The organism is Roseibium sp. SCP15 (genome assembly GCF_040329435.1).
GTDB lineage: Bacteria > Pseudomonadota > Alphaproteobacteria > Rhizobiales > Stappiaceae > Roseibium.
Window position 1 is genome coordinate 283741 of record NZ_JBDZYI010000001.1, and the last position, 115343, is coordinate 399083.

Below are 115343 nucleotides of genomic sequence, written 5' to 3' on the forward strand. Positions count from 1 at the left end.
ATACCAGCGTCCTGAGCGCAAGGCGGGCCTGTAACGATCGAGGATCGGACAGGATTTCGCTTGCATGAAATGCTGTTGCCGAAACCCACATCTTTGGCTCCTGCTCATCCGCATTTCCCTCATCGACGCGCACGGCTGTTTGTTGGAGTTCACCAAGACTGCCGTCCGATGAATGAGAGGCCGCAGATGCGGCAGGTGAACGATTGGGGGTAGAGAGCCGGCCAGCCAACTCTGAAGCCCTCGGCGGCGGCTTGGCTGAAGAGCGGCCAATTGGATCGGCGAAGAACTCGACGGATATCGCGGTAGGGGATCGAATTGCCCTGAACTCAGGCACTACAATGTTGAGGACGAGTGAGAATACCGCGATGTGCAGCCAAAGCGCGCATATCCAGGGAAACCTGGCTGCAACGAGACGGCTTAAGGCTGAAGTGCCCGAAAATTCCACCTGACGTTCCCCGAAAGTTGCATTGTGCCATCCACAACCTTGAGTTCGAGAGGGAGCGCGACACTGTGACCGTTTTGTGGCCGAGCGCTGTGGAGTGCATTTGTCAGACGAAGAGTTATTCACAGGCAAACTGCCAATTTGAAAGAATTCAAGAATGTTGAATCAGCGACGTTTCAGGCCTGATTTGACTGAATTTGAGACGAGTTTTGACCACTTGAGAGCTGTTTGCTTCTGGTCTGAAAAGATACGTGCGGCGCATCGATTGAGTGTGCTCAACTTACAAGAGCTTATCTGCAAAGTACTTTTTTGGTTGAGGCGCTTTGGAGTGGCAAAGGGGTGTACGAGCTCCAGTCGCGCAGGGAGTTTTCAAAAGACCAAGAAAAAAAGAAGACCGGAAACAATCCGACGAAGTCGACCTGATATTTCACTAAATCCAGTCGCCGAACCGATCACGAATTCAACATAAAGTCCGACTAATTTCCGCTCGAAAGTTAACCGAGTTGGCTTTGGGCAATCCGTGTAAGCGGGAAAAAGCTGCCGCTTTATTGATAAGGTGGCGGCATTGGTGACGCACCTCTGGCCGGGGATGTTGGGCCTGATGGTGTGTAGGGCAGCGATAGAAGCAAATGCTTGTCAGCAGTTTTGGCAGGCACCCTGTTTTTTGTGAAAGACCTGTTTGAAACAGGTGGCTCAGGCGAGATTGAGTTCGTCTGACCTCGTTACCGTTTTGTCTTTTTGGAGGCAGATGGTGCTGCTTGCCGTGGATCTGTTCAAATACCCGCTCAAAACAGACAGCACTCTTGCGCGGAGGCTGTTAAGCGAAAAAATGAACGGAGGCGGTACATGAATTCTGCCCACAATCGCGAACTCAATCGGCTTCGCGAACAGCTCGAAATGAAGGAGGCGCAAATTGCGGCTCTTCAAACTCTGGTTTCGGATCGGAAAATTCAGTTTCCGCACGACTGGGAATTAACGCGCATCCAGGTCCAGATTTTGCGATTGCTGTTGAAGCGGAATGTAGCAACACCTGAGCAAATTCATGCCTTTTTGTACGCGGACCGTGAAGACGGTGGGCCGGATGTCGGCAATGTACGGGTTCACATCTGCTTGCTCAGAAAGAAGCTGAAGCGCCACAATGTGGTCATCAGTTGGGTTGCAGGTGAGGGGTACAGTCTGAGCTACGAGATGAAGGATCTCATCAGAAAATCCTCCGTGTCTGTATGCGAAACCAGGGCAGCATGAAAAACAGGCAACTGGCACCTGAAAAAGTTTTCCCGCGAACCTAAACCCGGGTGGCTCGCGGGTTCTTGAAAATTTCTGCTTCGCAATATCCAATTTGAAGCACACGTTTACGGGTAGGTAAACGAATTCCTAATTTTAACGTTAAAGTTCATGGTTACGAAGATCAGGACTTGAGGCCAACTCTGATGCGATTTTGCATCCGGGTTTCGCTTCGACACCTGATCACTTATCTCGTCTGCCGATCTGCCGGTGGCAGACGTCACGCTTCCCAATACCAGAGACAATTCTAGTCTCCCGGTTCCTTGCTAAAATAGCCACTGAGTTTCTCTTTTTGACGTGCGCGTTCCAACTGGTATCAGACCAAGCCAGAGCGGAAAACAGCCTTTTGGTTCGACAGGATTTCCGGGAACGCCGTTGCAAGTTCCTGTTCTTTCTCTGCTGCTTCGCGCCGCAAGCTGTGAAATGCGGGGCAGTGGAAAAATGAACCGGGAATGAAAAAACGCCTTGAACTCCGAGGCGTTTATTCGTACACGGATCGAGCCGGAGAGGTGGCCGAGTGGTCGAAGGCGCTCCCCTGCTAAGGGAGTAGGCCCGGAAGGGTCTCGAGGGTTCGAATCCCTTCCTCTCCGCCATTACCCTAAAAACTCGCAAGCGCTTCCTAGGACACGTTGAATGGCCTGGAATGCGTATTGTTTTGGCCCCCATATCCGGTCCCACATGCTGTTTGGCGGCGAGCAAAGTTATTTGGTCCCGCGAATGCCAAACGGTTGGCATGCAGCTGGTTGATCGCAAATTTCCTTGATTTTCACATCAGGTTCCAAAAGACCGGCAGTGCTGTTGCGTACTGGTGGAACGATCGTTGTCAACCGTAACCAAGCCAACCTTCGGGCTGCGCATTTTCAAAGCCATAGGATGACGAAGTCTCAAATCAACTGACACCACAATTGAGTTGATGGATGGTCGATGAAGGAAAACGGAAGGTTGTCTTGGATCTTTGCGAGGGACAATTGAGATTGCGAATAAGAAGCGTTTCTATCTATTTGTTTTTAATGTGAAAAATTAAATCTGGTTGATTTTCCTCAAGTCGAAAAACGCAGTTGTGCTGTAAAATTAAAGCAACCCAAACATGAAAGGGATTGCCATGAAAATGAACGAAACTGTCGCAGTAGCACTTAATCGGCAGATCAATTCGGAGCTGAACGCGTCCTATACCTACCTCTCCATGGCAGCTTACTTCGATTCCATTGAACTGCCGGGTTTTGCTGCCTGGTTCCGGGGCCATTCGAAGGAAGAGATCGAGCATGGCATGCGGATCTACGATTTCATCGTGAAGCGGGATTCCAGGGTTGAACTGGAAGGTATCGACAAGCCGCAACTGAACTTCGATTCACCAACAGCCGCACTTGAAACCGCACTGGCGAAGGAAAAAGAGGTTACCGCTCAGATAAATGCGCTCTTTGAGCTGGCGCATGAGGAAAAGGAATACTCCACCCAGAACATGCTTCACTGGTTCCTTGAAGAACAGATCGAAGAAGAAGACCTGTTCCGCAGCATTCTTGAAAAGGTGAAAGCTGCCGAAGGCAACCGTTGGCATATGCTTGTGCTGGATGGTGAGCTCGGCAAGGGGATAGCGAACTAACCTTGGAAGCCCGCGTACCTGTCTGGCGGTGCGCGGGCTTTGCTGTCACAATCAGTCGCTCGGGCCGATCATCTTCTCAGGGCGGACGAGACGGTCGAATTCCTCTTCGGTGACATAGCCAAGATTGAGAGCTTCCTGGCGCAGGGAGGTGCCGTTCTTGTGCGCGGTTTTCGCGATTTCAGTCGCTTTGTCGTACCCGATCGCAGGAGCGAGCGCGGTAACGAGCATCAGCGAACGCTCCATCAGATCCGTAATGTTGTCCCTGTTCGCGATAATGCCGGATACGCACCTGTCCGCGAAACTTACGGAAGCGTCGGCCAGAAGCTTGATTGACTGCAGCATCGCGTAGGCCATCACCGGCTTGTAGACGTTCAGCTCGAAGTGCCCCTGGCTGCCGGCAACGGTGATTGTCGTGTGATTGCCGAAAACCTGGGTACAGACCATCGTCAGTGCTTCGCACTGGGTCGGGTTGACCTTGCCCGGCATGATCGAGGAACCGGGTTCGTTTTCAGGCAATGACAGCTCTCCCAGTCCGGAACGTGGCCCCGAACCAAGCAGGCGGATGTCATTGGCAATCTTGAACAGCGAAGCTGCCACCGTGTTCAGAGCCCCATGCGCATAGACATAGGCATCGTGCGCGGCGAGCGCTTCGAACTTGTTCGGAGCGGTCCGGAAGGGCATCCCGGTGATTTCGGCAACTTCGGCAGCAAATTTCTCCGCGAAGCCTTTTTTGGTGTTGAGACCGGTTCCGACGGCAGTGCCGCCCTGTGCCAGTTCCAGAAGACCATCGAGCGTTTCGGTGACGCGGTGAATGCCCATTTGAACTTGTGCGGCATAACCACCGAATTCCTGTCCAAGGGTCAGCGGTGTCGCGTCCTGCGTATGTGTCCGGCCGATCTTGACGATGTCCGCCCATTCCTCCGACTTCGATGTCAGCGCATCCTTCAGATGCGTCAGCGCCGGCACGAGGGCTTGTTCAATTTCACGGGCGGCCGAAATGTGCATGGCGGTTGGAAACGTGTCGTTCGACGACTGGCTCATGTTGCAGTGGTCGTTCGGGTGAACCGGCGTCTTGGACCCAAGTACACCACCGAGGATCTCGATCGCCCGGTTCGAAATGACCTCATTTGAGTTCATGTTCGACTGCGTGCCGGACCCGGTCTGCCAGACAACAAGCGGGAAGTTGTCGTCAAACTTGCCGGCAGCAACTTCCGAGGCGGCCTGCTGGATAGCTTCGGAAATATCCGGTGAAAGTTTTCCCTCTTCTTCATTGACCCGCGCCGCTGCCTGTTTGATCACTCCGAGTGCATGCACCAACGGCCGTGGCATTGTCTCTCCGCCAATCGGAAAGTTCATGAGCGAACGAGCCGTCTGGGCTCCGTAATATTTGTCGGCGGGGATGTCGAGTGATCCGAAACTGTCGGATTCCGAACGAACTGACTGAGACATGGTTTCCTCTCCAGAAGGATGGTCCAAATTGAAGGATGCAGGAGCGCGTCAGGCAACCTCTTCCACGAAGTAAAGACTGTTCCCGTCCGGGTCGGAAAGGGAAAATTGCAGTTTGCCACAAGCACCAAGCTTAAGTTGACCAAGATTTGGCAGCGCGCGGTCGACATATTCGCTGTGAAGTTTCCGGATCTTGTTGACCCGAAACACCACGCTGAGGTTGGTCAAAGGGGCGGTTTCGCGTGTATGCGTGACTTTCAGATCCAGTTCGGAACGGCGGATCCTGAGACCGTCGGCCTCCTTGTAGACTGCAAAGCCAAGTCCATCGCTGTAAAACACCGATGAACTCCGCAAGTCGGTTGAAAACAATACCGGAATAGCATGAGGGCGGTGGTCAGATACGTTTGCGTTCATGGCGGGTTTGCGTCTGATTTTCTGTAGAGTTTTGGTGTTCGGTCTCATTGCAGGCACTACGAAACAGGGGTCAGTGAAGGGTTGAAACTTTGGCATCCCGCATGGCCGCGGAGGTTTGAAGCGTTGCTTCAACATCTGCGACTGACACAGGGAAAAATCGTTGGCCAAGGCTCAGGTATTCCGCAGCGAGTTGCCACGCATTCTGTTTGAGCTCGGTTCTGCCGGATGGTCTGGCGATTTCTTCAATACATCTGGCGGAACAACCCTCGTCATGGTGTTGAAGTGACGAGATAAGCGCCATCGACAGATACTCGTCCTTTGCCATGCAGCTGCAGTCGAGACTGTGAAATCCGGTCGGGCTGACAGCATAGCGCCGGTATGTAGCGGCAAATTTCCAAAGCGCGTCCAGAACGGCGCGACTGTTGTTGACGCCAAAATATCTTCGGTACCCGTCCCAAACCTCGCGCCATTGGTCGAGATGTTCGTTGTGGCAACCATTGAGCACGCAACGAAGTCCGAAAACAAACATGCGTTCGGCGGCATAAGGGTTTTGCATTCGGGTTTGAAATGCTTTTTCGAATGCTTGAGATGTCATGTCGTCTCGGCTCCTCGAGAGAATTCCAGGCAAATTGATCAATCGAAAATGTTGTCTGTGCAGGTGTCACCAACCTGCGCTGTTTGACGGTCGCCAGCGCGTGGCAAAGAAGAAAGGATCTCCATCCAGGATTGATTGAATTGGCTGTCGGCAGCTCTGTCCTGGATGAAGCTGAGCGCACAGGTTCCCATTTTCGTGTAGCACTCGAGCGAAAGGCTATGCCTGGAGCCTACAACCCAGAACTCACCGATTGCTGCCGGGTCGAAAAATGTCCGGCAGGCGCCCATGGTCAATTCGATCAGGTCGCCGCGCCGTGTGAGGCCGTCGAGGCGGCCTCGCTTCAGTTGAAGACAGGAGGAGTTCGAGACCCCGAGCGCGAAGGGATGGCGGATGTCCGACAGGTATCGCAGCAAGTGCAGAATGACCTGCCTGTCAATCTTCCAGGCATTGTCTTCTGCCAGGCTCTTCAGTCGGTCATGTCTGGAAACGCCGCCGTTAAGCAGACAGGCGTCGAGATTTGCGCTGGTGTCGAGGTCACTGAACCGCTGGGTTGGAAGCGATCCGACCGGACACAGAGCCTCCGTCAGGAACGACAGGACCGGACTTGGCAGGCACTGGGTCAGCTCTCGTTCCCGGGTTCCGTACATCAAGACATCAAAGGCAAGCTGGTCGGAAATTGAGGCGATGTAGCAAGTATGTGTGGCGGCTCCACTTGCATCGAACAATTGAAGCGACGGCGGCACCCGGTTGAGTTTGTCTGCATCCAGGGCAACCATGGTATCAACGGCAGCCGGCTGAAGACGTATGGCAACGCCCTCATTGTCAAATGTCAGATCATCACCGACCAGCATTGGCCTTTGATAAACTCCGACTTCGCTCATCACGGCACAGCCGTTCGCTGTTGACGCGATCACCTTTTCAAAACCCGGCAACCAGTCAAACAGCAGATCGACAGGTTCATCCAGGGCGCGTGCCCCGTGGGAGGCCGAAATGACGAGGTCCGCCAGGTCGTTGCCTTTTTTGCTGTTCACCCGCGTGGTGCCAGCACTGGAATTGACAAAGGCAAGTCTTGGGCCTTTTTGGCTGTCTTGCACGGTCTTGGTCACGAAACAGGGCTCCCCGATCGTCGCTCTGAAGCAAACTGGATCTAGTAAACGTCTCTGAGGTAACGTTTTTCACGCTTGAGATTGTTGACGTAGGCATTGGCGTCATCCGCCGACAGGTTGCCGAACTCGGCAATCACGTCATGCAGGGCACGGTCCACATCCTTGGCCATCCGGGTGGCATCGCCGCACACATAGAAATAAGCGCCGTCTTCGAGCCAGGCGAACAGGTCCTTGCCGTTTTCCTTCATGCGATGCTGGACGTAGATCTTCTGGTCCTGATCTCTGGAAAAGGCGAGATCCAGGCGATTGAGCACGCCCTGGGCGCTCAGCTCGCTCAGTTCGTCTTCGTAAATGAAGTCACTGGCCTTGTGCTGGTCACCGAAAAACAACCAGTTGGCTCCGCTTGCTCCACCGGCCCGGCGTTCCTGCAGGAATGCCCTGAACGGAGCGATGCCGGTGCCGGGACCGACCATGATGACAGGCCGGGTCTCGTCATCTGGCAGGCGGAACGATTTGTTCGGGGACACAAAAATCCCCGCTGTGCCATTGGTCTCAATCCGGTCCGCAAGGAATGTGGAACAGACACCGCCGTGGTTCCGGCCATGGGTCCGGTATCTGACGCTGGCAACGGTCAGGTGAATGTGATCCGGTGCTTCCAAGGGACTGGAGGATATGGAATAGGCGCGATGCTGCAATGGCTTCAGCAGCGCGGCGAAATCCGTCGCTGAAAGAGCGCCTTGCGGGAGCAGTTGAAGAAGATCCAGCACGTCCTTGCCCCAGAGCCATGCTTCCAGGGCTTCCTTGTCTCCGTGTTGAAGAACGTGGCTGAGTTCCTGGTGTTCGGCCCGCTTTTCCACTGCCGCAATCAGATCCCTGGAGGGCGTGGAGATTTCAAACCGGTGCTGGAGCGCTTCACCGAACGCGCCGCTGACACCGTCAACAGCCGTTTCGAAGGACGAGTTCAGCCGCTCCAGCACCGCCTGCACCAGCGCAGGGTCGTTCACCGGCATGACGCCAAGGGCATCACCGGCAGCATAGGTCAGGCCAATGTCACCAAGCGCAAATTCGTAGTGCCGTATTTCCTTGGCCGAGGTGTCACCCGATAGAAGGCGATTGACAGCAAGCGAAGACGGGTAGGGGGATTTTCGTGACCATTTGGATTTGGCGGGGGGCTCGATTTGTGCTCCGGTTTCGATTGCCGGTGTAGACGGCTGACCGGCATTCAGTTCCCTTGCAATCTTCGGCAAGGTTTCTTCCATCCAGGAAGCAGCCGGATCCTCAAAGTCGATATCGCAATCGATCCGCGTCACAAGGCGCTGCGCGCCGAGTTGTTCAAGTCTCATGTCGATCAGCTTGCCGGCTTGGCAAAAGTCGTCATACCCGGTGTCTCCAAGGGCCAGAACGCCGAAAGTCATGTTTTCAAGCCTTGGTGCCGTATCCGCAGACAGCGCTTCCCAGAACAGCTGTGCGTTGTCCGGCATCTCTCCTTCGCCATAGGTCGAGATCACGATCACAACGCAGGTCATTGCCGCGAACGCTTCAAGCGTGATGTCGTCAAGCGCCTGGACTTCGGGGGCCATGCCGTTGGATTTCGCGGTGGCTGCCGCGTCGAGGGCAACACCTTCCGCATTTCCGGTTTGTGTTCCAAACAGGATGTTCACCACTGGGGCCGTTGCGGATGTTTCCGCAGAAACGGCTGCGCCGGCTGGTGCACCCTGGATTGACAACCTTGAATGCAGACCGGCGAAAAACCCGGAAAGCCAGGATTTCTGCTCTTCGCTGAAGGGAGCATCCTTGGGTATGAATGGGATTTGCATGGACTGAGAGCTCTTGGAAACTTTGCGAACGAATTTTGCGGGGTCAGGCTGTGTGAGCTGCCGTGAACGACATCAGGTCGGAGATGCTGTGCTTGGCAAACAACTCCTCGAAACTCGGCAACCGGCCGACTTTTTCGCGGTTCTTTGCGTTCTGATAGATGATCCAGCCAAAGGTTCCTGGACTGTCCATCGACAGCACGTTTCGGCTGGCGAGGGCCTGTTTGTAATCACCGAGCCTCTTGTCGGCGATCAGGACGGCCAGCTCGTCATCGCTGTATTCCGACACGGCGGTGCGGGCATATCCCTGGAGCTTCTTTAGAAGCGAGAAGTCCTCGGTCAGAAGCAGGTTCCGGGCTGCCTTTTCAACCTCTGTATCCGAGATCTTCGGGCTGCCATTGACCCGTCCGAGCGCGACCGTCTGGGCCGTTGACATGACGAGATAATTGTTGAGGAGAACGTACATGTCCTCAGTGTCCGTCTGTCCATACCCGGGGACGGTACCGTCAAGGATTGGCTTGCCGGCCTTCAGTGCGGTCTTGAACTTGCGCAACTGGTGGGCAACGAGAGCCGAACTGAGCTCTTCAATCAATTCCTTCCGTGAGCGTGCCGCCAGAATTGCATCGCTGTCCTGATAGGCCAGAAGCGACGTTGGCATTGCATAAACGAAGTGCTGCTTTTCGTTGTCCCAGTTTTGTAGAAGCCAGGCAGCCTTGCGAGACCCCGTCGCCTCCAGATGCAGCGTCAGAAGGTGGCGAATGACATCTCCATGCATTTCACCAAGCGTTGACCCGTCCACAATCGAGTTCAGAAGAACCGAGTCATGACTGGCTTTGTCGTTTAATTCTGCGCAAGGGTCATACTGATAGGCAAAGCCGCCACTCATGCCATTGGCGAAACCCTTGCCGAAGCTGCCTATGTTCAGCACCGCTCCGTTGGTCATGTATTCGCAGCAGAAATCGCCGACCCCTTCAACGACCGCAGTCGCGCCGGAATTGCGGACCGCAAAACGGTCGCCCGCCTGACCTTCGACGAAGGTTCTGCCACCCGTGGCGCCAAACAGAGCAAAGTTTCCGATGAGAACGTTTCCGCCGGTTTCCTCCGATCCGCCGCCCGGAGAGCGGACAGTGATGGTGCCGCCACAAGCTCCTTTGCCGACACCGTCGTTGCAAGTTCCGTCATGCACAAGACGCATGCCATCGTTGCAGAACGCTCCGAAGGACTGTCCGGCAGACCCAGCCGTTTCGACATTGACCGTTTCTGCATCGAAGTACCGACGGCCGCGGTGATCTTGAAGGACCGCGGGGGTCTTTCGAGCAACCTTGTCATCAAGCTGATGGTTCAGCAGGCGTTCGATATCGATCGCAAGCTGACCTGCGACAGTCTTGTTGCAATTGTTCAGCCGGGAATTGGGGCGAAGGGTGACCTTGCTTTCGCCGTTCTCGAACAGCTCCCGGCAAGCGGTTTCGATAAAGCGGTCGTCGTGCTCGAAGTCCTTTTCCAGGTATACGGGATCATCGACCTTGATCTCTTCAGCGAAACTCAACATTGCCCGCAGGTCCAGTTGCCCCACCTGGGACGAGTGGTTGATGAGATGCAGCAGGTCGGACCGGCCGCGTGCCTCCTTCAGAGATTTCATCCCCAGTCCCGCCAGAACCTCCCGGGTCTCATGCGCGATGTTCAGAAGGTATTGCGCAAGCGCCCGCGGGTCCCCGTCAAAGACCTCCGGATTGGTGGTGAGACCAGCCGGACATTTGACGTTGCAGTTCTTCGCCATGACGCATTTCAGCATCATCAGGGCCGTGGTGCCGAACTCGAAGGAATCGGCTCCAAGCAGGGCGGATTTGACGACATCAGTTGCGGTCTGATGCGCGCCCGAGCAACGCAGAACCACTTTCTGGCGAATACCGTTTGCGCAAAGGGCCTGATGCACTTCCGCAATGCCGATCTCGGCCGAACGTCCCGTATACTTGAGGCTAGTAACCGCAGCTGCACCGGTTCCGCCGGTGTTGCCGGCAACGTTGATCACATCGGCCCCGGCCTTTGCCACGCCGACGGCGATTGTACCGATGCCTTCCGAAGACACGAGCTTCACGATGACCCGCACGCGGGCAGCCTTCGCGTCGTGGATCAGTTGAGCGAGATCTTCGATCGAGTAGGTGTCGTGGTGTGGCGGTGGCGAAACAAGCTCGACACCGGGAGTTCCCCCGCGGGCGGCGGCGATTTCCACGGTCACTTTGGGTGAGGGGAGCTGGCCACCTTCGCCGGGCTTAGCGCCCTGACCGATCTTGATTTCGATTTCCTCGAGCGACGGGTCAGCAAGATATCCTGCCCACACACCGAAGCGACCGGACGCGAACTGTTTGATCTTGGAAGACCGGATCGTGCCGTATCGGGAGATATGCTCACCGCCTTCACCGGAGTTCGACATGCCTCCTGCCATGTTCGTGCCGTGCGCGACCGCCTCATGAGCCGAAGCAACAAGGGCGCCGTGACTCATCGCACCGCTCGCGAGCAGTGGCGTGATTTCGCTTGCCGGCTGAACCTTGTTGAGGTCGATTGCTTGAGGAGCCGGCCGAACGCGGGCGAGAAACTCCGCTGCTAATCCCTTTGCACGGACCTTTACGAAACTGTCTTCCAGCCAATGCCCTTCGATCGAGGTCTTGAAACGCCGGACCAAAGCATCGGCAAGCTCGGAGCGCCGGGCCAGCTGATTGCCGCCTGGCCCTGACAAGGTCAGCCTGAACGTTGTTTCGTCTTCCTGCTCGCACTTGAGCCCGCGGAAATGGAAGGACGAGTTGCCATGGATTGAAAACCGCCTGAATTCGCGTTCGAAATCGGCTGCCGAGGCGGCATAGGAAACGTCTGCCGGAAACTCCAGAACATCCCTCAAAGCAGCGGGGCGCCGGCTACGCTCCTCCGACATCATGCGTGCGAAGGCACGGTAGCCCGGTGTGATCGAGAACATATCGATCATTGCCGGCGTCAGCTTGTCAAAGTTGGTGTAGGTGTAAGCCTTCTCATCCAGCCCAAAAGCATCTTCAAGTCGATCCACCGGCAGCAACCGGAGATGATCGTCGTGTTCTCCGGCATCCGGATTGGCGCTGAGTTGAATGCTTTCTTCTGTCATGTCGACAAAGCCGCGCACTGCAGTTGTGCCGAAGGAATGGCCTGCACCTTCGGCGCGTTCCTTGAACAGGCCCAGAAGAGGAATGTCCTTTTCGCTGGCAACGGTAAGCGCACGCTGGTGCCAGTCGAAGACGGCAGTCGCAATCGTCTCAAAGCCGACACCACCAACCGGCGTTTTAACGTTCGGAAAATAGCGCTTCAGGACAGGATCATCGGTATCGAGAAAATTGGGTTCGAAGAATTCGCCGCCGATGTAGCTCTCAGCCGTGCAAAGCCCAACCTTGCCCATGGTTTTAAGGAGCGACTTTTCCGCAGCTTTTGCGAAACGTTTGAACGCGGCTTCCGCGTTGTCTGGAAAAGTTTCTTCGGCCCTGAGCTGAACAGCCAGGGGATAGACCGCCGATGCGCCGAAACCGAGGGCAACGGCGACATGGTGGGCTGAGGAAATCTGTCCGCTTTCGACAATGACAGAGGCCCTGAGACGCAGACCTTCCTCTATCAGGCGCTGATTGACGGCAGAGACCACAAGCGCCATCGGCAAAGCTGCTCTCTTTGAAGAGACTTGCCGGTCACTCAAAATAATGATGCCGCCATGTTCTGCAGCTTGCTCGGCTGTGTGGCTGCAAATGCGGTCGATTTCCGCTTCCAAGGCATTGGCGTTTGCGACTTCATCGCCTGCGACAGGAGCGTAGAGCGTGTCGACGATCAGCACCGGTGTGCTCGTCTGTTCTCGCAGCCACTTCATGTCTGTCCGGGACAGGATCGGGCTGTCGACAACGATCTGCTGCTTACCTGACTTGGAAAATCTCGGTTTGCTTCCCAACGCAACACGCAAGGTCATGCCATCCGCTTCGCGAATGGAGTCAAGCGGAGGATTGGTCACCTGGGCAAAGCGCTGGGAGAAATACTTGGCAACACCACCTTCCTGATCGGAAAGGGCATTGATGGCCGCACCATAGCCCATCGCGGAGATCTTCTCCGCGCCTGTCGCCAGCATCGGATCCATCAGGAACTTGAAACTTTCCTGATTATGCGAATAGGCAACAAACCGCTGAGCAAGCTCCAGGTCACCTTCGTAAGGAACGAGCCTGCCCGGTGTTTTTATTGCCGGTCCACGATGGTCCGAAAGACGAAGCCGGGCCTCCTGGAGCAGTTTCCGGTAGTCTTTTTGTGCTGCAAGCTTGTCCAGTGCGGCTTTCGTACTCCAGCTTCGCTTTTGCGCATGGTCGTAATAGAGCATGCCGCCAGCCTCGATACGGCCGCGATGGATGATCTCCTCGGCCGGAAAGGAAATCTGCCCGGCTTCGGACATTACCGTCAGATACTCGTTCGTTTCCGTGGTTCTGAGCGGCCGCAGTCCAAGACGGTCCAAACGCGCGCCGACAATGGTGCCATCTCCAAAGATGAGTGCGGCCGGACCGTCGTTTTTCTCCTCGTAGAGCGAGAAGTACTCCAGCATGGCCCGAACATCTTGGGACATCGAAGTATCGTTTTCCCAGGCCGGCGGCATCATGGACACCACGGCCGTCACCAGGTCCAGATCGTCTTCCAGAACCCTGCTTTGCAAGGTCTGATCCAGGCGGCAGCTGTCCGACTGACCTTTGGGGCGAACGATATTGGCGTTCTTGGCTCTGGCGACTGCCGCTTCGGAAAGCCTGTTCTTCTTGTCGGTATTCAATTCGCCATTATGCGCCATGAAGCGGAACGGCTGCGCCATGCTAGGGTGCGGATCCGTATTGGTGGAAAAGCGCGTATGGAAATACAGCGTGTGAACCTTGTGTTGCGGCTCCTGCAGATCCTTGAAATAGGGGATCAGTTCGTAGGAATTCAGACGCCCCTTAAGCACCTGAGTGCGTGCACTCAGGGAGAGGGGATAGAGCCCCTCAAGTTCCAAGCACGTATAGGCCCTGGCTTCGATTGCAAGCAGAGCTTCGTGAACTTTTCTGTCGGAAATCGCCGGGTCTTTCTCCTTTGAAGACACAAACACCCATTGGCGGATTGCGAGCTGGTGTCTGACGGCTTTGGGGCGAAGAGCTGAACTATCGACCGGAACATCGCGTTTCAGGATCGTTTCAAATCCGTGTTCTTGCAGGAGACTTTCGATGAGAACGGCAGCAGCTTCATGCTCTGCGGCATTTGTCGGCATGAAAAAATTGCCGACGCCGAATTCACCAGGTCTCAGGTCCTCGCGCCCGGTCAGATGACGGAAAAAGGAAACGGACAGATCGATCGACACCCCGGCACCATCGCCAACACCTTCCGATGACATTCCGCCGCGATGCGGAACGGCGCAGAGGGCCTCGTGCCCCATGCACAGGACGTCATGAGCCTGGCACCCGTCTTTCCGGGTAATGAAGCCAACTCCACAGCTGCTTTTTCCTGCAGCCGGATCGTAAAGTCCGAATTGCCTATAATCCACCTATATGCGCCTCCTTGTTTCGCCTGACACGCCCTGCTGGTTCGTGGTTTTCTGCCCGTCTCCCGATCGCATGTATTTTTGCGCAAACAGCCTTGCCGGAGCGAACACGTGCGCCGACAGCAATTGGAATGTTGATTTATCGGGAATGAGAACGCTGGCTTTTATGCAGAATGCAAAGCTGGCTGATTGAAGTGTGTACTGACTATTAAACCTGAGTAAAATTTTCAAGTTTAAATTGGCATTGAACCTGGTGAAAATTGCCGCAGTGCATCAGAAGCCTCGCAGCTGCAAAGGTATCCTTCAAACGCATTGGTTTTCGTAGTCTTTCAGGCTTCCGGCTACTTTTCGCACTTACCTGACAGGCGGCCGATCCAGCGTAAATTCGCTGACTGCTATTCACCGCCGGCAGAGCGAAGCGAGTGGTTATTGGGTTCATGTGAAGCCTCGGAAGCCAGCTCGCGACCTTCTTTAGGCGGGGAGATGGCAGGTAGCGCAACCGGGTTTTCGAGGCGGCTCAGGGACGGCCAGAAGTCGAAAAACCATAAGAGGAATGCCAGTGACCAAAGTGAAACGGCAACTCCGTGAAAAGGGCCTGGCAATTCAAAACCAAAGTCCGGAGCAATTCGAGCGAGCGCGGATAGTACGAGTGCCAGAGCCCCAAGTCGGACGGTCAGGGATTGTCCAAGGGTGTTGCCCGTGTGCAGTTTTCCGGCAATGCAGAAAACTGCATAGACCCCGAGACCAAGGCCTCCCACAAATGCGGCATGTAGTCCGGTAGACTCTGCCCAGGGCGCACCAAGACGATAACAGCCGGTGAGTATGAGGCCGATACCTGCAAATGCGGAGGCTCCGGCCAGCATGAGAATTTCCGACTGAAAAACAGCGCGCCCGATAAAAGCCTCCGCGACGCGATCCATGAAGGCGGCTCCAGCAGCGACCAGCAGAAAACCGGACACCGCAGGACTAAGGCCGACTATGTCCCCGGCAATGGCGACAAGAACCAGCCCAGGCGCCAGATTGAGCCGGCCAGGATGCGGTCGAAATGGTGATGTTTCCTCACTTGGGTCCAGGATGAGATTTGTGACCGGTACCGTTATGCGTCCGAGCGCAAGTCCAAGCAGCCCCAGATACGCGAAACCTGCGAGATGGGTTGATTTGGTCGCGAGGTCTGTGTCGCCGGTGAAGAAACCCATTTGAGTTGCTGAGACGCAGCCAAGCAGGATTGCCAGCCAACCGGCGAACGCGATCAGCCGGTCCGTCCGTTGACGCCATGAAAGCTGCAGCAGGTAGCAAATCAGCAGGGCCTGCCAACTGAAATCCGCAAGAGCGCCTAGAAGTGCCAGGGTGTCCCAACCCAGCAGCCCAACGAAGCGGCCTGTCGCCCAAAGGGCCGCTATTCCCCAGAGTTTTCGCCCCCGTAGTGGCTCCGTATCTGTCCACTCGGGTGCTGCGGTTGTCAGAAACCCGATAAGCGCAGCTCCGAAAGCCCCGACAAGCATCTCATGCGCATGCCAGAGCTGAGGCGGCACGTCTTGCGCCAGGGGCAGGTCGAAGTCGAACGCCAGAACCCAGAGGAGGGGCCAAAGCACCACGTAGATTGCGGACAGAGGAAAGAACAGGCGAAAGCCTTCGCTTGCAAGCACATTCCACCAACTCGGGTTCGAGGTAGGGGCGTGTCCATGACTGGCGGGACCGCAGCTCATGCGATTTGCCTTTCGTCGACGTCATGGATGTGCCTGAACAGCATGTCCTGCTGAAGTGCTTTTTGAACCCACTCGAAAACAGAAATGTCATCACGATCTGCCGGGCGGCCCGAAACGTGGCGTATGCCCAGTATACCGTTTCCTCTGCTGTCCAGCACCGCGATCCGGTCAGCAATTCTGACGGCCTCTTGCAGATCATGGGTGATGAATAAGCCGGAGACCTGGCCCCCGGCGCAGACCTCGATGATCAGATCCTGCATACGGCGGCGCAGCGCCACATCGAGTGCGGTGAATGGTTCGTCAAAATAGAGGAAATCCGGTTCGATCGCCAAGGCTCTGGCGATTGCGACCCTTTGCTTCATGCCTCCGGACAGTTCGACCGGAAACTTCTTCAGGTCTTCAGGCAGAAGAGCAACGCGCGTTGCGGTTTCGACAACGCGTTTGGACCGCTGTGAGCGAGGGACACCCGCCAGCTTCAGGGAATAGGCAATGTTGTCCGAAGCCGTTGCCCATGGAAGCAGGGAAGGTTCCTGAAAAATCATTCCCTGCCTGTGATAACCGCGTTGAATCCTTCCAGCCCGCGCATCGATCAGCCCGGCTGCAATGTGCGCGAGCGTGGATTTTCCGCATCCGGAGGGGCCTACGAGAGCAACGATTTCTCCCTGTCCGATTTCCAGGTCGATCTTGTCCAGAACTGTCCGTCCCAGATAGGCGTGTCCGATGTTGTTCAGCTTCAATGAGGTCATCTTTTAACGCCCCATGGCTGAGCGGCTCTGCGCCAGCGATCAACTTCACCCTTTACCGGATGAATGAGCGCATATTCGACGACAATCAGAAGCCCGACCGAAACCACCACCCAGGCAAGAGCCTTGGTGATGTCCAGATTTGTGCGGGCATCGGCAAGCGCACCGCCGATGCCACCTGCACTGGCGAGCAGTTCCGCCATGACGGCAACCTTGAAGGATGTGCCAAGGGCGAGGGCAAACGCCGGAAAAAGCGTTGTCGTCGTCTGGCGCAGGCCAACCGTCAAAAATCGCCTGACCGGACCGGCGCCGAACGCCTGTGCCATCTTGTCCAGGCCTCTGTCGCGCGTGGAAATTCCACGCGCGGCGCCAAGAAATACCACCGGCAATGCGGCAATGACAATGACGGTTCGAACCGTTGCATCCGTTCCACCAAACCAGATCATCGCAAGGACGATCCATGCGATCGGAGGTACACCAAGAATGACTGTTATGAGAGGTGATGCAAGGCGCATCACGGCCGGTGAGTATCCTGCAAGAAGTCCCAGCGCGGCGCCGCTGATCGCGACAAGCGCAAAACCTGTGACAGCGCGTTGCAGAGTCAGCAAGGTGATCTTCCAGGCCTCGGGATCTTGCGCCAGCGACCCGATTTCCTGAAGTGTCTGAAGGGGGGAGGACAATATGAACTGTCCGTATGCTTCATGCCCTGCTTGCCAGACCGCGGCCAGAAGGCAAAGACCGGCGAGCCCCGCCCAACCTGACCAGACAAATTCCAGTACCCGGCCAGTCCTGCTGAACACGTGATCCTTGATACCGTCTGGCGATGGCTGAGGCATGTTTTCAAACACTCACTTTAGGAAGCCCGGAACCGGATCGGTTGTCCGCTTCCAGGTCTTTTCTCCAAGTCGTCACAGATAGAACTGATCATCCGGGAGCTTTCCGCCAATGCGTGCCATGTCCGGCCCTGCCATTGCCGTTAGCATGCGCTCGATATCTGCGCGCGCATCAGAGGCGGGCCGGGCGACGAGGTTGCAGTGCGGGACGGAGGCGGCCAGCAAGGGAGCAGGAAGACCCAAGGCCTTGGTCGCTGCTCTTGCGGCCTTGCCCGGATCTTCAATGACTTCGGATGTCACGGTTTCAAGCGTGGCTTGAATGGTCGAAAGAGTGTCCGCATTCGTGTCCAGGAAAGCTTGCGTCACCGCCAGACCGGCTTGAGGAATGACTGGTGCGGCACCTGTCATCTCGCCCCATGCCTTTTGTATGTCGATGACCCGGGATACTTTCTTGCCGGCCTTGCGACCGCGCAGAACGCCGGCAGTCGTAGACGGCTCGGCAGTCAATGCCGCGTCGACCTTGCCGGCAAGCAGCAGCTGCATCGCCTCAATCGGAGAACCAGCATAGGTAATCTGCAGATCCTGTTCCGCGTTGAGGCCATTAAAGGCAAGCAGCTGCCCAAAAATGATTTCCGGAGTATCACCGCGGAACGGCACGGCAATACTGTGGCCCTGGAGATCCTTGATTGTCTTTATCCCGGCATCTTCACTGATGATGTAGAGCAGGCCGTTTGTCATGACATTCGCGAGACGGATTGGAAAACCTCGGTTGTAGAGGTTTGCCGCAGCCTGAACCGGAACGACCGAAATTCCGATGTTGCCGGAGGTCAAGCCGGCGCGCAATTCATCTGGGTTTCGCCAGGCCTTGAATGTGGCATCGTCGGTGATTGGGTCAAATGCACCACTCGCAACCGCATAAGCAAGGGTCACGGATGGCCCGGCGGGTGGACCGAAGAAGGCAAGGTTCTCCAGTTTGCTGGCAAGTGCTGTCGAGGGCAGTAGAGAGGTCGCAGCTCCTGCAGCCAGCAGAGAAAGCGCGCTGCGCCGGTTCATGTCGGTCAATTTGGTCATTTCATCTGCTCCACTATTCCCGGGACGGGTTTTTCTTCCTCAAGCACAACTAGTTGAATGCGAACTGGGTCGGAACGTGCAGCCAGCCAGTGATCCTTGCCGGCCGGCACCGTCAGGAAGCTTCCGGGCGGATAGACGGTTTCCTTCTTTTCATCCACGTCGCTGCCATCGCCCCATGACATGTCACCCGAAAGGACTGTCAGTAGACGAAGTCCGCTTTTCGTCGCATGGGGTGGGACGACCTTGCCGCTCTCGACGTCCAGGACGACGATGGCAGGTTGCCCGGATGGTGATACTGCCAAAGGCGTCACAAAAGCTGTTCCGTAGACTTGCTTGGACGGCAGTTTGCCAATGTCGATCAAAGTTGTGTCGGCAAGTGCCTGGATTGGTAGCGCAAGTGCGAAAATTGCAGCCAGAACCGATTTCATGCCGGTCTCCTTTCGGGATGTTCCGCTTCGAATGCGGGTGATTTCTGGCTCGCGCTAGGCTGGCTGTTGATCTCGGCTATTGCTCCGGTCGAGGGTAGCTAAAGTCGCCAACGCACTTGAATGGATTGGCTGACTGTTCAAACACTTGATGGATTAAGGACTGAGCGCTTGAATTGTTGGCATCTCTGCGTTGACGACCTTAACTGGAGTCAATAACTCAAGTTTATATCGGCTCTGAGATTCCCCGAATTGACTTTCATCAAGCGGACAGGAATTTGCAGTCGAAAATGAGACACTTTCAGATCGGCAATTCTTTGGCGGCAACAAGGAGGCCGCACCTTCGATCGGAAGTGCGGTTCCGCCAACAAAGCTGACACGAACTGCCCGGGGAGCACCAAAGTCGCGATTCATGCTCGATGCTGTACGAATTGCCTTCTGGGGCCAAAAGGAATGCAGATCGGCACACGCCACGTCCTCTCGAACAGGTGAATTTTCTGATGATCGGAAACGTAGGTTGTTGCCGTTCAAGGCAGAGACGTGCGTCTTGAATGGCCGGTATTCGGCATAAAAGTCAGTTAAATCAAAATCTTGCGAAGTAAACAGTTCGGGGCGCGACATCGCGCCCCGAGACTTGATTTCGAGTATCAGACGAACTGGAAATCGTCACCGTCCTGGAAGTATACGAAGGTATTTTTCAAGGTCAGGCTGTCGTTTTCGTTGAACTCAAAGACAGTGTCCCAGCCTTGCTGCGTTGCGCTGGCAAGCAGGTCCTCAAAACTGTCGATGCCGTCAATGGAGATGGAGATCTTGTCGCCTGGCTGTGACCAGAACCACCAGTCGAAGCCAGGGTCGAAGTCCTTGACGACATCGTTGCCGCCGTCGAAGACAAAGGTGTCCTGGCCCCAGCCGCCGGTCAGCAGATCATCTCCGGCGCCACCGGCAATAATGTCGTTGCCACGGCCACCATCCAGACGGTCATTGCCTTCTCCGCCGGACAGAGAATCGTTTCCAGACCCTCCGTTCAGTCGGTCCTGACCATCGCCGCCCTCCAGAACGTCGTTGCCATTGCCACCGTCAAGACGGTCATGGTCGGCACCGCCATCAAGGAAGTCGTTGCCCCAGCCACCTGATAGCCGGTCGTTGCCCTGACCGCCTGACAGTTGGTCGTCACCCCAACCACCGTTCAAACGGTCATTTCCGGCACCGCCGCCAAGGAAATCGTCGCCCCAACCACCGCTCAGCTTGTCACGGCCGTTTCCGCCAAGAAGATCGTCGTCTCCCCAACCGCCGTTCAGTCGGTCATTGCCGCTACCGCCGGAAATGATGTCATCGCCGTCACGACCATTGATGCGATCGTTGTCGGAACCGCCTCTCAGAAGGTCATCATCATGAGTGCCGCGCTGCGCTTGCGAACGGGCTTCTTCATCGGAAGTGGTGAAGTTGAACGTTGAGGTGTCGCCCTCATCGATCCCTTCATAGGCGTTGCCATCCAGATCAAGGAATGCGCCATCGGAAATCTCGACAGCGTAGCGGGCGTCGGCCTGAAGGTGCTCCGGAGGTGTAACTATAACCGTGGGGCCATCGAATTGGACAAGGCGTTCATCGTTCACATCGATTTCGGTACGTTCACCGGTGCTGCGATTGACGAGCGTCAGGAAACCATTTCCTGCTTCGACTTCTTCGGTGAAGGTGAGGGTGATCGAGCTGTCATTTGAGACCTCTCGGTCGTTATCGCCAGGTGTTGCGGATACCAGGTACGGATCGGCGTCACCAGCGAGGGATATCTCTGTCGGATAGTAGACAGACCCTTCCGATGAGAAGCCCAATCGGCCATCAGAGTTGGAACCCCAGGTGTAAATTGCACCGCTGTCAGAAACGGCAATCAGGGAATTGGGTCCGGTGTGCAGCTCGACGATGTTCACATCGTCAAGTTCGGGAAGCAGTGTCGGATAGAACGTGACATCCGTTTCCGCCGCAGGATCTCCATCAAGGCCTCCGCTCGGTCCTTCGTCGTTCGGACCCCAGACATACACATCGCCGTCTTCGGTCAAGGCTGCCGCCCAACGAGCACCGCCTTTAACCTCAACGACGTTGCCCGGTAATCCGGTAAGTTCAACAGGAGCAAGAACATCCGATCTATCGGCCGTGAATGTCCCGTCGCCATTGTCCGACCCCTGAAGCAACTGACCATAGCGGCTTTCGCCCCATCCGAAGACGCGGCCGTCAGCGGTAACCGCATAGGACGTCTTGGTGTCGGCAGTCACCGAGACAATATTGTCCGGAAGCCCTTCAACAAGCACGGGTTCGGTTGAACGGCGCGCCGGTGAACCATCATCTTCCAAAGCATCCGGAGAACCGAGCTGCCCGTCCGTGTTGCTGCCGAACGCATAGACCTGGCCATCGGCCGTCAGGGCCAGGGTATGAGACGTTCCCGAAGACACCAGCACGACGGTTTCGTTTGCCAGAGCTTCCACGGCAGTTGGCTCGTGACGCTCGACCTGGTCTCCGAGGCCGAGTTGTCCGTTGGAATTTGTTCCCCAGGAGTAAAGGGCACCTGTGTCGGAAATCGCGTAGGAAACACCATTGCCGTTTTCGATCGTGACAATGTTCACATCATCGAGTGCTTCAACCAGTGTCGCACTTGTCCGCGCTTCTTCATCACCGGTGCCGAGTGGTCCGTTGTTGTTGTAGCCGAACGCGTAAACATCTCCGTCCTCGGTCAGGAAGGTGGTGTGCAAAAGACCTGCGGATACCGAAACGATCTTGGAATCGAAACCTTCTGGCATGGACACTTCGACCGGTGTTTTGACATCGAAGCCCGTCGTACCTATGCCGAGCTGGCCGACAACATTCTCGCCGCTCGTATAAAGAGTGTTGGTTTCTGTATCGAGGAAGACGGAGAAGTGATTTCCGGCACCTGCCGTCGCGGTCGTGACTTCGGCCTTGCCTTCGTAGAATTCAACTGCGCGCGGTCGTGTCAGTTGGTCATCGTAGCTGCTGGACCCAAAGACACTGGTCTCGCCCTCGTCGAGATAGTCCCCGTCACCATTTAGATCTGTTAGTCGAACAACGTTGTTGGCAGAGCGGAACGTGTTCGCGGTAAGCGTGAGGTTCCCATCTTCGTCAGCAGCGACAGAAAAACCGATATCGGCCCCAAAGCCTTCAGGCATCGCAGAAGCATTCCATACCTCGACGGCTTCGGATTGATCATCGATCTGTCCGGAGCCGTCCTTGTCCGTGAGGCGGTAGAGCTTCAGTTCTTCACCACTGACTGGGAACCATGTGAGCGTGTAAAGCGAACCGTCGACGGCGGTCGCATTGGCGATGTCCACCGGGGCACCGAAATTCATGTCATCGGAAATGAAGGTCTGAACTTCGTCTTCCTGAATGGTGCCATCGCCGTTCTTGTCCTCAATGCGATAGATGGCATCTGTGGCGGCGCCGGTGAGGTCATTCAGGTAGGCGACGTTTCCGTCAAAACTGATGTCGAAGGGAACGGCGGTATCAATGACCGTTTGCACGTCAAGCCAAAGCGTTGCCTCGCCTTCATCGTTGGCGTCTCCATCGCCATTCAGATCGACAGTCTTGTAGATTGCATCCTGTGGCGTCGACCTTGTGCCGGCATTCGTGACATAGATGGCTCCGTCGCCACCCTCATAAATACCGTTTGGCGTAATGGTGGAGAAGCCTGCAGCATTGTCGGCGGAAAACCAGACATTGGCTTCGCCTGCATCCTGTGCGTCTCCATCGTTGTTGTTGTCTTTCAGGCGGTACACCGCGTCCGTGGTACCGTCTCCGAAATAGACCGACTTGTCGGACGCCTGATGAACGTTGAAGATGTTCTCGGTCGGGTCGACAATCCCGGATGCGTTTGTTTCATCAAAGAAAACGGTGGTTTCACCCGCACCCGAAGCAGTGCCGTCACCATCAATATCCTGAAGTAGCAATAATTGGTCTTTGCGTTGGTCTCCAACGAGAATGCCGTTGGTAACGCGCGAAGTCAGACGTGCTATTGATAGGCTCCCAAACAAGTTGAAATGCTGCCTGGCGAACTTGCTGGGTAGGCGACCAATTATTTTGAAGTGTTAACGCTGTCAATCGGGTAAGCATAAAATATGAGTTAAAAGTTCATATTATTTTTTACGCTGCGTATGCAATGCGCTGATGTGCACCGCCCGCTTGAGCAGTTCAGTTTGTGATCGAGGTGAAACAATCGGGGCCTGGTCTCAGAGATTGCTTGCCCTGTTCAATTTCGGTCGAATATCAATTCTGCTGATTGATCAGAATGAATTCTCTCAATGCAGGGACAACTCCCGTTGCCAGGGGCAGGTGGGGGTTGGTGTAGGTCGCAAAGTTTGCTTCCATACCAGTGCCTTCAACCTGCTTCAGCATGTGTGACATGCCAACCTGAATTTGAAGCTTCGTTTGAGCTCCTGCACTGTGGAGTTTCTCTGCGTCCGAAGTCGTTACCTGCATATCCTCTGTCCCCTGAAGTATCAGGCTTGGCCCTCCAAAGGACGCCATCAATGGCAGCGGGTCATGTGAGAAGAGATTGATCATGTAGTCCTGCAGGCCTGAGCTGAACAACGGCTTCAACGCGTCAGGAATTTCTTGATCCGGCACTTTCCTGCCTGCTTCCAGATTGTCCAGGATCCGAAAAGCATCCTTCAACAACGGGGCATTGGCTGGATTGGCTTTCAGCTGCTCTCGCATCAGTTCGCCAAGTGGCCGGCCAGGAACTGCTGCCAGCAACAGGCCGCAGACAGGTGTGTTTCCGCTCTCAACCGTTTTGAGCGCTACCAGTCCGCCTTCACTGTGGCCAAGCAACCAGACGCAATCATGCCCGCTTTTTGACGACAAGATTGTCGACCAGCGCGATACATCGCCTGCATAATCTTCAATGGTTACCTTGTTGCCATCTTCTATAGCACTCGAACTGGAGTACATGCCTCGCTTGTCTATACGCAGGCTTGATATTCCCGATTCCGCAAGACCTTGCGCCAGAAGTTTGTAAACGTTTGAACGAATGCCGAAACCACCGTTTCCATCTCGATCGATCGGTCCCGATCCCGGGATGATCAGGACCGTTGCAAGGTTTTCCTCAGCGTGAATGTAAGCGCCGTGCAACAGACCTTTCGGTCCCCGCAAGGTCATTTCCTCATCTGCCAAGGCAAATCCGCCGGGCAATATGCCGATCAAAAGCAGCAACCGGATCAGCATAAAGCGCGAGATGATAAGAGGGGACGGGAGTGTCATGGAGAACCTTCCACCAGCTTGAAGCGGATATTGAATTTCTCTCCCGTGGACCGGCATGTAGTGCTTTCATGGTGAGTTCGCAACCACAGCAGTCCATCGGGAACCATCTGGAGGGCTTCAACTTAAAGACAATGGTGCTGGAGGCCCTAGGTTCTTGAAGGAAGTCGTTGCAGGTAGACGTCTTAGAGTGTACCGATGACGACAGGCACCGCCCTGAACAGCGAAAATTTGTCTTGTTGGCTAGGCACCGACCAACCCTCCAGCAGTTCGCATTCCAGACCAAGAGGGCACAGCCATGTCTGCACAAAACCAACCCACAACACATCTCGGGCGCGTCGCCGCCATATTGGGCGTTTCCGATATTCACAGATCATACGAGCTTTACAGCTCGATCTTCGGCTTTGAAAAGACCTTCGAGAATGGCGACCCGGTCGGCTTCATGATCCTCAAGAAGGATGATGCCGAACTGCACCTGAGCCTGCAAAGGGGCTACAAGGCTCCTGCGTTCAACGTTGCTCATATGATGGTGTCAGACGCCGAAGAAGTTTACCGGGCCTGCGAACGGCACGGATTGCGTATCATCAAACGCTTGAAGGTGCATGACTACGGTCTCAAGGCATTCGTTTTTGCAGACCTCGACGGAAATCGCATTGATGTCGGAGAGGCGGTCTGACTTCGGACAGCCGGGCAGGGATCGTTTCCTGCTCGGCATTTAATGTGGTTGAAGCCAAACTGACAGAACCGTCCTTCAAATAGAGCCAAGATTAGCAAGCTCTCCTCTTTCGGTAATGAAAGTGAATTGAGCGGCCTATTACTTTTATATCTTGCACACCGGGAAAACCTTCGACGCAGGGCTGGCGATTGCGCAACTCCACTTGCAACGAACGATTGGAAGTCCAGCCAGCGGGTCCATAGCGGTTTCAGAGGGAGGAGAGTCAGGATCAGGTTGTGGTGGCTGCCTTGGTCGCCCGGGTGTGCGATCGTTCTGAAGAAGCTGTAAAATATTACAATGACAAAATCTCGATTTTGAGTCACGATTACTGGAATGAACGTTAAGAGACTGAGCTGATATTGCCTGATAATTACCTTATAATACAAGCCGATACGTGTCTTTCGTGAATTAAGTCTTCGATCTTGAGGATCAAAAGTTGCGCTGTGGTGTTGTGCTTACAGCAGGGTAGTTGCTCGTCATGTAGAAATAATTTTGACGCCTTGGGTGGAAGCATCCGAGTGTTGTATTTTCGTGTTTAAGTTGAAAATTGTAATATTGGATTTTATACAAGTAAATTGTCGAATCTGTGATCTAATGTGATCATTTTGAGGCAATCCAACGGAGATTTTTATTTTGTGAATAAAGTTTAATGCAATTTAATACTGGAATTGACTGTAGGGAAAATCGCATCACATAGTCCCGGCGGTTTTGGGTGGCGTCCGCGAATAGGGGGATGCGCAGGCTTGTGAGGGGCCTTGCGCATCAATATGTGAGGGTCTCAATGCGTCCGACAGATTTCATTAGCACTGTATCTGGCCAGGCTATACTTCGTTCACCGGATGTAATTCCGGTGGGTGACGACGTTTTTGAAAAGGGTCGAATTTCAGAGATTTTGACCGATATTCAAACGCGGCTTGGTGAATTTGCACGCAGCTGGAATTCGGAAAGATCAGTATCCGCAAATTTCCTGGACAGTCTGGGTGACAGTCCGTGGCTCGATTTTCTGTTGCCGGCAGACGGAAGCGATGATGGTGCAGAAGAAGCGCTGGATGCTGAAGTTTCCGTTTCGCGGGACGAGTACGAAACCAGTCCTCTTCAAGTGAACGACAGCGATGGTCCGGCAAGTGGACCCAAGTCCATACTGGATATGTTGTTCGATGCTGCGGACGAAATCGATGCCATGTTTGAAGAGGCGTTGGAGCGAGTAACCCCTGATTGGGGCGGAGATGCCGACAGCGGTTTTGGTGGCTTCGATCCATCTGCATTCCCTATCTTCTGGCCGAACGGGGACACCGAAGGTTCTGACCGGTTTGTTGCCGATGACGGTGAAGGATGGATTCCGGGAAGATTTGACTGGCCCGACAAGGCCGGTGATGCAGACGACATTCTCCACCACTTTACCTGCTCATGCCCGGGATGTGGTGGCCAGCACGAAGGTGCCGAAGGAAACGAATTCGGAAGTGCCCCTGCAGGCAGTGTGACGGTTTCAGCTCCGGCCCAACTTGGGGACATGGCGGATTACCTGACCAGCGGTTACTGGGGCGACAGGGGCGTCAACACCTCCAGCGGGACACTTGCGCATAACCTGGGTTCTTCAGGAACGCGGGCGAACAACGGTGTGCTTTACTTCAACGTGTCCGGTTTCTCATCGGACGGGAACGGATTGTCTTCGGCTCGTGCCGATCTTGTCCGCGAAGCTTTCAAACTCTATTCGGCGACGCTTGGTATCCAGTTCATTGAAACCACGTCGACCAACGCCGATGTCGTTGACTTTTTCTTCAGCGACAATTCTTCCGGCGCCTACGCGAACTTCAACTACTATTCCAATGGTACTCTGGGCGCGACTTACATCAACGTCGCAAGCTCCTGGTCTGGCGGCACGTCGTCCTATGACGATTACACGCTGCAGACTATCCTTCATGAAATCGGCCATGCGCTCGGCCTCGGTCACCAGGGCAACTACAACGGTTCAGCCTCTTACCCGGGCAGCGCGACGTTCGAGAACGACAGCTGGCAGGCATCGATGATGTCCTATTTCAGCCAGTCGGAAAACTCGACAATCAATGCGGACTACGAATTCCTGCAGACGCCAATGTCTGTCGACTGGATGGCCTTGGATGACCTTTACGGCAGCCAGGGATATGGCGTCTCCAACGCCTTTTCCGGCGACACGGTCTATGGCTTCAATACCAACATTTCTTCCAGCGTGAGTGATATCTGGGCCAAGTTTGCGACTTATGCTGATCAGACCGCCTATACGATCGTTGATGGCAGCGGCAATGACACGCTGGATCTGTCCGGGTACAGCAACAACACTGTGATCAATCTGGCACCGTCAGACCGGTCTGCCACGGCTCCCTCGATTTCCAGCATTGGCGGCCGCGTCGGTAACCTGACGATTGCCGAAGGAACAATCATCGAGAACGCCATTGGTGGGTCGGGCTCAGAAATCTTCTATGGCAACATCGCCGACAACGTTTTGACCGGGAACGGTGGCAATGACACCTTCCACGACAGCGCGGGCGACGACACCTATAACGGCGGCTCCGGCACCGACACAGTGATCTTTGCAGGCGATTTCGCAGATTACAGCTTCGCGGTCAGCGGCAGTTTCCTGCAGGTCATCAACGCGGCGGTTGACCTTGTCTCGAGCACGGTTGAGTGGCTTGGCTTTGGCGACCAGACCGTCAGCTATCAGGATGTTGTCGACAGCCTGTCGGGCAACACAGCTCCGGTGGCAAGCAATGACAGCTACAGCGTATCGGAAGACGGTACGGTCTCCGGAAATCTGTTGAACAATGACAGTGATGCCAACAACGATCCGCTGACTGTTGTTCAGGTGAACGGTTCCAGCGTAGCGGTCGGTCAGCAAATCCAGCTGAACTCCGGTGCGTTGCTGACAGTCAATGCCAACGGAACGTTCGACTATGACCCGAACGGTGCCTTCGAAGGCCTTAACAACGGTCAGTCTGACGAAGACAGCTTCACTTACCGAATTTCCGACGGCGAAGGCGGTTTCGACGACGCGACCGTTACGATCGACATCGATGGCGTGACCGACAACGTAGCGCCCAACGCGGCAAATGACAGCTACAGCGTGTCGGAAGACGGCACGGTTTCCGGCAACTTGCTGACCAATGACAGCGATGCCAATAACGATCCTTTGACGGTCGTTCAAGTAAACGGTTCCGGTGTGGCGGTCGGCCAGCAGATTTCACTTGGCTCTGGTGCCCTACTGACAGTCAACGCCAATGGCACGTTCGACTATGACCCGAATGGCGCCTTCGACGGTTTGAACAACGGGCAGACCGATCAGGATACATTCACCTACCGGATTTCCGACGGAGAGGGTGGTTTCGATGAGGCGACCGTCACCATCGATATCAATGGAGCGACGGATAACTCGGCGCCGGTTGCGAACAATGACAGTTACAGCGTGTCGGAAGACGGCACCGTCGGTGGCAACCTGCTGACCAATGACAGCGATGCCAACAATGATCCCTTGACGGTCGTTCAGGTGAACGGTTCCAGCGTTGCCGTCGGCCAGCAGATCACACTTTCTTCCGGTGCTCTGCTGACGGTCAATGCAAATGGCACGTTCGATTACGACCCGAATGGCGCGTTTAACGGCCTGAATGACGGTCAGTCTGACGAAGACAGCTTTACCTATCGGATCTCTGATGGAGAAGGCGGTTTCGACGAGGCAACGGTCACGATCGACATTGACGGCGTCTCGGGCAATGCCGCTCCGGTTGCGACCAATGACAGCTACAATGTCGATGAAGACGGCACGGTGTCCGGCAACCTGCTCACCAATGACAATGACGCCGACAACGATCCATTGACGATCGTGGAAGTGAACGGATCCAATGTCGCGGTTGGTCAGCAGATCACTCTGCCGTCGGGCGCGCTGTTGACGGTCAACGCCGACGGAACATTCGACTACGACCCGAATGGTGCCTTTGACGGGTTGAACGACGGACAGTCGGATGAAGACAGCTTCACATACCGGATCTCCGATGGTGAGGGCGGGTTCGATGAGGCGACGGTCACCATCGACATCGACGGCGTAACGCCTCCGGCTCCGGACCCTGATCCCCAGCCAGATACCAATGTCACCATCGACTTCGAAGGACTGCCAAACGGAGCTTATGCAGGTGAGGCGGGGCTGGATTTCTCAGGCATTGAAGTTGTCAGCACAAGCCAGGTTGACGGTTCCAAGGCGGGGCTCTCCAACGGCTTCACAATCACCGCGACTGATGGTGACTTCAACCTTGACAGCCTGCTGCTCCGCTCGCCACGTGGCCGCGTGCAGATGGAAATTGCCGCTTATGATGACGGTGAGCTTGTCGATGTCGTGAATGCGACCATCCGACGTCGTAACGGGGTCTATGAGATCGAGCTCGGCGAAGGATTCGATGGTGTCGACGAGATTGTTGTCACTGCGAACCGCGACTTCTACATCGACAACATCGAACTCGTCACCAACACCGAAGTTCAGCCTGATGTGAACACGACGCCCAACGCGCTGGACGACGCTTTTGAGACCAACGAAGGTGACCAGGTCTCAGGTAACCTGCTGCAAAACGACACCGACACTGATGGCGATGCGCTGACATTGGTTTCCGTGGAAGGCAATAACGGCTCTGAAGTTCAGCTGAGCTCCGGAGCGCGGGTAAGCTTCGACGCAGACGGTAACTTCGTCTATGACCCGAATGGCGCTTTCGACGATCTGCTGGACGGGGAATCGGCAACGGATACATTTGAGTATCAGGTTTCCGATGGCAAAGGTGGAACCGATACGGCTGTGGCCACTGTCACGATCAACGGGGCAGGTACTGCACCGACTGACCCGACGGATCCGACCGACCCAGTGGAGCCGGCTCTGCACGTCATCGGCTTTGAAGGTGGCACCAACGGCCAGCCGTTCATCACGGAAAGTGGTGTGGTGTTTGAAAACACGATTGCCACCAACCAGTCGACCGGTGTTTCCGATGGTGGCCTTGCCGGCAGAAGCGTTGGCCAGAGCATATCGTTCAGCCTTGCTGATGGTGGTGACTTCGACTTTGAAGGAGCTGTCCTGACGCCAGGGGCCGGCTGGTGGTCGACGATCACGGTGGAAGGCTACAATGACGGCCAGCTTGTTGGCTCGGAAAGCTTCACCTCCTGGGGGCGTCGGGAAAACGACTATTCAGCGAACGACAACATCTTCGATCAGGTGGATGAAGTGGTCATCACGTCCAGCAACGGCATCATCCTGGATGAGGCGCAGCTGATTTTCTAACGGTGGGAGCCTCACACTCTGAGGCCATCTGAGGCGCGGAAGAAGGATCTAAATGAGATCTTTCTCCGCGCCTTTCTTTTGACCCGAACCGGTTGAACCGGTTTGGAAAACTCTAGCCTGGAGCATTTCGCTGCGATGGAGTTTTCGTAAAGGCCTCGGGAGCTTCAGCCGACCCTGTCTGTCGCTGCTCCTTGGCGGCTGATCCCCACCAGATGAGCTGCTTGATTGTACGGTCCAGATAAGTGTCCCAATGGGTCTGGTCGACCCCGCTCGCATACGCACCGTCCTCGGTAAACACCTCTTGCGCCTTGGGAACATGGATCATGGCGGAAACCGGCAGGCATCCGAGTTCAGACAGGTACGTCCGCATGTTGACCGCTGCCCTGGCGCCTCCCCATTGACCGGCCGAGTATGTGACGATGGCGCTGGGCTTGTAGGAAAACAGCGAGCTGCCGAAATGATTGAGTAGATGGGCGAGCGCCGGCGACATGGAGTGATTGTATTCCGGGCTGACCATCACATAGCCATCTGCATTGGAGATCTTGTCGGCGAGTTCTTCAAGCTGCTCCGGAGCTCGTCCGCGCGCATAGGAAAAGTGCGGTTTGAAGGGGCTAGGCAGCTCAATCTGCAGCGGATCTATCGTTGTGAATTCCACCTCACTTTTGGTCAGGCGTTTTTCACAGGCCTTCGCAACACGCAGTCCCAGGCGCGCCGGACGCGGAGGAGTGCTGTCTCTTTCCGAGCCGACAAAGATCAGAAACCGCATTTCTTGGCCTTCCATATTCTGGTGGGTAGGTCAGGCTGCTTATACATGATTGGCGTTGCAAGCATTCCGCAACTCTTCAAGGCGCTCAAGAGGCATAGGCAACAAAAAAGCCACCCCGGTTTCCCGGGATGGCATTGTCACTTCGGTATGAGGCCCGATCAGTTGATCTGGGTCAGCAGCTTGTCCAGGCTGGCCTTGGCGTCGCCGTAGAACATGCGCGTGTTTTCCTTGTAGAACAGCGGGTTCTCGATGCCGGAATAGCCGGTGCCTTGGCCACGCTTGGAAACGAAGACCTGCTTGGACTTCCAGACTTCCAGAACCGGCATGCCGGCGATCGGCGAGTTTGGATCTTCCTGCGCTGCGGGGTTCACGATGTCGTTTGACCCGATGACGATTGCAACGTCGGTCTCAGGGAAGTCCTCGTTGATCTCGTCCATCTCCAGAACGATGTCATAGGGGACTTTCGCTTCCGCCAGAAGAACGTTCATGTGACCGGGAAGACGGCCTGCAACCGGGTGGATCGCAAAGCGCACGTTTTTGCCCTGGGAGCGCAGGCGCTTGGTCAGTTCGCTGACCGACTGCTGTGCCTGTGCCACGGCCATGCCGTAACCCGGAACGATGATGACGCTGTCGGCATCTTCAAGAGCTGCCACAACACCGTCTGCATCGATGGCAACCTGTTCGCCGTCCACTTCCATCGCCGGGCCCGTCGTGTTGCCGAAGCCACCCAGGATAACGGAGATGAAGGAACGGTTCATGGCCTTACACATGATGTAGGACAGGATCGCACCGGAAGAACCGACAAGCGCACCGACGACGATCAACAGATCGTTGCCTAGCGAGAAGCCGATGGCGGCCGCGGCCCAGCCCGAGTAGGAGTTCAGCATCGACACCACGACAGGCATATCGGCGCCGCCGATGCCCATGATCAGGTGATAACCGATGAAGAACGCCAGCAGTGTCATCAGGATGAGCGTCCAGATGCCGGCACCGTTCAGGAACATGATCAGCAGGATGAAGCTGAGGATAGCAGCACCTGCGTTCAGCATGTGGCCACCAGGCAGTTTTTCGGCCTTGGAGGTCACCTTGCCGGCGAGTTTCAGGAAGGCAATGACCGAACCCGTGAAGGTTACTGCACCGATGAATACGCCAAGGAAGACTTCGACGCGCAGGATTGACTGCTCCAGCGGAGTCTTATGCGCCAGAATGGCCGCAAATCCTTCAAGGGCGTGGCGCGCTTCTTCACTCATGCCGTTGACGCGCACGAGTTCAATATAGGCGTTGAAGCCGACGAACACGGCGGCCAGACCGACCAGAGAGTGCATTGCCGCAACAAGTTGTGGCATTTCGGTCATCTGTACGCGCTGTGCGACATAGTAGCCGATGATGCCGCCGGCTGCGATCAGGACGACGGACAGAAGCCACAGGCCCGAGCCCGGACCGATCAATGTGGCCGCAACCGCAAGGCCCATGCCAACGATGCCATACCAGACCGCACGCTTGGCGCTCTCCTGACCTGAAAGACCGCCAAGGGAGAGGATGAACAAAACAGCCGCAACAACATAGACGGCAGTCGTGAAACCGAATTCCATCGCTCGGCCTCCTTTAGGATTTCTGGAACATGGCGAGCATGCGCCGGGTGACTAGGAAACCGCCGAAGATGTTGATTCCGGCCATGAAAATTGAAAGGCCTGCAAGCAGGATCACCAGGAAGGATCCGGAGCCGACCTGCATCAGTGCGCCGAGAATGATGATCGACGAGATGGCGTTGGTCACAGCCATCAAAGGTGTGTGCAGCGAGTGGCTGACGTTCCAGATCACCTGGAAGCCGACGAAAACCGCCAGCACGAACACGATGAAATGCTGCATGAAGCTGGCGGGTGCAACAGCGCCGACAATCATCATCAAGATGGTGCCGATGGCCAGAAGGGAGACCTGGTTCTTGGTCGCCTTCTTGAAATCTTCCGCTTCCTTGGCGCGTTTTTCCTCCGCCGTCAGTTCCTTGACTTCAGGCTTCTTCTGGGCGGCGATTGCCTGCACCTTCGGCGGTGGTGGCGGGAAGGTGATCTCACCCTCATAGGTGACCGTCGAGCCACGGATGACGTCGTCTTCCATGTTGTGGTTGATCTGACCGTCCTTTTCAGGCGTCAGGTCAGTCATCATGTGGCGGATGTTCGTCGCGTAGAGGCTGGAAGACTGGGCTGCCATCCGGGACGGGAAGTCGGTGTAGCCGATAATTGTCACGCCGTTGTCGGTGACGACCTTTTCGTCCGCGACCGTTCCTTCAACGTTGCCGCCGCGTTCTGCCGCCAGATCAACGATCACCGAACCGGGCTTCATGGACTTGACCATGTCCTCGAGCCACAGTTTCGGGGCAGGGCGGTTCGGGATCAGTGCCGTCGTGATGACAATATCGATGTCCGGCGCGAGCTCGCGGAACTTCGCCAGTTGCGCTTCGCGGAACTCCGGTGAAGAGACGCTGGCATAGCCACCGGTTGCGGCTCCGTCCTGTTGCTCTTCCTTGAAGTCCAGGTAGACGAACTCGGCACCCATGGATTCGACCTGTTCGGCCACTTCTGGACGAACGTCGAAGGCGTAGGTAACCGCGCCGAGAGAGGTCGAGGTGCCAATGGCGGCAAGACCGGCAACACCGGCACCAACCACTAGAACCTTCGCTGGCGGAACCTTGCCGGCCGCGGTGATCTGACCGGTAAAGAAGCGGCCGAAATTGTTGCCCGCCTCAATGACGGCGCGATAACCGGCAATGTTGGCCATGGAGCTGAGCGCATCCATTTTTTGCGCGCGCGAAATACGCGGCACCATTTCCATGGCGATAACGTTGGCGCCTTTTTCCTTCGCTTCTTCCAGGCCTTTTTCGTTGCCGCCGGGATTGAAGAAGGAAATCAGCGTTTTGCCCTTGGTCAGGTAGCCCATTTCCTTGTCGTTGGGCTGACGGACCTTGGTGATGATATCGGCATTCTTCCAAAGCGTCGGTGCGGTCTTGACGATCTCAACACCGGCTTCCTGATATGCTTCGTCCGAGAAACCCGCAGCTTTACCGGCGCCGCTCTGAATCATGCAGCTGTAGCCGAGCTTCTGCAGCTGTTTTGCCGACTCAGGGGTCATGGCCACGCGGGCTTCCCCTGGGAAGGTCTCCTTAGGTGTGCCGATCTTAAGGGCTTGTGGCATATGTCGCTCCAAGATGGTGACCAGGAATTGGCCTAAAGATAGGAGAGCCCGCACGATCGGATGGCTGCAATAACCCCCTCCGCCCGGACCTTGCAAACGTGCTGCGACTATAGAGACGAAAAAATTACTGATGGCAAGGTGTATTTGTGCCGCATTTGGGCGTATTTTCTGGCCAAGGACAAAAAGTCCCATGATTTAAAAATTTAAAAGAACGCGTGTGGTCACAGGTGGAGTCTTTCCAGATGCGAAATGTGACGCATGAATACTCAAAAACGCGATAGTTTTAGTATCTTGTTCCGCTCTCTGCTCAGAAGATTGGTATTTTTTCCTTGATTATAGTCAAGTGTCACTCTGAGATTTGGTACGGCGTTTCGAACAAAAATCTTTGAATTCTTACGTGAATTATGTCGGCGTCGCCTTACGCGGCACCTACCGTTGCTTGTGTCTGTCCGGGTGATGAAAAAAGAAAACACCGATGACGGAAGAAGCCGCAAGAAGCGACAGCAACCAGAAGGCCGGTTGAAACGAGCCGGTAAGGTCAAGCGCATACCCGGTAATCACGGGCGCCAGGAAACCTGCTGCGGCAAACCAGATGGTCATGATTCCCATGGCGGTGCCTGCATTGCGAGGAGTGAGATCCGTGATGACCGCATAATAGGCCGCGTTGGCTGCGAGCGACGAGCCAACGGCAAGTGTTATCGACGCCATTGCCACGTAAAGGTTGTCGATCATGGACGCGGGAAAAATGGCGATTGCAGCAAACAGCTGCGTGCCGGCAATCTGAAAGCTGCGCGCTTTTCGCAGGCTGTTCGTCCGGCGCAGGATCCTGTCAGACCAGGGACCGAAGAGAAGCAGCAGAACCGCGGCCAGCGCCCAAGGAAGAAATGCGAAGTAACCGACCTGCGACAGTTCGAGGTTATACGACTTGCGCAGAAATTCCGGCATCCAGCTCATGAAGAAGAAGATGAAATAGCCAAAAACAAAATAGGCCCAGTAGTTCGCCAGCAATGTCGGGTTTGTCAGCAGTTGCCGCCATTCGTCGCTCGACGGGACATGACGTTCGAAATGCTCTCCAGCCTGTTTTTGCTTCGCTTCGATAAAGGCCTGTTCCTGCTCGCTGATCCTGTTTGACCTGGATGGAGTGTTGGCAAAGAAAATCAGCCAGAACGGTAGCCAGAGCAGGCCAAGAACGCAGAGTGTGAAGAACATCGCGCGCCAGCCGAACGCGTCGATCAAGATTGACACGAGCGGGGACCCGATCGCCAGCGCAACGGGAACCGCCACAAGTGCGCCGCTCAATGCCGTTGCGCGTTCCTCAGGTGGGAGCCACTTTGTGATTGTGGCTTCCATGATTGGAAAACTCGGTCCCTCTGCCAGCCCCAAAACCGTGCGGGCGACATAAAGCATGACAAAACCCGTCGCCGCGCCGGTCCAGCCGATTGCAAATGACCAGAGTGCCAGTGTTGAGGCGAGGACGAATTTGGATCCGAAGCGGTCGACGCCAATGCCGCCGAACAGGGTGCTGATAATGTAGCCGATCCCGAATGCGCCCATGACCAGACCCAATCTGGTTGAGCTGAGATCGAATTCCGATTGGATCAGGTGAGCTGCGAAGGCGATCGACGAGCGGTCGATGTAGTTGATGATCGTGACCGCAAACAACAAGAACACGACAGTCCAGCGAAACCTGTCAGCCATTTTGCACAGCTCCCTGTTGCCAAAAAGCAACTTTACATAGGGATTGTGAATTTGTGCAAGGGAGGGTTTTGCCGTGTCCGATTGAACGGATCAGCCGTGCGAGACCATGTCTGATTGCAGCAGATGACCACAGGCCTCACTACCAGAATTCAGTTTTCGTGGACGCGGGATTGCAAGGGCACCCACATGGCTGGCGAACAATCTGTAAACCACAGGACATGACGGCGCCCGGTCAAGCAGGCGCCGTCAGATAGAAAGCATTACTCGGCGGCGGTTCCGACAGCCTGCCTGGGTTCCAGATCGGCAGCGTCGTGGCGCTCTGCCACCTGGTCTTCTTCCTCACCCCAGACCTTGTTGACCTTGCGGCCACGTTCGACGGCAGGGCGGGCATCGATCTTCTCAGCCCAGGCTTTGACATTCTTGTATTCGTCTACCGAAAGGAACTCGGCGGCATCATAAAGACGTCCAAGAACAAGACCGCCATACCACGGGAAGATGGCCATATCGGCAATTGTATAGTCGTCGCCGGCAATGAAGGAGCGATCGGCCAGCGTTTCTTCAAGGACGTGCAGCTGGCGCTTGGTTTCCATGGCGAAGCGGTCGATCGGGTACTGGAACTTCTCGGGCGCGTAGGCATAGAAGTGACCAAATCCACCGCCGAGATACGGTGCTGAACCCATCTGCCAGAAAAGCCAGTTCAGCGCTTCTGTCCGTGCTGCCGGATCTTTCGGCAGAAATTCACCGAACTTCTCGGCCAGATAAAGAAGGATCGAACCGGACTCGAACACGCGTGTAGGCGTTTCCGTGCTGCGGTCGACCAGAGCAGGGATCTTCGAGTTCGGGTTGGCTCCGACAAAGCCGCTGGAGAACTGATCACCTTCGTTGATGCGAATGAGCCAGGCGTTGTACTCAGCATCCTTGTATCCGAGCGCCAGGAGCTCTTCCAGCATCACTGTGACCTTGACCCCGTTCGGCGTGGCCAGCGAATAGAGTTGCAGCGGGTGCTCGCCGACCGGCAGGTCTTTCTCGTGCGTGGAGCCGGAAACCGGGCGGTTGATGTTGGCGAACTGGCCACCACTCGGTTGTTCCCAGGTCCAGACTTTCGGCGGGGTGTAGGATGAGGTGTCGCTCATGCGGAAGCTTCTCCAGAACAGGACAGATAGATAACAGGTCGCGGGATTTGCCGAACACGGCACGGGAAATCATCGCAATGTTACGATTAAATAGGGAGCTGGTTCGGGTTTGCCTAGAGCCCAAGCCATTTCGTTTTGCACTTTTGTCGGGTCGCGGAGGGAAACGCGGTGGCAAAATCGCCCGCAGGCCATGAAAAGTCTCGGTAAATCGTACAATGCGCGCCGGCTTCTCAGCCTATTTACCCTCGACCCTGCGCAATCAATCAGGCATCCTAAAGGTCTGAAGGCCTCTGACGACACGCTCGGCGACCATATCCAAATGGCCTGACCTTATCCACGCGACATTGAAGTTCGTTTCCGGAGGCTTTTCGAGGGAGCGACACAACAACCAGAAAATCAGCCTGCCCCCGTCCTGATAATTGTCGATAGTTATGGAGGACGTCATGAATCTGAGACCTGACCCGAGTTTTTACCCCACCGCGCGACTGGCGATGGCCGCACCGGTTGAGAAACTGGCCTTCACTCTCTTGCTAAGTCCGGACTTCAGCCAGCCCGACGGGTTGGCCGTGGTGAATGTTGACGCAGAAAGTGCAGACTACGGCAAAATTGTTCACACGGTCATGATGCCGAACAAAGGGGATGAGTTTCACCACTTTGGCTGGAATGCCTGTTCTTCGGCATTGTCGCCCCTGGCAGGTCATGCCTTTCTTGAGCGCCGCTATCTCATCATCCCGGGCATTCGATCTTCCCGCATTTACGTAGTGGATGTGAAAGATCCATTGAACGCGGTGATTCACAAGATCATCGAACCTGAAGAAGTGTTTGAAAAAACGGGTTATTCCCGACCTCACACAATCCATTGCGGTCCTGAGGGCATCTACGTCTCCACGCTGGGAGGCGGCGGAAAAGATGGAACCGACGGTCCTCCGGGTATCTTTGTGATGGACTGTCAAACCTTCGAAGTCCTGGGTCGCTACGAGATGGATCGGGGCATTCAGGACAAGCACTACGATTTCTGGTGGAACCTGCCTCGGGACTACATGATCTCGTCCGAATGGGCCGTGCCACCACAGTTCGAAAACGGGCTTGTTCCTGAAGATCTCCTGTCCAACAAATACGGACACAAACTGCATTTCTGGGATTTGCGGGCACGCAAGAATGTCCAGACCATAGATCTGGGCGAAAACCACCAGATGGCACTGGAGATACGGCCGGCGCACGACCCTGCCAAGCAACACGGGTTTTGCGGTGTTGTGGTCGATACGACCAACCTGCAGGGTTCGATTTTCACCTGGTGGCGCAAGGATGACGGCACGTTCGAAGCCAGGAAGACCATCACGATCGACCCGCAACCGGCAGATCCGGACGACTTGCCTGAAATGCTGAAAGGATTTTCCGCCGTGCCGCCCTTGGTGACGGATATCGATCTCAGCCTGGATGACAAGTTTCTTTATGTCTCCTGCTGGGGGACGGGTGAAATGCATCAATATGACGTGTCCGACCCGTTGAAGCCGACGCTGACCGGCAAGGTCGAGATCGGCGGCATCGTCAAGAAAACCAGGCATCCGAACGGCAAGGAGTTCGGCTACGGTCCGCAGATGGTCGAGATCAGCCGTGACGGAAAGCGGGTGTACTGGACCAATTCCCTGTATTCGACCTGGGACGACCAGTTCTATCCGGGTGACAGAGGCGCTGCGATGGTCATGGCGAGAGCCGACCCAAAAGGCGGCCTAACCCTCGACAAGGACTTCTGGGTGGAATTTCCCAAAGGGTATCGCTCACACCAGATCCGGCTGGAAGGCGGCGATTGTTCCACCGACAGTTTCTGCTATCCGTCGGTCTGACCATTGGAAAACTTCAGCCTGGCGGCCCTTTGGTGGGCCGTCATTGGATCCGGTCTGTATCACGGTCTCAATCCCGGCATGGGGTGGCCGCTCGCTGTATCAGCTGCTCTGATGGAGCAGCGTACAATGGCGCTGCCCCGTGCCTTGATATCTTTGGCGGCAGGCCACCTGATAGCCATGCTTGTCATTCTGCTTCCGTTTTCCGCGATGATCGCCCTTGTCAGTCTGGAGCGGGAAATCAGGATTATTGCGGCCATATTGGTGATCGGTATGGGCGTTTATCTGCTGGTGTCCAATCGGCATCCCAGATTCCTGGCAAGAATTTCGCCCGCCAAACTCGGCGCCTGGTCGTTCCTGGTGGCATTTGCACACGGCGCGGGATTGATGCTGGTTCCGATTTTCCTCGGAATTTGCGCAACGCTCAGCAGTCCGGGGCACAAGGCGGCAGGTTCGCTCATGGCCGCGGACGTTCGAATGGCCTTGCTGGTGGCGGCGGTCCACACTCTGGCCATGGCAGTGGCGGGAAGCGCCCTCGCATTTGGAGTCTACTACTGGCTGGGACTGCGCTTCCTTCAGAAGGCCTGGTTCAATCTGGATAAGGTCTGGGCTGTCAGTCTCATCCTCGTAGGGGTCTTTGCACTCTGGTTGTCTCACGCCGGTTGAGCATTCGAAGGCCATTTCTTTCTTTGTCGCGCATGTGACTGCTGAGATGTCGGGAGCGTGCACTTGTTAGCGCAGCAGCTCGGCTTCGAAAGGGAATTGCGACAGGATCTCGATCCCGGTTTCCGTAATCAGAACCTGTTGTTCCAGCTTGACACCTTCCTTGCCGCCTTCTTCACCGATGTAACTCTCCACACAAAGCGTCATGCCCGGCTCAATGACACCGTCGTAACCTGCATCCGGGAAATCCCCATGGTGGTAAAGATAGGGATATTCACCTGTCATCCCGCAGCCATGCGCAGACAGATAGTACCGATTGGCATAGTATTTCTCCGGAATGTCCCAGGCCCTGTCGGCGTAGTCGCGAAAGGTGAGGCCGGGGTGAAGGATGCTCATGTTGTGGTGAACCTGCTCATAAGCAATCTTGTAGAGGTCGCGTTGCTCCTCCGAGGGCGCACCGGGCCCCGAATGAAAGGTTCGCGAAAAATCCGCATAGTATCCATGGCAGCCGACGACATCCGTATCGAGCGCGATCAGTTCGTTTTCGCCGATGAGACTGCCAGAGGTTTCCTGAAACCAGGGATTGGTTCGCTCCCCGGCACTCAGTAACCGTGTTTCGACGTAATCTCCGTTCTGTTCAATGATGGATTTGTGCAGCACAGACCAAAGTTCTGCTTCGCTCATACCGGGCCGGATTGCCTTGCGCAGCTTTGCCACGCCGATCTCTGTGGCGCGTAAGGAAGCGAGCACGCATTTCATCTCTTCCTCCGACTTGATGGCACGGGCCATTTCAATCGGCTGTTGGGCATCAACGATGCGAAGACCTGCGTCCTTAAGGGCGATCGCCGTTCCGGCATTGAGCCGTTCCAGGCCGACAGTGGCGTTTTTATCGCCGGTCAACTCGAGGATGGTTGCCGTCATCTCTGCCGCCCATTTGCGCTCGCGCTCCGCGATGTGAGGCCCCGCAGCGACAAAGCTGGCTGTTGTTGCTGGCCGGACCTCATCGACCGTCTCAAACCCTTCGCCAAGATGGAGGCAACCTGTGAATTCGAAGAGAATGGAGCGGTTCTGCGTCATCAGCAGGTAGCGCGACGGGGCGTTGCGCATGGAAAAGACCTGCATGTTTCGTGTGCCGGTGGCGTAGCGGATGTTGACCGGGTCGGAAAGGATGATTGCATCGACGCCGAATTCGGCCATTTTCTCGCGGACCCGGGATTGGCGATAGGCACGAACCGCCATCAGGTCGATGGATTCGCTCTCCGGCACTCTGTCCAGTTGCGCAAGGCCCTCAAGGTCGCTGCGCTCTGCGTGCCAGTCCAGTTCGGCCATGATACATCTCTCCCTGATCTTCCAGTTAGTAATATCAATCGGGAAGGCAGGGCAGAAAAGTGTACAAATTTTCCCTGCAATTGATAACTTGTCGTTATGCAAGGCTATCGCAAGACATTGCCGCCGCTGGACACGCTTGTCTTCTTCGAAGCAGCAATGCGGCACCTGAACTTCACGGAAGCCGCGGATGAACTGATGGTCACGCAGGCCGCGGTCAGCAAACGGATCCGGCAGCTGGAAGACTGGCTGGGCATCGGCCTGTTCGAGCGATCCGGACGCAGGCTGGTGCCGACGGATGCCGGGCGTAGCCTCTATGAGAAGACAGGAATGACACTCGACTATCTTGATCAGGCGCTGGGTGCGCTCAAGGTGCCGGACCATCCTGTCGTTCGAATAGCCTCTGTTTCGGCTCTCGCAGCCTTCTGGTTACAGCCGAAACTGAGGGAGTTTGCGCTCTCGGAAGACGCGTGCCCATTCAACCTGATAACAAGCGATGAATTGGGTGACTTGCTTCGCCCCGAACACGATCTTGTCCTGGTGCATGGCGATGGCAAGTTTCCGGGTTTCAGAACCGAATTGCTGTTTCAGGAAATAACGGTCCCTGTGGGTCATCCTGACGTGATTGCCTCAGCACGAAACATGGCGCTGGAACAGGGGCCGCCTTTGCTCGACTATTCCCGACTTGCGCCGAACTGGATCGACTGGACAGGCTGGGTAGAGCGTACCGGCGAGACCGGTTTTCTGGAGTGCCCGAGAATTCGCTGTGCAAGTTACAATCAGACGATTGGAAGAGCCATGAAAGGGCAGGGGCTTGCGCTCGGGGCGCTGCCGCTCCTCAAGGAAGAGATTGCATCCGGTCAACTGGTTCCACTGGAAACGGGAACCCTGGCGACCGGCCTTGGATACTATCTTGCTTGGCCAAAAGAAAAACCGCTCAGCCGGGAGGCCGAGCGGTTGACACTTGCGTTGACCGGCAGCGAGCCTGCCTGAATGGATCCTGGCGGAAGTATTATTCGCGCACGATATAGACCGAGCATTTGGAATGGCGGGCGACCCGGGCCGCATTTGGACCCAAAAGATAGTCCCGCAGTTCCGGCCGGTGTGCCCCCATCACGATGAGGTCGATCGACAGGCGGTCCGCCATCTCCAGAATTTCCTCATAGACGGTGCCGTGACCGACAATGTGGCGTGCCTTCGTCTCTGGTCCCAGGGTGCTGGTGACAAATGCATGAAGAGCCTTGTCGGCCTCCTTCAGCATGTTTTCCTCAGCATCATCCTTGAACCAGGTGGACACCCAGCCGCCGCCGAGCGGTGGCATCACCGTCATGACATTGAGCGTGCCGCCATCCAGGTCAACGAAGCGCTTGGCTTCCTCCAGAATATGCTTCTGGTCTTCCAGATGTGTCAGATCGACAGCCGCAAGAACGTTCTTTTTCATCTTGTTGTCTCCCGTTACGCCGTTGCCGATGCCGGATCAGAGGTTTCCGATGGATTGGCGTAGAGACGCCGCCGCTGCAGCAAAACAATAATGCCGAGCAGCAGAAGGGCCGGGATATAGAACAGCTCCTTGCGCGGCCGTTCGGCTGGCACTTCGAGTTCCTTCAGTTCCCAATCGAAATCAATGCCAAGGTTTTCAGCTGAGCCACCGAAGGCAAGGTCGTCGACGAACAGATTGCCGTCCTCGTTGCGGAAAGCCAGTCCGGCGCTGTCCATCAGGCGGGCTTCGCCATCAGGCCCCTTCGGCCCGAGAGGCAGCAGATACTTGGCATCCACTGCATTGCCTTCCAGGTTTTCGCCAGTGAGACGAACCTGCAGGTTGGCATTGTCAGGAGCCTCCTGAGCCATCTGGTAGACTTGTTCGGCCGGACGGGTCTCGAATTCCGGATAAACCATGTTCAGGAAGAACCCTGGTCGGAACAGCGTAAAGGCGACCAGGAGCAGAACGGCGCTTTCCCACAGCCTCGACTTCACAAGGAAGTAGTTCATCGTGCCCGCCGCGAATAACAGCATGGCGATCAGGGCGACAATGAAGACGAAGATCGCCTGAACCGGACCGACATCAATCAGCAACAGATCCGTGTTGAAGATGAACAGGAAGGGCAGGAGTGCCGTGCGGATCGAATAGAAGAAGGCCTGGAAGCCTGTCTTCAACGGATCGCCTTTGGAGATTGCCGCGGCTGCGAAACTGGCAAGCCCGACAGGTGGGGTCACGTCCGCCATGATGCCGAAGTAGAAGACGAACATGTGGACTGCCACCAGCGGTACAATCAGACCGGCTTGGGCGCCGAGTTCCACGACAACGCCGGCCATCAACGACGATACGACGATGTAGTTCGCGGTGGTTGGCAGACCCATTCCGAGAATGATCGAAATCAGGGCGACGAAGAACAGCATCGCCAGCAGGTTGCCGCCGGACAGGAATTCGACGAATTCGGCCATCACCTGACCGATACCGGTCAGCGTCACCGAACCGACGATGATACCTGCGACACCCATTGCTGCCGCCAGGCCGATCATGTTGCGGGCACCTACGACCAGCCCTTCGGACAGATCGTCCCAGCCTTCCTTGATGTGCCGTGCGACTTCGCCTTCTCCGCGGAAGAAGGCCTTCAGCGAATTCTGCGTCATCAGGATGATCAGCATGAAGATCGCGGACCAGAAGGCCGACAGACCCGGAGACTTCCGTTCGATCATCAGGAGGTACATCAGGAGCAGGATCGGCAGCAGGTAGTGCACGCCGGTCTTGAAGATGACGCCGACGGGGGGCAGGTGCTGCATGGTCTCAAGATCGGTCTTCAGATCCGGTCCCTTCGACGCGTACCAGACCGCTGCAATGTAGGCGATGCCAAGCAGGACTATGAGTATGGGCGTCGATGCGGCTCCAAAGGCGCTCTCGAACGTGTCCACGATGACGCCGAGCAGGAACAATGTGCCGCCACCGATGATGATGCAGATGGCGATGATGAAGATCGCGCCCAGCAGGAAGGTGACGTTGTTCATGGTTGACGTGCCCTTCATGCCGCTTTTCAGGGCTTCCAGGTGCACGATGTAGACGAGGGCGATATAGGAAATCGCGGCCGGAATAATGGCTGTCTTGACCACTTCCACATATGAGATGCCGACATACTCGGTCATCAGGAAGGCCACGGCCCCCATCACCGGTGGGGTCAGCACGCCGTTGATGGAAGACGACACTTCAATCGCGCCCGCCTTGGTTGGCGAGAAACCGACCTTCTTCATCAGCGGAATGGTAAAGGTACCGGTCGTCACCACGTTGGCGATCGAGGAGCCCGAGATCAGGCCCGTCGCGGCAGAGGCGATAACAGCAGCCTTTGCCGGACCACCGCGCAGGTGACCCAAAGCTGCAAAGGCGAGCTGAAGGAAGTAGTTGCCTGCACCTGCCTGGTTGAGCAGAGCGCCAAACAGAACGAACAGGAACACAAAGCCCGAGGACACGCCGAGCGCCACACCGTAAACACCCTCGGTGGTCAGCATCAGGTGGCTCATGGCCTTTTCGAACGATGCGCCTTTCCAGCGGACGACGTCCGGCAATCCGTCCCAGGATCCGAAGAACACATAGGACATGAAGAAGATGGAAACCGCCATCAGCGGAACGCCGAGGGACCGTCTGGCAGCTTCAAGCAAAAGCACCAGGCCGACACCGGCCATGATGAGGTCCATCGTGTTGGGAACGCCCGTGCGGTCGGCAACGCCCCGATAGTCCCACCATAGATAGGAACAGCTCGCCGCGGCGGCGATTGCGACGAGCCATGTCAGCTTGGGAATGTAGTGACGCGGGCTGTTCTTGAATGCGGGGAAGGCCAGGAAGGCCAGAAGCACGGCAAATCCAAGGTGGATCGCGCGTGTCTGCGTGTCGTTGAGAACGCCGACACCCAGAATGTATGGAAGAGGCGAAGCTATCCAGAGCTGATAGACGGACCAGAAAAGCGGCACATACCAAAGGACGTTGCGTGAAAAGGCATCCTTGGGTGCGCGGGCTCCGGTATCTGCCTCGGCGACTATATCCTCGAGGTCATTATTCTCTGTATCCACCGACTTGTCGGTCATGCTGCCCCCGCCCAAACGTTTAAACAATCAATAGAACTGCAGCCCGGAGGGCCGGGCTGCAGCATTTAATGGTCCGGATTACATCCAGCCTTTTTCCTTGTAGTACTTCACAGCACCCGGATGCAGGTCGGCAGTCAGGCCGTCCTTGATCATTTCTTCCTGCTTCAGGCGGGAGAAGGCAGGGTGCAGTTTCTTGAAGTCATCGAAGTTTTCGAAAACAGCAGAAACAACGGCATAAGCGACTTCGTCGGAAACGTCAGCAGACGTCACGAAGGTTGCTTTCGGACCCCAGGACGGAACGTCGTCCGGGTTGCCCGGGTACATGCCGCCGGGAATGGTTGCTGCTGCGTAGGCGGTGTTTTCAGCCAGCAGGTTGTCGATGGCTTCACCGGAAAGCGGCACCATCTTGATTTCACAGGTAGACGTTGCTTCCTGAGAAGAACCGTTCGGAAGACCGGCTGCCCAGATAGCCGCGTCCAGCTTGCCGTCACACAGAGCAGCAGCCTGCTCGGAGGATTTCAGCTCGGCTGCGAGAGCGAAGTCGTCCGGCGAAAGACCGGTGTACTTCATCAGGGTTTCTGCAAGAACGCGGGTACCGGAACCCGGGTTGCCGATGTTGACCTTCTTGCCTTTCAGGTCTGCCGGGCTGTTGACGCCGGCATCAGCGCGAGCCATGACGTGCATCGGCTCCGGGTGCACGGAGAAAAGTGCACGCAGTTCCGGATATGCACCGTCATCGGTGAATGCGCCGGTGCCGTTCAGGCCAGCTGCCTGCACGTCGGACTGAACAACACCGAAATCGAGCTCACCCTGACGGATGGTGCGGGTGTTGTAGACAGAACCGCCGGTGGATTCGACCGAGCAGCGAATGCCGTGGTCCTTGCGGCCCTTGTTGACCAGACGACAGATTGCGCCGCCGGTCGGATAATAAACGCCAGTCACACCACCGGTGCCGATGGTAATGAATTGCTCTGCAGATGCTGCTCCAGTGAATGCGATGCTGGTCGCCAAAACGGCGCCGGCAAGGTTCAGTTTCATCATCATGAGACTAGGCTTCCCTCTTGTTAAATTTATAAATCTAGCGTGGTGCCTCCCACCCTAGACATTTTCAAACTCGTCGAGCAAGCGATTGTGCTTGTCGACTTCTTGGATCCTGGCTTCCGCTTCGGATCCGGCTCGCGCAACCAGCATGCCTGTTATGGTTTCAATGAGCACCAGCGTGGCTGCGTAAGACGAGAAAAAGTGTGGACTTTCAGTGCGTTGTATGAAGAGAAAGTCGGCGTATTGCAATCCCGGGAAAGCGTGGCTGTCCGTCAGGACGATGACTTTTGCACCACTTCCTGCAGCGACCTTGGCAGCGCGGACCGAGCGGTGCGCATAAGGGTGCTTGGAGATGATGAGAACGGTGTCTTCAGCGTTCAGGCCGGCAAGGGTGCTGCCGAGCGTCGCGCCATTGCGACCGGCAACGACCCAGCGGTCATCGAACCACTTTGCCAGATAGGCGAAATAGTCGGTAAATCCGGCAGAGGCGAGAGCTCCGATCAGAACAATCTTGCGAGAATTCGCCAACCGCTCGACCACGGCATCAAGGGTCGCCGGATCTATATCCGCGACCAGGGCGTTGATGTTGCTGATGCAGGCCGAGACCTGCCTTGGAAGAAGAGGCTGGTCGGCGTCCGATTGCAGGCGCCGGGCCTTGTCCTGAAAGCTGTCTTGTCCGCGTTGGCTGAGTTCCAGCCGCGCCTGTTCTCTCAGGGCTTCGTAATCAGCATACCCGATAGCGCGGGCGAGACGGGTATAACTTGCCGGAGAGACACCGCTCGCGGAGGCAACGGACCTCAGGCTCCTGGTGGCGATTTCTATCTTGTTTTCAGCAATGTAATCGGCGGCGACACGCAATGTCTCGCTCAGCTCGGCGTAGTTGGCCGAGATCGCTGTCCGGATTTGGGGCGGCGAATTGGTTTCCATTCGTTTACTGTTTCATTTGTTTTTTATCTTGTCAATTTCTGAAACAAATGTTTCTTTCCGAAAAATCTTGTCGCTGACGTGGAAACAACCTGATGTCATCAAATGCTCTTCCCGCCCATGCTCCTGTCGTCGTCATAGGCGGCGGAATCATGGGCTGTTCAACCCTGTATCATCTCGCCAAGATGGGGGTATCCGACGCCATTCTCCTGGAACGCAACCAGCTCACTTCCGGAACCACATGGCACTCTGCGGCGCAGGTGCGCGCACTGCGTCATTCCCGCAATCTAACCCGGATGATCCAATATTCTGTTGAACTTTACAGCCAGCTGGAGAAGGAAACCGGGCAGGCGGCCGGATGGATCCAGAAGGGGTCGCTGTCCATTGCCACGAATGATGACCGGCTAACCCACATAAAGCGTCAGGAAGCGCTCGCAAAAGCGTATGGCATTCCGGCCCACTCCATCAGTGCAGAAGAGGCAAAGGAACGCTGGCCGTTGATGAACGCGGATGATGTTCTGGGTGCCGTCTGGTCGCCGGACGACGGCCGTGTCAGTCCGTCGGATGTCTGCGCGGCGCTTGTGAAAGGGGCGAGGTCGCTCGGTGCAAAGCTTTTTGAAAAGACGGGCGTAACTGCGATCCTGACGGAAAACGGCAAGGTCAAGGGCGTGGAGACCACACAGGGCACCGTCATGTGTGACGCGATCGCCCTTTGTACCGGGCTATGGTCCCGGGAGGCAGGTGCGATGGCTGGTGCGGAAGTTCCGCTTCTGGCCTGCGAGCATTTCTATCTGCTCACCAAACCAGTCGACGGCATTGTTGGCAATACCCCGACGCTCAGCGATCACGACAACCATCTTTACATCCGTGACGACAGTGGCGGCCTGCTGGTTGGCTGTTTCGAGCCAATGGGCAAGCCGATCGCGCCGGGTGTCCTGACTGAAAGTTTCGAATTCGGCTTGTTGCCGGAAGACTGGGATCATTTTGAACCCATGATGATGAACGCTCTGCACCGACTTCCGGCACTTGAAACGGCAGAAGTGAAAATGCTGCTGAACGGACCGGAAAGTTTTACGCCGGATGGAACGTTCATGCTTGGCGAAACGGCCGAAACCAGGGGTCTATTCCTCGGATGTGGCATGAACTCCGTCGGCGTGGCTGCTGGTGGTGGCGCGGGCATGAACCTCGCGCACACCATCATTCACGGAGCTCCCGCCTACGACCTTTCCGAAGCCGATGCCAAACGTTTCGCGCCGATTTACAACTCGGTCGAACACCTGATGGCCCGCGCACCGGAAGTGCTTGGAACACACTACGATATCGCCTATCCAGGCAAACAGTTCAAAACCGCGCGTGATCTTCGCAAACTTCCGCTCGACGCCGAATATCGATCGGCAAAGGCTCATTTTGGTCAGGTCTTCGGCTGGGAGCGGCCGCTTTACTTCGGCAAGGAGCAGGAACCGGTTCTGAAATTCGGCCGTCCAGACTGGTTCGAGAATGTCAGGTCGGAAGTCCAGGCTGCTCACGAGAGTGCAGCGATTTTTGATGCGTCTCCCTTCGGCAAGATAGAAGTGGAGGGTCCGGATGCAGAGGCGTTCCTCCTCAAGACCTGCGCTGGCTATGTGGCTCGCAAGCCTGGCTCGGTCATTTACACAGCTGTGCTCAACGAGCGTGGAACCTTCGAAAGCGACATCACCGTTCAGCGAATTTCCGAAACTCACTATCGCCTGTTTGTCGGAACGAATGCGATCAAACGTGACCTGACCTGGTTCCGCCGCCATTCTGACGGGTTTGACGTTTCCCTGACAGACAGCACCGAGACATATGCGGTGCTTGGGCTCATGGGCCCAGATAGTGCAAGGATCGCTGCAGAAGTCGGGGCTCCGGAGCTAAACGACATCGGATACTTCAAGCATGGTGAAGCTCACATTGCCGGACATCACGTGCGTGCTGCACGGCTTTCCTACGTCGGCGAAGCAGGTTGGGAGATAACCTGCCGTTCCGAAAACGCACCGGCCATCTATGCCGCATTGACGGCTGCAGGGGCAAAACCGGCCGGCCTTTATGCCCAGACGTCCATGCGTGTCGAAAAAGCGTTCTGCGCCATGGGGCATGAACTGGACAGTGATCTGACGCCTGTGGAGACCGGTCTGGATGCGATGACGCGCAAGGCCGGTGGTTTCATCGGTGCGGAGGCGATCGCTGAACGCAAGGCAGCCGGAAAGGTTTCCAAGGTCCTTTCTCTCACTCTTGAGGATGAAACCGCAGTCCCGCTTGGCCACGAGCCGGTTCTGCTCGAGGGCGAAATCCTGGGCCAGACCTCGACATGCGCCTTTGGATACCGGGTCGGCAAACCGATTGCGCTCGCGCATGTGGAGCGCCCGGTTGAAACAGGCACGACAGTGCAGATCGATATCGCAGGGGAGATCTTCAATGCGGTCGTCACCAACGGACCGCTGTTCGACCCTGAAGGACGCCGGATGCGGCCGTCCTGATTTGTGACTTGAGAGCGGAGCGCTTGCCGTGAGTGAGCGCTCCGCAAGAATGACGGTCTTGACCTTTTGCGGCGCGTTGTTCAAACGACATTCCTGTAGTTTGGGAGCGTGCCGTGATTCCGTTTGAAGTCCTGTCTGTGTTTTTTCTCGCCGCGATTGCTCTGGGGCTTGCGCCTGGGCCGGACAATATCTTCGTCCTTACGCAATCAGCGCTTTATGGGCGTGTTGCGGGGTTGGTCGTGACGTTGGGGCTCTGCACCGGCCTGATCGTCCACACCGCAGCCGTCGCGCTTGGTGTCGCTGCGATATTCGAAACGTCGGAGCTCGCCTTCACACTTCTGAAGATCGTCGGAGCGGGCTATCTTCTTTATCTTGCATTTCAGGCCTTTCGGGCAGGCAAATCGGATCTTCCGACAGGAAACGGTCCCTCCCTGTCGACATTTGCGCTCTACCGGCGCGGCATTGTGATGAACGTGACCAATCCGAAGGTTGCCATTTTCTTTCTCGCCTTCCTGCCGCAATTTGCCGATCCGGCCAGAGGCTCCGTTCCACTTCAGATCCTGTTATTCGGTGTGGTCTTCATCATCGCGACCATTCTTGTCTTTGCCGCGATCGCTCTGGGAGGAGGCGTGTTGGGTGGGGTTTTGCGTCGTTCCGGTCGTGCCCAGATCTGGCTCAACCGGCTCGCAGGAACGGTGTTTGTCGGTCTGGCTGTCCGGTTGGCAATCGCCGAGCGTTGAACGAGACATTTTCCTGCGCCTCCCCAGTGGACGGTTTCGTGCCGAACGGGCAAGCGCAGAAAATGCGGTCTGCTTAAATCGCCTGAAGTGTGTAGACCGAGAACCAGCCGTTAACGTCGCTGTCCTGGTCCAGTACCCGCCAGCCACCGTGATTGGCGATCTCTGTAAAGGCTTCCTCGCTGTATTTGTGCGAATTCTCCGTATGGATCGTCTCGCCTTCGCGAAACGGAAATTCGACACCGTCGACAACCACAGTCTGGTCAATCGAGCTTTCCAGGTGCATTTCGATGCGGCTGTCCTCTGTGTTCCAGACTGCCTGATGGGTAAACCGTGCAAGGTCGATGTTTGCACCAAGCTGTCTGTTGATCCGCTGAAGCAGATTCTGGTTGAAGGCCGCCGTTACTCCCGCTGGATCGTCATAGGCCTCTACAAGAACTTCCTTCTGTTTCGGCCTGTCGACGCCAACGATCATGGTAGCTTGCGGCATGGCCGAACGGATGTTCTTCAATAGGTTTGCAGCTTCATGTCTTTCGAAGTTGCCGATCGTGGAGCCGGGAAAGAAAACCAGAACCGGCAACTCCGGCAGCAGCGGGAGCTTGCCGAGTGGTTGGGTGAAGTCGGCAGCCACCGGAATGACGGCGAGGGAGGGATAGGCGCGACGCACCCGCTCAGCGGCGTCCTTCAGGTGATTGGCCGAAATGTCTATGGGCATATAGACCGACAGGTCGGAAAATGCATCGAGCAACAGATTTGTCTTGCGGCTGGATCCGCTTCCCAGCTCGACCATGGCTCCACGTGCACCGGGCAATCTGGCGTACTGCTTTACCTGCTTTTCCAGAATGGAGAGCTCGGTACGGGTCGGATAATAGGCATCGAGCTCGGTGATCGCTTCAAAAAGATGCGAGCCGACGTCGTCATAAAGCCATTTGCTGCTGATGGTCTTCTGCGGCTTTTTCAGTCCGTTGAGAATATCGGAGCGGAAGGTGTCGTCTTGAGCGACAGGAGGCATGTGTTTGGTCATAGATCAGCTGCCAATCTTAGGCCCAGCATCTGCCAGCGCTGGTGCGGATAGAAGAACGTGCGATAGGAAGAACGCATTTGAAGCCCAGGCGTTGCACAGGAACCTCCACGAAGGACCATCTGGTTCACCATGAACTTGCCGTTGTATTCGCCAATCGCCCCTTCAGGCGGCGTGAAGCCCGGGTAGGGTGAAAAGGCGCTGCTGGTCCATTGCCAGACGTCACCCCACAGGCCGGATCTGCGGCCGAAGGGCATGTAGTGACCGCTTTCCAGGAAATTGCCTTCAATTGTGGTCGGTTCTGCCGCAGCTTCCCATTCCGCTTCAGTTGGCAGGCGGTGTCCGCTCCAGCGGGCAAAGGCATCCGCTTCATAATAGCTGACATGAACAACCGGTGCGGACAGGTCGACAGGGCGAGGTCCCTGCAAGGTATAGGTCCACCAGGATCCTTCCTGTTTCCACCAGTAGAGCGGCGAATCCCAGCCGTTCTGTTCCCGAACCGCCCATCCTTCCATCAGCCATAACGTCTGGTTCTCGTAGCCGCCGTCTTCCATGAATGCGATCCATTCGCCATTGGTGACGAGCTGATCACAAAGCCGGTAAGGATCCAGCCAAACCTTGTGCCGCGGGCCTTCACAGTCATAGGCAAAGCCGTCGCCATCATGCCCGATTTCCAGAAGTCCGCCGTCGTAGCTGGTCCAGCTTCTCTCGGGCTTCAAAGGAATGTCGACGGGTCTTGATTCAAAGAAGGCGGGTAGAAGTGGGTTATGCGAAAAGGCATGAAGAAGGTCGGTTACCAGCAATTCCTGATGCTGCATCTCATGATGGCATCCGAGTGTGATCAAGGCCTCCAGCTGGTCGCGCTCCAGGGCAAATGCGCCGCGCGACAGGCCGTCGCGCATAGCCTCTTCCACGTGGGAGCGATAGTCGCGGACCTCCGGAACGGTCGGGCGTGAAAGCAGTCCTCTCTTGGATCGTGTGTGTCGCGGCCCGGCCTGGACGTAATAAGAATTGAACAGGATGGCGAAGCGCTCGTCCTTCGGTCGATACCCAGGCAGGGAGGGTTTTAGAATGAATTCCTCAAAAAACCAGGTTGTATGTGCCAGGTGCCATTTGGGAGGACTCGCGTCTTCCATGGATTGAAGGCCCATGTCCTCGTCGTTCAGGGGCGCAACCAGGTGCTCTGTCTGTGCCCTTACCGAGTTGAACAGGCTGGCTGTCGAAGAAGCCGGAGCAGGCTCCGTTTGCCCATCTGGATAGATCATAGATTTCCCTCCACCAAGATACCGGATGCAGTGCCTCCAACCGGTCCTGTGATTGCCGCCAGGCGGCTAGAACGTAAGCGGGGATGAGGGGATTCCAATGAAGGGAATTGCACCGCGGTGGTGCAGAAATGCGCCACCCTGGTCTGTCGTTCTGGTTTGTTGATTAAGCAAAACAAAGTTTCGTAAATCAGCATTCTAAGTCCTCAGGTGATGGAAAGTCGTCAATCCCTTGTTTTGCAACGCGCAAAGGGCAGCCTTTCGGGGGCTGAGGCACCCGTTCAGCCAGCTGTGAACCTAGAAGATCCTTCCTGACAACTGCCTGTCAGGATTGTAGGTGGTGTTGGTTCACATTGACGTGAGGACATTGGCGGATCGTTTGTGCGCAAGTCTTCGGATTCTGCCGGATGCCGAATTGAGGCAAGGAAGTCGCGGAAGCGCGTCGCCAGAATTCAGCCGTTGACCAATTAGGTCGTTTGTCCTAAATAAGAAATTAGGGCAACTGTCCTAATGTGCATTTTGGTTCGAAAATGAGGAGCAATGAGGCATGCGGGCAGCAAGCAAACGCCAGCAGATCGTCGATGCGGCCGACGAGTTGTTTTACAATCGGGGATTTGCTCAGACGTCCTTTGCGGACATTGCCGCCGCAGTGAAGATTTCACGAGGCAATTTCTACTATCACTTCAAAACCAAGGACGAGATCCTCGACGCGGTCATCGAAAAGCGTCTGACGGATCGGGAAAACCTCCTTGGAAAGTGGGATGAGACCTCAGATGACCCGATGCAGCGCATCGTGTGCTTCATCAGGATTGTGATCGTCAATCAGGCGAAGATCATGGCTTATGGCTGTCCTGTCGGTACGCTCACAGCCGAACTCACCAAGCTTGACCACACATCAAAGGACAAGGCCAACGAGATCATGGCTTTGTTCCGGGATTGGCTGACCCGCCAGTTCGAAGAACTCGGCTTTCTGGCTGAAGCGCCCAGACATGCTCTGCACGTTTTGAGCTGGAGCCAGGGCGTTGCGACCCTGGCACAGGCCTTCAAGGACGAAGAATTCGTCAAACGGGAAGTGGACCAGATTGTTCAGTGGCTGGCCGATGTTTCGCACGCCGGAACCGCAAATCACTGAAATCAATAAAACGCAGTTTTCCAACTCGACTGGAGGAATAGATGTTTGTTGTCACATTGAAGTTTTCTGAAAACAAGGCCCGTGCAGGTGAGTTGATGGATGGGCATAAGAGCTGGATCCAAAAAGGCTTTGAAAGCGGTCTGTTTCTGATGGTGGGCAGCCTGCAGCCAAACATGGGTGGTGGCATCTTTGCTCACAACACCTCTCGCGAGGAGCTTGAAGACTTCGTCGCGAAAGATCCGTTTGTGGCTGAAAATGTGGTAACCGCCGAGATCCTGGAGATCACTCCTGCAAGGCTCGATGACAGGCTTGAGTTCCTGGCGGCTTGAGCTGGAGCAGGGGAGAAGCGTCCGGGGGCAATTTCTGTGATGCCTCTCCGATCAACACGTCTCTTTGTCAAGCAAGGCGTTTCGTTCGATGGGACGACAAGCGTTTAACACAAAAAAAAGCGCCCCGAACCGGGGCGCTTTTGATTGCAAAATATGTTCGAAACTTACTGAACACGCGGGAACAGTGTTTCGATCTCACCCAGCTCGCTATTGCCCTGGAGTTTGTCCAGTTCCGGTTTCCAGGGGCGTGTGATTTCCGGCGCGTTCAGCATCTTGAGTGCTTTTTCTGCAGACGTCGGAATGACCTGGGTCAGTGCTTCCATGACGACGCGAAGGCAGTCAAGCGTCACATAAATCACCGTCTGGCAGCGTTCCCTGGTTTCTTCGTTCTTGATGAGATCCCAGGGAGCCTGCTCGGCGAAATAGTTGTTCATCTCGTCGGCAACGGTGATGATCGACTGCATGCGAGCCGGAATGTCGGCAAGATTGATCCATTCACCCATGCCGGACGTTGCCTCAAGCACGGACTTGCGGATCGCCTCGTCTTCAGCCGAAAGCGCGCCTGGAGCAGGTACAGTGCCGTCGAACCGGGCCTTTGAGAACTTGGCCGCGCGTGACAGCAGGTTGCCGATCTTGTTGCCCAGCTCGCTGTTATAGCTCTGCGTGATCAGGTCAACGGAGATCTGGCTGTCACTGTCGGCGCGCATGTTGCGGGCTAGGTACCAGCGCAGGGCGTCGACACCGAGCTTCTCGATGACTTCAATCGGATCGACAACATTGCCGATGGATTTCGACATTTTCACACCACCGGCGCCGACCCAGTGGCTGTGCACTGAAAGCTTCTTTGGCAACGGCAGGCCAGCGGCCATAAGCATGATTGGCCAATAGACGCCATGCGGCTTCAGGATGTCCTTGCCGATCAAGTGCTCACACTCGGCCCACCAAGCCTCATAGCCTTCCTCAGGCCAATCGATGTTGGTCAGGTAGTTGGCCAGCGCATCAAACCAGACATAGGTGACGAATTCCGGGTCGAAAGGCAGATCGACACCAAGGGTCACACGGGTCTTGGGCCGCGAGATGCAAAGATCTTCCAGAGGCTCTGCCAGCATCTGCTTCAGTTCGTTGCGGAACGCTTCCGGCTGAACAAAGTCCGGATTGTCGGCAATATGCTGCAGCAGCTTTTCCCGGTAGGGTTCCATCTTCAGGAAGTAGTTCGTCTCGTCCGTCTGCTCCACCTTCATGGTGGGATGCAACGGGCACTGTCCTTCCTCGGTGAGGTCGGACTCTTTCTTGAACTCTTCGCAGCCCTTGCAGTACGTGCCGGTATACTGCTTCTTGACGATCAGACCCTTGTCGAAGATCGACTGCTCCATTCCGGCAACCGCCGTCTTGTGACCCTCGCGGCTGGTGCGCACGAAATAGTCGTAGGCGATCCCGAGACGGTCAAACACATCCCGGAACTCCTTGCCACGCATGTCGAGGAATTCCTCGACCGACATATCAAGATCTGCTGCGGCTTCCTGGTTCTTCTGGCCATGCTCGTCCACGCCGGTGGACAGCATCAGCTCATATCCGAGAGCCTCACGGTTACGCTTCAGGATGTCGGCCATGACGGACGTAAAAGCGTGACCGATATGCGGAGAACCGTTGACGTAGTAGATCGGGGTCGTGATGTAGCTTTTCATCCAAACGCTTTCGAAATTTTGGAGCGGAAATAAGTCTGTAATGACTTACCAATTCAGCTCTGCTGATCCGCCGACAATGAAGTTCAAGCTATATTTCACACTCGCTTCGCCAAGAAAAGCCCCAGCGTTGCGAAAAGGCCAGCCAGGAAGGTCCGCTTCAGATCAGTTTTCGAACTGTAGCGGCGAATTCCGCTGCCGCCTTGTCAAAATCTGCGTGGGCGTTTTCCAGATCCTGTTTGGCACGCACGGTCTCCTCGCGGTTGAGCCAGTTGATGAAAGCAACATCATCGATCTCATCGAGTTCGTAGTCCACTGGATCCCCGTCAGAACCCGGCGGAGAAACATCGATGGTTGCGTTCTTGAACCAGAAGTTTGCACAGGTTGTGAGAGCGCCTTGCGTTTTTTTGAATTTCTCCAACAGCGGCTCCAGCAGGTCCTGATGTCTGTCCGGGATGCCGATCACGTTTAAGACCTCGTCCGCAGTCAAGAATTTCTCGATCCGCTTGTCCAGAAAGCCAACATAGGCCGGAAAAAGCCGTTTGCTCCCGAACAGGCGCGACCTGATCATTCCTGCGTGATCAAAAGGATCAATGATCGCAACAACAGACCGGCGAATATAATGGCGCTGGGATTCCAGTTCATGCTCAATAAGACCCAGGGCCGCCCTGCGCCCTAGTTTCCCAGGCATGAGTCTGGCCAGGTTCAGTTTCATTTACCCAACCAACCAGATCCCACCCAACACAAACAGTGCCAGAAAGACGGTCTGCGTCACCACCATCCAGATTGCCGGACCTCCGACTTCCAGAATTTTGGGGATGGAAGTTTTCATGCCGACCGCCGCAATGGCCGCCAAAAGTGCCCATCGTGATACCTGACCGGCCATGTCCTTGATCATTTCCGGGATCAGGCCGAAGGAGTTGAAGGCCGCAAGGACCAGGAAGGCCACCACAAAGGCTGGCATGATTGGTGGACGGGCAGATCCGGGTTCCGTTCCCTTGCGCAGGATCAGGGCAGCGATCAGGACGATGGGTGCCAGCATGGTGACACGGATAAGCTTCACCAGCGTGGAAAGATCGCCGGTTTCCTCCGAAATCGAAAATCCGGCACCGACCACCTGAGCGACATCGTGGATCGTGCCGCCCAGAAAAACGCCCGTCTCGTCGATCGACAGACCCAGATTGCTGGTCAGGATCGGGTAGACGATCATCGCCAGCGTGGAGAGAACCGTCACCGTGATGACCGTGAATGCGAGATCACGCTCCGCGTGATCCCGCTTGGGCAGGATCGAACCGATCGCCATGGCGGCGGATGCTCCGCAAATCGCGACCGCGCCGCCAGAGAGAAATGAAAACAACCTGTCCCGGCCGAAAAGGCCACCGACCAGAAGCGAGAACCCGATTGTCGCCAGGACACCGACGATGACAAGAAGCAGAAACGGCAGGCCGAGTGCCTGAACCATTTCCACACTGATACGCACTCCGAGCAGAGCAACCCCGACGCGCAGCAATGTCCGGGCGGAAAAGGCGATGCCCTCGGCGGTGCGTTGTTCCTCCGACAGGAAGTTGAGCGGCATGCCAAGCAGGATCGCCATAAGCATGGCCGGTGCGCCGTAGTGCTCGTTCAGGAATTGTGCAGAGATGGCGACAAGTCCGGCAATCGCCATTCCGGGAAACAGCTGATTTGCCCGGTCTTTCAATGGTTCAACCATTTTGTTTCCTTAAGTTCTGGTCATCGGTCGACCGGCAGCCCGCTTGGAACCTTGTCCGGAATGCCGAAAGGTGGGTCGGCAACCGAAGAAGTGCCGGTGAGTGCCTTCAGAAAGGCCACCAGATCCGAGATTTCCTCGTCAGATAGATCGATAGGGGTAATGTCCCGGGAAAGGACTTGCCGTGCCATCTCACGTTTGTCTTTCCAGACTACAAAGTCAATGGCTTCCAGCCAGGGAGCTGGGGGCAGGGCGGCCAGTTGCGGGCGCCAGCTTTGAAGCATGGTTTCCGGGTCCAGGTGATGGCGCACGATACCTTCCAGCGTCGGGTAAGCGCCGTTGTGGCCGTATGGAGCCGTCAGTTCGACATTGCGCAGCATGGGCGTTCGAAACCGATAGGCATCTTCCAGGCGGTCGCTTTCGCCCATCCGCCCGACATCGCGTACCATCGGATCGAAGCGCCGGGTGCGCCCAGGGCCGAATGGCGGCAGGCCGAGAGCATGGAACTTCTGGTCGCTGAGCAGGTTTCCGGAATGGCAACCGGAGCACCCTGCCTTTCCATAAAAGAGATCAAGGCCGCGCCTCTGATCAGCTGAAAGTGCGGAGTTGTCACCCATAAGGAAACGGTCGAACGGACTGTCGAAGCTCGTCCATTCCATCGCCTGAAAGGCAGCAAGGGCATTAGCGACTTCCGCAATCGTCACCTGCTCGGGCGTGTCGATGTGATCGAATGCCTCGACGAACATCTCGCCGTATTCCGGGACAACGCGAACCCGCTTTGCCAGGATCGGCCAGGAGGCGTCGATCCGGTCATGGACAGCTCCGGCAATCTCGTTTTCCTTGGGATTGCCCGCCATCTCGAACTGGGCCACCAGAGGGAAGATGGCTTGTGCGGCCAGAAGTGAGTTGAGGCCATCCGGCAACCATTCCTCTGCTGGCGAGTTGAAGCCGTTTTCATAAGTGTCCGCGATGGAAAGGCGACCATCGTGAAACAGGGTGTGAAGTTCTTTTGCGCCTAAATTCCAAAGGCCTGGAGCGTTTCTCGGAATCCTTTTCTTAATCCGGTTGCTGTCAACAAGAGCGGTTCGTTTCAGGCCCAGGCCTTCTCCACCTTCACCGATCCCCAACGACAGGCGATCTCCGGTGCCAAGCGTTGGATGATGGCAGGTTGCACACGCAATATTTCTGTTACCGGACAGGATCTTGTCGTAAAAAAGAAGCTGACCGAGCGCCGCCTGTTTCCGGTCGAACGCGATAAAGTCGTCCTGCGTCAAGGGCGCAGGCAAATCTGCAGAATAAGCAGATGCGGAAAAGGCGAAAATGAGAGGGAACGACCAAAGCCTATGAAGAAGATGCTGACCGCTGCTGTCCTTGGCCTCACACTTTTGAGCACGCCCGCTTTTTCCGAGATCGAAGAGGCGCGCGACATGATGGAGGCCGGCAAGTTCGATGAAGCGATGAAGGAGCTTTGGCCAGCGGCGCGTTCCGGCAATGCCGACGCCGAAGAGCTGATCGGTGTCATGTACGCCATGGGCCTCGGCGTGGAACGCGACGACCTGCGCGCATTCGAATGGTATTTGCGCAGCGCCATGAAAGGGCACCCGGGCGCCCAGTCCGGTGTCGGCTGGTACTATGAAGTCGGCCGTGGCATGCCGGCACCCGATCTCGTGCGCGCTTACATGTGGTACACGCTGTCGGCGATTGGCGGCGACCCGGATGCTGCGATCTCTCTGGAGGAGGTCGTCAAGAAAATGACCAAGGAAGAGATTGAGAAGGCGCATATTCTGGTCGATGACTACAAGGTCTGGATGTATCCGTTCAGGTGATCTGGCGGACGACGGGTTCTGATCGGTTCAAGGCTCTCGATCTGGAGCGTTGAACGAATGAGAACAGAAAACAAGTGAGAATAATTGAGAGCCCGGCCTTGGCCGGGCTCTCCTGTTTTCAAACCATATCAGTTCAGGTCAGCACTGCGGCTGCCATTAACGGAGGTTTCTGCTTCGGCAACAGCTTCTTCAAGTGCACCGAAAATCTCGCCGCCGCGGTTTACGTTTTCCTTGAACCAGTCATAGACCGGTGCCGCTGCTTCCTTGAAGGCAGCTTTCTGTTCCGGGGTTGGAACATAAAGGTCACCACCACCGGCAACGAAGTCTTCGTAGGCCTGGATGGATTTGCGCTTCGGAGAAGCAAAGGTGGCTTGCTGCAGGGCATAGAAGCCATCAACGACAACCCGGCGCAGGTCTTCCGGCATGGACAGGAACTTCTCGTTGTTCATCCACCAAAGCGCTCCCATGTAGGCATGGCCGTCAAGGGTGACGTATTGCAGACCTGCATCCGGGAATTTCATGCCCATGATGTCGGTGATGCCGTTCTTGGAACCTTCGACAACGCCGGTCTGGAAGGAGGTGAACAGCTCCGGCCACGGGATCGGGGTCGGGGACGCGCCAAGGGACTTGACCAGTTCCTGCGGAAGGTCGGCAACCACGGTGCGGATCTTCAGGCCTTCCATATCGGACGGGGTCGCGATCCGGCGCTTGGTGTTGGCAAAGTTCCGCCAGCCGCCGGTATTGCCGATGGTCATCAAGCGGATGGAATTGTCGGAATCTTCGAGCGCCATTGTGCGCATCGTGCGGACGAAGTCGCCGGACAGGACATGTTCCGCGATCCGGTCGTCGGACATCATGTAAGGCAGGTCGAGAACCTGAACATACGGGAAGATGCCCGATGCCCCGCCGGATGTGGAGATGTAGATATCGATTGCACCGCCAGCAACGCCCTGGAGACATTCCGCACCGTTGGAGCAAAGCTGGGTTCCGATGAAGAGCTCGACTTCGATGGCGCCGTTGGATGCGGCTTCGACGAAGTTCTTGAACACGACAAGACCGTCATAGTCCTCGTCGTTTTCGTTGGAGTTGGCCGTTGCGCGCAACGTATAGTCTGCGGCAACAGCGCTCACCGCGGATCCGGCGAGCATCGCCGCGACGGTGAGCGATTTCAGTGCAGTCTTGAGCATTAGGTACCTCCCTTTAAAAGCTCAGAATCAGTTGGCAAATCCGGTCCAACGCGGGATCGTCATTGAAAGTGCCGGGATGTAGGTGATCAGGAAGATCACCGCGATCTCCACCGCCAGGAACGGCAGAATTGCCTTGGCAATGGTTTCCACCCGTTCCTTGGAAACCGAAGCGGCGACGAACAGAACCAGTCCCATTGGCGGCGTTGCCAATCCGATGGTCAGGTTCACGCTCATGATGATGGCAAAGTGAATCGGGTCGACACCCATGGACGTGAAGATCGGCCCAAGGATCGGGCCCAGAATGATGATTGCCGGACCCGCATCCAGAAACATGCCGACCACGAAAAGCAGCAGGTTGATCAGGAACAGAAGGATCAACGGGTTGTCAGACAGGGTCAGAACGAAATCGGCCATGATTTCGGGAGCGTGGCTCAGGCTGACGACCGTCTTGAACGCCATCGCCGCGCCGACCAGCAGCAGGACCACGGCTGATGTGATGCCTGCGCGGTTCAGAACACCCGGAATCTCGTTGGGCTTGAGTGAATGAAGCACAAAGAACCCGATGATCAGTGCATAGGCAACTGCAACAGCCGCAGCCTCTGTCGGTGTGAAGACGCCCAGCAGGATTCCGCCCAGAATGATGATCGGTGTCTGCAGGGGCGCGACGGCCTTCTTACACACGATGCGGAAATCACTGGAAACTGCGCCCCGCAGGCTCAGAAGCAGGAAGTGTGACAGCACCATCATGACGAGGAGCAGAAGCAGCGTGACCGTGGTCGAGAAAGCGGCAAACCCCAGGGCATTCGCGGCAAGCACAGCAAGAACTGTTCCCAGTCCGGCAAGGTTGATCCGCAGAACGACAAACGAGAACCAGAACTCGACCGGTGCCATTGACTGGCCCGGATTGACGATCCTTTGCGCTTTGGGCAGGTCGTATTTGTCCGCCATGAAACGAACCATGAGCATCAGGCCGACACCGACCATGACACCGGGAACGATGCCAGCCAGAAACAGCGCTGCAACGCTCTCACCCATGACATAGGCGTAGATGATCATGATGCCGGAGGGCGGGATGATTGGTCCGATGACAGAACTGGCGGCCGTGACAGCGGCCGCAAAGCGACGGGTATAGCCTTGCTTTTCCATCGCCGGAATCAGCATGGAACCGAGCGCGGAAGTGTCGGCGACAGCAGATCCCGACAGCCCGGCAAAGAGCATCGACGACAGGATGTTCACATGGGCGAGACCGCCGCGCAGATGTCCCATCAGCGCCTGGCTGAATTCGACAAGACGCATGGTAATGCCGCCCTTGTTCATCAGCTCGCCCGCAAGCATGAAGAACGGAATCGCCATCAGAGGAAAGCTGTCCATGCCGTTGTAAACGTTGCGGTAAAGCAAAGTGATGTCACGTTCCTGACCGTTCAGCCACAAAAGAAGACCGGGTGCGGCCAGTAGGCCGAAAAACACCGGCAGTCCGATCATCAGGAAAACGAGAAAGACGGGAAGAAACCAGATCAGCATCAGTCAGCTCCCGCCATGTCTACATCCGGAAGTGCCGGCAGGCGCTCGGTACCGCCAAACGTGGAAACGAGGTTTCGCAGGATCAGTTCGATATTCACCAGCGTGAGCAGGATCACGCCGACAAAGATCGACATCATCATCCAGCTTCGCGGAACACGGATCCATTCGGTCAGGGAGACGTTGCCGGGGACATAAAGAGATGCGGTTGCAAATTTGCCGCCGAAACCGGTCACTTCCGCGTATCCGATCTGAACCGCGATGACGAGCACGGCCAGAGAAACCACGAGGAGGAAGAGGGAGAGCAGGCTGCCCAGAACGCGAGGAAGCGCCTGGCCAAGCATGTCGATGGCGACGAAGCCACCACGGCGAAAGGCTGTCGGCGCCATCAGGCCGGTCATCCAGAGCATGCAGAAGCGCGCGGCTTCATCCGGCCACGGAAGGGCATTGTTCAGGACGTAGCGAAACACGACCTGAATCAGGATTGCGACAACCATCAAGGCGACGGCTACGATTCCAATCGCACGGCCAATGCGCAAAAGATGCGAATTGACGAAGGCGAGCGGTGACAAGACCGCCAGCAAAATGCCCATACGGGCCCCTCCCAAGTTTCCTTCGAAACGGAGCACCTCTTCGCCCCGTTTTCCGTCTCTACTTCGGGGCGATTTGCCCGAGCTTTCCTGCGAAAAATGTGAGCGCGTCTCCCGTACGCATCTCAGCTTGCGTGACCTGTCCGAGCACGATCAGGTGGTCGCCGCCTTCATAGGCGGCGAACCGTTTGCACTCGAAACGGGCCAGGCAATTCTCGATCAGCGGAACTCCATTGTGGTCAACCGTGTGTGGCAGCTGATCGAAGGCATGGGCGTTTCGCACAAATCCGTTGCACACCTCTGCCTGATGGTGGCTGAGGACGTGAATGGCGTAATGCTCGGCATCTTCGAAATACCGGAACCGGCGTGAGCCCTTGTCCGGCATCCACAAGACCAATGGCGGATCCAGCGACACGGACGAAAAGCTGTTCGCGGTTATTCCCACGGGACCATCCGCTGAATCGGTGGTGACCACGGTCACTCCGGTTGCGAAGCGGCCGAAGGCATCCCGCAGAAGCCGGGTGTTGTCCGAGTCCGGAGAAAAGGTCAGTGGATGATTGGCATTTTGCATGGTCATCAAGGCACCTCGTTCCCAAGGGCGGCTTCATAGAGCCGGTACCAGGTTTCGCGATCCAGAGAGACTTTCAGAGCGTCCGAGATCTTCGCGATCCGCTCCAGGTTGTTCGTGCCGAGCACCGGCAGCAGTTTTGCCGGGTGGGCAAGAAGGAAGGCAACGGCAACCGCAGACCGGTCAACACCGAACGATCCGGCGATCTCGTCCATGACGCCGCCCAGCTTGCCCCCTTCGGAAATCAGCGAGCCGCCCCCAAGCGGAGACCAGGCCATCAGTTTGGTTCCGATCCGCTGGTGGAAAGCCAGATCGCCGTTGGTGAAGAGTGAGATTTCCTTCAGGCTGATCTCGATCTGGTTCGTCACCAGTTGGTTGCTCATCGCCGACTGGAGCAGTTCCCAATCCCAGGGGCGGAAATTTGACACGCCGATATTCTTCACCTTGCCGGCTTTGACAAGGTCATCAAGCACCGCTCCGGTTTCATGGTGGTCCATGAAAGGATCGGGGCGATGGATCAGCAAAAGGTCGATGTTTTCGATCCCCATATCGGCGAGGGACTGGTCGACCGCTCTTTCAATATGGGTTCTGGACGTGTCGTAGTGTTTCACCTTGGCATCGGCATACCGTCCCATGGGCGCAACGATGTCGCATTTGGTAACGATTTCCATCCGGTCGCGAAGTGACGGATTGGCTTTCAACGCGCCGCCAAGAACGGCTTCGGCTGCATATCCGCCATAGATATCGGCCTGGTCGAACGTCGTGATGCCCTGCTCAAGGCAGGTCTGGATTTTCTGCTCCACGTAAGCAGGGGAGGTGTCGGTGTCGTCGCCGAGCCGCCACATGCCATAGATCAGGCGGGAAAACTCCAGAGTTTCGGATAGTCTGACGCGCTCCATTAGCGGCGAACTCCATTGCCAAGCGGGGTTGCGGGTGTTTCGGCCGGAACGCGGCCATATGCATGCGGAAGCGAGCAGGTCTTCAGGTTTGGCAACACGCGTGCACCAAAATGCTTTGCTTCTTCCTCATGCGGATAACCGGAGAAGATGAAGGCCCGGATGCCCATCTTCTGGTAGGCCTCGATCTTGGACATGACCTGATCGGTCGATCCGACAAGAGCAGCACCGCAGCCGGATCGCGCCCGGCCGACGCCGGTCCAGAGGTTTGGTTCGATGTAGCCGTATTCGTCGGCAATCTCGCGGTTCTTGGACTGGTGGCTGACACCGAGGGACTTGGCGTCAAGCGCCCGTTCACGAATTGCGGTTCCCTGGTCGTCATCCAGTTTGGAGACGATGTAGTCCGCATATTCCTGCGCTTCCTTTTCAGTGTCGCGCACGATCATGTGGACACGCAGGCCATAGTCCAGCGTTCGGTCGTACTTCTCGGCAACGGCATGGACGGCCTTCATGCGGCCTTCCAGTTCCTCGATCTTTTCCGGCCACATCAGATAGACGTCGCAATGCTGTCCGCAAAGCTCAAGCGCTGCCGGGGAGTAACCGCCGAAATAGAGCAAGGGTCCGCCGGTCTGATAGGGACGCGCGGGATCGGTGGTGAGGTTCTTGAAGTTGTAGATCTCGCCTTCGTAGTTGATCTCGTCCTGTGTCCAGGCCTGCTTCAGGATTTCAACCACTTCACGCGAGCGCTGGTAGCGGTAGCCGCTGTCAGCCTGTTCGCCCGGAAAGTCGGAGGAAATGATGTTTACCGTCAAGCGGCCCTGCAGCATGTGATCAAGCGTCGCGATGGTGCGCGCCAACATGATCGGTTGCATCTCACCGCAGCGAACGGCCGCCAGCAGGTTGATCTTTTCGGTGATCGGGGCACAGCCGGCGACAAATGAAAGAGTGTCCTGGCCGACCTGGTAGGATGACGGGCAAAGAATATTGCGAAAGCCCTGAGCCTCCGCAGTCTTCACGATCGAAGAACAGTGTTCCCATGACGAACGCAGGCGGCCTTCGGGAACCCCCAGAAACTGATAGTCGTCGGAGCAAAGCGCGGCGAACCAGGAAACTTCCGCTGCATCTAAATCCGGCGATGTCACTGGGACAATGGTCATGAAATACCTCCCTGGGTTTCATTTATTTTCGAATGGCTTCACTTTGCCTTCGATTTCTTCTTGCTTATCACCCGATTTGATGTAAATCAATAGTGTATCAATTTTTGACGAAAGACAACCGGTACGCCATGCAATCCGCTTCTCAGACCTCCAGCGCATTGCCGCTTTATGTGCAGATAAGCGAGCTTTTGATTAGGGATATTGCCGCCGGGCGGCTGATCGACGGGGAGCGTTTGCCGCCTGAAAGAGAGATGGCGGAAGAGCTGGGTATCTCGATCGGAACGCTCCGCAAGGCGCTGGCGGATCTTACGGAAAAAGGCTTACTTGAGCGCATCCAGGGGTCGGGAAACTACATACGCCAAGGCGGGACCAATGAAAGCGTCTACGCGATGTTCCGTCTGGAGCTGCTTTCGGGCGGCGGCTTGCCACGCGCCGACATTCTGAATGTCAAAAGAATGTCGAAACCGGACGACCTGCCGGCCTTCGGGACAAGCGACGAGGGCACCCGTATCCGGCGTCTCAGATATCTCAATGACGTCATGATCGCGGTCGAGGAAATCTGGCTCGATGGCGATTCCGGGATCGTGAAGCAGGAGTTGCTGTCTGATTCCCTCTACCGGTTCTATCAAAAACAGCTGGGTTTCTGGATTGTCAGAGCGGAAGACCGGGTAACGATCAAGGATGTGCCCGACTGGGCACCGGACAGTTTCTCCAAAGCGCCGGGAACGATCACCGGTTACATAGAGCGGTTCAGTTGGGCCGACCGGCCCAAGCCGGTCGAGTACTCGCGAACCTGGTTTGATACCGACAAGGCGCATTACGTACAGCGATTGAAATAGACGGGGCATAAGACCCCACCCCATATGGAGGACTAAATGCCTGCAAAGGTAAGGTACGGTGTTATCGGCTGCGGAATGATGGGGCAGGAACACCTGCGCAACATCGCCCTATTGCCGGATACGAAAGTGACGGCAATTTTCGAACCGGACGCGGACATGGCGAAGGCCTCGGCTGATCTTGTTCCGGAAGCGATGTTTGTCGGATCCGTCGCCGAACTGCTGGACGTCGAAGCACTGGACTGCATTCTGATTGCCAGCCCCAATCACTGCCATGTGCCGCAGATGGAAGAAATTCGCCAGAAGCGGCCACTGCCTTTGCTGATTGAAAAACCGCTTTTCACCGACCCGAAAGATCTGGCTGAACTGGAGGCTTTCAAAGCAGCATACCCTGCGCCTGTCTGGGTGGCGATGGAATATCGATACATGCCGCCTATTGCCGCCCTGATCGAGCAGGCGGAAGAGGCGACAGGCGGCATCAGGATGCTGACGATCCGCGAGCATCGATTTCCGTTTTTGGACAAGGTTGGTGCCTGGAACAGGTTCAATCGCTATTCGGGTGGGACATTTGTCGAGAAATGCTGTCATTTCTTCGATCTGATGCGATTGATCATGAAGTGCGAACCCGTTCGTGTGATGGCGTCTGGCGGCCAGGATGCGAATCACAAGGACGAGACATATGACGGCGAACAGCCCGATGTGCTCGACAACGGCTACGTCATCGTCGACTTCGAAAACGGGTCTCGCGCCATGCTGGAACTGTGCATGTTCGCGGAAGGGTCCCGATACCAGGAAGAGGTCGTGGCCATCGGGCCGGAAGGCAAAATCGAAGCATTTGTGCCGGGTCCCGGACGGTTCTGGCCACAAGATCTTGGTGAGCCACCTGTGCCGCAGCTCGTCGTTTCCCCGCGCAATCCGAAGGGGCCACGACAGATCGATATTCCGGTCGATCCGACCATACTTGACGCCGGGGACCACAACGGTTCCACTTTTTATCAGCATGAGGGCTTTGTTGCCGTCGTTCGTGGTGTAAAAGAGGTGCCGGACGTGACATTGGATGATGGTCGACTTGCGGTGGAAATGGGCCTTGCAGCCCAACAATCCGCGCGCACCGGTCAGGCCGTTTCCATGATCACCTCAAAGCTTTCCTCGGTAGCTTGCTAAATCTAGCGGTGTTTCCTCCGAGGCTCCTGCCGGCGTGACGACAGTCACGCCGGTTTTTTATTGTCTGGTTTTTTCGAAATAATTCTCATCCGGTTTCTTCCAGGAGTGCTGTGAACCGCAAACAAACTGGCGTTGCGTTACTTTTGGGGTGGTGAGCCGATACAAAATGTCAAATCAATCTGTTACGGCGCACTGGACATTTCGCCCGAGTGAGGTGCAGGATCATTTGATACTGACCGGGTTGCGTCACCAGTTACCGGCAACTGCCTTCATTCGCGTGTGACCCGGAAACGGCATGTTCCACTTTTGGGAGGGCCTGATGCGCAAGCCTATTTCAGTTCTTTTATCTTCAGCACTTATTTTCCAGACCGTTCTCGTAAATGGGGTTTTGGCGGCTCCTGCGGTGACAACCGCAAACGTGAATTTCCGGCAAGGGCCGGGTACGGGATACGGCTCCCTGGGAACCATTCCAAGCGGAACATCGGTGGAACTGGAAAACTGCGACGACAACGGATCGTGGTGCACTGTCAGCTATAATGGCCAGAACGGCTTTGTCAGCGGAAATTATCTCCAGTTGGCCGAAGCAGAAGAGAGCACCGGCTGGCCCCGGTCCTACGAGACTGACGGCGGCGCAACCCTGATCCTGTATCAGCCCCAGTTTACCGAGTGGGATAATTTCAAGACCCTGAAGGCGCTTGTCGCAGCGGAATACGTCAAGGACAAGGATGCCAATCCTGTCTTCGGCGTTATAGGCGTCACGGGGGAGACCGTCGCGGATCCGGAAAAGGGTCTGGTCGATGTCAACAAGATCCAGGTCACCCAGCTTGATTTCTCCGCGTTGGACCGCGCTTCGCTGACGGATCTCACGCTTCAGGTGGGCAAAATCATGCCGACCGGAACGGTCACCGTGAAGGAAGACCGGATTACGGCCGGCCTGGCAGAATATCAGCGCATGGATGACGTGAAGGGGCTCAATGCCGAAGCCCCGCCGGTTTTCATTTCCATGGAACCGGCCATCCTGGTGCAGACCGAAGGGGCCCCCGTACTGGCTCCGGTCAAGGGAGACCAGGGTCTGAGTTTCATCGTCAACACGAACTGGGACATTCTGAAGATCGATGAAACGGAGGAATTCTACCTCCGCGACGAGAAATCCTGGCTGAAGACCAAAGATGTCTCATCAGGTTGGGAGCCGGTAACGGATCTGCCTGATCTCATCAAGGCTCTGCCGGATGACGACAACTGGAAGGAAACGCGGGAAGCCATTCCGCCGGAGCCATTCCCGGACAACAAGGCTCCGAAGGTCATCTATTCGGACAAGCCTGCGGAAATGATCGTCTTTGACGGCGAGCCCAAGCTGGAGCAGGTGGAAGGCACAAACCTGGAATGGGCATCCAACACCGAAAGCGATGTGTTCTTCCTGACGACCACCAAGACCTGGTACATTCTGGTTTCCGGTCGCTGGTTCAAGTCGGCTTCTCTGGATGGGCCCTGGGTGTTCACGACACCGGACATGCCGTCGGACTTCCTCAATATTCCCGAGAATGCTCCATATTATTCGGTGCGATCCTCAATTCCGGGGACCTCTGAAGCTTCACAGGCAAGGTTGAAAGCGAGCATCCCGACAACGGCCCGCGTCGAAGTCGGCTCGGTGAGTGCGGATGTCGCCTATGCGGGCGACCCTGAATTCGAGCCGATCGAAGGCACTTCGATGTCTTACGCGGTCAACACCAACGAGCAAGTCATTCAGGTTGGTGCGAAGTATTACGTTCTTCAAAATGGCGTTTGGTTCGTGAGCGACAGTCCCGACGGGCCCTTCGTCGTGGCAACTGCCGTCCCTGATGAAATCTACACCATTCCGCCGTCTTCACCGGTCTACAACGTGACCTACGTGCGTGTGTACGAGACCGAGCCGAACGCAGTCTGGTATGGCTACACCATGGGATACCTGACAGGCTTCCTGGCCTGGGGGGTCTTTGTCTACGGCACCGGCTGGTATTATCGGCCGTGGTATCGCCCGGGCTTGCGACCGATCTATTTCCCACGGCCGGTCACCTACGGTATCGGTGCTTTCTACAATCCCGTCCGGGGTGTTTACGGACGCTATGGTTATGCCTATGGACCTCGTCGCGGTATTGCCGCCGGCGGTATCTATAACCCGCGCACCGGCGGCTACATTCGCGGGGCAGCCATCAGCGGCCCGCGTGGCAGTGCCGGTTTCATTACCGCCTACAATCCGCGTACCGGAAACCGGATCGTCGCAGGTGGTGCACGCGGCATTTACGGATCATGGGGCGGAGCCGTGGTCTCCGGGCCTCAATGGTCACGTACGCGCGATCTCCAGCAGGGCGCGGTCAATCGATGGAAACAAAGCGGAGACCTTGGGCGCATCGGCAGCCTTGACCGGCGCGGCGACGTGTTCGCAGGGCGGGACGGGTCTGTCTACCGCCGGGACGGCGACAACTGGAAGAAGTTCGAAGGCGGTCGCTGGGGCGATGTTGCCGCACCGTCCCGAGAGAACATTCAGGATCGCCTGGGAGATATCGGAGCAGGGGCAGCTGCGGGCGCAATCGGTGCCGGTGTAGGTTCAGCGATTGCCAACCGCCCGGCGGGCGATCGCATCCAGAACCGCCCCAATGCCGGAGATCGGCCGAATGTTCAGCGTCCGGCAAATCTCCCTGCAGGGCAAAGACCCAACGTGAACCGGCCGAGCGGCGATCGTCCGACGAACCTGCCGGCGGGACAACGGCCGAATGTTCAGCGTCCTGCACAGCAGCCGAATGTTCAACGTCCGGCTCAACGGCCGGCCAAGCAGCCGTCGACACGTCCTGCCCAGAGGAAACAGGCCCCGGCCCACCTCAACAAGGATCGCAGGGCGAGGACTACGGGCAATCGACAGGTGAACCGCCAACGGAATGTCCAACGCAATCGTCCGCAACAGGCCCGCCCGCAACGCGGTGGAGGTGGCGGTCAGCGCCGGGGTGGTGGTGGAGGTCGCCGCCGCTAATCGAGCTGGCTAGATTGGCAGATCGCGGGCATCCGCGATCGCCTCCATGGTCATGTAGGACGTGACGGTATCGAGATCGACTTTCTCGATCAGGCGTTGATAGACCCGGTCGAAGGCATTCATGTCTTCGGCCACGACCTTCAGCATGTAGTCGTAGTCTCCGGCAATCCGGTAGAAATCGATGACGTTCGGGATTGCCGATACCTCACCACGGAATGTCTCCAGCCAATCCTTGGAATGATGCCGTGTTCGGATCATGACGAAGACCGTGAGATTGAGCCCGAGTCGTGCCGGGTCCAGCCGCACCGTGTGGCCTTCGATGAGACCGCTCTCGTAGAGGTTCTTGAGCCGGCGCCAGCATGCGTTCTGCGACAGGCCGACTTTTTCTGCCAGGTCCCGCTGCGACAATCTGGCATCCCTCTGCAATGCGCGGAGGAGGGCGCGGTCAATATGATCGAATTTTTCTTCCATATACGATCAGGTGACACAATTTTGGGAATTTGACAATCAAACTATGTGAGGAAATCCCATCGAAAAGGGTCGTATGATCTGAATAATTGGATTCGGAGCAAGAAATGACCCAACAAACCGGCACCGCACTAGATCAGTTTCACAAAATGCTGAAGGGCCCCGATTTGATTGTCCGGCTGCGGGCAGGCCTGATCGGTGAGGGCAAAATCATCTCCGGACCATTTGGAGAGCGCGAGCTGATCTACGCCGATTATGTCGCTTCAGGCAGGGCACTGCGCCAGATCGAGGAGTTCGTGCTGGAAGAAGTGTTGCCTGTCTACGCCAACAGCCATACAGAGGCATCCTATTGTGGAAGCGCAATGACGCGGATGCGCGAGGCGGCAAGATCAGAGATCGCCAGAATCTGCGGTGCCGACAAGGCAACCTATGCGACCGTCTTTTGCGGATCGGGCGCGACAGCCGGTTTGAACAGGCTCGTGCATCTCCTGGGTGTCTCGACAGCGGTTGAGAAGGGGGAGAATCCTCTCGTCGTGATCGGCCCATATGAGCACCACTCCGATATTCTGCCCTGGCGGGAAAGCGGCGCAGAAGTGATCGAGATTGGAGAGGCAGGCGAGGGTGGACCGGATCTGCAGGAACTGGAAACTGTACTTGAAAGCGCCGGGCAGGAACGCCTGATCGTTGGTGCTTTCTCCATGATGTCCAACGTGACCGGCATTGTCACGGACGACCGGGCGGTCACGCGTCTCCTGAAGCGTTTCGGTGCCTTGAGCGTGTGGGACTGCGCAGGCTCAGGTCCTTATCTGCCCATTGAAATGAACGAAGGAACGGACGTTGAGAAAGACGCAGTGGTCGTCTCTCCGCACAAGTTTGTCGGTGGTCCGGCCGCTTCAGGTGTGATGATCGTTCGCAAGGCGGCAGTTCAAATGGAAACGCCCGTGTTCCCCGGCGGTGGCACTGTGCGCTTTGTATCGCCCTGGGGACATGATTACACTTCGGATATTGCCTGCCGGGAAGAGGCTGGAACTCCCAATGTGGTTGGCGACATTCGCGCTGCGTTGGCTTTCATGGTCAATGAAGCGATCGGGCAGAAAACCATGGATGAACGCAACGCTGCCTGGCGGGTAAAAGCACAGGCGGTCTGGCGGGAAAATCCGGCAATTGAAATCATGGGCAATCCCGACGCACACCATGTGTTGCCGGTTTTCTCGTTTCGCGTGCGCGATTTGGAACGCGGCGGATACATTCACCAGCAGCTTGTCACGCGCATGCTTTCAGATGAATACGGAATACAGACCCGCGGCGGCTGCGCCTGTGCCGGTCCATATGCGCATCGGTTGCTGGATATCGGACAAGAGCAGTCCGAGACGATGCGTCAGCGGATTTTGTCAGGCGAGGAGCTCAAGAAACCGGGGTGGACCCGGCTCAATTTTTCCGTGCTGATGACAGAAGAAAAAGCGGATAAGATCATCAGGGCCGTGGATGAGCTCGCACGCACACCTTATCCCCTTGCGGATCACTACGCCTGTGATGAAAGCACAGCGCGTTTCAAAGCCATCCAGGACGCTGCTTGAAGGATCGAGAAAGACAATGTGCCGTTGGGCTGCCTGGAGCGGAGCTCCGAAATACCTTGAAGAAGTTATCTGCGATCCCGCGCACTCGCTGATCGATCAGAGCCGCAATGCGCTTTCCTGCAAGACGGCCGTCAATGCCGACGGCTTCGGTGTGGCCTGGTACGGCGATCGTGACACGCCGTGTCTCTACAAGGATGTTCGGCCTGCATGGTCGGATCCAAACCTTCTGCAGATTGCACGGCATGTCCGCTCCGGGCACTTTCTGGCGCATGTGCGCGCGTCGACCGGATCAGCGACGACACGTGACAACTGCCATCCTTTCACCTTCGACCAATGGACGTTCATGCACAACGGACAGGTGGGCGGCTATGACAAGGTGCGTCGCCGCCTGGACAACATGATCCCGGACGACCTCTACCGGGAGCGGTCGGGCGGCACAGACAGCGAGTGCCTGTTTCTCATCGCGCTTGCCTACGGGCTCAAGCAAAATCCGCGCGCTGCCATGGCTCGGGCCGTTCATGAAGCCGAGGGGCTTTCCAGATACTCCGGGACGACGCCTCATATGCGCTTTGCGTCTGCCTGGTCGGACGGCAAGACGCTTTATGCCGCTCGCTATGCCTCAGACAAGTTTCCGCCAACGCTCTACTATCGGCAATTCGATGACGGGGTGATGGTGGTCTCCGAGCCTCTCGATGAAGCGCGTAACTGCTGGATGGAAGTTCCAAGCGGCGACATGATCGAGATTCGCGATGGAAAGGTAAATCAGGTCACCTTCCTGAACGATGAAAAGCTGGTTGATGCCTGAGCAGAGGATCGGTTCTCAGCTCTCGATCCAATGCCAGGCGGTTTCGATCTCGTCTCTGTCGAAGTGCTTTTCCTGAATTCCGGCCACTTTTGCAAAGGTCGCATCCACGGCAATCAGAGCTGCAAGCATCTTGCTGTCGGTGACGATGGCGATCTTGTTCAGATGCACCATGTGCGTCAGGATCCATTTTATGTCTGCGGCCGCAGCTTCAAGGGAAACGCCGACATGATCGCCGAGCACGACAAGAACACTGATCTTGTCGTGCTCCTTGATCAGCTGTTCGGCCTGGTCAATCAGGTTTCTTTCCTGATCGATATCAATCTTTCCGGATATTTCAACACCCAGTACCGGACCTTGGCTGCGGGGCAGAATAACGAACATGCTGGTTCCTCCAATCTCGACGGCACACTGCCGTTGCCTGACCGGATGAAGGTTAGTTCGTCAATTCAGGGTTGATCAAGTCGAGTTTCTCAAGTCGCCCTGTGTCGTTTCGAAAGGGTCTTGGTCACTCAGCATGCCTGGTTGGATTGTTCGTTTTCCAACCCGGCAATGATCTCTCTGGTACGCGCGTCCACGAAGGCGCGAATTTGACGAGTGAGCGGAAAGCCATCGGTGTGCGACCGGCCGTAGGACAGGTTGAAGTCGTGAAAGATGACGCTGCGTGGAGGCATAAGTTGATGCTGAAGCATGGTCTCAAGCTTGTCGAACGCTTTTGCGAGGCGTGCTTCGAGCGTTTGGGCCCCGGCATATTCATCCCAGAGTGAGAGAAGATCCTGAGCTGTGTCCGCAGGAAGAGGGGCACAAAGCTCCTGGAAATCGCGTCGTTCGCGGTCCTGCCGGTCATCTCCCGGGGTTTGCTCTGGGGCAGGAATGTCTCCCGAAATGGCTTCGCCGAGATCGTGGATCAGGCAAAGTTTCAGAAGCTTCGGAATATCGACTTCCCCAAGTTCCTTCTCAAATACAAGGATCATGAAGGCCAGCCGCCAACTGTGTTCGGCCGTGCTTTCTTTCCGGCCTTTCCGGGTTGAACCCGAACGGAGCGTGTCTTTCAACTGTTCGGCTGCCTGGAGGAAGTCCAGAAGACCGGACAGTCTCATGTTGTCTGCTTCCATGGCGACGGAAGCTGTATCTGTTTGAGTCATGCCGCCAAGTTTAGCGCGCGATCATCGGTGCAGCGATGGCATGAATATTTTATGCAGGAAACGGAATTAGGCAGCAGGCTCGTCACGCACCAGCCTTGCAAACCGGCCGTCGGAGAGCGGTAGGCGCGAAATGCGGATGCGACTTTGAGGAATGGTCAACTCGGCGAATTCCGCCCGCTCTGTCTCATAAACAACGTCGGGCCCAAGCGGCTCGAACCATCCGTGTTCTGGCAGCTGATGCTCAACGGATCGAATGCTTTCAGAAGCAAATCGCCAAAGCGGGCGGTCCAGCAGTTCGGAGGTCGGGATGCGCCAATTGACAGTCCTTGCAGGAGAGGCTGCCAACAGTCTGTGGGTCAGATCGCAGACAAGATGAACCGGCATGGCGGCCTGGGTCACGAGATCAAGCAGCGCCCGGTCTGCCGCAGTTTCCGGCCGTGCGCGCAAGAGCTGCGTGATCTTGAGCCGGTCCGCTCCATTTGGCTGCGCATCTCCGCTTTCCCAGCGGGAAATCCTGCTCTGGGAAACATCGAGATCGCGGGCAAGGGTTTCCTGCTTGATGCGATTGAGCACACGCCATCTGCGTAGGGAAGGGCCCAGGCTGGTTTCAAGAACTGCAGTTTCTGTCGGCATGGCGCAATTGTAGCGGCAAATTTCTAAAAGGGGGAGTCAGGGAAGTGGTCGTCCTGGTGCCGTCAGATTTTGTTGAAAGGGCGGCTCGTAACCTGGATCGAGTTTCCGTCGGGGTCTTTGGCGTTGGCAAACTCGTATCCGTCGGCCTGATGAACAGGCCCGAAGCTCAACCCTTCAGCTTTGGCAGAGGTGCAAAAATCCTCGACCGTCTCAACGTTGAACACCAGTTTCACGGTGCTTTGCCCGGTTTTTTGCGCTTTTCCCGCCTTGTGCAACATCAATCTGGCACCGCCGTCTGGCGGTACCAGTTCGGTAATTCGGTCGCCTGGGATCTGATGCATGGAGAAACCGAAATGCGAAACGTAAAACGAAGCCGTCCGGTCTATGTCACGTACATACAGGAGAATTCGGTCCAGTCTCATCATCCCGGCCCCAGGCAGTTGCAGTGGTTCTCAAAGGATCAATCTGTATTGAGCCTGCCTTTCGTGAAGGCAATGGCCGGGTCCGAAGAATGTTCAACATCTTCTCCCAGCACCTGTGTCCATGCATGTTTGCGATGTTCATAAACGGAAAAGCGGGGAGGCGGAAACTCGGGATCAGCAAAAGCTCCGACTGGAATTGCGGTCACACCGGGCCAGCCTTCAATGACGTAGGCCAGTGTGGAACCGCAATTGGGGCAAAACCTGTAGGTCGCCTTGTGACCACTATCGGCAACGCGGGACCATTCCTTGTAGTCGCCGGACAGCTCAACGTTTTCATCTGGCCATCTGGCCTGTGTTGCAAAGGCACTGCCGCTGCGCTTCTGACACTCCAGGCAGTGACAGACGGATACTCGTACCGGTTCGCCCCGACAAACCGCACTCAGCTGTCCACATCGGCAGGATGCATGTCTCGTAATCATCGGTCTTTGTCCCTCTCCAGAGCGGAAAGGTAGCAGGGAGAGGGAAACGGTCAAACGAAGTTGTGCCAGGGAGCCGGTTGATTAGCTGTACTTTTCGATAAAGGCATCAATCGACAATTGCCGGAAATCCGGAAGGCGCGCCTTCAGCTGTTCATGCGACCAATCCCACCAGGAGATGCCCATCAGCGCCTCTTCCTGTGTCTCAGTAAAGCGCCGCTTGATCGGTTTGGCGGCGACACCGCCAACAACGGTGTATGGAGCAACGTCCTTTGAGACGACGGCACCCGCTGCAACAATCGCCCCCGTCCCGATGGTAACCCCGGCCAGAACCGTTACGTTGTGACCGATCCAGACATCATGGCCGATGGTCACCCAGTCATCCTTTCTCCACTGAAAGAAACCGGCATCGTCGTTGCCCAGGTCATAGGCAGCCGCGCGGTAGGTGAAATGATGCTGGGATGCCCGCCAGGTGGCGTGGTTGCCCGGATTGATCCGAACACGCCGGGCAATCGAACAGAACTTGCCGATTGTTGACCAGACGACATCACCTTCCTGAACAATATAGGAATAGTCGCCCATCTGGCTTTCGCGCATTTCCGTGCGCGCTCCGACTTCTGTCCAGATCCCCAGTTCACAATTCTGGACATTTGCATCCGGATGAATATTTGGCGCTTCGGTAAGGCATTGCTTCTGGGCAGGAGAGGACATGGAGGCTCCATTGGGAAGAATAGTGATAGAGGGGCCGTGTTTAACCGGCGTCGGGTGAAAGCCGGTGACGGATTGGTGACAGTATTATGACTGTATCCAGATTTAACAGCTGAGTGCTTATGGAAAGACTGGAAAATCCAGTCAAAAATACACAGTCTTCAAGGTCAATACTGCAGCAGTACTGACTCAAGGCTTCAGAGAGTGCCTGATCTTCGAAGTCATTGAATCAAAATGGCAAATCTTGAAATGCGGATCAAAGGGGCCGGAGTCGGGATCGGGGTCTTCATGGAACTGTCATAAATCTTTGATCTTTCATACAAAAACCTGTCATCTGCCTGTAATCGTCCAGTGGCTCTTGTCGCCCAGCAATACGAACAAACACGGACAGGGCTGGCGGGTGATTCAGTTTCAGGACGTCACAAAGACCTTCGGGACAAGGACTGCGGTCAACAAGGTCGGTTTCAACATAGACAAACCGCAGATGGTCGGGATTATCGGCCGATCCGGAGCGGGCAAATCGACCCTCTTGCGCATGATCAACCGGCTGACGCCGGCGACTTCAGGCCAGATCCTGTTCAAGGGGCAGGACATTCTCAGCCTAAAGGGTGGAATGATGCGCCGTTGGCAGCGTGATTGCGCCATGGTGTTCCAGCAATTCAATCTCGTGCCGCGCCTCGATGTGGTCACCAATGTCATGCTCGGCCGTCTCAACGGTCACGGCACAATGAAGAGCCTCTTCAACATCTTCAGCGCCGGCGATGTCAACGATGCGCTTGTTGCACTCGACCGCCTGGGAATCGTTCAGGAAGCGGCCAAGCGCGCCGAAGAGCTTTCCGGCGGTCAGCAGCAGCGGGTGGCGATTGCCCGTGCGTTGATGCAGGACCCTTACATGATCCTGGCAGACGAGCCGATTGCGTCCCTGGATCCGATGAATGCCAAGATCGTCATGGATGCGCTGCGTGAAATCCATGAGCGCGACAACAAGGTGGTTATCTGCAACTTGCATACGCTCGATACGGCGCGTGCCTATTGTGACCGTGTCATCGGTATGCGCGACGGGTTCCTTGTTTTTGACGGAAAGCCCGAAGAGCTGACCACAGCCGCTGCCCGTGAAATCTACGGTGCCGACGAAAGTTTCAACGAGGCAGCGACTTCCACTGCCATCGACGCCGGCCAGACCGGCTCTCAAGAATCCGCTGGTGTGATGACCCCGGCGGCAGCAGCGGTTTGAGCCGCTCGCGCACCCTTCAAACGTCATCAGATACAGACTCTCGGGGAGTGTCCCAAATGAAATTCGTTTCCAAAGTTGCTGCGCTTGCTGCCGTAAGCACGATCGCTCTGAACGCCTCGATCGCCGGTGCTTCAGAAATCACCGAGTTCCGCATTGGTATTCTGGGCGGCGAAAACGCGTCTGACCGCCTGCGCGCCTATGAGTGCCTGGAACAGAAAACCGCCGACCTGCTCGGTGTTCCTGTCAAGCTCTTCGCTCCGGCCGACTACAACGGCGTTATTGAAGGTCTGCTCGGTGGCAACCTCGACATGGCCTGGCTTGGTGCGTCCAGCTACGCAAAGGTTTATCTGACTGATCCGGAAGCTGTTGATCCGGTTCTGGTCAAGGTGAACGTCGATGGCGGTTATGGCTACTACTCCATCGGTTTTGCCCGTGTCGACAATGAGATCAACTCTCTGGAAGACATGAAGGGCAAGGTATTCGGTTTCGGTGATCCGAACTCCACTTCCGGTTACCTGATCCCATCCATCGCCATCCCGCAGGAAGGTTATTCCATGAAACCGGGTGAGTATTTCGGAGACGTTGTCTTCACCGGTGGTCATGAGCAGACCATCGTTGCTGTATCCAACGGCGACATCGACGGCGGCGTGACCTGGGCTGACGGTCTTGGTGAGTGGGAAGACGGTTATAACTCCGGTGCCCTGCGCAAGGCTTCCGACGCCGGCCTCGTCGACATGACTGAACTGCGTGAAATCTGGCGCTCCCCGGTGATCCCAGAAGGTCCGATCGTTCTGTCCAAGAAACTTCCGGAAGACGTGAAGATCAAAATGACTGCATTGATGGCGTCCCTGAACTCCATGGACCCTGAGTGTGCTTACGGTGTTGCTGCTGGTGAAACCAAAGGTTTCATGCCGATCACGCATGACGCCTACGTCAACATTGTTGAAGCCCGCAAGGCAAAGAACAAGAACTAATCGGTTCTTTTGAACCTTCGCGCGGGCCGGATTTCGGCCCGCGCTTTCATATGACCTCCGTCAAAGGACATTGGTAATGGCTGTTGCCGCACTGGAGCAGGAAATCCTCTCCTTACGAAAACGCCGCCAGCTTTATTCCCTGATGGGATTGCTGCTGGTCGTTGCGGTTCTCGTTTCCGGATATTCCAAATCGAACGAAATGAATTCCGGCGGCTTCTTGCAGGGCCTGTCCAAGTTCTTCGACTACCCGGGCGAAATCGTCGTCGAGGCCTGGGAGGCCGGACCCGCCTTTTTCGGTCTTGTCCTGCATTTTGTGCCGGCGATGCTGGAAACGCTGAACATTGCGGCAGTCGCGACACTGCTGGGCGGTGCGATGGCCGTGGTTCTGGCCATGGCTTCAACCCGAAACGTTGACAGCTGGGGCCCGCTCATTCCGGTGGTCCGGCGCATGATGGACGTCATGCGTGCATTTCCGGAGCTGATCATTGCCCTGTTTCTGATCTTTGTACTTGGCTCAAGCCCGGTGCCGGCCATGATCGCGGTTGCCTTCCATACCGCCGGTGCGCTGGGCAAACTCTTTTCCGAAGTGAATGAAAATATCGACCGCAAGCCGATTGAGGGACTGTCGGCCTGCGGTGCCAACTGGCTGCAACGCATCCGCTATGCGGTCATGCCGCAAGTCGCGCCGAACTATCTCAGCTACTTCCTGCTGCGTCTTGAGATCAACGTGCGCGCCTCGGCCATTCTCGGGTTTGTAGGCGCTGGCGGTATTGGTCAGGAGCTGCGCCGCACGATCGGCTGGGGCCAGGGGGCAGGGGATGAAACAGCGGCGATCTTCGTGCTGTTGTTCGTCACCATCATGCTGATTGACCAATTGTCTTCTTATCTGCGCGGCAAACTTGTCGGCGCCGGACGGGCTCATTGAGGAATTTCGAAATGGCTGTCGACACGCTCAATGACCCTGCCTTCGACCGTAACACGGTCTTTCAGAACATTCGCCGCCGCGCCTGGATGACGATTGGTGTTCCTGCAGCGGTCCTGCTTTATCTGACCTACACCTGGTTTGCCTTTGGAGTGCCTCAGCTTCTCTCCAAGGCCCAACCGGAAAGAGCAGCGATTCTGGCGACCGACTCTGTCGCCTATAAGGTTCACGTCACCAAACTTCTTCGCCGCGACATCATGGAAGTGGCAATCGAAGGAGAGCGGCGGGCGACCTACGCGCAAGAGGAATTGCCGGAGTGGGTCGAAGTTGATGGAACCGACGCTATTGTCGATCTAGGCCAGGGATATGAAGTCACGATCACCGGAAAGGTGATGGAATTCACGGTTCCCGACTACGGCACGATCAAGGTAACGGCCACCAACAGCGGTGTTGAAACAGAGCTGCCTCCAGGACCGGTTCCGGAGTGGTTGAAAGATGATCCCAAGAAGTTCAATGCAAGGCCGACGCTGGATCGCCGCGTTCAGGTGACACGCACCAAGATCGAAGTTCACAACTACTTCGCCGGTTGGGAAAACTTCTGGTTCCCGTTCCATTCCGAACTTCACGGATTGTCATTCAGTCAGCTCTGGGCCCTGGCGCTGTCCGACAAGCGCATCGATCCAAGCCAGTCGAACATGTCTCTGATCATGCACGATTTTCTGGGCAACCCGGACTGGCAGCACGGTGAAATTTTCACCGCACTTTTCGAGACCATCATGATGGCGGTGCTGGGTACGCTGACCGCAGCATTCTTCGGCTTGCCATTGGCGTTCCTGGCCGCCCGAAACTTTACACCCTCGAAAATACTTCGATTTGGCACCCGCCGCCTGTTTGATTTCCTGCGTGGCATCGACATGCTGATCTGGTCCCTGATCTTCATTCGCGCCTTTGGACTTGGACCGCTGACAGGAGCTCTGGCAATTGCATTCACTGACACAGGCTCTCTGGGCAAACTGTTTTCCGAAGCGCTTGAAAACATCGACAACAAGCAGGTTGAAGGTGTTCGGGCGACCGGAGCAAACCAGCTGCAGAGATACCGGTTCGGTGTAATTCCCCAAATTCTGCCGGTGTTCGTTTCGCAGGTGCTTTACTACCTGGAATCCAACACCCGTTCAGCAACCGTGATCGGCGCCTTGGGAGCAGGCGGTATCGGCTTGATGCTGGTTGAAACCATGAAGACGTCACGCGATTGGGAGAACACCAGTTACATCATCATCCTGACCATCGTTGTTGTGATCATCATGGACCAGACATCCAGTTGGCTGCGGCGCAAGCTGATTGAAGGAAAGTAACCTCCATCAACTGTTTTGACGTAAGGCCCGGTTCACTCTGTGAGCCGGGTTTTTCCTTGAGGAATCTCTGAAAAAGCAATTGACCGAATTTTTGCCGCATTTCCGTCGCGTGAACGTGTCAGCGTTTGAAAAGTGATTCAAGGCTGATGGAGGGGCTGATGCAGCGAAACGTTTGGACCGGGCTGGTGAAACTGGCCGTTTGGACCGGACTTGGATTGGCCGCGACAGGTGGATCCGCCCTGGCAATTGAAAGCTGCGTTGCGTCGTTGAAAAAACAGGCTATTTCCGCCGGTGTGAAGCCAGAAGTCGCCGAACGTATGCTTTCGGGAGCTGCTTTCGATGAGAAGGTGATCCGGTTTTCAACGACACAGCCTGAGTACAAGACGGAAATCTGGGATTACATGGCCTTTCTCGTAGATGCCGAACGCATCAAGGATGGCGAAAAGAATCTCAAGAAACACAAGCGCACCTTGACCGCGATCGAGAAGCGCTATGGCGTAAATCGCCACGTCGTTCTGGCTGTCTGGGGGATCGAGAGCGACTATGGTCAGTTCCGCGGCGACTTCTACACCCCCCATGCGCTCGCCAATCTCGTATGTGCCGGAAAGAAAAGGCAAAAATACTTCCGTGGCGAGTTGATAAAGACGTTGCAGATCGCCTCGCGGGGGGATGTGCCTGCCGATGACTTTCGAGGTTCCTGGGCCGGGGCATTCGGTCAGACCCAATTCATGCCAAGCACCTACAACAGCCTTGCGGTCGACTTTGATGGGGATGGCCGGAAGGACCTTGTCAATTCTGTGCCCGATGCGTTGGCGTCAACTGCGAACTTTCTCAAAAACGCCGGATGGCGAGACAGTCGCCCATGGGGCTTTGAAGTCAAGGTGCCCAAAAGCTATTCCGGGCCCTCCGGGCGAAAGAAATACGCCTCCTTGAGCACCTGGGGTAAACGCGGCTTGACCCAGGTCGGCGGTGGCAAACTGTCGGGAAAACTGGAGGCGGCATTGATCCGGCCAGCGGGAGCGAGCGGTCCAGCGTTTCTGGTCACCCGCAATTTCCGGGCCCTGCGCTCCTACAACGCCTCCACCTCCTACGGCCTGGCGATTGCTCTGCTTTCCGAGCTGGTATCGGGCGGAGATCCAATCCAGACCCCCTGGCCAACGGACAATCCCGGTCTGTCACGCGCGCAGCGTCTGGAGCTTCAAAAGCTTCTCAACAAGAACGGGTTCAATGTCGGTGCGCCGGACGGGAAGGTCGGACCTGCGACGCGAGCGGGAATCCGCAAGGCAGAAGCCAAACACGGCATGCCCGTGACAGGCAGACCCTCATGGAACGTCTACTACGCGTTGGGCGGTAGATAACGTCGTAAAGACAACTGGTTATGTCGAAAGTTGCAAGGGGTGGACGCACCCTTTGCTTTCGGTTTTCTTGACATTACACATCGTTAATTTGGCTGCGCAGGAAAGTTTTGTTGCATTGCAGCACGTGGCGACGCATTCTGTCGCGGACTTTCTGGAGGTTATGACATGTCCGGTCGGATCTTGACTGTTGCGCAGCAAAAAGGTGGTTCTGGCAAAACAACCCTGGCGGCGCATCTGGCGGTGGCACTCGCAAAACAGTCCGGCGAGCCGGTCGCCGTGTTGGATGTCGATCCTCAGGGGTCGCTTGGAACGTGGTATGAAGCCCGTGAAGACAAGCTTGGCGAAGACGGCACCGGACTGGAGTTTCGCACCGCCTCCGGTTGGGGCGCGCGCCGCGAGGCAAGGTCTTTGGCCAGGTCTCACGGTTATGTTGTCGTCGATACACCTCCCAAGACCGATACGGATGCCAGACCTGCCATCGATGCCGCCGATTATGTCATTGTACCAGTGCAACCGACGCCGGTGGATCTTTGGGCGACGTCTCAAACGATTGACCTGGCAGCGCGTGAAAGCACACCGGCCATTCTGGTGTTGAACCGTGTGCCGCCACGCGCCTCGTTGACAGGAGAGATGGCCGACGCAATCGCTGCCTCAGGTTATGACACGCTGGACGCACGCCTTGGCAACAGAACCGTCTATGCGGCCGCCATGGGCAAGGGAATTGCCGTGACAGAGGAAGCGCCAAGCAGCAAAGCTGCTCAGGAAATTGACGTTATGATCAGCGAACTCGTCAGTCGGGTCGGATGATGGAACGTCAGTAGAGTTCTCCCTGACTTCAATTTTGCCTTGTCCTTGTCACCTTCAGGTGCCTTGATAGAGAAAATTCTCGGCCCCGGAGGACAGGCCATGATTCCTTTTACGCGTTTTTTTAATCGAGTTGACAATAAGACAAATCAGAAGGTGGGCACCATCTTCAAATCCGTTCTGCTGGGCTTTGTGATCGCAGGTGGTGTGGCCACCCAGGCCACTGACGGACATGCCCAGGAAAAGCGTATCGTCACGATTGATGACGCCGATTTCTTCGGCAGCGACTACAGGACCGTCAAGGACGTTGACCTGGAAGGCTGCAAGTGGGCCTGCTTGCAGGACAACCAGTGCCGGGCCTTCACATTCAATACATCGGCGGGATGGTGCTTCCTGAAAACGGACTTCGGCGAACTCCAGAGTTTTGCCGGAGCGATTGCGGGCCGCGTTGTCGAAGTGAAGCAACCGCGAGCAGACCTCAGCACTGATCGACGAGCTGAACTGATCTTCCTGTCGAAGCCGCTTCTGGAAAGTGCCGAGACCTACTCCCAGGGCATTGCCAATTCCGTTCGCACAAACGGCCAGACTACCGAACAGTTGCGGCGCAACGGTTTGTCCGCGCTTAACGGCAGGAACGGTGCTCTGGCGGAAGCCGATTTTCTTCAGTTGGTCGCACTGGAACCGGGGGATTTCGAAGCCTGGATCCAGCTGACCACAGCCTTGCTTCTGCAAAACCCGGATGATTGGCAGGAAAAGATCAACAAGCAGAAGAGTGCTTTGTCTGCTGCGATCAACGCCTATTTGCGTGCCGTCAGTCCGCAGGAGCAGGCATTCTCCCTGGATCTTCTGGGGCGAGCGTTGGAGCGGCGCAGCGAATACAAGACGGCGATCAAGGCGTTGCGGGCGTCATTGGTGCTGGAAAGCGATGCAAATGTGCAGCGCCGGTATGAAGAGCTGGTGGCGCAACACGGGTTCCGGATTATCGATCATCAAGTCGACTCCGACAGTTTGTCACCGAGAATTTGTCTTGTCTTTTCCCAGAAACTGCCACTTGGCGAAGACCTGAGCCCTTATGTGTCCGTGAAGGGAGCAGGCAAGGTCGCCATCGAGACCGAAGGCAATCAGATTTGTGCAGACGGTCTTGAGCATGGCGCGCGATACGACGTAACCGCTAGAAGCGGACTGCCTGCCGCGGACGGTGAAAAACTTGAGAAGTCAGCCGACCTTTCAATCTACGTCAAAGACCGGTCTCCGTCCGTTCACTTCCTGAGCAGATCGTATGTTCTGCCCTCTGGTGGAAATCCGACAATTCCGATTGTTTCGGTCAACACCTCGGAAGTCGAAGCCTCAATCTATCGCGTCGGCAAACGGTCGGTCGCGGATGTTCTGAGGGACAACAGGTTTTTGCGTCAGCTCGATACCTATAACGCCGATCAGATCGAAGATGAACTCGGCGAGAAGGTCTGGACCGGAATTGTCGAGACTGAAAACCGGCTGAACCTGGACATTACGACCGCAATTCCGCTCTCCGACATTGGCATCGATCTGCAGCCGGGCATCTATTCCATGACGGCACGGTCGAAGCTCGACAGCGACACCAGATGGGGTGGCAGCCTGGCAACGCAGTGGTTTCTGGTTTCGGACCTTGGCCTGACCGCGTTGAGCGGGGATAACGGCATTGCCGCCAATATTCGTTCGCTTTCAACGGCTCAGGCGCTTGAAGGCGTTTCCGTGCGTTTGCTGGCGGTCAACAACGAGATCCTTGGGGAAGCAATCAGCAACGCGGAAGGTTTTGCCGAATTTCCGGTGGGCCTGACGCGAGGCCGCGGTGGTTTGGCTCCCGGGGTGTTGGTCGCCGAAACCGAAGAAGGGGACTATTCGTTCCTGGACTTGCGCAAGCCCGCGTTCGATCTCTCCGATCGGGGCGTGGAGGGCAGACCGTCTCCCGGGCCACTTGATGTTTTTGCCTGGACAGATCGGGGCATCTACAAGGCCGGTGAAACCGTACATGCGCAGGCTCTCCTTCGAAATTCAAAGGCAAATGCGCAAGAAGGGCTTCCGTTGACCTTCGTGTTCGTTCGCCCCGATGGGGTCGAACATGCCCGGTACACAGTGGATGATGCCGGGCTTGGTGGCCATTTGCGCGACATGACGCTCAGCGGTTCGGCCCAACAGGGTATCTGGTCATGGAGCGTGTATGCGGACCCGAAAGGCCGTGCCTTGGCGCAAAACACCTTCCTGGTTGAAGACTATCAGCCGGAACGGGTCGATTTTGAACTCCAGACCAATGCGACTGCTTTCAGCAAGTCCGCGCCAACACCGGTCTCCCTGGACGCTAAATTTCTTTATGGATCGCCGGCCAGCGGACAGACATTGGAGGGGGACCTCATCGTGCGGCCGGTTCGCACGCTTGCGACCTATCCGGGCTACCAGTTCGGTCTCGATGATCAGCAGGCCTATGCGCAACGGGAGGCTCTTCCATCCGGCCTGAAAACCGATAGCGAAGGCAGGCTTTCATTCCAGGCCTCTCTGCCTGAACTTCCGGAAACAACCGGATTATATGACGGGGAGCTGATCGCGCGTCTTGTTGAAGCAGGTGGCCGGTATGTTGAGCGCGACCTGGATCTGCCTGTTGCGCTGGACGGTCCTCGCATAGGGATCAAACCGGAATTTGACGGTGGAGTGGATGAGGGCGGTCCCGCGGGATTTTCCGTAATCGTGGTTGGGGCGGACGGAAACCCGCAAAATGCCGCCGGCTTGACCTGGACGCTCTCCAAAATCGATCGCCGGTATCAGTGGTATCGGCTCGATGGGCGCTGGTCGTTTGAACCCATTACCTCGTCACGGAGAATTGCCAGCGGAGAAATCGACGTCAAGTCGGCTGAGCCCGCCCGATTGTCCCTTCCGGTCGAGTGGGGCGAATATCGTCTGGAGGTTCAGGGCAGTGGAAACCTGCAGACAGCCACGAACCTAACCTTCAACGCCGGTTGGTACACAGCCGATGCGACATCGGAAACTCCTGATTATCTTGACGTCGGACTGGATAAGGCGAGCTATCGGGCGGGCGAGATCGCCAAGTTGCGCTTGAAGCCGCAGATGTCGGGAATTGCGGTTGTTAATGTGATTTCCGGCGGTCTTCTGGCAACCCGAACCGTGGAGGTTTCAGGCAAGGAGACGGAAGTGGACATCCCTGTCAGCGATGATTGGGGAGCAGGTGCCTACATCACGGCAAGTCTGTACCGCCCGATGGACCTTAACCAGAAGCGCATGCCTTCCCGCTCGATCGGGTTGTCCTGGCTGCAGGTTGAGCCAGGAGATCGGGTGCTCGATGTCGAAATGGACGCACCGGACCGCATCTTGCCGGAAACCACACTGGATGTTCCGGTTCGGATTGGAAATCTTGATGAAGGTGCAAAGGCTTACTTCACGCTGGCCGCGGTTGATGTCGGGATTCTCAACCTAACCGGATTTGAAACCCCGAACCCGGACAAATGGTATTTTGGCCAGCGCCGGCTCGGGACGGATGTCCGGGATCTTTACGGTCAATTGATTGACCGGATGGCGGGCACGTTGGGCCGGGTACGTTCTGGTGGTGATGCCATGGGAATGCGCCTGAATGCTCCTCCGCCTGACGAAGAACCTGTCGCGCTGTTTTCCGGAATTGTGGAAGTTGGCGCGAATGGAGAAACGACTGTTTCCTTTGATGTCCCAGCGTTTAACGGAGCGCTCAAACTCATGGCAGTGGCCTGGACAAGCGAAGGTGTCGGCCACGCGGATCGGGAGGTCGAGGTTCGGTCACCCGTGGTGATGACGTCCAGTGCACCGGCGTTCCTCGCTCCAGGGGACAGCTCACGTGTTGCCATTGAAATAGACAATGTCGATGGCGCTTCCGGTCGTTACGAACTCGATGTTTCCGTGTCTGAGGGCCTTTCTCTAGGTGAGGGAAATGCCCGTCAGACCCGGGAGTTGGACATTGAATCGGGCGGCAAGGCTCTCTCTTTGATCCCGGTGAAAGCAGGAAGCAGTCCGGTCTCAGGTGAAGTTATTGCTTCCCTCACTGGCCCGGAGGGCAAAGTTTATGTGAAGCGGTTTGGCCTGGATATCAAAGACACGCAGCCAGAAGTGGTTCGCCGGTCTGCTTTTCAGTTGGCCTCCGGAGACAGTCTCACCCTTTCGGCCGACGCGTTCGACGGACTGCGCGCAGACACGGTGGATGTAACACTTGCAGCGGGTGGAGCGGCGAATATTGACGTTGCCGGGCTGTTGTACGCGCTGGACCGGTACCCTTATGGCTGCACGGAGCAGACCACGAGCCGGGCCTTGCCGCTTCTTTACCTGAGTGAAGTTGCTGAAGCCGCGGGATTGGGAACCGATGACGCCATACGCGACAGGGTTGTCAAGGCAATCGGTGGTGTTCTTGCCAATCAGTCTTCATCCGGCGACTTCGGCCTCTGGAACAGCTACGGAGACGGCGATACCTGGTTGGACGCCTATGTGACGGACTTCCTGACCCGTGCCCGCGAGAAAGGATACAGAGTACCCGACGTGGCCTTCACCACCGCGCTGGACAATCTGGAAAACCGGCTTGCCTATGTTTCGGACTTCCAGGACGGTGGAGAAGGGGTGGCCTACGCACTCTATGTGCTCGCGCGCAATGGTCGGGCGTCGATGGGAGACCTGCGTTATTACTTCGACGCCAAGCTTCAGAGTTTTGCAACGCCATTGGCAAAGGCTCAGATCGCTGCCGGGTTGGCCCTCTACGGAGAGCAGGAGCGCGCGGCAAAAGGGTTTGAGGCAGCGCTGTCGGCGCTTCCTGGAGAAAAAAACATTCCTTATCGCCAAGACTTCGGCTCGGCGTTGCGTGACAGCGCCGGGGTAACCGACTACGTCGTTTCCACATCTATGGGCGATAACCTGAAGAATGAGGCAATTGGTCAGCTGAAATCAGCTCAAAGTGGAACCCCCAATCGGTCAACCCAGGATATGGCCTGGCTGTTGCTGGCGGCGCAGGCATTGAATACCTCAGCTGAAGACGCACAGATTTCCGTCCAAGGCGTTGAGACACCTGGCAGACTGGCTTGGTCATTGAAAGGGCATGAAATAGCGAGTACTGCCACCACGGTTAAAAACAATGGTTCCAAGGCAACTGATCTGCTTGTGTCTGTCACCGGCCAGCCAATCCGGCCCGAACCTGCCGGCGGCAAGGACTATTCCATCGAACGCACGGTTTATGATCTGAATGGAAATCCAGTCGATCCGACGGCTGTTCCCGTAAACACCCGCCTCGCAGTGGTTGTGACCGTTCGGCCACTGACAGACCAGCCCGGCCGTCTGATGGTTGTCGATCGATTACCGGCGGGGCTTGTGATCGACAATCCGCGTCTCGTGCGGTCCGGAGATCTCGGCGGGCTTTCGTTCCTGTCGATGATCGATCAGCCTGAGCATTCCGCGTTTTATTCGGACAGGTTTGAGGTTGCGGTCGACCAGACACGTCAAAGTGGTCAGTCGTTGGTTTTTGCCTATCTGGCGAGAGCAGCAACTCCGGGTGAATTCGCCCATCCTCCGGCATCGGTCGAAGACATGTATCGACCAGACAGACGGGCAATTACCGACACGAGCCGGTTTGTTGTGCTGGGCCCGGCTCGATAAGGCTCAACGGGCATGAAGGAGAGACCGAAGAAAGGTTGGCGTAGCTTGCGATGGCGTGTCTCAGCCGTCGCTGGCGTACTCGTGGTCATGTCTCTCTCGGTAGTCGCCAAAGTTCATAGCGACTTCAAAGCCTTGCCGCCTCTTCCTGGACTTGCGGATCTGTCTTTGTCCGCTGTTGTGCTGGATCGGGATGACAGGTTGCTGCGTGCCTTTGCAAGTGAAGACGACAAATGGCGTCTCCCGGTCACGCCGGGTTCAATTGATCCGCTCTATCTGGAAATGCTGCTCGCCTTCGAGGATAAGCGTTTTTATGAGCACGGAGGAATCGACTTCCGTGCACTTGCCCGGTCTGTTGTGCAAAGTATCAGGCATGGCCGGCTTGTCTCTGGCGGTTCAACCTTGACCATGCAAGTTGCCAGGTTGCTTGATGAAGCACCGACCAAGACCTTTAAACGGAAATACGGGCAATTCCTGAAAGCCGTTCAGTTGGAGAAAGCTTACTCAAAGCAGGAAATTCTTCAATTCTATACCTTGAGGGCACCGTTCGGTGGCAATATCGAAGGGGTTCGTGCTGCGAGCCTGACTTGGTTCGGTAAGGAGCCGACCAGATTGACGCCGGCCGAAGCTGCCTTGCTGGTCGCTCTGCCTCAAAGTCCCGAAACACGTCGTCCCGACAGACATACCGACAATGCCACACGTGCACGCAACAGGGTTCTTGACCGTGCCGTTGCAGTCGGCGTGATCTCAAGAGAAGAGGCGGATTCTGCGGCTGCGGAACCAATACGGTCAAGACGCCATGCAATGCCGCTTCACGCAGCGCATGAGAGTCGGCACGCCCGTTTCGCATCTCCAGACAGCAACGTGCATCGCCTGACGCTTGACCGGGACCTCCAGATAGCGCTTGAGAAGATGGCTCGACAAAAGATAGGGAAATACCCTGCGCCGGTTTCCATGGCGATCATCGTTGCCGATCATCGGAACGGAAAGGTCCTGGTTAGTATCGGCGCGCCAGACCTTCTGGATACTTCCAGGATCGGGCATGTCGACATGACCCGAGCGATTCGTTCTCCAGGGTCGACGTTGAAGCCCTTTATCTATGGGCTTGCGTTTGAAGAAGGGGTTGGAGTTCCTGAGAGCCTGATCGTCGACAGCCCGACAAACATCGGCGGGTACCAACCGACAAACTTTGATCAGGCATACCAGGGCACAGTGACCTTGCGTGAGGCATTGAAACTGTCCTTGAATACGCCTGCTGTTCAGTTGCTTGAGGCAATAGGTCCTGCAAGGCTAATCGCCCGGCTCAAGAGGGCGGGGGTTCGACCCAAGATGGAGCGGGGAACAGCTCCGGGCCTGGCCATCGGTCTTGGAGGGCTCGGCCTGTCACTCAGGGATCTGACACAAGCCTATGCCGCCTTGGCCCGAGAGGGAAAACCTGTCTTCCTCAGTGTGTGTCGAAATTCCTGCGAGGCATTGGCTTCATCGCCCATGTCTCGTCCCGTCCTATCTGAAAAGGCTGCCTGGCTCGTGGGCGACATCTTGTCGGAACTGCCACAAAACCAGGCTGAGATGGTATCGAAACTCGCCTATAAAACCGGTACAGCCTATGGCTATCGGGATGCCTGGGCAGTTGGCTATGATGGTCGATACGTTGCTGCTGTCTGGTTGGGCAGACCCGATGGTTCGCCTGTTCCCGGAGAAACCGGTTCCAGTGCGGCAGTTCCTGTGCTGCTTGATGTTTTCCAGAAACTCGGACCGGCACGAGTTCCCCTTCCCAAGGCTCCAGATAGCGTAGCCGGTCAAGTGATTACGACAGTGCCTGCAGCTTTGCGGTTCGCACGGGTCCAAGGCAGACCGGCCAGACAGGTTGTGGGTAACAAACTCCGCGTAACTTTTCCGCCAGATGGTGCCGAACTGGATCTTGGCCTGAGCAAGGATCTGGGATCGGAAGTCTCCGAATTGCCATTGATTGTGAAAGTTAGTGGTGGCAAGCGCCCTTATTCCTTCCTCGTAAACGGGGTTCCGTTAGATACATCCGGTTTTGAAGCACAATTTTCCTGGAAGCCGGAAAGTGTCGGATTTGCGAACATCACCGTATTGGACGCACGGGGACAGGCTGTACGTCTGACAGTTCAACTTCATTGAGCTTTTGATGAGCACGAGCGGGAATAGGTACGAGTCGCATTGGGCAATCGGTCTGATGGTTCCTGATTCGTGAATCATCGACCTCCAAAAGCAGATCTGCGCACCGAGATCACTATTGGAGGTCGGTCTGCTCTCTGGCACTAGATTAGCCTGCTCAAGACAATATTTTGTTGCGTCGCAATATTAATGGCGAGTACGTCAATAATATTCGGGGAAGTTGCATTTTAAGTTGCGTAAGTATTGAAATTTAACCCTTTGGTCAAAAGTGAAATTTCACGAAGACTCCATCAATTTAGTAACTTGTGAAATCAACCTAAGAGTGCGTGAAATTTATTCATCTCTGGTTGTGATCTGACGTAGCGTTTAGTTGAAATTCAACATGAACCTCACTCTGCGTAATACGTAAAAATGTGTAAAATCAATATGTTGCAAGAAAATCACACTGCCGATGTTCTGCACTTTTGGGTGGTGATGCGGGGTTGTGACGACGAAGCGAGTCTGATTTTTACAACCTGCGACTAGCGAGTGATCGCTGACGAAATGTTCTTCGAGAGGGCTCTTGGAACATCTCATTAACAATCGCGGGGACGGAGCCACACGGGCATTTGGCGCGTGTTTCAGGTTCCAACAGAAATTGACTTTTGGAGGTCAGATATGAAACTCAAGAGCTTGATGCTCGGCGCTGCAGCAGTTGCTACAGCCACCACCGCCCAGGCAGCCGATCTTCCGGTTGCTCCGGAGCCGGTCGACTACGTTCGTGTATGTGACGCATACGGCGCACGCTTCTACTACATCCCGGGCACCGAAACTTGCCTGCGCGTAGGTGGCCGTGTTCGTACCCAGTTCGTTGTGAACAACGTTCTGGATGACGGTGCTTGGGGTAGCCGTGATTCCGACGGTTACGACTGGCTTGCTCGTGGTTACCTGTACCTCGACGCTCGCACAGCAACCGAATTCGGTACTCTGCGTGCATATGTTGCCATGTACGGATCTTCTTCAAACGGATCTAACGATTCCTTCAACCTCGACAACGCCTACATTCAGTGGGGCGGTTTGACCGCTGGTCGTCTTGGTTCGAACTTCGACATCTTCACCGGTCAGACCTTCATGGGTGTTGTTGATCGTGATTGGTCCGATAAAACTCTGAACCAGATTGCTTACACTGCTGCTTTCGGTAACGGCCTGTCCGCAACCATCGCTCTGGAAGATCGTTCTTCCCGTGAAGTTGGTGACTATGGCGGCACCCGTGCTCCGGATCTCGTTGCAGCTCTCGGCATCTCCCAGGGTTGGGGTTCCGCACAGATCTCCGGTGCTTTGCACCAGGTTTACCCGGATGTTGCTAACAACAACCCGACTTCCGGCGAAGACAACCTCGGTTGGGCAATCGGCGGTGGCGTCGTATTCAACCTGCCGATGGCTAACTCCGGTTCCAACATCTTCTTCCAGGGCTTCTACGCTGACGGCGCACTGTCCTATATGGGCACTGGCATCAACGGTCTGACCACAACTATTGGCGGAACCGAGTACAGCGTTTCCGACTACAGCGGCGACGACACCAACTCCGGTTACTCCCTGTCTGCTGGTGTGTACATTCAGGCAACCTCCACAGTTGGGCTTGCACTCGACGGTTCCTACGCTCAGGTTGAGCAGAACAATGCTTATGGCACAACCACCGATGCTACCATCACGCGCTACGCGATCGACGGTTCCGTACAGTGGGAGCCGGTCTCTGGCTTCGCCATCGGTGCTGACATGGGTTACTCCAACTCTGACATTGATGTAAGCGGCATTGATGATCAGGACGAACTCAAGTTCGGTGTACGTCTGCAGCGTACTTTCTAATCATCTGATTAGAACCTGACTGTGAAACTCTGAAATCCAGTCAGTCATACGACCCGGCGGGCTCCAATCTGCCGGGTCGCCCCTTTCAGAAGAGGGGCAAGGCTATCGAGTTTCGGCGGATCCATTCTGTCTGCTGAACATTGGAAGCTTCTTTTGATTAACGCGTTTTGGCATGAAAACGTTGTTCTGCTCAGTGGAATAGACCCTGGATGTCTTGTTCGACAGGTGCTTCGGCCGAATCTCAGTGAGAAAAATCTCGAGCTGAGATGAGTTGTGAGCAGAAATAAAGAAGCTGTAACGTGCATTTCTCCCTAATTTTACACATTCCATGATTTCTCAATTGTACGCTAGCGGAAGTTAATCGCTTGCGTTGTAAGACTCGATATTATTCATTTTACTGAGAGGATAATCTGCAAAAATATGTATTTTTTACGAGCATAACTTAGTTCTGAATGCACCTTGATAAGTTATACTCTGGCTACTGATTAATTTTATTGCGGTGCACTGACTTGTTCTTGTCTGCATCATGTATTTTCAATGCTTACGAGCGACTATATATATTTTGATAGATGCTAATCTCATTTTGACTAAGTTCTTATGAGATTACCTAAGGTAAAATAAAATCCCTGCAGTGCAGTGTGTTGTAGAAAAAACACACAAGACTTCAGTGGTGATCGTTTTGAATGAATTATGCTTGCTGCTTGCTCAGGCGTTTGGTTTTTAAGTGGCGCGACGGCGAGTAATCGCCAGTAGAAAAGATATCGGCAGTGCAACTTCTGAATCGTTTTTCTTTACAATCGCGGGGACGGAGCCGCACGGGCATTTGGCACGTGTTTCAGGTTCCAACAGAAATTGACTTTTGGAGGTCAGATATGAAACTCAAGAGCTTGATGCTCGGCGCTGCAGCAGTTGCTACAGCCACCACCGCCCAGGCAGCCGATCTTCCGGTTGCTCCGGAGCCGGTCGACTACGTTCGTGTATGTGACGCATACGGCGCACGCTTCTACTACATCCCGGGCACCGAAACTTGCCTGCGCGTAGGTGGCCGTGTTCGTACCCAGGTCGTCATCAACAACGTTCTGGACAATGACACCAGCGCATGGCGCGACCGCGACGCTGACGGTTACTCCTGGCTTGCTCGTGGTTACCTGTACCTCGACGCTCGCACCGCAACCGAATTCGGTACTCTGCGCGCTTACGTCTCCATGTACGGTTCTTCCACGAACGGCGACAACTCTTCCTTCAACCTCGACAACGCCTACATTCAGTGGGGCGGTTTGACCGCTGGTCGTCTTGGTTCGAACTTCGACATCTTCACCGGTCAGACCTTCATGGGTGTTGTCTCCCGTGACTGGTCCGATAGCACTCTGAACCAGATTGCTTACACCGCTGCATTCGGCAACGGCCTGTCCGCAACCATCGCTCTGGAAGATCGTTCTTCCCGTGAAGTTGGTGCATACGGCGGCACCCGTGCTCCGGATCTCGTTGCAGCTCTCGGCATCTCCCAGGGTTGGGGTTCCGCACAGCTGTCCGGTGCTCTGCACCAGGTTTACCCGGATGTTGCTAACAACAACGCGACTTCTGGCGAAGACAACCTCGGTTGGGCAATCGGCGGTGGCGTCGTATTCAACCTGCCGCTGGCTAACTCCGGTTCCAACATCTTCTTCCAGGGCTTCTACGCTGACGGCGCACTGTCCTACATCGGTGCAGGCAGCACCGAAGGTGGCATCGCTGTTTCCGATTACGGCCCGGGTACCGACGACACCGCATCCGGTTACTCCCTGTCTGCTGGTGCTTACATCCAGGCAACTTCCACGATTGGTCTCGCACTCGACGGTTCCTACATGGACGTCGACCAGGCTGGCACCAACGTAGACTTCAACCGTTGGGCAATCGACGGTTCCGTACAGTGGGAGCCGGTCTCCGGTTTCGCCATCGGTGCTGACATGGGTTACGCAAACGTTTCCCCGGACAGCGGTTCCGATGTTGATGAACTCCTCTTCGGTGTTCGTCTGCAGCGCACTTTCTAATCATCTGATTAGAACCTGACTGTCAAAATCTGAACTTCAGTCAGTCTTAACGGCCCGGCAGGCTCCAATCTGCCGGGCCGTCCCCATTTCTGATTCTGAAAATTGACTTCGAAATGCGGGAGGGGTGCTCATTCCCAACTGTGAAAAACGCACCCAATCAGTCGAATTCGGCTTGAAAATCCTAACGAAATCTAAATTTCAGCACTGATTTTGTGACATTCGCGCAACACCGGATTTTGAAAACAGCCCTTACGGCAGTGGATGGGTGCATTCTGTGTTGAACCGAGAAATCGGATGCGTATGGTCATCTTGCGAGCGGCTTCGAGCCGCACTGGTTTGCATGCCTCGGACGTCCAACCTTCGATCGGAAGCAAACACAGAAATACTTCGCGGGGACAATGGTGCTTCTGTTTTAGTACCAATTGATATGACTGATTGGAGGTCAGATATGAAACTCAAGAGCTTGATGCTCGGCGCTGCAGCAGTTGCTACAGCCACCACCGCCCAGGCAGCCGATCTTCCGGTTGCTCCGGAGCCGGTCGACTACGTTCGTGTATGTGACGCATACGGCGCACGCTTCTACTACATCCCGGGCACCGAAACCTGCCTGCGCGTAGGTGGCCGTGTTCGTACCCAGGTTGTTGTCAACAACGTTCTGGACAACAGCACCAGCCCTTGGCGCAATCGCGACAGCGACGGTTACGACTGGCTTGCTCGTGGTTACCTGTACCTCGACGCTCGCACCGCAACCGAATTCGGTACTCTGCGCGCTTACGTTGCCATGTATGGTTCTTCCACGAATGGCGACAACTCTTCCTTCAACCTCGACAACGCCTACATCCAGTGGGGCGGTTTGACCGCTGGTCGTCTTGGTTCGAACTTCGACATCTTCACCGGTCAGACTTTCATGGGTGTTGTTTCCCGTGACTGGTCCGATACCACTCTGAACCAGATTGCTTACACCGCAGCTTTCGGCAACGGCCTGTCCGCAACCATCGCTCTGGAAGATCGTTCTTCCCGTGAAGTTGGTGCATACGGCGGCACCCGTGCTCCGGATCTCGTTGCAGCTCTCGGCATCTCCCAGGGTTGGGGTTCCGCACAGCTGTCCGGTGCTCTGCATCAGGTTTACCCGGATGTTGCTAACAACAACGCGACTTCTGGCGAAGACAACCTCGGTTGGGCAATCGGCGGTGGCGTCGTATTCAACCTGCCGCTGGCTAACTCCGGTTCCAACATCTTCTTCCAGGGCTTCTACGCTGACGGCGCACTGTCCTACATCGGTGCAGGCAGCACCGAAGGTGGCATCGCTGTTTCCGATTACGGCCCGGGTACCGACGATACTTCTTCCGGTTACTCCCTGTCTGCTGGTGCTTACATCCAGGCAACTTCCACGATTGGTCTCGCACTCGACGGTTCCTACATGGACGTCGATCAGAAGGGCACCAACGTAGACTTCAACCGTTGGGCAATCGACGGTTCCGTACAGTGGGAGCCGGTCTCCGGTTTCGTCATGGGTGCTGACATGGGTTACGCAAACGTTTCCCCGGACAGCGGCTCCGATGTTGATGAGCTCCTCTTCGGTGTTCGTCTGCAGCGCACTTTCTAATCATTCCTCAACAGAGGTATGATGGAAAACCCGGCGGAAACGCCGGGTTTTCTTTTTGTATGAAGAGTGCTGGGCCGGGAAAGAATGCATCCGGACGCGATTTCTTGTCAGCTCACAGTCTCAAATCGCAGACTTCTTTGACGGTATGCGGGTTCAAACTCGTTCCAGGAATTTCGCAATGGCTTCGTGAGTTTCCGGTTCCCAAAGGACAGGGGCGTGACCTTGTCCTGCAATGGTTTTCAGGCTCGCATTCGGGTGGTCAGTCACCATGCGTTGGCATGTTTCCAAGCTTAACAGGTCTGAATGTTCACCGTGAAGAACGAAAACTGGCCGATTTTCCAGGTTTTCATATAAATGCCAAAGGTCCGGTATCGGGGCTGCATCATCAAGACTTGCCAACTGGTGTGCCAGGGCAGGGTCATAGTCCATGACAAACTTTCCGTCGTGTTCCGACGCGAGTTGGCCGGCTAGTTTCATCCAGTGATGTTGCTCGAAAGCGGGAAACTGATGGCCGAGGGTTCGTTCAAGATTTGCCGAGACTTCCTCCAGGGATCCACTTGACATGGATCGCCCGAGAGTCGCGGCAATTCGATGAATTGCCCGCATCTCTATGTGCGGTCCGACGTCATTTAGAATAACTGCTGCCATTCGTTCTGGCGGGTATTTGCCTGCCATGATCAACGCATGAAGACCTCCTCGCGATGTGCCGAGGAGGGCGAAACGCTCTAGATCGAGAAACTCAATGGCCGCATCTATGTCTTTTTCTTCTATCGGAAGGGCGTAGTTTCGCCAGTCCGAATCCCATGCACTTTCCCCTCGTCCGCGATAATCCAGGGCGATGACTTTATGCCCACGGGTTTGAAGAAATCTGGCTATATCATTGAAATCACGGATATTTCTGGAAAGGCCAGGAAGGCAAAGTACCGAGATGGGCATGGAGCGCATTTTCGAAACTTCAGCCTTCGCGGGCCACATTTTGCCTGCGAGTGTAAGTCCGTCAGGACTCTTCCAATTGAATACGAAAGCCTTCGGCAGATCTATGGTGTCAGAACCGGTCAGCGCTTCTTGCGGCGCAGGTGGCATCGCTACCTCCTAAGTGTTTCAATCCAAATGGCGTCTTACCTGAGAATAGTAACGCCGTTTGATCTCTGCCAGTCATTTGAGAGGTCAATCTACGAGGCTCGTTTGGGCGAGTGTCGCCAAAAGAGCGCAATCGGTACAAGAAAAGTAACAAAGAACGGGCTGAATGATGTTGGAACCATTGCTCCTTTTCCGGCAGATGAGTATGTTGCGCCACCAGCAAAACCACTAACGTTCCAACACTCAAACCCACAAGATTGATCCAAGAGGAAACCGAGATGTTTAGAGGCTCCATTCCAGCGCTGATTACACCGTTTAAGGACGGGGCGCTCGATGAGAAACGGTTTCAGGACTTCGTGGAATGGCAAATTGCTGAAGGTTCAAGCGGGTTGGTGCCGGTTGGTACGACAGGTGAAAGCCCGACGCTGAGCCATGATGAGCACAAGCGCGTTATTGAGCTGTGCGTGGAAGCTGCCGCCGGTCGTGTCCCGGTCATTGCCGGAGCCGGCTCGAACAATACGGTAGAAGCAATTGACTTTGCCCAGCATGCGGAAAAGGCAGGCGCTGATGCGCTGCTTGTTGTAACTCCTTATTACAACAAGCCGAACCAGCCTGGACTGAAGGCTCACTTCAAGGCGGTCAACGACGCCGTCGGACTACCGATCTTCATCTACAACATTCCTGGCCGGTCAATTATCGACATGACGCCGGAAACCATGGCAGATCTGTTCCAATCCTGCGACAACATCAAGGGAGTGAAGGATGCAACGGCCGATATGGCAAAGGCTAGCCGCCAACGTCATCTGTGCGGCCCGGATTTCATCCAGCTGTCTGGTGAAGACATTTCCGCCCTGGCATTCAACGCGCATGGCGGTGTTGGCTGCATTTCTGTAACCGCAAACGTTGCGCCGCGCCTGTGTGCGGAATTCCAGGCCGCAACGCTTGCCGGAGATTTTACCAAAGCACTCGAGTATCAGGATCGTCTTGCACCGCTCCATCGGGCTTTGTTCCTGGAGCCAAGCCCGACCGGTGCCAAATATGCACTTTCCCTGCTTGGTAAAATCGAGGAAGAACTCCGATTGCCGCTCGTCCCGATTTCAGAGGACACAAAGGTGGAGATCCGAGATGCCATGACCCATGCCGGGTTGCTCAACTAATCTGAGAGAAGAATATGGCACCGAAAAAAGGGGGCGTTCCGGGACGGACGATCATTTCCGACAACCGGAAAGCCCGCTTCAACTTTGAGATTGAAGATACCCTGGAGGCGGGGATCGAGCTGAAGGGCACGGAAGTAAAATCCCTGCGCAACGGCAAGGCGAACATTGGCGAATCCTATGCTGCTGAGTATGGCGGCGAGATCTGGATCTACAACGTATATATCCCGGAATATCTTCAGGCCAACCGTTTCAATCATGAGCCCCGGCGCCCACGAAAGCTTCTTCTGCACAAGCGGGAAATCGGCAAACTGGCCGGTGCTGTTCAGAAAGAGGGTAAGACGATTGTCCCTCTCAAGCTCTATTTCAACGAGCAGGGAAGGGCAAAGCTCGAGATTGCGTTGGCGCGCGGCAAGAAGTTGCACGACAAGCGCGAAACCGAGAAAAAGCGTGACTGGCAACGTGAAAAGTCACGCCTCATGAAGAATTTCAGCTAATTCCAATTTTCCTTCTTGCCGGCACAGGCAGCAGTTTGTGCGTTGCCTGTTGAAAGGTTGCGCACAAACTGTGCACTTCCTGTGCGCAACGGTTCAGAAAATCAACAGGGAAACCGGTGGACCGCTTGTGGTTTGCTGCCGAAAACAGTTGGCCGGGTAAAGAAATCTTCCTAAGCCGTCAAACTGTTCAGGACGCGCCGTTTGGCATCCGGAATTGGGGCCGGACGGCGGGTTGTGCGATCAACGTAAACGTGTGCGAAGCGGCCATGCGCAGCAGTTTCATTGCTTTCGTCGGCAAACAAACCGACACGGAAAACAACAGAGCTTGTGCCAAGTTTATCTATTCTGAGACCTGCGGAAATGATGGAGGGAAACTTCAGCTCGGCGAAGTAATGGCACCCGGTCTCTACAACAAGAAAGACTTCAGAACTCTTCACCGGATCAAGAATTCCTTGAGCTACATACCAACCGTTCACAGCTGTATCGAAGAAACTCAGGTATTGAACGTTATTCACATGTCCGTAGATATCCACATCCATCCACCGGGTGGGGATTTCCTGAAATGCTCTGAAATCGGTTCGCTGTAGCGGGGCAGGCCGTACAGTTTGTGGAAAATCAGGTGAACTCATAAAGCAGCTCTATAGATTTCGTAGGCGTCTTCTTCGCTCATCTCTCGAGGATTGTTCACAAGAAGTCGCGTTTGCTTCATGGAGTCACTTGCCATTTTGGATATGTCTGCTTCCGCTATTCCTACATCTCTGAGACGCGTTTGTAGACCGAGCTTTTCAGACAATTCTGCCAACCGTTGGGTGAACGTTTCGGCTCGAAGCTGTAGGTTGGAAATATTGGCCAGATCCGGGAATGCAGCCGGGGCAATTTCAGCGTAAGTATCTGCTGCAAAAGCATTATTGAACCTGAGGACGTGAGGCAGGACCAGCGCGTTGGACAGTCCGTGCGGGACATGAAACGTACCGCCGATGGGATAGGCAAGCGCGTGAACAGCTGCCACAGGTGAGTTCGCGAATGCCATTCCGGCCAGCATGGAACCGAGCAGCATTGCCCCTCTGGCATCTTCGTCTTGCGGTGAAAAGACGGCTGTTTCGATGTTTGCTCCAAGCAGACGAAGTGCTTCAACTGCGAGCGTTCTTGAGACCGGATTGTTGTTGGCTGATTTTGATGCATACGCCTCGATAGCGTGGACCATCGCGTCAATGCCTGTGGCCGCGGTGACATGAGCTGGAAGGCCAAGCGTCAGCAGCGGGTCGAGAATGGCAAGATCCGGCAAAAGGAGAGGCGAAACAACGCCTCGTTTTTCTTCCTCATCGACCGTGATGATGGAAATCGGAGTGACTTCCGAGCCGGTTCCTGCTGTTGTCGGGATGAGAACGAGAGGAAGCCTTGGGCCTAGGGCATTGTTGATCCCCCAGGCGTCGTCCAGGTTTTCACCACTTCGTGCGACGAGTGCCACCAACTTGGCGACATCCAGCGATGATCCGCCGCCAATTCCAATGATTGAAGAAGCCTTGTGGGCGACAGCCTGTCCGATGGCGCGATCCACCAGTTCCCGTGGTGGATCTGCGACAACCTCGGAGAAACGGCCGACCGAATGTCCCGCATCACTGAGTGCCGTCTCACACGATTGTTGAAGTCCGAGGGAAACAATACCGGGATCAGTTACAAGGAACGGGCGGGGACCAAGGCAGAATGCAGCATGGTGATCTATCTTTGACGCAGAACCTGCCTCAAAAACAATGCGTTGGCTTGTATTGAAAGAAAATGCCCCGACCATGTATCTCCCCATTCTGTATCAAGGTCCCACAGTGCACACTTGCGAGCAGTCCGTCGAGGGGAGAACCCGATGATTTTGGGAAGAGATCTTCCTCAAGCGTGCATTCGTGCGCCCTTGGTGATTTTGTCGGCAACCTTCTTGTCGGCATGCAGGGCGAGGCCAACGACGTTAGCCTGCTCAGGTGTAAATTTGCCGAAAACTTCGCGGTTGGCATGGTCATGGCCGGTTGCAAACATTTCCTCCACGTAGAGGCTGGTTTGCACACCTCTCTGGAGAGACCTGGCATGGATTTTCCGGAGCGTTTGTGCGTCGCAGCTCAACACTATGATCGGTTGCACGCTCATTGAATAGTAGACATTTTCATCTGCGTCGCGATAGTTTTCGCCGATGATTTCAGGCTTTGCTGCCGCAACGCCGGTTGCCAGAAATGCAGTGACGTTTAACTTCTGCCAGACTGCAAGATCCTCGCGTACAACGATGACGAACTTGGTTTCGAACATGACCGGAAACTCCATTAGGGGAATTCAAGAAACGAAAGTCGGTGAAACCTTAGAACTCTCAGGTGACACCGGTCTTGAACGTTTGTGCAGGTCAAATCACGACGCCATCCATCTGGCGCCCACAGAAGGCGGAATTGAGCGGATTGAGGCAAAGTTCCACGGAAACGGTTTTGATCTCCACAGGCACGACACTTACGCAATTGGCTTGACCATCAGCGGCGTACAAGCTTTCAGCTATCGCGGGGAGGCGCGCGCTTCGTTTCCGGGGCAGGTGATCGTTATTCACCCAGACGAACTTCATGACGGTGGGGCGGGAACCGAGGCCAGTCTGAGATATCGAATGATCTACATTCCGCCAGAGCTTGTCGCACAAGCGCTCCTGCAATCGAGTGGCAAAAGTCTGCCTTTCGTTGATACGCCCGTGTTGTCTGATCTGCGCTTCCGGGAAAGTCTGTCAGAAGCGCTTGAGGATATCGATCAACCCATCGGAGAATTGAAGCGTAGCAGTCTCCTGGCTGAGCTTGCAGCCAGTCTGAGCAGACATTCATCAAGTCGGAAGGCAAGGGGGACCGAACTCAACTGGCCGGTGCTGAAGCTCTGCAGCGATTATCTCAGGGAATGCAGTGGTCAATCCATCCGGATAGGTGAGCTGGAAGGTTTGGCCGACATGGACCGTTTCACACTTTCACGGCAGTTCAAGAAAGCCTATGGAACCAGCCCGCACCGCTATCTGATCATGCGTCGTCTGGAAGGCGCGAAGCGCTTGCTTGTGACCGGAGCGTCGCTTGCTGATGCGGCTGCGGCAAGCGGATTTGCGGATCAAAGCCACATGAACAGGCATTTCAAGCGGGCGTTCGGTATGACGCCTGGTCACTGGCAGCGCTTGAGCGCTGCCAGCGTCAAACTGAACCCGAACTAGAGCTTGTTCGTGCCGAACTTGTTCGAGCGTGGGAAGCCGGTCGGTGGCAGGCGCCCGGCCTGTCCCCGTTCGCCGCGCCAATCAGCGAGTTCTTCCAGGGAGCGAGTGAAACTGCGACCGGAACTGTTGGTCCAGGTCAGGCCTTCGTCGCCTTTGAAGACACGAATGTCGGAAATGTTGCCATCTCGGTAGCGCTGCAAGCGAACGCCGCGACCGCGTCCCATTTGCGGAATTTGAACAAGTGGGAAGACAAGCAGTTTCCGGTTTTCACCGATAATGGCGACATGGTCGCCGGTGGCTTCAACGCAAATCGTCGCCTCTGCTGGTGTGGTCAGGTTGAGAACCTGTTTGCCCTTACGGGTGTTGGCGATCACATCGTCTTCATTGACGACAAATCCTCGCGCCTCGTTGCTGGATAGCAGCAGCGAGCGGCCGGGCTTGTAAACGAAGGCGTTGACCACGTCCTGTGCTTCGTCCATCTCCACCATGAGACGAATGGGCTCCCCGTGGCCGCGCCCGCCGGGGAGGCGGTCCGCACCCAGAGTGAAGAACTTGCCGCCCGTGGAGAATATGAGGATCTTGTCCGTCGTCTCGGCATGGAAGGATAGCTTGAGCTTATCCCCTTGCTTGAAGGACAGGTTCGAGAGATCCGACTGATGTCCCTTGAGCGCCCTGATCCAACCCTTTTCGGAGATAATGACGGTAATCGGTTCTTTCTCGATCATCGCCTGCTGGATATCAATCAGATCAGCTTCTGGAGCTTCGGACTTGTCAGTGCGCCGCTTGCCGATTTCTGTCTCAGGGCCGTACACCTTAGCGATCTCGCCGATTTCCTTGGAAATCTTGGTCCACTGACGAGCGTCGGAGCCAAGCAGTTTCGTCAGATCGTCTTTTTCTTCTGTGAGCTTTGTGTGTTCCTTGCGGATTTCAAACTCTTCCAGCTTGCGCAAAGATCGCAAGCGCATGTTGAGGATGGCTTCCGCCTGAACATCGGTCAGCTCGAATGTCCGGATCAGTTCGGCCTTGGCATCATCTTCCTCGCGAATGATACGGATCACTTCGTCGAGGTTAAGGTAGGCAACCAGGTAGCCTTCCAGAACTTCCAGCCTGTGATTGATCTGGCCAAGCCGGTATTCGGAACGCCGGATCAGGACTTCCTTGCGGTGATCCAGCCATTCGCGCAGGACCTGCTTCACGCCCATGACCATGGGGACCTTGCCCATGGAAAGCACGTTCATGTTCAAGGAGAACCGGTTTTCCAGATCCGTCAGCTTGAACAGGGACTCCATCAACAGGCTGGCGTCGACATTGCGCGAACGAGGCACGAGAACGATGCGGATGTCTTCCGCGGATTCATCGCGAACATCATCGAGTAGCGGCAGCTTGCGGGCTGTCAGCAGCTCGGCAATTTTCTCGATCAGGCGCGACTTTTGCACCTGGTAGGGGATCTCGGTGACGACAATGGCCCATTGCCCCCGCCCCAGGTCCTCAACCTCCCAGCGCGCACGAACGCGGAAACTTCCACGTCCGGTCGCATAGGCTTCGCGAATGGATCCCTGGTCGGAAACCAGCAAGCCACCGGTTGGGAAGTCCGGTCCCTTGATGAATTCCAGAAGTTCGTCAACTTCGGCGTTGGGGTTCTTGATCAGGTGCTGGCAGGCGAGGCAAAGTTCGTGGGCATTGTGCGGCGGAATGGATGTTGCCATGCCGACGGCAATGCCGGATGAGCCGTTGCCAAGGAGGTTGGGGAACCCGCCAGGAAGAACGATCGGTTCCTTGTCTTCGCCATCATATGTTTCGCGAAAGTCGACAGCGTTCTCGTCAAGACCGTCCAGCAGACGTTTTGCGGTGTCGGTCATGCGTGCTTCGGTGTAACGCATGGCCGCCGCGTTATCGCCATCGACGTTGCCGAAGTTGCCCTGACCATCGATCAGCGGGTAACGCTGTGCAAAGTCCTGAGCAAGGCGGACAAGAGCGTCGTAAACCGCCTGATCGCCATGTGGGTGATACTTACCGATCACGTCACCGACCACACGGGCGCATTTCTTGAAGCCTGCTCCCGGATCAAGTTTCAGCAGGCGCATCGCATAAAGAAGCCGCCTGTGAACGGGTTTCAAGCCATCGCGAACATCAGGCAGAGCCCGGTGCATGATGGTTGACAAGGCATAGGCCAGATAGCGCTCTTCGAGAGCGTCCTTGAGGTTGATGCCCTCAATGCCGCTTGGCGGCGGTGTCACTTCTTTTCCCATGAATGCTTGCTAGCCGGTTCCTGAAATCAGTGCAATTCGCTTCTGCAGAATTGGGACGAAAATGGCGGATTTTCAACGGATTTCGATACTGCATTGCCACCATTGTGGAGAATATGAAGAGACTTGTTCTGCGACGTCGCGCGCGATGAAAACAAAGTAAGGTCAGAAAAAGCGGAAAACACAATCGCAATCACGCGTTTGGCGGCCAAACAACATGGCTCCTATTGTCAGGGTGGCGGTAACGTGCCAAATCGAAGATCGCTCGGATCAGAAGCGGGAAAAAGAGTTTCAAAATGAAGTTGTTTTCCATCGGGGTACCGTTCTTGTTGCTTTTGGCAGCGTCAACCCTTGATACCAGCCACGACTATCTGGACACCTATGCCAGCAGGCTGAAAGCCTACAGTGTTCCTTCGGGAAGCATGAAGCCCACTCTGATGATCGCTGACCGCTTTTATGCGTATGGAGCCGTTGCGGATCCATTGGCCGGCTTGATGGGGCACTTCTATCCGGAACAAAAGCGACATCTTCGAATTGAGCGTGGCGATGTCGTTGTTTTCAAACTTCCGAGTGACAATTCGGTCGACTATGTAAAACGAGTTGTCGGATTGCCTGGGGACACGATCCAGATGCTTGACGGTGTCTTGAACATCAATGGGGAACCGACCGATCGACGGCGTGTCGATGACTATGTTGAGCAAGGCCGATCAACCGGTATACGTCGCATTCCACGCTATCGTGAGACATTGCCCAATGGTGTTTCTTACGAAACACTGGAACTGACGCCGAGTGGTCAATTGGACAACACCCGTGAATACCAAGTGCCTGAGGGGCACTACTTTGTTCTGGGAGACAATCGCGATAATTCCATCGATAGCCGGGTCCTGTCGCGCATCGGATTTGTTCCGGTGGCAAACATTACAGGAATCGCTACTGGTATTTTCTATTCGGGAGAAACCGGAAGACTTACGTGGCGAACGTTGAAGCCCGAAGTATAGAGGATGAAAATCCGTGTTCAGAAGTTCCAGGGAAACTCGTCGCGGTAGCGTTTTTCCAGCGCATTGAGCAGTTGCTCACGTGTTCCATTGTCTTTGCTGCCACGCTCCTGCAGATGTCGATTGATGAAAAAGCTCGTCAGTTCAAAGCCTTGTGTGATATCGAGCCACGTCAGTTCACTGCCTGCCTGCCGCTGGCCCTCCAGCAGGAATGAGGGAAGGGGAAGCAGCTTGTCGTGATAGGGAAGTCCGGCTTCGCGGCTGACTGCCCGGGCGGACCTCGGTGATACATAGGCCAGCTCATCCCTGGTTCCGGTTGCCGCGCAGGACGTCAGATCAAGTCCTGTACCAAGATCTTGAAGCAGTTCGAGTTCAAACCGGATCAAGAGCGCACCAGCAGCATCGGCCTCTTCCAGATGGTTGAGCAAGACCGACAGCGCGTTGAAGAGGCGTGGATATGGGTGGCGCTCAGGAAGGAGCCTTAAAAGAAAGGCCAGGTGCTGCAGGCTTGTCAGACCAATAGCACTGGTCATCAGATCGCCGGCACGCAGTGTCTGTGGTTCGATCTGGAACTGCCCCAGGTGATCCGACAGTCGTGCCTTCCACCTCAGGTCCAGCTCATTGCCGGGTTGAAGGACCGGACGGTGGCGTTTGGAACGGCCTCCGCGCACAAGACCGAGATGTCGGCCATGATCAAGCGTCATGGCCTCCAGAATGACATCATTTTCGCCGTGTTTGCGTGTGGTCAGGACCACACCGCGTCCGCTCCATTCCAACTGCTGTTTCCTGCGTTAGTTCGGGCGGGCATATTGGCGGATTCTGTTCGAAAGGCCAATTACTTCGGGAATTCCAATCCCATCTCACGATATCGTTCGGGATCGTCTGCCCAGTTTTCGCGAACCTTTACGAACAGGAACAGGTGGACCGGAGCTTCGATGATTTCGGAAAGCTCTTCTCGCGCAGCCTTGGAGATTGCCTTGATGGTCTGTCCACGCTTGCCCAGCACGATGCTCTTCTGGCTGTCCCGTTCAACATAGATCGTTTGCTCGATACGCGCAGAGCCGTCCTTCTTGGTCTCCCACTGCTCCGTCTCGACGGTGGAAATATATGGGAGTTCCTGGTGCAGGCGCTCAAACAGTTTTTCGCGGGTAATTTCCGCCGCAAGAATACGCAAGGGGAGGTCGGAAGGTTGATCGTCCGGGTAGAGCCAGGGACCTTCAGGGATCTTGGATGCAAAGTGATCCAGGATGGCCTGCGTCCCATCACCGGTCAGCGCGGAGACCATGAATGTCTCCTCAAATTCCAGATATTCGTTAGCTTTTTGAGCAAGCTCCAGAAGCTTTTCCCGTTTGGCAACGTCAGTCTTGTTCAGGATCAGGACTTTGGGAGCCGACTGGCTGGAAAGACGCTTGAGGATGTTTTCGACTTCCTCATCGATGCCTTTGCGGGCGTCGATCAAGAGTGCAATCAGATCCGCGTCCCGGGCACCGCCCCACGCAGTGTCGACCATGGCTCGGTCCAGACGGCGCTTTGGTTTGAAGATGCCAGGCGTATCAATGAAAACCAGCTGCGCCGGTCCATGCATGGCCACTCCGCGAATGATCGAGCGTGTCGTCTGGACCTTATGGGTGACAATAGAGACTTTGGTGCCCACCAGCTGATTTATCAGCGTGGATTTTCCGGCGTTCGGAGCTCCGATAAGCGCAATGAAGCCCGCCTTGGTGTCCTTGGGCATTTCGGCAAGCGGCTCGGGCAGGGGAATATCAAACCGGCCGGCAGGCGCCACAAAGCCTTCGTCTTCGTCCATCGGCCCGTCTGTGTCGTTTTCGTCGCTCAATTTTTCTTATTCCTTCCAGACGCCTTCCCGGCGCAGCACAGCTTCGGCGGCGTTTTGTTCGGCGATCCTCTTGGAGCCACCTTTGCCTTCTCCAGGTGTCAGGCTCTGAACAATGACCGATACGGTGAAATTCGGAGCATGATCCGGCCCGTCGCGACCTGTCACTTCATAGCGAGGGGTCGGCAGACTTTTCGACTGCGCCCACTCCTGCAGTGTGGTCTTGGCATCTCTCAAGGGACCGGTCCACGATAGCATACGCGGTTCCCAAAGGCGCTTGATAAAGGCTTGTGCGGCTTCAAAGCCACCATCAAGATAGATCGCAGCGATCAGGGCCTCACAGATATCGGCAAGCAAAGCGGTCTTCTTGCGGCCGCCTGTCTGCGCTTCGGCCAGGCCAATACGCATTGCGTCTCCAACACCGAGTTCCTGAGCGATTTCCGCACAGGTTTCCCGCTTGACCATGTGGTTGAACCGGCGCGCAAGTTCTCCTTCATCGGCTTTCGGGAAATGCGTGTGGAGCATGGAGGCGATCGCCAGCCCGAGAACGCGATCTCCGAGAAACTCTAGGCGCTGATAGCTGCCGGCGACGGTCTCGGAAGGAGCAAGCGCGCTTGCATGTGTCAGCGCAACACGCAGCAGCTCCAAATCCTTGAAGTCATATTGAAGCGCCGATTTCAGGGCTGAGATGGGGTTTTGTTTTTGTTTGTTGGTCATACAGCCAGCTTTGGTCTCGCGCACAAGTAGCGGGACCGCACCCTAGAGAGTGCGGCCAATTCTGTTCCAGCGGACGCTCCACGGCCAGGTCCAGATCTGGTAAGCCGGGGTTCCGTCCTTGATAGAGAAGAAAAGGATCTCGGCGCGGCCCATGAAGTTTTCGAACGGTACATAGCCGACACGGCTGAGTACGCGGCTGTCGATCGAGTTGTCCCTGTTGTCACCCATCATGAAGTAGTGGCCTTCAGGCACCTTGTACTCACGGGTGTTGTCCAATTGGCCATTCGGTGTCAGGTCCAGCGTATCGTAGGAAACTCCGTTGGGCAGGGTTTCGCGATAACGGGGAACACGGCGAACCACGCCAGACGGAGACTGTTCGATGTAATCATCGATACGCTCACGCTTTACCGGCTCGCCGTTGATGTGAACGACACCCTCAATCACCTGGATCGTGTCGCCCGGCAGTCCGATCACGCGCTTGATGTAGTCGATCGAGGTGTCCGTCGGCAGCTTGAAGACCGCAACATCGCCACGTGTCGGTTCAGTTCCCCAGATTCTGCCGGAAAACGGCATCAAGCCGAGCGGAAAGGAATAGCGTGAATAGCCGTAACTGTATTTGGAGACAAAAAGGTAGTCGCCGATCAGCAACGTGTCCTTCATCGATCCGGACGGAATGTTAAAGGGTTGAAACAGAAAGGTCCGCACCACCAGGGCAAGCAGAAGCGCCTGGACAACGACCTTTACGGTTTCATAAAAACCGCTGTCCTTTTCCTTTTTGTTTTCTGTCACGCTCATCTTATCCCTTAAAACATGTTGTCCGGAAAATCGGAGGGCAAAGCCGCTTGTCAGCGGGACTTTTAGCCGTTCAGGCCATTGGAAGCAATGCAGGTCGGGTTGGACACCCGCCTGCGATCAGTCAGAAGCTGTTGATGAGGGCAAAGGCCAATCCATCGGCCATGCGGAAATGACGACGAAAGCCTGTGCCAACGGGAAATCATCGGTGATTGTGAGATCGATCGTCGTTCTGAAACCTACCGGGGTCATCGCGTCAAGCCGTTCCGCGGCGCCGCCAGTCAAAGCAATTGTCGGCTTGCCGGAGGGCAGGTTCACGACACCCATTTCACGCCAGGCAACACCCATGCGAATTCCACTGCCAAGGGCCTTGGAACAGGCCTCCTTGGCGGCAAATCGCTTTGCATACGAAGCAGCTCGTTCAGCCCGCTTGTCCGACTTTGCTCGTTCTATGTCGGTGAAGACCCGATTTGTAAAACGCTCACCGAACCGGTCGAGAGTTTTTTCGATCCGGCGGATATCGATCAGATCGCTGCCTATGCCAAGGATCATGGTTCTGCTTTCATATTTCTGGCGCCCACGATTTGGGCCGGTGTCGTCAACGCTCCAGATGGAACGGTACGATCCCGTTTTCAAGCACTGCTGTCTTCTTCCGCGGTCGACCTGGAATGTGGGAATACACGCTCGTTTCTTGTGGCGATCGTCTGTCGCCTGCGGCGTTGATAGACCTCCACACACTTGTACACGATCACGTAGGACAGTGTTCCGACGACCAGACCTAAGGGAACCGCCCCGATGAACATCGGTTTGAGCATAGGCCAGAGCGAATCCAGTGATTTCTCGAACAACCCTTGCTGGAATTGCTGATGGACCTTATGCGGATCGGTTTTGGGAGCGCGACCGTGCAGGATCCATTGACCGATCTTGAAGGTGATCGCCCAGATGAAGGGAAACGTCAGCGGATTTCCGATTGATGTACCGAGCGCGGAAGCGATGAGGTTGCCTCGTACAATGTAGGCAACCGCAAATGCGGTGAGGAAGTGAAACCCGACCAGGGGCGTGCAGGAGGCAAATGCTCCAGCGGCAAATCCGATTGCAATCGCATGCGGAGTTGCTGTCAGCCGAAGAACACGCTTGCCGAAATAGCGCGTAGACCGGGACCAGCTGTTCCGCGGCCAAACGGCAACGCGGAAGCGTTCGATGCGCGATGGCCTATTTCTTCGGCGAAACAGCATTGGGCGGGTACTTGCTCCGTTCTCGTTCAGCTCAATCCACGGCTGCCCGGCTTGACCGCCGGCAAAGCTGCCAGTTCTGGCGGCAGTTCATCCGGTGCATAGGCTGGCACCTTGTATTCGGCCAGGGCAACAACCGGGACGGAAGCATCGGCTTCTCCTCCCGAGCGGTCGATCAGGCAGGCTACAGCGAGCACTTCAGCACCAAGAGCTTTCAACGAGGTTACCGTTTCGCGGCTTGAGAGCCCGGTTGTGACGATATCTTCAACGACAATGACCCGTGCGCCCTTCGGTAGTTCGAAGCGGCGCAGACGGAACTCGCCGTCCTCCCGCTCAACCCACATTGCCGGCACATCGAGATGCCGTGCCGTTTCGTAGCCTGGTATCAGACCGCCAAGGGCAGGGGAGACGACGTAGTCGATCCGTCCCAGACCTGAAGCCCTGATCTTGTCGGCCAGGGCTTTGCAGAGTTTTTCCGTCTTGTCCGGATACATGAACACGCGGGCTTTTTGCAAAAAGACCGGGCTGCGCAGACCTGAGGTCAGAATGAAGTGACCTTCCAGGATTGCGCCGGCTTCGCGGAACAAGGCCAATACTTCATCACGGTTCATGGAACTGGTTCCCTTTTTACTTGCGGTGCATCCTCAGCCATTCACTCGGCTGACGCTGGAAACATTCGGCTTCGAACGTAATTGGTTGATTATCCGGTTCAGGTGTTTCAGATCCCACACTTCCAGGTCAATGGTCATTTGGTGGAAGTCGGGGGCTCTTGTAACCATTTTCACATTGTCAATGTTTCCGCTGTTTTCGCCTATAACTTGTGCAATCGTGGCGAGTGAGCCGGGTTCATTGGCGGCGGAAATGTCAAGGCGTGCTGGGAATCGTTCCGGGTTGTTGACGTCAATATCCCAGCGTACGTCCACCCATCGTTCCGTCTGATCATCGAACTCTTTCAAAGCCGGTGATTGTATCGGATAGATGGTCAGTCCCTCCGACGGGGTCAAGATGCCAACAATACGATCCCCTGGAACCGCACCGCCGGCTGGAGCGAATGTGACCGGAATATCTCCGGAGAGACCCCGGATTGGGAGCGCGGGGCCTTCTTCTTCGGTTTCGGTCTGGTCCGCGGGCTGCTTGTCGCCATCGAGTTCGTCATGCGGAATGCGGAACTTCAGGCCGTGTCCCTGCTTCAGGCCGAACCAGCCTTCTTCCACAGGCGGACCCGATATTGCGACGCGTTCATCCTGATAGTCTGGATGTGCGGACTTCAGCACCATCTGCGCGCTCAGGTCACCGCGCCCGACAGCCGCCAGAAGGTCGGCAACGGTCGACTGATGGTGCTCCTCCAGAACCGCTTCCAGCAGATCTTCCGAATATGCTTTGTCAGCGCGAGCGAATGCTCGTTTGAGAATGTGTTCGCCCAGAGCGCCGTATTGCTTGCGAACTGATTCACGGGTCGCCCTGCGAATGGCTGCCCGTGCCTTGCCCGTCACCGCAATTGCTTCCCAGGCGGGCGGTGGGGTCTGTGCAGGAGAGCGAATGATCTCCACTTCGTCACCATTGTGAAGCTCGGTGACGAGCGGCATGATCTTGCCGTTGATCTTGCAGCCGACGCATGTATTGCCGATGCCGGTGTGTACCGCATAGGCGAAATCGATCGGGGTCGCGCCGCGGGGCAGGGCGATCAAGCGCCCCTTTGGCGAGAAGCAGAAAACCTGGTCGTGGAACAGCTCCAGCTTCGTATTTTCCAGGAATTCTTCCGGTGTGTCCCCCTGGGCGAGGAGTTCCGTCGTCCGCCGAAGCCACTCGAATGCGCGACAGTCGTCTGTGTGGCGGGCGATATTTCGACCACCGAGTTCACCGTCCTTGTAGAGTGCATGCGCTGCAATGCCGTATTCGGCGACCCGGTCCATGGAAATGGTTCGGATCTGCAGCTCCACCCTTTGCCTGGACGGGCCGACGATTGTCGTGTGAATCGACTTGTAGTCGTTCTGCTTCGGCGTGGAAATGTAATCCTTGAAGCGTCCGGGCACGGTTGGCCAGGTCGTGTGAATGACACCCAGAACCCTGTAGCACGCTTCTTCCGTCCCGACTGTGACACGGAAGCCGTAGATATCCGAAAGCTGCTCGAAACCAATCGCTTTGCGTTGCATCTTTCGAAAGATCGAGTAGGGCCTTTTTTCGCGGCCCTTCACCAATGCGGCCATGCCCCGTTCGCTCAGGCGCTCGGTCAGCGTGGTTTCAATATCGGCGATCAGGTCCCGGTTCTTTTCACGAAGATCCACCAGCCTGTCAGTGATTGTTTCATAGGCTTCCGGATTGAGCACGTGGAAGGAAATGTCCTCCAGTTCCTCGCGCATGTCATGCATCCCCATGCGGCCGGCAAGCGGGGCATAGATCTCCATGGTTTCTTCCGCGATGCGACCCCGCTTGTGCTCCGGCATGTGGTGCAGCGTGCGCATGTTGTGGAGGCGGTCAGCCAGTTTCACCAGAAGAACGCGGACGTCATCGGCAATCGCCAGCAAGAGCTTGCGGAAATTCTCAGCCTGTTTTGCCTTGCGCGAGACCAGGTCGAGCCGCTTGATCTTGGTCAGACCTTCGACAAGCTTGCCGATCTCTTCTCCAAAGAGCGAGTCGATCTCCGCACGGGTTGCATCCGTATCTTCAATCGTGTCGTGGAGAAGTGCGACTGCAATGGTCGCATCGTCGAGACGCAGATCCGTCAGGATCGCCGCAACTTCGAGGGGATGGGAGAAGTATGGGTCGCCGGATGCACGCATCTGCGAGCCATGCTTTTGCATGGCATAGACATAAGCCTTGTTGAGCAAGGCCTCGTCTGCTTCAGGATTGTAGCGTGTGACTCGTTCAACGAGCTCGTATTGACGCATCATGGCCGCAACCGACCCTGGCAACCGGCTGAGACATCAGCAGGACAAAGAAAAATCGTCTGAAGCGCTGGATCCTCGGAGCCGCGCTTCAGACGAACTTGAAAAGCGCTATCAGACGTCGTCCGTCCGCTCGGGCGGAACCAGTCCTTCAAGACCGCGCAGAAGATCTTCTTCGGACATACGGTCGAATTCAACTGCGCTGTCGTCAACAGCGTTGACCTGGGTGACCTGACGCTGACCGGAAGTCGGAACAACCGGAACGGCTTCTGCTTCAGGTTCGTCAACTTCCACAAACTTCTGCAGTGAGTGGATCAGGTCTTCTTTCATGTCTTCCGGGCTGACAGTCTGCTCAGCGATCTCACGCAGGGCAACAACAGGGTTTTTGTCGTTGTCGCGGTCGATTGTCAGCGGAGAACCGCTTGAGATCATGCGAGCGCGATGCGCAGCAAGCAGCACCAGCTCAAACCGGTTTTCGACCTTGTCGATGCAGTCCTCGACGGTCACGCGCGCCATTCGACGTCTCCATAGGCTTAAGGAACTTGAAGAAACAGCGTATAGTGTTGACGTTTAGAAAAAGCAACCCCTTGTCAGATTTGAGAGGAAGGTGTCGCTAAAAGCTGGATTTTTACCGGATTTTTTGGGAAGGGCTCTCGCTTTTGCATTGCGACAGCCCAATATAATAGTGTACGCCACTATTACGGCTCTATAAGAATCAACAGAGCCTAAGGGAATAACAAAACAATAAGCTGAATGAAGCGGCGTAATGCTACAATGACTTCACAGCAAATGATGCGCCGTCCGACAGGTAGATTTGCCGGATTCGGGTGCGGGAAACCGGATTCGTCAGTATGACTTTAAGTACTGCGCATTTAACTCGGAAAGGTTTCAAATAAGATGTTTGACGCTCGGGAAAAGGTTGCTTTGTTTATTGATGGAGCGAACTTATATTCGACTGCCAAAGCAATCGGCTTCGACATCGACTACAAGCGCCTGCTGAAAGAGTTCCAGGGTCAGGCCTACCTTTTGCGCGCCTATTATTACACCGCGCTGATTGAAGACCAGGAATATTCCTCGATCCGCCCGTTGATCGATTGGCTCGACTATAACGGCTACAAGGTGATCACCAAACCGGTCAAGGAATTCGTAGATAGCGCCGGCCGTCGCAAGGTCAAGGGCAACATGGACATCGAGCTTGCTGTAGATGCCATGGAGCTGGTGGAGTCCGTTGACCACGTGGTTCTGTTCTCCGGCGACGGCGATTTCCGTTCTCTGGTAGAAGCGCTTCAGCGCAAAGGTCGCAAGGTTTCCGTTGTTTCCACGCTGAAAACCCAGCCCCCGATGATTGCAGACGATCTGCGGCGTCAGGCGGATCACTTCATCGACCTTGCGAGCCTGGCCAACAAGATAGGCCGTGATCCTTCGGAACGTCCGGTCCGCCCGCAAATGCCGGCGAACGTGGATGAAGATGACGAGGACGACGACTACTAAGGCGCGCCATGTCCGTTCTTGAGGGAGATTTGGGACCGGTCGATCCACCATCGGATTGTCCGGCCTGCCCACGCCTTGTCGCCTTGCGCGAAGAACTTAAGACTGTCCATCCGGACTGGCACAATGCTCCCGTGCCTTCCTTTACATCGGATGCGCCGAGGCTGCTCATCGTCGGTCTTGCTCCCGGCATGAAGGGGGCCAATTGCACGGGACGGCCCTTTACCGGCGACTATGCTGGCGATCTCCTTTACCAGACCATGCTCGATTTCGGTTTTGCCGAAGGCACGTATCTGGCGCGACCCGATGACGGACTGACACTCAAGGATGCAATGATCACCAACGCGGTCCGTTGTCTGCCACCTCAGAACAAGCCGACCGGACCGGAAATCAAGACCTGCCGTCCATATCTGCTGTCGACCCTGGCGGCAAATCCCTCCATTCGTGCGGTCCTCGCTTTGGGCAGGATCGCGCATGAAACATTCTTGAGTGCGCTTGAATTGCGGCGAGCCGAATTTCCTTTCGCTCATTGCGCGGAACATGACTTGCCGGGTTACGATCTGGCACTTTTCGACAGCTATCACTGCTCGCGCTACAACACCAATACCGGGCGTCTCACCGAAGACATGTTCAGGTCGGTTTTCGAAAAGATCAGGAAACACATTCCACAGCAGTGAGTATCTCGAGACTGTAGTTCAGTCTTCTCTGGTTGCCTCGTCGGCTTCCCCCACAACCCAGCCGTTCGGCCCAAGATGTTCCTGCGGCTTGAAGCGTGCCTTGTAGGCCATCTTGGCCGAGCCTTCGACCCAATAGCCAAGGTAGACATAGGGCAGTCTCAATTTCCGCGCGCGCTCGATGTGATCAAGGATCATGTAGGTGCCGAGCGCGGTATCCGAATAGGACGGGTCGTAAAACGAGTAAACCATCGAAAGGCCATCAGAGAGCTGGTCGCTGAGTGCGACGCCCAAAAGCGGTCCTTCTCCAGTGCCGGTCAGGTAACTGTCGGGACCGCGGCGGCGATACTCGAC

Annotated in this window: 93 protein-coding genes and 1 tRNA gene (2 of these 94 only partly in view); 35 read left to right on the forward strand and 59 right to left on the reverse strand. The window is 55.9% G+C overall.

Going from position 1 to position 115343, the window contains the following annotated elements; all coding sequences use genetic code 11:
- Positions 1–91, reverse strand: partial view of a DUF930 domain-containing protein gene (locus tag ABLO27_RS01335; RefSeq protein ID WP_353029984.1) — the start only. The gene continues 296 nt to the left of window position 1, outside the view; only the first 91 of its 387 coding nucleotides appear in the window; it begins with the start codon at positions 89–91; its stop codon lies beyond the left edge, outside the window.
- Positions 92–1288: 1197 nt separating this feature from the next.
- On the opposite strand from ABLO27_RS01335, the gene ABLO27_RS01340 reads away from it, so the two are divergent.
- The 3 genes from ABLO27_RS01340 (at position 1289) to ABLO27_RS01350 (ending at position 3326) form a co-directional block, all read left to right on the forward strand.
- Positions 1289–1687, forward strand: coding sequence for a winged helix-turn-helix domain-containing protein (locus ABLO27_RS01340; RefSeq protein ID WP_353029985.1), 399 nt, complete (start codon positions 1289–1291; stop codon positions 1685–1687).
- A gap of 542 nt (positions 1688–2229) precedes the next feature.
- A tRNA-Ser gene (locus ABLO27_RS01345) sits at positions 2230–2319 on the forward strand.
- A 509-nt stretch (positions 2320–2828) separates the two neighbouring features.
- Entirely contained in the window at positions 2829–3326 is a 498-nt protein-coding gene (locus ABLO27_RS01350) for a ferritin (protein ID WP_353029986.1), read from the forward strand.
- A gap of 51 nt (positions 3327–3377) precedes the next feature.
- On the opposite strand, the gene fumC is transcribed toward ABLO27_RS01350, so the two are convergent.
- The 14 genes from fumC to ABLO27_RS01420 form a co-directional block, all read right to left on the reverse strand.
- Positions 3378–4775, reverse strand: coding sequence for a class II fumarate hydratase (gene fumC, locus ABLO27_RS01355; protein ID WP_353029987.1), 1398 nt, complete (start codon positions 4773–4775; stop codon positions 3378–3380).
- A gap of 48 nt (positions 4776–4823) precedes the next feature.
- On the reverse strand, positions 4824–5111 hold the full coding sequence (locus ABLO27_RS01360; protein ID WP_353029988.1) for a hypothetical protein: 288 nt from the start codon (positions 5109–5111) through the stop codon (positions 4824–4826).
- Positions 5112–5256: 145 nt separating this feature from the next.
- Positions 5257–5781: a hypothetical protein gene (locus ABLO27_RS01365; RefSeq protein WP_353029989.1), complete on the reverse strand. Its 525-nt coding sequence runs from the start codon at positions 5779–5781 to the stop codon at positions 5257–5259.
- Between the two features lie 38 nt (positions 5782–5819).
- A complete protein-coding gene (locus ABLO27_RS01370) occupies positions 5820–6887 on the reverse strand; it encodes a ChuX/HutX family heme-like substrate-binding protein (RefSeq protein WP_353029990.1) in 1068 nt (355 codons plus the stop codon).
- 41 nt (positions 6888–6928) lie between these two features.
- On the reverse strand, positions 6929–8704 hold the full coding sequence (locus ABLO27_RS01375) for a sulfite reductase subunit alpha (RefSeq protein ID WP_353029991.1): 1776 nt from the start codon (positions 8702–8704) through the stop codon (positions 6929–6931).
- A 43-nt stretch (positions 8705–8747) separates the two neighbouring features.
- Positions 8748–14249 carry a glutamate synthase-related protein gene (locus ABLO27_RS01380; protein ID WP_353029992.1) on the reverse strand — a complete coding sequence of 1834 codons (5502 nt, stop codon included), beginning with the start codon at positions 14247–14249 and terminating at the stop codon, positions 8748–8750.
- A gap of 392 nt (positions 14250–14641) precedes the next feature.
- Complete coding sequence (locus tag ABLO27_RS01385) at positions 14642–15952, reverse strand: NnrS family protein (RefSeq protein ID WP_353029993.1); 1311 nt, start codon at positions 15950–15952, stop codon at positions 14642–14644.
- Complete coding sequence (locus tag ABLO27_RS01390) at positions 15949–16698, reverse strand: ABC transporter ATP-binding protein (RefSeq protein ID WP_353029994.1); 750 nt, start codon at positions 16696–16698, stop codon at positions 15949–15951. The genes ABLO27_RS01385 and ABLO27_RS01390 overlap by 4 nt, the downstream gene beginning before the upstream one ends.
- Positions 16695–17531, reverse strand: coding sequence for an ABC transporter permease (locus ABLO27_RS01395; protein ID WP_353029995.1), 837 nt, complete (start codon positions 17529–17531; stop codon positions 16695–16697). The genes ABLO27_RS01390 and ABLO27_RS01395 overlap by 4 nt, the downstream gene beginning before the upstream one ends.
- Before the next feature lie 72 nt (positions 17532–17603).
- Positions 17604–18599: an ABC transporter substrate-binding protein gene (locus ABLO27_RS01400; protein WP_353029996.1), complete on the reverse strand. Its 996-nt coding sequence runs from the start codon at positions 18597–18599 to the stop codon at positions 17604–17606.
- Positions 18596–19027, reverse strand: a complete 432-nt coding sequence (locus tag ABLO27_RS01405; protein ID WP_353029997.1) for a hypothetical protein — start codon at positions 19025–19027, stop codon at positions 18596–18598. Before ABLO27_RS01405 ends, ABLO27_RS01400 begins: the two co-directional genes overlap by 4 nt.
- A 153-nt stretch (positions 19028–19180) precedes the next feature.
- Positions 19181–19645 (reverse strand): hypothetical protein, encoded by a 465-nt coding sequence (locus tag ABLO27_RS01410; protein WP_353029998.1) that lies wholly within the window; start codon positions 19643–19645, stop codon positions 19181–19183.
- 26 nt (positions 19646–19671) lie between these two features.
- Positions 19672–22974, reverse strand: coding sequence for an Ig-like domain-containing protein (locus ABLO27_RS01415; protein ID WP_353029999.1), 3303 nt, complete (start codon positions 22972–22974; stop codon positions 19672–19674).
- Between the two features lie 316 nt (positions 22975–23290).
- A complete protein-coding gene (locus tag ABLO27_RS01420) occupies positions 23291–24283 on the reverse strand; it encodes an alpha/beta hydrolase (protein ID WP_353030000.1) in 993 nt (330 codons plus the stop codon).
- 295 nt (positions 24284–24578) lie between these two features.
- Here ABLO27_RS01420 and ABLO27_RS01425 point away from each other — a divergent pair, with 295 nt between their 5' ends.
- Together ABLO27_RS01425 and ABLO27_RS01430 are read left to right on the forward strand one after the other, a co-directional pair.
- Positions 24579–24956, forward strand: coding sequence for a VOC family protein (locus tag ABLO27_RS01425; RefSeq protein ID WP_353030001.1), 378 nt, complete (start codon positions 24579–24581; stop codon positions 24954–24956).
- An 889-nt stretch (positions 24957–25845) separates the two neighbouring features.
- A complete protein-coding gene (locus ABLO27_RS01430; RefSeq protein WP_353030002.1) occupies positions 25846–30279 on the forward strand; it encodes an Ig-like domain-containing protein in 4434 nt (1477 codons plus the stop codon).
- A gap of 112 nt (positions 30280–30391) precedes the next feature.
- Here ABLO27_RS01430 and ABLO27_RS01435 read toward each other — a convergent pair whose 3' ends face one another.
- From ABLO27_RS01435 to yghU, 5 genes are all read right to left on the reverse strand, one after another.
- Complete coding sequence (locus ABLO27_RS01435) at positions 30392–31045, reverse strand: NADPH-dependent FMN reductase (protein WP_353030003.1); 654 nt, start codon at positions 31043–31045, stop codon at positions 30392–30394.
- Positions 31046–31203: 158 nt separating this feature from the next.
- Positions 31204–32637 carry an NAD(P)(+) transhydrogenase (Re/Si-specific) subunit beta gene (locus tag ABLO27_RS01440; protein ID WP_353030004.1) on the reverse strand — a complete coding sequence of 478 codons (1434 nt, stop codon included), beginning with the start codon at positions 32635–32637 and terminating at the stop codon, positions 31204–31206.
- Positions 32638–32650: 13 nt separating this feature from the next.
- The gene (locus ABLO27_RS01445; RefSeq protein WP_353030005.1) at positions 32651–34234 is read right to left on the reverse strand and encodes a Re/Si-specific NAD(P)(+) transhydrogenase subunit alpha; all 1584 of its coding nucleotides are present in this window, start codon (positions 34232–34234) and stop codon (positions 32651–32653) included.
- Between the two features lie 429 nt (positions 34235–34663).
- Complete coding sequence (locus ABLO27_RS01450; RefSeq protein WP_353030006.1) at positions 34664–35932, reverse strand: MFS transporter; 1269 nt, start codon at positions 35930–35932, stop codon at positions 34664–34666.
- A 260-nt stretch (positions 35933–36192) separates the two neighbouring features.
- Positions 36193–37065 (reverse strand): glutathione-dependent disulfide-bond oxidoreductase, encoded by an 873-nt coding sequence (yghU, locus tag ABLO27_RS01455; protein ID WP_353030007.1) that lies wholly within the window; start codon positions 37063–37065, stop codon positions 36193–36195.
- 443 nt (positions 37066–37508) lie between these two features.
- On the opposite strand from yghU, the gene ABLO27_RS01460 reads away from it, so the two are divergent.
- Together ABLO27_RS01460 and ABLO27_RS01465 are read left to right on the forward strand one after the other, a co-directional pair.
- On the forward strand, positions 37509–38909 hold the full coding sequence (locus ABLO27_RS01460; protein ID WP_353030008.1) for a selenium-binding protein SBP56-related protein: 1401 nt from the start codon (positions 37509–37511) through the stop codon (positions 38907–38909).
- A 78-nt stretch (positions 38910–38987) separates the two neighbouring features.
- A complete protein-coding gene (locus ABLO27_RS01465) occupies positions 38988–39572 on the forward strand; it encodes a hypothetical protein (RefSeq protein WP_417714747.1) in 585 nt (194 codons plus the stop codon).
- Between the two features lie 66 nt (positions 39573–39638).
- Here ABLO27_RS01465 and ABLO27_RS01470 read toward each other — a convergent pair whose 3' ends face one another.
- Complete coding sequence (locus ABLO27_RS01470; protein WP_353030010.1) at positions 39639–40898, reverse strand: M24 family metallopeptidase; 1260 nt, start codon at positions 40896–40898, stop codon at positions 39639–39641.
- A 96-nt stretch (positions 40899–40994) separates the two neighbouring features.
- On the opposite strand from ABLO27_RS01470, the gene ABLO27_RS01475 reads away from it, so the two are divergent.
- Positions 40995–41888 carry a LysR family transcriptional regulator gene (locus tag ABLO27_RS01475; RefSeq protein WP_353030011.1) on the forward strand — a complete coding sequence of 298 codons (894 nt, stop codon included), beginning with the start codon at positions 40995–40997 and terminating at the stop codon, positions 41886–41888.
- A 19-nt stretch (positions 41889–41907) separates the two neighbouring features.
- Here ABLO27_RS01475 and ABLO27_RS01480 read toward each other — a convergent pair whose 3' ends face one another.
- The 4 genes from ABLO27_RS01480 to ABLO27_RS01495 form a co-directional block, all read right to left on the reverse strand.
- On the reverse strand, positions 41908–42336 hold the full coding sequence (locus tag ABLO27_RS01480) for a universal stress protein (RefSeq protein WP_353030012.1): 429 nt from the start codon (positions 42334–42336) through the stop codon (positions 41908–41910).
- A 14-nt stretch (positions 42337–42350) separates the two neighbouring features.
- Positions 42351–44966 (reverse strand): TRAP transporter permease, encoded by a 2616-nt coding sequence (locus tag ABLO27_RS01485; protein WP_353030013.1) that lies wholly within the window; start codon positions 44964–44966, stop codon positions 42351–42353.
- 78 nt (positions 44967–45044) lie between these two features.
- Positions 45045–46004 (reverse strand): TAXI family TRAP transporter solute-binding subunit, encoded by a 960-nt coding sequence (locus ABLO27_RS01490; protein WP_353031663.1) that lies wholly within the window; start codon positions 46002–46004, stop codon positions 45045–45047.
- A 60-nt stretch (positions 46005–46064) separates the two neighbouring features.
- Entirely contained in the window at positions 46065–46934 is an 870-nt protein-coding gene (locus ABLO27_RS01495; protein ID WP_353030014.1) for a MurR/RpiR family transcriptional regulator, read from the reverse strand.
- 92 nt (positions 46935–47026) lie between these two features.
- Here ABLO27_RS01495 and ABLO27_RS01500 point away from each other — a divergent pair, with 92 nt between their 5' ends.
- The gene (locus ABLO27_RS01500) at positions 47027–49426 is read left to right on the forward strand and encodes a GcvT family protein (RefSeq protein ID WP_353030015.1); all 2400 of its coding nucleotides are present in this window, start codon (positions 47027–47029) and stop codon (positions 49424–49426) included.
- Between the two features lie 113 nt (positions 49427–49539).
- A complete protein-coding gene (locus tag ABLO27_RS01505; RefSeq protein ID WP_353030016.1) occupies positions 49540–50166 on the forward strand; it encodes a LysE family translocator in 627 nt (208 codons plus the stop codon).
- A 73-nt stretch (positions 50167–50239) separates the two neighbouring features.
- Here the strand turns inward: ABLO27_RS01505 and egtD are convergent, their stop codons facing one another.
- Together egtD and egtB are read right to left on the reverse strand one after the other, a co-directional pair.
- Entirely contained in the window at positions 50240–51187 is a 948-nt protein-coding gene (gene egtD / locus ABLO27_RS01510; RefSeq protein WP_353030017.1) for an L-histidine N(alpha)-methyltransferase, read from the reverse strand.
- Complete coding sequence (gene egtB / locus ABLO27_RS01515; RefSeq protein WP_353030018.1) at positions 51184–52449, reverse strand: ergothioneine biosynthesis protein EgtB; 1266 nt, start codon at positions 52447–52449, stop codon at positions 51184–51186. The genes egtD and egtB overlap by 4 nt, the downstream gene beginning before the upstream one ends.
- Positions 52450–52993: 544 nt before the next feature.
- On the opposite strand from egtB, the gene ABLO27_RS01520 reads away from it, so the two are divergent.
- The gene (locus ABLO27_RS01520; protein ID WP_353030019.1) at positions 52994–53578 is read left to right on the forward strand and encodes a TetR/AcrR family transcriptional regulator; all 585 of its coding nucleotides are present in this window, start codon (positions 52994–52996) and stop codon (positions 53576–53578) included.
- A 41-nt stretch (positions 53579–53619) separates the two neighbouring features.
- The gene (locus ABLO27_RS01525) at positions 53620–53907 is read left to right on the forward strand and encodes a YciI family protein (RefSeq protein ID WP_353030020.1); all 288 of its coding nucleotides are present in this window, start codon (positions 53620–53622) and stop codon (positions 53905–53907) included.
- Between the two features lie 164 nt (positions 53908–54071).
- Here ABLO27_RS01525 and metG read toward each other — a convergent pair whose 3' ends face one another.
- The 4 genes from metG to ABLO27_RS01545 form a co-directional block, all read right to left on the reverse strand.
- On the reverse strand, positions 54072–55592 hold the full coding sequence (metG, locus tag ABLO27_RS01530) for a methionine--tRNA ligase (protein WP_353030021.1): 1521 nt from the start codon (positions 55590–55592) through the stop codon (positions 54072–54074).
- Positions 55593–55749: 157 nt separating this feature from the next.
- Positions 55750–56280: a hypothetical protein gene (locus ABLO27_RS01535; protein ID WP_353030022.1), complete on the reverse strand. Its 531-nt coding sequence runs from the start codon at positions 56278–56280 to the stop codon at positions 55750–55752.
- A 24-nt stretch (positions 56281–56304) separates the two neighbouring features.
- Complete coding sequence (locus ABLO27_RS01540; protein ID WP_353030023.1) at positions 56305–57300, reverse strand: YeiH family protein; 996 nt, start codon at positions 57298–57300, stop codon at positions 56305–56307.
- 20 nt (positions 57301–57320) lie between these two features.
- Positions 57321–58571, reverse strand: coding sequence for a cytochrome-c peroxidase (locus ABLO27_RS01545; RefSeq protein WP_353030024.1), 1251 nt, complete (start codon positions 58569–58571; stop codon positions 57321–57323).
- Positions 58572–58640: 69 nt separating this feature from the next.
- Here ABLO27_RS01545 and ABLO27_RS01550 point away from each other — a divergent pair, with 69 nt between their 5' ends.
- Positions 58641–59123 carry a tetratricopeptide repeat protein gene (locus ABLO27_RS01550; protein ID WP_353030025.1) on the forward strand — a complete coding sequence of 161 codons (483 nt, stop codon included), beginning with the start codon at positions 58641–58643 and terminating at the stop codon, positions 59121–59123.
- Between the two features lie 128 nt (positions 59124–59251).
- On the opposite strand, the gene dctP is transcribed toward ABLO27_RS01550, so the two are convergent.
- Genes dctP through ABLO27_RS01580 form a run of 6 tightly spaced genes read right to left on the reverse strand, consistent with a single transcriptional unit; the run spans position 59252 to position 65039 of the window.
- Entirely contained in the window at positions 59252–60310 is a 1059-nt protein-coding gene (dctP, locus tag ABLO27_RS01555; protein WP_353030026.1) for a TRAP transporter substrate-binding protein DctP, read from the reverse strand.
- A 27-nt stretch (positions 60311–60337) separates the two neighbouring features.
- Positions 60338–61831 carry a TRAP transporter large permease gene (locus tag ABLO27_RS01560; RefSeq protein ID WP_353030027.1) on the reverse strand — a complete coding sequence of 498 codons (1494 nt, stop codon included), beginning with the start codon at positions 61829–61831 and terminating at the stop codon, positions 60338–60340.
- Positions 61831–62421, reverse strand: coding sequence for a TRAP transporter small permease (locus tag ABLO27_RS01565; protein ID WP_353030028.1), 591 nt, complete (start codon positions 62419–62421; stop codon positions 61831–61833). The genes ABLO27_RS01560 and ABLO27_RS01565 overlap by 1 nt, the downstream gene beginning before the upstream one ends.
- A 58-nt stretch (positions 62422–62479) precedes the next feature.
- Positions 62480–62995 carry a flavin reductase family protein gene (locus tag ABLO27_RS01570; RefSeq protein WP_353030029.1) on the reverse strand — a complete coding sequence of 172 codons (516 nt, stop codon included), beginning with the start codon at positions 62993–62995 and terminating at the stop codon, positions 62480–62482.
- Complete coding sequence (locus ABLO27_RS01575; RefSeq protein ID WP_353030030.1) at positions 62995–63885, reverse strand: aldo/keto reductase; 891 nt, start codon at positions 63883–63885, stop codon at positions 62995–62997. The genes ABLO27_RS01570 and ABLO27_RS01575 overlap by 1 nt, the downstream gene beginning before the upstream one ends.
- Entirely contained in the window at positions 63885–65039 is a 1155-nt protein-coding gene (locus ABLO27_RS01580; protein ID WP_353030031.1) for an LLM class flavin-dependent oxidoreductase, read from the reverse strand. The genes ABLO27_RS01575 and ABLO27_RS01580 overlap by 1 nt, the downstream gene beginning before the upstream one ends.
- A gap of 128 nt (positions 65040–65167) precedes the next feature.
- On the opposite strand from ABLO27_RS01580, the gene ABLO27_RS01585 reads away from it, so the two are divergent.
- From ABLO27_RS01585 to ABLO27_RS01595, 3 genes are all read left to right on the forward strand, one after another.
- The gene (locus ABLO27_RS01585; RefSeq protein ID WP_353030032.1) at positions 65168–65878 is read left to right on the forward strand and encodes a GntR family transcriptional regulator; all 711 of its coding nucleotides are present in this window, start codon (positions 65168–65170) and stop codon (positions 65876–65878) included.
- 36 nt (positions 65879–65914) lie between these two features.
- Positions 65915–67039 carry a Gfo/Idh/MocA family protein gene (locus tag ABLO27_RS01590; protein WP_353030033.1) on the forward strand — a complete coding sequence of 375 codons (1125 nt, stop codon included), beginning with the start codon at positions 65915–65917 and terminating at the stop codon, positions 67037–67039.
- Positions 67040–67358: 319 nt separating this feature from the next.
- The gene (locus ABLO27_RS01595; RefSeq protein WP_353030034.1) at positions 67359–70043 is read left to right on the forward strand and encodes an SH3 domain-containing protein; all 2685 of its coding nucleotides are present in this window, start codon (positions 67359–67361) and stop codon (positions 70041–70043) included.
- Between the two features lie 9 nt (positions 70044–70052).
- Here the strand turns inward: ABLO27_RS01595 and ABLO27_RS01600 are convergent, their stop codons facing one another.
- Positions 70053–70514, reverse strand: coding sequence for an Lrp/AsnC family transcriptional regulator (locus tag ABLO27_RS01600; RefSeq protein ID WP_353030035.1), 462 nt, complete (start codon positions 70512–70514; stop codon positions 70053–70055).
- 104 nt (positions 70515–70618) lie between these two features.
- Here ABLO27_RS01600 and ABLO27_RS01605 point away from each other — a divergent pair, with 104 nt between their 5' ends.
- Entirely contained in the window at positions 70619–72088 is a 1470-nt protein-coding gene (locus tag ABLO27_RS01605; protein WP_353030036.1) for an aminotransferase class V-fold PLP-dependent enzyme, read from the forward strand.
- 16 nt (positions 72089–72104) lie between these two features.
- Complete coding sequence (locus ABLO27_RS01610; protein WP_353030037.1) at positions 72105–72893, forward strand: class II glutamine amidotransferase; 789 nt, start codon at positions 72105–72107, stop codon at positions 72891–72893.
- 15 nt (positions 72894–72908) lie between these two features.
- On the opposite strand, the gene ABLO27_RS01615 is transcribed toward ABLO27_RS01610, so the two are convergent.
- From ABLO27_RS01615 to ABLO27_RS01640, 6 genes are all read right to left on the reverse strand, one after another.
- Positions 72909–73274 (reverse strand): STAS/SEC14 domain-containing protein, encoded by a 366-nt coding sequence (locus tag ABLO27_RS01615; RefSeq protein WP_353030038.1) that lies wholly within the window; start codon positions 73272–73274, stop codon positions 72909–72911.
- A gap of 128 nt (positions 73275–73402) precedes the next feature.
- Positions 73403–74035, reverse strand: a complete 633-nt coding sequence (locus ABLO27_RS01620) for an HD domain-containing protein (protein WP_353030039.1) — start codon at positions 74033–74035, stop codon at positions 73403–73405.
- Positions 74036–74101: 66 nt separating this feature from the next.
- The gene (locus ABLO27_RS01625; protein ID WP_353030040.1) at positions 74102–74668 is read right to left on the reverse strand and encodes a helix-turn-helix domain-containing protein; all 567 of its coding nucleotides are present in this window, start codon (positions 74666–74668) and stop codon (positions 74102–74104) included.
- A 62-nt stretch (positions 74669–74730) separates the two neighbouring features.
- Positions 74731–75090 carry a VOC family protein gene (locus tag ABLO27_RS01630; RefSeq protein ID WP_353031665.1) on the reverse strand — a complete coding sequence of 120 codons (360 nt, stop codon included), beginning with the start codon at positions 75088–75090 and terminating at the stop codon, positions 74731–74733.
- A 38-nt stretch (positions 75091–75128) separates the two neighbouring features.
- Positions 75129–75569: a GFA family protein gene (locus ABLO27_RS01635; protein ID WP_353030041.1), complete on the reverse strand. Its 441-nt coding sequence runs from the start codon at positions 75567–75569 to the stop codon at positions 75129–75131.
- 81 nt (positions 75570–75650) lie between these two features.
- On the reverse strand, positions 75651–76277 hold the full coding sequence (locus ABLO27_RS01640) for a DapH/DapD/GlmU-related protein (protein ID WP_353030042.1): 627 nt from the start codon (positions 76275–76277) through the stop codon (positions 75651–75653).
- Positions 76278–76674: 397 nt separating this feature from the next.
- On the opposite strand from ABLO27_RS01640, the gene phnC reads away from it, so the two are divergent.
- From phnC to ABLO27_RS01695, 11 genes are all read left to right on the forward strand, one after another.
- Positions 76675–77508 carry a phosphonate ABC transporter ATP-binding protein gene (phnC, locus tag ABLO27_RS01645; RefSeq protein ID WP_353030043.1) on the forward strand — a complete coding sequence of 278 codons (834 nt, stop codon included), beginning with the start codon at positions 76675–76677 and terminating at the stop codon, positions 77506–77508.
- A 56-nt stretch (positions 77509–77564) separates the two neighbouring features.
- Positions 77565–78482 (forward strand): phosphonate ABC transporter substrate-binding protein, encoded by a 918-nt coding sequence (phnD, locus tag ABLO27_RS01650; RefSeq protein ID WP_352938980.1) that lies wholly within the window; start codon positions 77565–77567, stop codon positions 78480–78482.
- 76 nt (positions 78483–78558) lie between these two features.
- On the forward strand, positions 78559–79407 hold the full coding sequence (gene phnE, locus ABLO27_RS01655; protein ID WP_353030044.1) for a phosphonate ABC transporter, permease protein PhnE: 849 nt from the start codon (positions 78559–78561) through the stop codon (positions 79405–79407).
- Between the two features lie 11 nt (positions 79408–79418).
- Positions 79419–80756 carry a phosphonate ABC transporter, permease protein PhnE gene (gene phnE, locus ABLO27_RS01660; protein ID WP_353030045.1) on the forward strand — a complete coding sequence of 446 codons (1338 nt, stop codon included), beginning with the start codon at positions 79419–79421 and terminating at the stop codon, positions 80754–80756.
- Between the two features lie 158 nt (positions 80757–80914).
- Positions 80915–82114, forward strand: coding sequence for a lytic murein transglycosylase (locus ABLO27_RS01665; RefSeq protein ID WP_353030046.1), 1200 nt, complete (start codon positions 80915–80917; stop codon positions 82112–82114).
- A gap of 165 nt (positions 82115–82279) precedes the next feature.
- Positions 82280–82921, forward strand: a complete 642-nt coding sequence (gene parA, locus ABLO27_RS01670; protein ID WP_353030047.1) for a ParA family partition ATPase — start codon at positions 82280–82282, stop codon at positions 82919–82921.
- Between the two features lie 153 nt (positions 82922–83074).
- A complete protein-coding gene (locus ABLO27_RS01675; RefSeq protein WP_353030048.1) occupies positions 83075–88567 on the forward strand; it encodes an alpha-2-macroglobulin family protein in 5493 nt (1830 codons plus the stop codon).
- An 87-nt stretch (positions 88568–88654) separates the two neighbouring features.
- Positions 88655–90709, forward strand: a complete 2055-nt coding sequence (gene pbpC / locus ABLO27_RS01680; protein ID WP_353030049.1) for a penicillin-binding protein 1C — start codon at positions 88655–88657, stop codon at positions 90707–90709.
- A 654-nt stretch (positions 90710–91363) separates the two neighbouring features.
- Positions 91364–92551, forward strand: coding sequence for a porin (locus tag ABLO27_RS01685; RefSeq protein WP_353030050.1), 1188 nt, complete (start codon positions 91364–91366; stop codon positions 92549–92551).
- 872 nt (positions 92552–93423) lie between these two features.
- The gene (locus ABLO27_RS01690; protein WP_353030051.1) at positions 93424–94581 is read left to right on the forward strand and encodes a porin; all 1158 of its coding nucleotides are present in this window, start codon (positions 93424–93426) and stop codon (positions 94579–94581) included.
- Positions 94582–95029: 448 nt separating this feature from the next.
- The gene (locus ABLO27_RS01695) at positions 95030–96187 is read left to right on the forward strand and encodes a porin (RefSeq protein WP_353030052.1); all 1158 of its coding nucleotides are present in this window, start codon (positions 95030–95032) and stop codon (positions 96185–96187) included.
- Positions 96188–96340: 153 nt separating this feature from the next.
- On the opposite strand, the gene ABLO27_RS01700 is transcribed toward ABLO27_RS01695, so the two are convergent.
- Positions 96341–97270 carry an alpha/beta fold hydrolase gene (locus ABLO27_RS01700; protein ID WP_353030053.1) on the reverse strand — a complete coding sequence of 310 codons (930 nt, stop codon included), beginning with the start codon at positions 97268–97270 and terminating at the stop codon, positions 96341–96343.
- A gap of 275 nt (positions 97271–97545) precedes the next feature.
- On the opposite strand from ABLO27_RS01700, the gene dapA reads away from it, so the two are divergent.
- Both dapA and smpB read left to right on the forward strand, forming a co-directional pair.
- Positions 97546–98424: a 4-hydroxy-tetrahydrodipicolinate synthase gene (gene dapA / locus ABLO27_RS01705; RefSeq protein ID WP_353030054.1), complete on the forward strand. Its 879-nt coding sequence runs from the start codon at positions 97546–97548 to the stop codon at positions 98422–98424.
- 14 nt (positions 98425–98438) lie between these two features.
- Positions 98439–98918, forward strand: a complete 480-nt coding sequence (smpB, locus tag ABLO27_RS01710) for an SsrA-binding protein SmpB (RefSeq protein ID WP_353030055.1) — start codon at positions 98439–98441, stop codon at positions 98916–98918.
- Positions 98919–99088: 170 nt separating this feature from the next.
- On the opposite strand, the gene ABLO27_RS01715 is transcribed toward smpB, so the two are convergent.
- The 3 genes from ABLO27_RS01715 to ABLO27_RS01725 form a co-directional block, all read right to left on the reverse strand.
- On the reverse strand, positions 99089–99547 hold the full coding sequence (locus tag ABLO27_RS01715; RefSeq protein ID WP_353030056.1) for an acyl-CoA thioesterase: 459 nt from the start codon (positions 99545–99547) through the stop codon (positions 99089–99091).
- Positions 99544–100707 (reverse strand): iron-containing alcohol dehydrogenase, encoded by a 1164-nt coding sequence (locus ABLO27_RS01720; RefSeq protein WP_353030057.1) that lies wholly within the window; start codon positions 100705–100707, stop codon positions 99544–99546. Before ABLO27_RS01720 ends, ABLO27_RS01715 begins: the two co-directional genes overlap by 4 nt.
- Positions 100708–100799: 92 nt before the next feature.
- Entirely contained in the window at positions 100800–101207 is a 408-nt protein-coding gene (locus tag ABLO27_RS01725) for a DUF2000 family protein (RefSeq protein ID WP_353030058.1), read from the reverse strand.
- Between ABLO27_RS01725 and ABLO27_RS01730 the strand changes: the two genes are divergently transcribed.
- On the forward strand, positions 101206–102126 hold the full coding sequence (locus ABLO27_RS01730; protein WP_353030059.1) for an AraC family transcriptional regulator: 921 nt from the start codon (positions 101206–101208) through the stop codon (positions 102124–102126). The genes ABLO27_RS01725 and ABLO27_RS01730 overlap by 2 nt on opposite strands.
- Here ABLO27_RS01730 and parC read toward each other — a convergent pair.
- Entirely contained in the window at positions 102123–104375 is a 2253-nt protein-coding gene (gene parC / locus ABLO27_RS01735; protein WP_353030060.1) for a DNA topoisomerase IV subunit A, read from the reverse strand. The two genes, ABLO27_RS01730 and parC, sit on opposite strands and share 4 nt — an antisense overlap.
- 293 nt (positions 104376–104668) lie before the next feature.
- On the opposite strand from parC, the gene lepB (ABLO27_RS01740) reads away from it, so the two are divergent.
- Positions 104669–105370 (forward strand): signal peptidase I, encoded by a 702-nt coding sequence (lepB, locus tag ABLO27_RS01740; protein WP_353030061.1) that lies wholly within the window; start codon positions 104669–104671, stop codon positions 105368–105370.
- A gap of 17 nt (positions 105371–105387) precedes the next feature.
- On the opposite strand, the gene recO is transcribed toward lepB (ABLO27_RS01740), so the two are convergent.
- The 9 genes from recO to rpoZ form a co-directional block, all read right to left on the reverse strand.
- Complete coding sequence (gene recO, locus ABLO27_RS01745; RefSeq protein ID WP_353030062.1) at positions 105388–106143, reverse strand: DNA repair protein RecO; 756 nt, start codon at positions 106141–106143, stop codon at positions 105388–105390.
- 59 nt (positions 106144–106202) lie between these two features.
- On the reverse strand, positions 106203–107102 hold the full coding sequence (gene era / locus ABLO27_RS01750; RefSeq protein WP_353031667.1) for a GTPase Era: 900 nt from the start codon (positions 107100–107102) through the stop codon (positions 106203–106205).
- 108 nt (positions 107103–107210) lie between these two features.
- Entirely contained in the window at positions 107211–107918 is a 708-nt protein-coding gene (rnc, locus tag ABLO27_RS01755) for a ribonuclease III (protein WP_353030063.1), read from the reverse strand.
- Positions 107919–107960: 42 nt separating this feature from the next.
- Complete coding sequence (lepB, locus tag ABLO27_RS01760; RefSeq protein ID WP_353030064.1) at positions 107961–108713, reverse strand: signal peptidase I; 753 nt, start codon at positions 108711–108713, stop codon at positions 107961–107963.
- Between the two features lie 117 nt (positions 108714–108830).
- Positions 108831–109262: a holo-ACP synthase gene (gene acpS / locus ABLO27_RS01765; RefSeq protein WP_353031669.1), complete on the reverse strand. Its 432-nt coding sequence runs from the start codon at positions 109260–109262 to the stop codon at positions 108831–108833.
- 80 nt (positions 109263–109342) lie between these two features.
- Positions 109343–109945, reverse strand: coding sequence for a DUF2062 domain-containing protein (locus tag ABLO27_RS01770; RefSeq protein WP_353030065.1), 603 nt, complete (start codon positions 109943–109945; stop codon positions 109343–109345).
- 26 nt (positions 109946–109971) lie between these two features.
- Positions 109972–110553, reverse strand: a complete 582-nt coding sequence (gene pyrE, locus ABLO27_RS01775; RefSeq protein ID WP_353030066.1) for an orotate phosphoribosyltransferase — start codon at positions 110551–110553, stop codon at positions 109972–109974.
- Positions 110554–110586: 33 nt separating this feature from the next.
- Positions 110587–112833 (reverse strand): RelA/SpoT family protein, encoded by a 2247-nt coding sequence (locus tag ABLO27_RS01780; RefSeq protein WP_353030067.1) that lies wholly within the window; start codon positions 112831–112833, stop codon positions 110587–110589.
- A 108-nt stretch (positions 112834–112941) separates the two neighbouring features.
- Positions 112942–113343 (reverse strand): DNA-directed RNA polymerase subunit omega, encoded by a 402-nt coding sequence (gene rpoZ, locus ABLO27_RS01785; protein WP_352938921.1) that lies wholly within the window; start codon positions 113341–113343, stop codon positions 112942–112944.
- A gap of 381 nt (positions 113344–113724) precedes the next feature.
- On the opposite strand from rpoZ, the gene ABLO27_RS01790 reads away from it, so the two are divergent.
- Positions 113725–114318, forward strand: a complete 594-nt coding sequence (locus ABLO27_RS01790) for an NYN domain-containing protein (protein WP_353030068.1) — start codon at positions 113725–113727, stop codon at positions 114316–114318.
- Positions 114319–114326: 8 nt separating this feature from the next.
- On the forward strand, positions 114327–114992 hold the full coding sequence (locus tag ABLO27_RS01795; protein ID WP_353030069.1) for a uracil-DNA glycosylase: 666 nt from the start codon (positions 114327–114329) through the stop codon (positions 114990–114992).
- Positions 114993–115010: 18 nt separating this feature from the next.
- On the opposite strand, the gene ABLO27_RS01800 is transcribed toward ABLO27_RS01795, so the two are convergent.
- A protein-coding gene (locus ABLO27_RS01800; protein ID WP_353030070.1) for an arginyltransferase crosses the window boundary here: on the reverse strand, positions 115011–115343 show its 3' end. Its footprint extends 438 nt past the window's final position; only the last 333 of its 771 coding nucleotides appear in the window; its start codon lies beyond the right edge, outside the window — the gene reads right to left on this strand; its stop codon occupies positions 115011–115013.

Bases quoted from the DNA above. Each gene is read 5' to 3' on its own strand.
- ABLO27_RS01340 (WP_353029985.1), top strand. From the start codon at position 1,289: ATGAATTCTGCCCACAATCGCGAACTCAATCGGCTTCGCGAACAGCTC.
- ABLO27_RS01350 (WP_353029986.1), top strand. From the start codon at position 2,829: ATGAAAATGAACGAAACTGTCGCAGTAGCACTTAATCGGCAGATCAAT.
- fumC (WP_353029987.1), bottom strand. From the start codon at position 4,775: ATGTCTCAGTCAGTTCGTTCGGAATCCGACAGTTTCGGATCACTCGAC.
- ABLO27_RS01365 (WP_353029989.1), bottom strand. From the start codon at position 5,781: ATGACATCTCAAGCATTCGAAAAAGCATTTCAAACCCGAATGCAAAAC.
- ABLO27_RS01375 (WP_353029991.1), bottom strand. From the start codon at position 8,704: ATGCAAATCCCATTCATACCCAAGGATGCTCCCTTCAGCGAAGAGCAG.
- ABLO27_RS01385 (WP_353029993.1), bottom strand. From the start codon at position 15,952: ATGAGCTGCGGTCCCGCCAGTCATGGACACGCCCCTACCTCGAACCCG.
- ABLO27_RS01390 (WP_353029994.1), bottom strand. From the start codon at position 16,698: ATGACCTCATTGAAGCTGAACAACATCGGACACGCCTATCTGGGACGG.
- ABLO27_RS01395 (WP_353029995.1), bottom strand. From the start codon at position 17,531: ATGCCTCAGCCATCGCCAGACGGTATCAAGGATCACGTGTTCAGCAGG.
- ABLO27_RS01400 (WP_353029996.1), bottom strand. From the start codon at position 18,599: ATGACCAAATTGACCGACATGAACCGGCGCAGCGCGCTTTCTCTGCTG.
- ABLO27_RS01405 (WP_353029997.1), bottom strand. From the start codon at position 19,027: ATGAAATCGGTTCTGGCTGCAATTTTCGCACTTGCGCTACCAATCCAG.
- ABLO27_RS01410 (WP_353029998.1), bottom strand. From the start codon at position 19,645: ATGTCGCGCCCCGAACTGTTTACTTCGCAAGATTTTGATTTAACTGAC.
- ABLO27_RS01420 (WP_353030000.1), bottom strand. From the start codon at position 24,283: ATGACACTCCCGTCCCCTCTTATCATCTCGCGCTTTATGCTGATCCGG.
- ABLO27_RS01425 (WP_353030001.1), top strand. From the start codon at position 24,579: ATGTCTGCACAAAACCAACCCACAACACATCTCGGGCGCGTCGCCGCC.
- ABLO27_RS01435 (WP_353030003.1), bottom strand. From the start codon at position 31,045: ATGCGGTTTCTGATCTTTGTCGGCTCGGAAAGAGACAGCACTCCTCCG.
- ABLO27_RS01440 (WP_353030004.1), bottom strand. From the start codon at position 32,637: ATGGAATTCGGTTTCACGACTGCCGTCTATGTTGTTGCGGCTGTTTTG.
- ABLO27_RS01445 (WP_353030005.1), bottom strand. From the start codon at position 34,234: ATGCCACAAGCCCTTAAGATCGGCACACCTAAGGAGACCTTCCCAGGG.
- ABLO27_RS01450 (WP_353030006.1), bottom strand. From the start codon at position 35,932: ATGGCTGACAGGTTTCGCTGGACTGTCGTGTTCTTGTTGTTTGCGGTC.
- yghU (WP_353030007.1), bottom strand. From the start codon at position 37,065: ATGAGCGACACCTCATCCTACACCCCGCCGAAAGTCTGGACCTGGGAA.
- ABLO27_RS01460 (WP_353030008.1), top strand. From the start codon at position 37,509: ATGAATCTGAGACCTGACCCGAGTTTTTACCCCACCGCGCGACTGGCG.
- ABLO27_RS01465 (WP_417714747.1), top strand. From the start codon at position 38,988: ATGGGGTGGCCGCTCGCTGTATCAGCTGCTCTGATGGAGCAGCGTACA.
- ABLO27_RS01470 (WP_353030010.1), bottom strand. From the start codon at position 40,898: ATGGCCGAACTGGACTGGCACGCAGAGCGCAGCGACCTTGAGGGCCTT.
- ABLO27_RS01475 (WP_353030011.1), top strand. From the start codon at position 40,995: ATGCAAGGCTATCGCAAGACATTGCCGCCGCTGGACACGCTTGTCTTC.
- ABLO27_RS01480 (WP_353030012.1), bottom strand. From the start codon at position 42,336: ATGAAAAAGAACGTTCTTGCGGCTGTCGATCTGACACATCTGGAAGAC.
- ABLO27_RS01485 (WP_353030013.1), bottom strand. From the start codon at position 44,966: ATGACCGACAAGTCGGTGGATACAGAGAATAATGACCTCGAGGATATA.
- ABLO27_RS01490 (WP_353031663.1), bottom strand. From the start codon at position 46,004: ATGAAACTGAACCTTGCCGGCGCCGTTTTGGCGACCAGCATCGCATTC.
- ABLO27_RS01495 (WP_353030014.1), bottom strand. From the start codon at position 46,934: ATGGAAACCAATTCGCCGCCCCAAATCCGGACAGCGATCTCGGCCAAC.
- ABLO27_RS01500 (WP_353030015.1), top strand. From the start codon at position 47,027: ATGTCATCAAATGCTCTTCCCGCCCATGCTCCTGTCGTCGTCATAGGC.
- egtD (WP_353030017.1), bottom strand. From the start codon at position 51,187: ATGACCAAACACATGCCTCCTGTCGCTCAAGACGACACCTTCCGCTCC.
- egtB (WP_353030018.1), bottom strand. From the start codon at position 52,449: ATGATCTATCCAGATGGGCAAACGGAGCCTGCTCCGGCTTCTTCGACA.
- ABLO27_RS01520 (WP_353030019.1), top strand. From the start codon at position 52,994: ATGCGGGCAGCAAGCAAACGCCAGCAGATCGTCGATGCGGCCGACGAG.
- ABLO27_RS01525 (WP_353030020.1), top strand. From the start codon at position 53,620: ATGTTTGTTGTCACATTGAAGTTTTCTGAAAACAAGGCCCGTGCAGGT.
- metG (WP_353030021.1), bottom strand. From the start codon at position 55,592: ATGAAAAGCTACATCACGACCCCGATCTACTACGTCAACGGTTCTCCG.
- ABLO27_RS01535 (WP_353030022.1), bottom strand. From the start codon at position 56,280: ATGCCTGGGAAACTAGGGCGCAGGGCGGCCCTGGGTCTTATTGAGCAT.
- ABLO27_RS01540 (WP_353030023.1), bottom strand. From the start codon at position 57,300: ATGGTTGAACCATTGAAAGACCGGGCAAATCAGCTGTTTCCCGGAATG.
- ABLO27_RS01550 (WP_353030025.1), top strand. From the start codon at position 58,641: ATGAAGAAGATGCTGACCGCTGCTGTCCTTGGCCTCACACTTTTGAGC.
- dctP (WP_353030026.1), bottom strand. From the start codon at position 60,310: ATGCTCAAGACTGCACTGAAATCGCTCACCGTCGCGGCGATGCTCGCC.
- ABLO27_RS01560 (WP_353030027.1), bottom strand. From the start codon at position 61,831: ATGCTGATCTGGTTTCTTCCCGTCTTTCTCGTTTTCCTGATGATCGGA.
- ABLO27_RS01565 (WP_353030028.1), bottom strand. From the start codon at position 62,421: ATGGGCATTTTGCTGGCGGTCTTGTCACCGCTCGCCTTCGTCAATTCG.
- ABLO27_RS01570 (WP_353030029.1), bottom strand. From the start codon at position 62,995: ATGACCATGCAAAATGCCAATCATCCACTGACCTTTTCTCCGGACTCG.
- ABLO27_RS01575 (WP_353030030.1), bottom strand. From the start codon at position 63,885: ATGGAGCGCGTCAGACTATCCGAAACTCTGGAGTTTTCCCGCCTGATC.
- ABLO27_RS01580 (WP_353030031.1), bottom strand. From the start codon at position 65,039: ATGACCATTGTCCCAGTGACATCGCCGGATTTAGATGCAGCGGAAGTT.
- ABLO27_RS01585 (WP_353030032.1), top strand. From the start codon at position 65,168: ATGCAATCCGCTTCTCAGACCTCCAGCGCATTGCCGCTTTATGTGCAG.
- ABLO27_RS01590 (WP_353030033.1), top strand. From the start codon at position 65,915: ATGCCTGCAAAGGTAAGGTACGGTGTTATCGGCTGCGGAATGATGGGG.
- ABLO27_RS01595 (WP_353030034.1), top strand. From the start codon at position 67,359: ATGCGCAAGCCTATTTCAGTTCTTTTATCTTCAGCACTTATTTTCCAG.
- ABLO27_RS01600 (WP_353030035.1), bottom strand. From the start codon at position 70,514: ATGGAAGAAAAATTCGATCATATTGACCGCGCCCTCCTCCGCGCATTG.
- ABLO27_RS01605 (WP_353030036.1), top strand. From the start codon at position 70,619: ATGACCCAACAAACCGGCACCGCACTAGATCAGTTTCACAAAATGCTG.
- ABLO27_RS01610 (WP_353030037.1), top strand. From the start codon at position 72,105: ATGTGCCGTTGGGCTGCCTGGAGCGGAGCTCCGAAATACCTTGAAGAA.
- ABLO27_RS01615 (WP_353030038.1), bottom strand. From the start codon at position 73,274: ATGTTCGTTATTCTGCCCCGCAGCCAAGGTCCGGTACTGGGTGTTGAA.
- ABLO27_RS01620 (WP_353030039.1), bottom strand. From the start codon at position 74,035: ATGACTCAAACAGATACAGCTTCCGTCGCCATGGAAGCAGACAACATG.
- ABLO27_RS01625 (WP_353030040.1), bottom strand. From the start codon at position 74,668: ATGCCGACAGAAACTGCAGTTCTTGAAACCAGCCTGGGCCCTTCCCTA.
- ABLO27_RS01630 (WP_353031665.1), bottom strand. From the start codon at position 75,090: ATGAGACTGGACCGAATTCTCCTGTATGTACGTGACATAGACCGGACG.
- ABLO27_RS01635 (WP_353030041.1), bottom strand. From the start codon at position 75,569: ATGATTACGAGACATGCATCCTGCCGATGTGGACAGCTGAGTGCGGTT.
- ABLO27_RS01640 (WP_353030042.1), bottom strand. From the start codon at position 76,277: ATGTCCTCTCCTGCCCAGAAGCAATGCCTTACCGAAGCGCCAAATATT.
- phnD (WP_352938980.1), top strand. From the start codon at position 77,565: ATGAAATTCGTTTCCAAAGTTGCTGCGCTTGCTGCCGTAAGCACGATC.
- phnE (WP_353030044.1), top strand. From the start codon at position 78,559: ATGGCTGTTGCCGCACTGGAGCAGGAAATCCTCTCCTTACGAAAACGC.
- phnE (WP_353030045.1), top strand. From the start codon at position 79,419: ATGGCTGTCGACACGCTCAATGACCCTGCCTTCGACCGTAACACGGTC.
- ABLO27_RS01665 (WP_353030046.1), top strand. From the start codon at position 80,915: ATGCAGCGAAACGTTTGGACCGGGCTGGTGAAACTGGCCGTTTGGACC.
- parA (WP_353030047.1), top strand. From the start codon at position 82,280: ATGTCCGGTCGGATCTTGACTGTTGCGCAGCAAAAAGGTGGTTCTGGC.
- pbpC (WP_353030049.1), top strand. From the start codon at position 88,655: ATGTCTCTCTCGGTAGTCGCCAAAGTTCATAGCGACTTCAAAGCCTTG.
- ABLO27_RS01685 (WP_353030050.1), top strand. From the start codon at position 91,364: ATGAAACTCAAGAGCTTGATGCTCGGCGCTGCAGCAGTTGCTACAGCC.
- ABLO27_RS01690 (WP_353030051.1), top strand. From the start codon at position 93,424: ATGAAACTCAAGAGCTTGATGCTCGGCGCTGCAGCAGTTGCTACAGCC.
- ABLO27_RS01695 (WP_353030052.1), top strand. From the start codon at position 95,030: ATGAAACTCAAGAGCTTGATGCTCGGCGCTGCAGCAGTTGCTACAGCC.
- ABLO27_RS01700 (WP_353030053.1), bottom strand. From the start codon at position 97,270: ATGCCACCTGCGCCGCAAGAAGCGCTGACCGGTTCTGACACCATAGAT.
- dapA (WP_353030054.1), top strand. From the start codon at position 97,546: ATGTTTAGAGGCTCCATTCCAGCGCTGATTACACCGTTTAAGGACGGG.
- smpB (WP_353030055.1), top strand. From the start codon at position 98,439: ATGGCACCGAAAAAAGGGGGCGTTCCGGGACGGACGATCATTTCCGAC.
- ABLO27_RS01715 (WP_353030056.1), bottom strand. From the start codon at position 99,547: ATGAGTTCACCTGATTTTCCACAAACTGTACGGCCTGCCCCGCTACAG.
- ABLO27_RS01720 (WP_353030057.1), bottom strand. From the start codon at position 100,707: ATGGTCGGGGCATTTTCTTTCAATACAAGCCAACGCATTGTTTTTGAG.
- ABLO27_RS01730 (WP_353030059.1), top strand. From the start codon at position 101,206: ATGACCGGAAACTCCATTAGGGGAATTCAAGAAACGAAAGTCGGTGAA.
- ABLO27_RS01725 (WP_353030058.1), bottom strand. From the start codon at position 101,207: ATGTTCGAAACCAAGTTCGTCATCGTTGTACGCGAGGATCTTGCAGTC.
- parC (WP_353030060.1), bottom strand. From the start codon at position 104,375: ATGGGAAAAGAAGTGACACCGCCGCCAAGCGGCATTGAGGGCATCAAC.
- lepB (WP_353030061.1), top strand. From the start codon at position 104,669: ATGAAGTTGTTTTCCATCGGGGTACCGTTCTTGTTGCTTTTGGCAGCG.
- era (WP_353031667.1), bottom strand. From the start codon at position 107,102: ATGCCCAAGGACACCAAGGCGGGCTTCATTGCGCTTATCGGAGCTCCG.
- rnc (WP_353030063.1), bottom strand. From the start codon at position 107,918: ATGACCAACAAACAAAAACAAAACCCCATCTCAGCCCTGAAATCGGCG.
- lepB (WP_353030064.1), bottom strand. From the start codon at position 108,713: ATGAGCGTGACAGAAAACAAAAAGGAAAAGGACAGCGGTTTTTATGAA.
- acpS (WP_353031669.1), bottom strand. From the start codon at position 109,262: ATGATCCTTGGCATAGGCAGCGATCTGATCGATATCCGCCGGATCGAA.
- ABLO27_RS01770 (WP_353030065.1), bottom strand. From the start codon at position 109,945: ATGCTGTTTCGCCGAAGAAATAGGCCATCGCGCATCGAACGCTTCCGC.
- pyrE (WP_353030066.1), bottom strand. From the start codon at position 110,553: ATGAACCGTGATGAAGTATTGGCCTTGTTCCGCGAAGCCGGCGCAATC.
- ABLO27_RS01780 (WP_353030067.1), bottom strand. From the start codon at position 112,833: ATGATGCGTCAATACGAGCTCGTTGAACGAGTCACACGCTACAATCCT.
- rpoZ (WP_352938921.1), bottom strand. From the start codon at position 113,343: ATGGCGCGCGTGACCGTCGAGGACTGCATCGACAAGGTCGAAAACCGG.
- ABLO27_RS01790 (WP_353030068.1), top strand. From the start codon at position 113,725: ATGTTTGACGCTCGGGAAAAGGTTGCTTTGTTTATTGATGGAGCGAAC.
- ABLO27_RS01795 (WP_353030069.1), top strand. From the start codon at position 114,327: ATGTCCGTTCTTGAGGGAGATTTGGGACCGGTCGATCCACCATCGGAT.